General features: G+C 47.4%; 81 protein-coding genes and 1 tRNA gene (1 of these 82 only partly in view). 40 read left to right on the top strand and 42 right to left on the bottom strand.

Going from position 1 to position 95165, the window contains the following annotated elements; all coding sequences use genetic code 11:
• From RN22_RS00425 to ccoN, 6 genes are all read right to left on the bottom strand, one after another.
• Positions 1-307: the start of a heavy metal translocating P-type ATPase gene (locus RN22_RS00425; RefSeq protein WP_046302643.1), read on the bottom strand. Its footprint begins 2087 nt before the window's first position; the window shows 307 of its 2394 coding nt (coding positions 1-307); its start codon is at positions 305-307; its stop codon lies off the left edge, out of view.
• Positions 304-795 carry a FixH family protein gene (locus RN22_RS00430; RefSeq protein ID WP_046302644.1) on the bottom strand — a complete coding sequence of 164 codons (492 nt, stop codon included), beginning with the start codon at positions 793-795 and terminating at the stop codon, positions 304-306. Before RN22_RS00430 ends, RN22_RS00425 begins: the two co-directional genes overlap by 4 nt.
• Positions 796-872: 77 nt before the next feature.
• Positions 873-1844, bottom strand: a complete 972-nt coding sequence (ccoP, locus tag RN22_RS00435) for a cytochrome-c oxidase, cbb3-type subunit III (RefSeq protein WP_046302645.1) — start codon at positions 1842-1844, stop codon at positions 873-875.
• On the bottom strand, positions 1841-2008 hold the full coding sequence (locus RN22_RS00440; protein WP_002537147.1) for a CcoQ/FixQ family Cbb3-type cytochrome c oxidase assembly chaperone: 168 nt from the start codon (positions 2006-2008) through the stop codon (positions 1841-1843). Before RN22_RS00440 ends, ccoP begins: the two co-directional genes overlap by 4 nt.
• A 9-nt stretch (positions 2009-2017) precedes the next feature.
• Positions 2018-2629, bottom strand: a complete 612-nt coding sequence (ccoO, locus tag RN22_RS00445) for a cytochrome-c oxidase, cbb3-type subunit II (protein WP_002537146.1) — start codon at positions 2627-2629, stop codon at positions 2018-2020.
• A 12-nt stretch (positions 2630-2641) separates the two neighbouring features.
• Complete coding sequence (ccoN, locus tag RN22_RS00450) at positions 2642-4069, bottom strand: cytochrome-c oxidase, cbb3-type subunit I (protein WP_046302646.1); 1428 nt, start codon at positions 4067-4069, stop codon at positions 2642-2644.
• A gap of 275 nt (positions 4070-4344) precedes the next feature.
• Between ccoN and RN22_RS24585 the strand changes: the two genes are divergently transcribed.
• The gene (locus RN22_RS24585) at positions 4345-4755 is read left to right on the top strand and encodes a hypothetical protein (RefSeq protein WP_046302647.1); all 411 of its coding nucleotides are present in this window, start codon (positions 4345-4347) and stop codon (positions 4753-4755) included.
• A 115-nt stretch (positions 4756-4870) separates the two neighbouring features.
• On the opposite strand, the gene RN22_RS00460 is transcribed toward RN22_RS24585, so the two are convergent.
• Positions 4871-5401 carry a hypothetical protein gene (locus tag RN22_RS00460; RefSeq protein ID WP_231590816.1) on the bottom strand — a complete coding sequence of 177 codons (531 nt, stop codon included), beginning with the start codon at positions 5399-5401 and terminating at the stop codon, positions 4871-4873.
• A gap of 247 nt (positions 5402-5648) precedes the next feature.
• Here RN22_RS00460 and RN22_RS00465 point away from each other — a divergent pair, with 247 nt between their 5' ends.
• Both RN22_RS00465 and RN22_RS00470 read left to right on the top strand, forming a co-directional pair.
• Positions 5649-6842 carry an FIST signal transduction protein gene (locus RN22_RS00465; RefSeq protein ID WP_046302649.1) on the top strand — a complete coding sequence of 398 codons (1194 nt, stop codon included), beginning with the start codon at positions 5649-5651 and terminating at the stop codon, positions 6840-6842.
• Positions 6839-8920: a PAS domain-containing sensor histidine kinase gene (locus RN22_RS00470; RefSeq protein ID WP_046302650.1), complete on the top strand. Its 2082-nt coding sequence runs from the start codon at positions 6839-6841 to the stop codon at positions 8918-8920. Before RN22_RS00465 ends, RN22_RS00470 begins: the two co-directional genes overlap by 4 nt.
• Positions 8921-8966: 46 nt before the next feature.
• On the opposite strand, the gene RN22_RS00475 is transcribed toward RN22_RS00470, so the two are convergent.
• The 5 genes from RN22_RS00475 to RN22_RS00495 form a co-directional block, all read right to left on the bottom strand.
• Positions 8967-9893, bottom strand: coding sequence for a LysR family transcriptional regulator (locus RN22_RS00475; protein ID WP_002537139.1), 927 nt, complete (start codon positions 9891-9893; stop codon positions 8967-8969).
• A 53-nt stretch (positions 9894-9946) separates the two neighbouring features.
• Positions 9947-12307, bottom strand: coding sequence for a nitric oxide reductase activation protein NorD (locus RN22_RS00480; protein WP_052737469.1), 2361 nt, complete (start codon positions 12305-12307; stop codon positions 9947-9949).
• Between the two features lie 21 nt (positions 12308-12328).
• On the bottom strand, positions 12329-13150 hold the full coding sequence (locus RN22_RS00485) for a CbbQ/NirQ/NorQ/GpvN family protein (protein WP_082111322.1): 822 nt from the start codon (positions 13148-13150) through the stop codon (positions 12329-12331).
• Positions 13151-13284: 134 nt separating this feature from the next.
• The gene (locus RN22_RS00490) at positions 13285-13644 is read right to left on the bottom strand and encodes a ribulose bisphosphate carboxylase small subunit (protein WP_046302651.1); all 360 of its coding nucleotides are present in this window, start codon (positions 13642-13644) and stop codon (positions 13285-13287) included.
• 29 nt (positions 13645-13673) lie between these two features.
• The gene (locus RN22_RS00495; protein ID WP_046302652.1) at positions 13674-15092 is read right to left on the bottom strand and encodes a form I ribulose bisphosphate carboxylase large subunit; all 1419 of its coding nucleotides are present in this window, start codon (positions 15090-15092) and stop codon (positions 13674-13676) included.
• A 532-nt stretch (positions 15093-15624) separates the two neighbouring features.
• On the opposite strand from RN22_RS00495, the gene tkt reads away from it, so the two are divergent.
• The 23 genes from tkt to RN22_RS24430 all read left to right on the top strand — a co-directional run bounded on the left by tkt (position 15625) and on the right by RN22_RS24430 (position 41005).
• Positions 15625-17727: a transketolase gene (gene tkt / locus RN22_RS00500; RefSeq protein ID WP_082111323.1), complete on the top strand. Its 2103-nt coding sequence runs from the start codon at positions 15625-15627 to the stop codon at positions 17725-17727.
• Positions 17728-17769: 42 nt separating this feature from the next.
• Entirely contained in the window at positions 17770-18834 is a 1065-nt protein-coding gene (fba, locus tag RN22_RS00505; protein WP_046302653.1) for a class II fructose-bisphosphate aldolase, read from the top strand.
• A gap of 45 nt (positions 18835-18879) precedes the next feature.
• Entirely contained in the window at positions 18880-19806 is a 927-nt protein-coding gene (locus RN22_RS00510) for a phosphoribulokinase (RefSeq protein WP_046302654.1), read from the top strand.
• 12 nt (positions 19807-19818) lie between these two features.
• Complete coding sequence (locus RN22_RS00515) at positions 19819-20865, top strand: class 1 fructose-bisphosphatase (protein WP_046302655.1); 1047 nt, start codon at positions 19819-19821, stop codon at positions 20863-20865.
• 211 nt (positions 20866-21076) lie between these two features.
• Complete coding sequence (locus RN22_RS00520) at positions 21077-22006, top strand: inositol monophosphatase (RefSeq protein WP_082111324.1); 930 nt, start codon at positions 21077-21079, stop codon at positions 22004-22006.
• A 147-nt stretch (positions 22007-22153) separates the two neighbouring features.
• Complete coding sequence (locus RN22_RS00525; protein WP_046302656.1) at positions 22154-23986, top strand: NAD(P)H-dependent oxidoreductase subunit E; 1833 nt, start codon at positions 22154-22156, stop codon at positions 23984-23986.
• Positions 23983-24687 carry a 2Fe-2S iron-sulfur cluster-binding protein gene (locus RN22_RS00530; protein ID WP_046302657.1) on the top strand — a complete coding sequence of 235 codons (705 nt, stop codon included), beginning with the start codon at positions 23983-23985 and terminating at the stop codon, positions 24685-24687. Before RN22_RS00525 ends, RN22_RS00530 begins: the two co-directional genes overlap by 4 nt.
• Positions 24684-25316, top strand: coding sequence for an NADP oxidoreductase (locus RN22_RS00535; protein ID WP_046302658.1), 633 nt, complete (start codon positions 24684-24686; stop codon positions 25314-25316). The genes RN22_RS00530 and RN22_RS00535 overlap by 4 nt, the downstream gene beginning before the upstream one ends.
• A 13-nt stretch (positions 25317-25329) precedes the next feature.
• Positions 25330-26796 carry a Ni/Fe hydrogenase subunit alpha gene (locus RN22_RS00540; RefSeq protein WP_046302659.1) on the top strand — a complete coding sequence of 489 codons (1467 nt, stop codon included), beginning with the start codon at positions 25330-25332 and terminating at the stop codon, positions 26794-26796.
• Positions 26780-27349 (top strand): hydrogenase maturation protease, encoded by a 570-nt coding sequence (locus RN22_RS00545; protein WP_082111325.1) that lies wholly within the window; start codon positions 26780-26782, stop codon positions 27347-27349. Before RN22_RS00540 ends, RN22_RS00545 begins: the two co-directional genes overlap by 17 nt.
• Positions 27346-27849: a Crp/Fnr family transcriptional regulator gene (locus RN22_RS00550; RefSeq protein ID WP_052737470.1), complete on the top strand. Its 504-nt coding sequence runs from the start codon at positions 27346-27348 to the stop codon at positions 27847-27849. Before RN22_RS00545 ends, RN22_RS00550 begins: the two co-directional genes overlap by 4 nt.
• A gap of 350 nt (positions 27850-28199) precedes the next feature.
• On the top strand, positions 28200-28541 hold the full coding sequence (gene hypA / locus RN22_RS00555) for a hydrogenase maturation nickel metallochaperone HypA (RefSeq protein ID WP_046302660.1): 342 nt from the start codon (positions 28200-28202) through the stop codon (positions 28539-28541).
• On the top strand, positions 28541-29398 hold the full coding sequence (hypB, locus tag RN22_RS00560) for a hydrogenase nickel incorporation protein HypB (protein WP_046302661.1): 858 nt from the start codon (positions 28541-28543) through the stop codon (positions 29396-29398). The genes hypA and hypB overlap by 1 nt, the downstream gene beginning before the upstream one ends.
• Before the next feature lie 18 nt (positions 29399-29416).
• Positions 29417-30889: a sigma-54 dependent transcriptional regulator gene (locus tag RN22_RS00565; RefSeq protein ID WP_046302662.1), complete on the top strand. Its 1473-nt coding sequence runs from the start codon at positions 29417-29419 to the stop codon at positions 30887-30889.
• A gap of 27 nt (positions 30890-30916) precedes the next feature.
• The gene (locus tag RN22_RS00570; RefSeq protein WP_046302663.1) at positions 30917-31228 is read left to right on the top strand and encodes a HypC/HybG/HupF family hydrogenase formation chaperone; all 312 of its coding nucleotides are present in this window, start codon (positions 30917-30919) and stop codon (positions 31226-31228) included.
• Positions 31215-32387, top strand: coding sequence for a hydrogenase formation protein HypD (gene hypD / locus RN22_RS00575; protein ID WP_046302664.1), 1173 nt, complete (start codon positions 31215-31217; stop codon positions 32385-32387). The genes RN22_RS00570 and hypD overlap by 14 nt, the downstream gene beginning before the upstream one ends.
• A 22-nt stretch (positions 32388-32409) precedes the next feature.
• Entirely contained in the window at positions 32410-33483 is a 1074-nt protein-coding gene (gene hypE, locus RN22_RS00580) for a hydrogenase expression/formation protein HypE (RefSeq protein WP_046302665.1), read from the top strand.
• A 38-nt stretch (positions 33484-33521) separates the two neighbouring features.
• Positions 33522-34133 (top strand): HupE/UreJ family protein, encoded by a 612-nt coding sequence (locus RN22_RS00585; RefSeq protein WP_046302666.1) that lies wholly within the window; start codon positions 33522-33524, stop codon positions 34131-34133.
• A 6-nt stretch (positions 34134-34139) separates the two neighbouring features.
• Entirely contained in the window at positions 34140-36527 is a 2388-nt protein-coding gene (gene hypF / locus RN22_RS00590) for a carbamoyltransferase HypF (protein ID WP_046302667.1), read from the top strand.
• 23 nt (positions 36528-36550) lie between these two features.
• Complete coding sequence (locus RN22_RS00595; RefSeq protein ID WP_046302668.1) at positions 36551-37504, top strand: NADH:ubiquinone oxidoreductase; 954 nt, start codon at positions 36551-36553, stop codon at positions 37502-37504.
• Positions 37504-39024 carry a nickel-dependent hydrogenase large subunit gene (locus RN22_RS00600; protein WP_046302669.1) on the top strand — a complete coding sequence of 507 codons (1521 nt, stop codon included), beginning with the start codon at positions 37504-37506 and terminating at the stop codon, positions 39022-39024. Before RN22_RS00595 ends, RN22_RS00600 begins: the two co-directional genes overlap by 1 nt.
• A 2-nt stretch (positions 39025-39026) precedes the next feature.
• Positions 39027-39512, top strand: a complete 486-nt coding sequence (locus tag RN22_RS00605; RefSeq protein ID WP_046302670.1) for a hydrogenase maturation protease — start codon at positions 39027-39029, stop codon at positions 39510-39512.
• Positions 39509-41005, top strand: coding sequence for a PAS domain-containing sensor histidine kinase (locus RN22_RS24430; RefSeq protein ID WP_052737472.1), 1497 nt, complete (start codon positions 39509-39511; stop codon positions 41003-41005). Before RN22_RS00605 ends, RN22_RS24430 begins: the two co-directional genes overlap by 4 nt.
• On the opposite strand, the gene RN22_RS00615 is transcribed toward RN22_RS24430, so the two are convergent.
• On the bottom strand, positions 40947-41861 hold the full coding sequence (locus tag RN22_RS00615; protein WP_046302671.1) for a LysR family transcriptional regulator: 915 nt from the start codon (positions 41859-41861) through the stop codon (positions 40947-40949). The two genes, RN22_RS24430 and RN22_RS00615, sit on opposite strands and share 59 nt — an antisense overlap.
• A 260-nt stretch (positions 41862-42121) precedes the next feature.
• Between RN22_RS00615 and RN22_RS00620 the strand changes: the two genes are divergently transcribed.
• Both RN22_RS00620 and RN22_RS25605 read left to right on the top strand, forming a co-directional pair.
• On the top strand, positions 42122-42622 hold the full coding sequence (locus RN22_RS00620; protein WP_231590820.1) for an SLATT domain-containing protein: 501 nt from the start codon (positions 42122-42124) through the stop codon (positions 42620-42622).
• Positions 42623-43104: 482 nt separating this feature from the next.
• Positions 43105-43179 (top strand): hypothetical protein, encoded by a 75-nt coding sequence (locus tag RN22_RS25605; RefSeq protein WP_369700086.1) that lies wholly within the window; start codon positions 43105-43107, stop codon positions 43177-43179.
• A 168-nt stretch (positions 43180-43347) separates the two neighbouring features.
• Here the strand turns inward: RN22_RS25605 and RN22_RS00625 are convergent, their stop codons facing one another.
• Both RN22_RS00625 and RN22_RS00630 read right to left on the bottom strand, forming a co-directional pair.
• On the bottom strand, positions 43348-44826 hold the full coding sequence (locus RN22_RS00625) for a hypothetical protein (protein WP_046302673.1): 1479 nt from the start codon (positions 44824-44826) through the stop codon (positions 43348-43350).
• Positions 44827-45045: 219 nt separating this feature from the next.
• A complete protein-coding gene (locus tag RN22_RS00630; protein WP_046302674.1) occupies positions 45046-45423 on the bottom strand; it encodes a hypothetical protein in 378 nt (125 codons plus the stop codon).
• Between RN22_RS00630 and RN22_RS24435 the strand changes: the two genes are divergently transcribed.
• The 4 genes from RN22_RS24435 to RN22_RS00645 all read left to right on the top strand — a co-directional run bounded on the left by RN22_RS24435 (position 45402) and on the right by RN22_RS00645 (position 48880).
• On the top strand, positions 45402-45755 hold the full coding sequence (locus tag RN22_RS24435) for a hypothetical protein (RefSeq protein ID WP_156168138.1): 354 nt from the start codon (positions 45402-45404) through the stop codon (positions 45753-45755). The genes RN22_RS00630 and RN22_RS24435 overlap by 22 nt on opposite strands.
• Positions 45756-45763: 8 nt before the next feature.
• Entirely contained in the window at positions 45764-45892 is a 129-nt protein-coding gene (locus RN22_RS25525; RefSeq protein WP_255350061.1) for a hypothetical protein, read from the top strand.
• 184 nt (positions 45893-46076) lie between these two features.
• Positions 46077-48002, top strand: a complete 1926-nt coding sequence (locus RN22_RS00640; protein WP_046302675.1) for a hypothetical protein — start codon at positions 46077-46079, stop codon at positions 48000-48002.
• 335 nt (positions 48003-48337) lie between these two features.
• Complete coding sequence (locus RN22_RS00645; RefSeq protein ID WP_046302676.1) at positions 48338-48880, top strand: porin family protein; 543 nt, start codon at positions 48338-48340, stop codon at positions 48878-48880.
• A gap of 135 nt (positions 48881-49015) precedes the next feature.
• On the opposite strand, the gene RN22_RS00650 is transcribed toward RN22_RS00645, so the two are convergent.
• The 4 genes from RN22_RS00650 to RN22_RS00665 form a co-directional block, all read right to left on the bottom strand.
• On the bottom strand, positions 49016-50896 hold the full coding sequence (locus RN22_RS00650) for a methyl-accepting chemotaxis protein (protein WP_002537114.1): 1881 nt from the start codon (positions 50894-50896) through the stop codon (positions 49016-49018).
• A 215-nt stretch (positions 50897-51111) separates the two neighbouring features.
• Entirely contained in the window at positions 51112-51573 is a 462-nt protein-coding gene (locus RN22_RS00655) for a GNAT family N-acetyltransferase (RefSeq protein WP_046302677.1), read from the bottom strand.
• Positions 51570-51827 carry a hypothetical protein gene (locus RN22_RS00660; RefSeq protein ID WP_002537110.1) on the bottom strand — a complete coding sequence of 86 codons (258 nt, stop codon included), beginning with the start codon at positions 51825-51827 and terminating at the stop codon, positions 51570-51572. The genes RN22_RS00655 and RN22_RS00660 overlap by 4 nt, the downstream gene beginning before the upstream one ends.
• A 38-nt stretch (positions 51828-51865) precedes the next feature.
• Positions 51866-52399, bottom strand: a complete 534-nt coding sequence (locus RN22_RS00665; protein ID WP_046302709.1) for an AAA family ATPase — start codon at positions 52397-52399, stop codon at positions 51866-51868.
• Between the two features lie 343 nt (positions 52400-52742).
• Here RN22_RS00665 and RN22_RS00670 point away from each other — a divergent pair, with 343 nt between their 5' ends.
• Positions 52743-53306, top strand: coding sequence for a DJ-1/PfpI family protein (locus RN22_RS00670; protein ID WP_046302678.1), 564 nt, complete (start codon positions 52743-52745; stop codon positions 53304-53306).
• A 181-nt stretch (positions 53307-53487) separates the two neighbouring features.
• Here RN22_RS00670 and RN22_RS00675 read toward each other — a convergent pair whose 3' ends face one another.
• From RN22_RS00675 to RN22_RS24940, 5 genes are all read right to left on the bottom strand, one after another.
• Positions 53488-54150 carry a class GN sortase gene (locus RN22_RS00675; protein ID WP_046302679.1) on the bottom strand — a complete coding sequence of 221 codons (663 nt, stop codon included), beginning with the start codon at positions 54148-54150 and terminating at the stop codon, positions 53488-53490.
• Between the two features lie 13 nt (positions 54151-54163).
• The gene (locus RN22_RS00680) at positions 54164-56287 is read right to left on the bottom strand and encodes a marine proteobacterial sortase target protein (RefSeq protein WP_046302680.1); all 2124 of its coding nucleotides are present in this window, start codon (positions 56285-56287) and stop codon (positions 54164-54166) included.
• Positions 56288-56491: 204 nt separating this feature from the next.
• On the bottom strand, positions 56492-57718 hold the full coding sequence (locus RN22_RS00685; protein WP_046302681.1) for an RtcB family protein: 1227 nt from the start codon (positions 57716-57718) through the stop codon (positions 56492-56494).
• Between the two features lie 54 nt (positions 57719-57772).
• The gene (locus RN22_RS00690; RefSeq protein WP_046302682.1) at positions 57773-58927 is read right to left on the bottom strand and encodes a slipin family protein; all 1155 of its coding nucleotides are present in this window, start codon (positions 58925-58927) and stop codon (positions 57773-57775) included.
• Between the two features lie 240 nt (positions 58928-59167).
• Positions 59168-59236, bottom strand: a tRNA-OTHER gene (locus RN22_RS24940).
• A gap of 294 nt (positions 59237-59530) precedes the next feature.
• Between RN22_RS24940 and rtcR the strand changes: the two genes are divergently transcribed.
• Positions 59531-61138, top strand: coding sequence for an RNA repair transcriptional activator RtcR (rtcR, locus tag RN22_RS00700; RefSeq protein WP_304413639.1), 1608 nt, complete (start codon positions 59531-59533; stop codon positions 61136-61138).
• Positions 61139-61327: 189 nt separating this feature from the next.
• Here rtcR and RN22_RS00705 read toward each other — a convergent pair whose 3' ends face one another.
• Genes RN22_RS00705 through matP form a run of 3 tightly spaced genes read right to left on the bottom strand, consistent with a single transcriptional unit; the run spans position 61328 to position 62499 of the window.
• Positions 61328-61732: a PPC domain-containing DNA-binding protein gene (locus RN22_RS00705; protein ID WP_046302683.1), complete on the bottom strand. Its 405-nt coding sequence runs from the start codon at positions 61730-61732 to the stop codon at positions 61328-61330.
• A 17-nt stretch (positions 61733-61749) separates the two neighbouring features.
• Positions 61750-62040, bottom strand: a complete 291-nt coding sequence (locus RN22_RS00710; protein ID WP_002537093.1) for a DUF3634 family protein — start codon at positions 62038-62040, stop codon at positions 61750-61752.
• A 9-nt stretch (positions 62041-62049) separates the two neighbouring features.
• Positions 62050-62499: a macrodomain Ter protein MatP gene (matP, locus tag RN22_RS00715; protein WP_002537092.1), complete on the bottom strand. Its 450-nt coding sequence runs from the start codon at positions 62497-62499 to the stop codon at positions 62050-62052.
• A 262-nt stretch (positions 62500-62761) separates the two neighbouring features.
• Here matP and RN22_RS00720 point away from each other — a divergent pair, with 262 nt between their 5' ends.
• Positions 62762-64444, top strand: a complete 1683-nt coding sequence (locus tag RN22_RS00720; RefSeq protein WP_046302684.1) for a Lon protease family protein — start codon at positions 62762-62764, stop codon at positions 64442-64444.
• A 63-nt stretch (positions 64445-64507) separates the two neighbouring features.
• The gene (gene fabA, locus RN22_RS00725; protein ID WP_002537089.1) at positions 64508-65026 is read left to right on the top strand and encodes a bifunctional 3-hydroxydecanoyl-ACP dehydratase/trans-2-decenoyl-ACP isomerase; all 519 of its coding nucleotides are present in this window, start codon (positions 64508-64510) and stop codon (positions 65024-65026) included.
• Positions 65027-65245: 219 nt separating this feature from the next.
• On the opposite strand, the gene rmf is transcribed toward fabA, so the two are convergent.
• The 10 genes from rmf to pepN form a co-directional block, all read right to left on the bottom strand.
• Complete coding sequence (rmf, locus tag RN22_RS24595; RefSeq protein WP_082111327.1) at positions 65246-65416, bottom strand: ribosome modulation factor; 171 nt, start codon at positions 65414-65416, stop codon at positions 65246-65248.
• Positions 65417-65581: 165 nt separating this feature from the next.
• Entirely contained in the window at positions 65582-67402 is a 1821-nt protein-coding gene (locus RN22_RS00730; protein ID WP_046302685.1) for a DUF3466 family protein, read from the bottom strand.
• Complete coding sequence (locus RN22_RS00735; protein ID WP_046302686.1) at positions 67402-69321, bottom strand: ABC transporter ATP-binding protein; 1920 nt, start codon at positions 69319-69321, stop codon at positions 67402-67404. The genes RN22_RS00730 and RN22_RS00735 overlap by 1 nt, the downstream gene beginning before the upstream one ends.
• Positions 69308-69562, bottom strand: coding sequence for a glutaredoxin family protein (locus RN22_RS00740; RefSeq protein ID WP_002537084.1), 255 nt, complete (start codon positions 69560-69562; stop codon positions 69308-69310). The genes RN22_RS00735 and RN22_RS00740 overlap by 14 nt, the downstream gene beginning before the upstream one ends.
• Positions 69562-71694, bottom strand: a complete 2133-nt coding sequence (rlmKL, locus tag RN22_RS00745) for a bifunctional 23S rRNA (guanine(2069)-N(7))-methyltransferase RlmK/23S rRNA (guanine(2445)-N(2))-methyltransferase RlmL (protein WP_046302711.1) — start codon at positions 71692-71694, stop codon at positions 69562-69564. Before rlmKL ends, RN22_RS00740 begins: the two co-directional genes overlap by 1 nt.
• A 984-nt stretch (positions 71695-72678) precedes the next feature.
• Positions 72679-73227: a cell division protein ZapC gene (locus RN22_RS00750; protein WP_046302687.1), complete on the bottom strand. Its 549-nt coding sequence runs from the start codon at positions 73225-73227 to the stop codon at positions 72679-72681.
• A gap of 141 nt (positions 73228-73368) precedes the next feature.
• Complete coding sequence (pyrD, locus tag RN22_RS00755) at positions 73369-74379, bottom strand: quinone-dependent dihydroorotate dehydrogenase (protein WP_046302688.1); 1011 nt, start codon at positions 74377-74379, stop codon at positions 73369-73371.
• 58 nt (positions 74380-74437) lie between these two features.
• Positions 74438-79255 (bottom strand): NAD-glutamate dehydrogenase, encoded by a 4818-nt coding sequence (locus RN22_RS00760; protein WP_046302689.1) that lies wholly within the window; start codon positions 79253-79255, stop codon positions 74438-74440.
• 155 nt (positions 79256-79410) lie between these two features.
• Positions 79411-79638 carry a DUF2835 domain-containing protein gene (locus tag RN22_RS00765; RefSeq protein WP_002537074.1) on the bottom strand — a complete coding sequence of 76 codons (228 nt, stop codon included), beginning with the start codon at positions 79636-79638 and terminating at the stop codon, positions 79411-79413.
• A gap of 67 nt (positions 79639-79705) precedes the next feature.
• On the bottom strand, positions 79706-82315 hold the full coding sequence (pepN, locus tag RN22_RS00770) for an aminopeptidase N (protein ID WP_046302690.1): 2610 nt from the start codon (positions 82313-82315) through the stop codon (positions 79706-79708).
• 412 nt (positions 82316-82727) lie between these two features.
• Here pepN and pncB point away from each other — a divergent pair, with 412 nt between their 5' ends.
• Positions 82728-83888 (top strand): nicotinate phosphoribosyltransferase, encoded by a 1161-nt coding sequence (pncB, locus tag RN22_RS00775; RefSeq protein WP_046302691.1) that lies wholly within the window; start codon positions 82728-82730, stop codon positions 83886-83888.
• A gap of 60 nt (positions 83889-83948) precedes the next feature.
• Here pncB and RN22_RS00780 read toward each other — a convergent pair whose 3' ends face one another.
• From RN22_RS00780 to RN22_RS00795, 4 genes are all read right to left on the bottom strand, one after another.
• Positions 83949-84614 carry a lipocalin family protein gene (locus RN22_RS00780; RefSeq protein WP_046302692.1) on the bottom strand — a complete coding sequence of 222 codons (666 nt, stop codon included), beginning with the start codon at positions 84612-84614 and terminating at the stop codon, positions 83949-83951.
• A gap of 250 nt (positions 84615-84864) precedes the next feature.
• Positions 84865-86868, bottom strand: a complete 2004-nt coding sequence (gene prc / locus RN22_RS00785; protein ID WP_046302693.1) for a carboxy terminal-processing peptidase — start codon at positions 86866-86868, stop codon at positions 84865-84867.
• Between the two features lie 17 nt (positions 86869-86885).
• Entirely contained in the window at positions 86886-87542 is a 657-nt protein-coding gene (proQ, locus tag RN22_RS00790) for an RNA chaperone ProQ (RefSeq protein WP_002539359.1), read from the bottom strand.
• Between the two features lie 115 nt (positions 87543-87657).
• Positions 87658-88116 (bottom strand): GAF domain-containing protein, encoded by a 459-nt coding sequence (locus RN22_RS00795; RefSeq protein WP_046302694.1) that lies wholly within the window; start codon positions 88114-88116, stop codon positions 87658-87660.
• Between the two features lie 352 nt (positions 88117-88468).
• Here RN22_RS00795 and RN22_RS00800 point away from each other — a divergent pair, with 352 nt between their 5' ends.
• From RN22_RS00800 to rsmF, 3 genes are all read left to right on the top strand, one after another.
• The gene (locus tag RN22_RS00800) at positions 88469-89683 is read left to right on the top strand and encodes a paraquat-inducible protein A (protein WP_046302695.1); all 1215 of its coding nucleotides are present in this window, start codon (positions 88469-88471) and stop codon (positions 89681-89683) included.
• The gene (locus tag RN22_RS00805; protein ID WP_046302696.1) at positions 89670-92294 is read left to right on the top strand and encodes a PqiB family protein; all 2625 of its coding nucleotides are present in this window, start codon (positions 89670-89672) and stop codon (positions 92292-92294) included. Before RN22_RS00800 ends, RN22_RS00805 begins: the two co-directional genes overlap by 14 nt.
• A gap of 133 nt (positions 92295-92427) precedes the next feature.
• Positions 92428-93858 (top strand): 16S rRNA (cytosine(1407)-C(5))-methyltransferase RsmF, encoded by a 1431-nt coding sequence (gene rsmF / locus RN22_RS00810; RefSeq protein ID WP_046302697.1) that lies wholly within the window; start codon positions 92428-92430, stop codon positions 93856-93858.
• A gap of 229 nt (positions 93859-94087) precedes the next feature.
• Here the strand turns inward: rsmF and RN22_RS00815 are convergent, their stop codons facing one another.
• Entirely contained in the window at positions 94088-94924 is an 837-nt protein-coding gene (locus RN22_RS00815) for a S1 RNA-binding domain-containing protein (protein WP_046302698.1), read from the bottom strand.
• Positions 94925-95165 lie beyond the last annotated feature (241 nt).

The following is a 95165-nucleotide window of genomic DNA, read 5'->3' on the forward strand; positions in this document are numbered from 1 at the left end:
CGGCACAGGATACGCCATCGACTGACAAAACAACTTCATCTATCCCGCCTTCATGACGCACGAATTCCTGTTGGACGTCTTCGTTGTCATAAAGAGAAAGTGATTGAAGTTCTTCAGGTACGAGGCTGGCTCTTTCTGCCGGGGCAGTGCGGTATTCGTAGTAAGAGGTGAGGCCGTTTGCCACAATGGTGGTGGCGACCGCTTCACATCCAGGGCAACACATAATTCGGGTGGCGCCCTGAATCTCGACTTTATAAGAGTCACCGGTAAGAACCGGCTCTCCACAGTGATAACAATCTTTCGTCATTCCTTGCTCTGACCATACAACTCTACTGGGTCATCAGATGGGAAATTTGCGCGGCCATTTAGCGCCCACGTCCCATCAAATGCGTTAACTTCAACGTACCAAGGGCCAGTGAGCGGTTCGCTCAGGGCGAGTCGGTAGCGACCGGAAGCATCAGCGTTGACCATCTGTTCGATATCTCTATCAGCAAGCGTACGGTGTTGGAATGTAATTTTTAGAGTAGGGTATTGCGTTAGCTCACCTTTATCCAAGGTGAAAATAGCGGTGTCATTCTGTGCAGACAGGAAAGCGGAGATGGCGAGCTCATCGGCTTTCTTCAAGCGGGATATGTCGATGTTAATCCCTTTACCTTCTTTGTAATAATCTTCGGCGACAAGGGATACCTGATTTTTGCTGAACAATGCAAAAGTGAAAAGACTGGCAACGACAACGCTACCTGGAAGGGCTATCAGGAACCAGGGCCAAAACTGCTTATACCATGGCTTAATCATATCGCTTTCCTGTGTGAACTGAATTCTTGGGGAAAAAAGCCCCTGCAAGCAGGGGCTTAACTAACTACTTATTGATTTTATTGGTTTTGCGGTGTGCTTAACTGCCAGACATAAGCAGAAAGCAGCTGGATCTTGTCTTCGTCCAGAATGTCTTTCCAAGCTGGCATAACGCCTTGGCGACCATAGCGAATGGTTTCTTCAACGGCTTTACGAGAGCCGCCGAACAGCCACACGTTGTCAGTCAGATCAGGTGCACCAAATGCTGGGTTACCTTTACCGTCTGTACCGTGACATGCTGCACACACAACAAAGCGTGTTTTACCTTTCGCAGCTTCCTGAGCGTCAACCTTACGGCCCGACAGGCTCAGTGTGTAAGAAGCGACTTCACGAACGCCATCTTCACCCAGCGCGTCAAGCCATGATGGCATATTACCCACTCGACCATTAACCAGAGTCGCTTTAATGGTTTCTGGCTCACCGCCATACAACCAAGCTTCGTCGGTTAGGTTAGGGAAGCCAGACTGACCTCGAGCATCAGAACCGTGGCACTGAGCACAGTTTTGAATGAACAGGCGTTGACCCACTTTAATTGCTTCAGGGTTCTTAGCAATTTCAGTGATATCTTGCAGTTCATCCGAACCAGGCTTATATGCGAGTTTGCGGAAGGTTTCGCCGAAAATCGCATTCGCAGATGCTAGCTCACGCGCATACTGGTCGATACCGTCGCTGTTAGCCAGCAACTGACGTGACTCTTCAATATTCGCAACGTCCTGAGCGGAACTCTGCCAATTGAAAACGCCTTTCCAGTTACCCAGACCAGGATACAGTACGAAGTAAACCGCGCCGAATACGATGGTCGCCCAAAACATGTACGACCACCACTTCGGCAGTGGGTTGTTCAGCTCACGAATACCATCGTATTCGTGGCCCATATCTTCACCATCAGCCACGCCATCAAGGTCTTTGCTACACCAAATAATCAGTGCGGCACAACCCACTAGGGTACCAATGGTAATGACAGTGATAAATAGACTCCAAAACGTAGTCATTTGTTATCTTCTCCTGTCTTCTTATCGCCTTTCTCCTCGTCAGCGAAGACGAGGTTAGCAGCTTCGTCGAATTCCTTTTTACGGCGACTGCTATAGGCCCAAAGCACAATCACAATGAAGCAGACGAAAATCGCTAGCGTCCATAGGGCATGAAAAGATGCCATAAGAGCTCCTTATTTCATCGCGTGGCCGAGTGACTGCAGGTAAGCGATGATGGCATCCATCTCCGTTTTACCTTCAACGTCTGTTTTCGCATTTGCGATTTGCTCATCAGTGTATGGAACACCGAACATATCGCGGAAAACAGTCAGTTTCTTAGCTGTGTTGTCGCCAGTCAGAACATTCTCTTCCAACCAAGGGAAGCCAGGCATGTTTGACTCAGGCACAACCGCACGAGGGTCGATAAGGTGAACGCGGTGCCACTCATCAGAGTAACGATCACCAACGCGCGCCAAATCTGGACCTGTACGCTTGGAACCCCATAAGAATGGATGTTCCCAAACACTTTCACCCGCCACAGAGTAGTGACCATAGCGCTCAGTTTCCGCACGGAAAGGACGAATCATCTGGCTGTGACATACGTTACAACCTTCACGGATGTAAATGTCGCGGCCTTCCATTTCCAGTGCAGTGTATGGGCGCAGGTTATCAACAGGTTCGGTCGTTTGCTTTTGGAACAGCAGTGGTGTGATTTCAACAAGCGCACCGAGACTGATAGCAATGACCGTGAGGATAGCGAAAAGACCAACGTTCTTTTCTACAATTTCATGACGACTAGAACTCATTCGTTGGTCTCCTTATGCTGCTTGCTCAACGGATTTGAGGCTTGCTTTTGGTGCGGCAATCGTCTTGTAGGTGTTGTAAGCCATCAAGAGCATGCCTGACCAGAAGATTGCGCCACCAACGAAACGTACAAAGTAGAACGGATAAGAAGCTTCCAAAGATTCTACAAAGCTATAGGTCAAGGTGCCGTCAGTGTTAACTGCACGCCACATCAGACCTTGCATTACGCCGGAAATCCACATTGCAACGATGTACAGCACGGTACCTACAGTTGCTAGCCAGAAATGGACATTGATCAGGTTGATAGAGTACATGCGCTCTTGCCCGAACAATTTTGGAATTAAGTGGTACACCGCACCGATAGATACCATCGCTACCCAGCCCAAAGCGCCGGAGTGAACGTGACCGATTGTCCAGTCGGTGTAGTGTGACAGTGCGTTAACTGTCTTGATTGCCATCATCGGACCTTCGAAGGTAGACATACCGTAGAAAGACAGAGAAACAATCAGGAATCGAAGGATTGGGTCATAACGCAGTTTGTGCCAAGCACCTGACAGCGTCATAATACCGTTGATCATGCCACCCCAAGAAGGAGCGAACAGGATAACAGACATCACCATACCCAGTGACTGAGTCCAGTCAGGCAGGGCAGTGTAGTGCAGGTGGTGAGGACCCGCCCAGATGTACAGAGATACCAGTGCCCAGAAGTGAACGATAGAAAGGCGATAGGAGTAAACCGGACGACCTGCTTGTTTCGGGACGAAGTAGTACATCATACCCAGGAAACCTGCAGTCAAAAGGAAGCCTACAGCATTGTGACCGTACCACCATTGGATCATGGCATCGATGGCGCCCGCATATATCGAATATGACTTCATTCCGGAAACCGGAATTGCCATGCTGTTTACGATGTGCAGGACAGCGACGGTGATGATAAATCCACCGAAAAACCAGTTCGCAACATAGATGTGCGAGGTTTTACGTTTGATTAGCGTTCCAAAGAACACGATGGCGTATGAAACCCATACGACCGCAATAGCGATATCGATTGGCCATTCCAGCTCAGCATATTCTTTACCACTGGTGAAACCCATAGGTAGTGTTATTGCTGCAGACAGAATGATTGCTTGCCATCCCCAGAAGGTAAATTCAGCCAGCTTACCTCCGAACAGCCTTGTCTGACAGGTGCGCTGTACAACGTAATAAGACGTCGCAAACAGGGCGCTGGTGCCGAACGCAAAAATCACCGCATTGGTATGCAGTGGGCGTAAACGGCTATAAGTCAGATAAGGAATGTCGAAGTTCAGCGCAGGCCATACCAGCTGAGCGGCAATTAGAACACCAACACCCATGCCCACGATTCCCCACAGGATAGTTACCAGGGTGAATTGACGGACAACGCGGTAGTTGTATTCCAGTTCAAGCTGCTTTTCTTGGCTCATATTGCATGCTTCCACTTTTTGATTACTACACTCACGTATTACAAAGTGACTTAAACGTCACAATGCCACCCCAGAAGCAATGCAATGCGAATAGTGATTGATTTATACCCACTTGATGCATTCCATTGCTATTTCATTGTAAAAGTGGCATTTTCATTGGTGATAATACTTCAGTTATTCAGTTAAATACAGGGTCGAACCCACACTCGGTTTACGCTCGGGTAACATTTCTACTAAAACTTTGAGCTCTGTAACACGGGAAAATCATAAATCACATGGCAGCAGAAAAATTAACCACAGGTCGTTTAGTACAAATATTAGTCGTTATGACAGTGCTCGTAACCGCTTTTATTTGGAGAACGGTAGACTATTCCGATACCCAACAAACTTTAAAATGTTCAGTAGTAGCGGGAAGTTGCAGTGTTTCCATTAATGGCGAAACAGTGGAGATTAAAGTGGAAAATCAAGCTGATAATTCGCTTATTATGCTTGTTGATTCAGTCTATGTACCCGGTGAGTTGCAGTGGGTGGGTCAGCCTGAAAAAGTCATAACTTCTCACAAAATTTTTGAAAAAGAAGATAGAAAACGGGTCTATATTTATGCTTTACCGGCTGATGTTAATTCTGGGTCAGCGCATAAATGGCTTTTAAACATTGATCGAGATCAATTAGAAATTAACTTTTAACATCGAATTAATATTTGTGCGAATGGCGTTAACAATTTTGAGTTAGGTCATTCAAATTAACTGAACGTCTTAAAATTCACATTAAAGCAGCTAAAGGCTGCTTTTTTACTGCCTGTTAATCTATCAAATCACCAAAATAAAATGCCTGATGCCGCACTGCTTTAGCATGTTCAGAGCACAGGTAATGGATAAGATCTGACGCATCAGTTGCAACATCGGCACACTTTGGACCCTGAGTGTATTGATCCCCGCCAATGACGACATGATTCACTTTTAATCCTTTGTGAACAGTTTTATTGGAATGGGCGAGTTGGCATAACTTTAAGTGAAGCGCTTTCAAAGAGTCGCTAGCATCTTCGCATTTATCGGGAACGATAACGTAGGTCAAGGTGAGTTCATCAATAGTGCCAGAGGCGTTAGCTTTAAGCGAAGCAAAGAAGGTTTCATCCAGCGGCATCTTGAGTTGGTCAATCGTGCTTTCAGATACCAGCACGACCAAACCATCAACCGGGGCAACATTCGACGTAGCCCAGTCAAACTCGTCAGCAATCATTGGGCGATTGAAGGGCAGGCAATGTCGATATCTGACTCTTGGCTCATCGGCAGCAATGGCATATCCGTCTTGCTCATTGTCTGCCAAATACACCACAGTATTCCCTTTTTGGGCGAGGCGCTTGCTAATTATTTGTCCTAGTGGGAGATTCGCATTAATGACGATATAAAGCTGGCTATCCATTGCTCAAGCGGAGTTTTTGGTCGATGTCGGCGATTCTATCGTCTATTAATAGAGAATTCAGTGATTAAGCGAAAAGAATCACGGTAAAAACTGGTGTTTGCAGAAGTGAGAAGGCTATTATTGAAGGTATTGCCGCAACCAAGCTGTGTAGATGTAAATGAGAATTGCGACATCATCATCAACCGCCCCCAAAGCCTGTGAGGCCATACAAGACATAGTCAGGGAGATATCTCAAAAAATCTCCTCTCCTTCGCTCATGCTTGTTTATTACACAGAAACGCAAGACGCTGAAGCGATCAAACGTGAACTGAATACGCATTTCCCCAATACCTATGTCATTGGTTGTTCCTCATGTCAGGGAACCATGACGGACAAAGGTTACGTCGGCGGGCATTCTATTTCAGTGTGGGCCGTTGAAGATGCAGACGGTGCATATGGGTCGGCACTCTGCGAATTAAAAGAAGGTGACGACATCGCCGAATCCGCGCGGATAGTTCTCAGCAGAGCTATTGATAGCAGTGGACGTCCCGGAGAGTTGCCCGCACTCATCACATTACATGCCACACCGGGTCATGAAGAAACTATTCTTCAGGCTATTCGAGAAGAGCTCGGTGTCAATATTCCTATTATTGGTGGTTCAGCCGCTGATGACGGTGTCAGTGGTAAATGGTCTCTGATGGATAACGCGCGCGTAACGTCTGAAGGCATTGCCATGGCTGTCTTTTTCCCCTCCGCTCGTGTTAGCTATTCATTTCACAATGGCTATGCCGCCATGGGGTCAAGTGCGGTCGCTACCAAGGTAGACGGTCGTACACTCGTCGAATTGGATGGTAAACCTGCTTTTGATGTCTACGGAAAGTGGTATTTCAACGCCACAGGCAATGCTATCGATCCCGATGGACTATTTGCCCAGTCAACGCTTTTTCCCCTGGGTCGTCAGACAGGCGAAATCCATGGAATGCCTTACTATACGCTTTCTCACCCAGCCACAGTCTCTCCGGAAGGTGGCATTCAGATGTTCTGTAATATTCAGGAAGGTGAGACAGTTCATTTCATGTCCGGCACGACGGAAATGTTGGTGTCGAGGGCTGGGCGCGTTGTAGATTCAGCCAACGACCACGACAAGAATACCTGTGACCCAATCGGCGGATTAGCGATATATTGTGCAGGATGTATGCTGCATGTTAGCGATTCTCTGCACAGCGTCGCGGCGAACATGCGACTATCAATGCACCATGCCCCCTTTATTTGCCCGTTTACCTTTGGCGAGCAAGGACAGTTCCTCGGCGGAGAAATTGCCCACGGAAATTTGATGATATCCGCCGTACTGTTCCACAAGGATGAGCTATGACAGGCGCAATCTCAGAGAAGTTGCAGGAAACACTGTTCGAACTGAACCGTGTTGAAGAGAGAGAGCAAAAGTTCAAGGAAGAAAACCGCGCGATTCTGTCAGCGATCTCCGCGATGTCTGGTGCCAGCAACAAAATCGAAGTGTTCAACACGCTGTTGAAAGTGATTGAGCGCTATGTTTCTTTTGATAATGCTGTGGTGCTAACCCGTAACAAAGAAACGGAAGACAAATATTCCTGTTTGGTGTCCACATCACCACACGTAGAAAACTTTATCTGGGAAGACGGCGGGACTTTCTCCCGCTGCGTTAATGGCCAGACCGTCGTACTTTATGCGCCAGAAAGAGTGAAAGAATTCTCCTTGTTGCAAGGCGATGATTTTGACTCGTGCCGCTCCGCGCTGATCACCGGGATGACGGTGAATGCCAGTGAGTCGATCCTCATCCTGTTCGCTTCAGAAAAGGGGCGTTTCCAAACCAAATCACAACAGGTTATTGAGCGTTTCCGACCGTTAATCGAACGCACAATCATCGATATTGACTACCGCGAACGTCTCCAGTGTTTGGTGTCAGTCAAGACTCAGGAATTGACCGCGAGTCGCCAGCGTTTTCGTGACTTTGCGAAAACTGCCGGTGACTGGTTCTGGGAAATCAATAATAACCTTCAGTTCACCTATCTTTCTTCGCCATCAAATGAATCATTCTCTGCTGAGCCGCAGGGAATAATGAACCAGTTGAATCGCCAGCCGGATGTGAAACACAAATTACTCGACTTGATTCAACTTGAACAACCATTCTCTGAAGTGGAGTGGAAAGTATTCCAAGAAGGGAGAGAGCAGTGGATCAGCTTGTCAGGTCGACCGTATTACGACAAGCGTGGGAACTGTATGGGGTTTCGGGGTACGGCGAAAGACATTACAGCCCGAAAGCAGCGGTTACACGAACTGCAACAGGCAAGACAACAGGCAGAATCTGCCAACGCCGCGAAATCCCAATTTCTGGCAATGATGAGTCATGAAATCCGTACGCCACTCAATGCGGTAATGGGGTTACTGGATACGTTGCAACAATCGCCACTGGATGACGAGCAAACCGTTTGGGTTTCCCAAATGGATAAATCAGCTCAACTGCTCCTTACCATCATTAACGATGTACTTGATTTATCGAGAATTGAATCAGAACGCTTCTCTCTGCATCCTGAAAGTATCAACCCACGTGACAGTGTCACTGTTGTGTTCAGCCAACTCAACGAAGTTTCGTCCCGTAAAGATATCAAAATGGAAATGGACATCGCCGATGATGTACCTGACAACATTTATCAGGACGGAAACCGCTTCACCCAGATCTTATTAAATCTGGTTGGTAACGCAGTGAAGTTTACCGAGCACGGTAAAGTCAAAGTCTCAATGCGTGTCCGTAATGGAAGATTGAAGCTCTCCGTGAAAGATACCGGAATTGGTATCAACGCCGAACGTAAAAAAGATGTGTTCCTGCCGTTTACTCAGGCAGATGGCAGCATTACCCGCCAATATGGTGGAACCGGTCTGGGGCTTTCCATCTGTAAAAAGTTGGTGACCATGATGAACGGCAGCATCGACTTTGACAGCGAGCCAGGTGTAGGCACCACCTTCTATATCGATATACCTCTTATTGAGCCTTCGCCGACAGAGCAGGTGAAAAAAGACAATGTTGAAGAAAGTGACCTTCACGCATTGAGCATTCTGGTAGCAGAAGACAGCAAAGCCAACCAGATGGTGGCAAAGCTGATGCTGGAGAAAGCGGGGCACCATGTCGTCGTCGCGAACAATGGCAAAGAAGCGGTCGATTTGGTTCATGATGGACACGTCCAGTTCGATATGATTCTGATGGACATGTCGATGCCAGTACTTTGTGGTATTGAAGCGACCAAGCAACTGCGCGCTGAAGGCTATGAATTACCAATTATCGCTTTGACAGCCAACGCAATGAATGAAGACAAAGAACGTTGCATGGAAGCCGGAATGGATGACTTTGTTACCAAACCTATCCGTGCTGTAGTACTAAAACAGGCGTTACAGCGTCACGCAAAGGTTAAAGAGTGAGCGGGTTGGGTGCTCTTTGTCCGACTTCGGCCAGAATGTGACGCCGTCACATTTTTACAATCTGTCGTTCCACCTCTATATCCTCGTGATTATTGCGGCTTAACAGATAGTTACTGAACGCCTGCGCGATAGGCGACAGTGCCTTGTCACTTCGATGAACCAAATACCAATGCCGAATGATCGGCATGTCTTCCACATCCAGCACTTTAAGTTTTCCTGCTTCCAACTCTAACGAAATGGTATGGCTGGAAACGATTCCTAAACTTAAACCGGCAGACACCGCTTGCTTAATCGCTTCACTGGCACTCATTTCCGCCGAGACATTTAGTTCGTGCCCGTGTTGAAGGAAAAAGCGCTCAATCGAAAATCGTGTTCCCGAACCTTTCTCTCTCACAACCATTGGCTCTTTCGCTATCACAGATAAAGGAATCTGCCTTTGTTGGCAGAGCGGATGATTAACAGGGGCGATGACTACCAATGGGTTCTCCATAAATACCGTCGCTTCTACATCAAACTCCGCTGGCGGTTTTCCCATGATCACCAGGTCACAATCATTACTTTTAATGTCTTTCAGTAATTGTTCGCGGTTCGTGACTTTCAAGCTGATTTTTATCTCTGGGTGTTGCTGAGAAAACTCAGCCAGCAGCTTAGCCGCGAAATAGTTTGCGGTGCTGGCGACGGTCACTTTGAGTTTTCCGCAGGTCAGTGATTTCATTTTTTCAAACGCATCTTCGGCATCGCGTAGCTGCTCGGAAATGCGTTCGCAGTAACCCAGAAGCTCCTCGCCGGCATGAGTGAGAAATAGGGATTTCCCTAAATGCTCAAACAACGGCAAGCCGATATTGTCTTCGAGTTGTTTTATCTGCATCGAAACAGCAGGCTGAGTGAGGTGCAGTTCAGCGGCAGCGCGCGTGAAACTTAAATGCGTTGCAACTGCCTGAAAAATATTGAGCTGTCTTAACGTCAAATGCATAACAACCTTCCTTGTTTCTTATGCAGAGAGTGCTTTTAATGAACAGCGAATGATTAGGCAGATGTCCGGGTAATGCTCGCGAACAAGTTCGGTAATACATCAGGCAGTCTGTTGGCATCATCCAAAACTGAATAATGGCCTTCACCAAATATCTGAGCGACGTAATTGTCCGCGTCCGGATCTATCGTCAGACAGAATGGAGTGATGCCTTGCATTAACACATCATCGATAGCATGTTTGGTATCAGCCTGAAGATAAAGCGGATCACGGCTGTCTATGTCCGCAGGTTCTCCATCGCTGATCATTAACAGTAGTTTTTTTCGCTGGGGTTGCTGAGCCAAATATGTTTTGGCGTGTCGCAACGCTGCGCCCATTCGGGTTGATAATCCGCCTTCCATTGCAGCTAACCGGGACTTTGTTGTGTCATCGTAGGCTTCATCAAAATCTTTAAAGCGTTGGTAGCGAACATCACTTCGTCCGTTGGAACTGAACCCATGAATGGCAAATGGATCACCAATACCATCAATCGCATTTGCCAACATCACTGTCGCTTCCTGGGCAATATCCAACACTCTGATATCACCATGATTTCCAGGTAGTACTTCCATGGTCGATTGAGAAAGATCCAGTAGAACCAATACGGCTAAATCCCGCTCACGCCGAATAAGCCTCTGGTCAATGTTCATATCCGGCAGCGCGCCACGACGAATTTCCTTCATGGCATCAATGGCCGCATCCAAATCCAATTCGTCACCTTCAAACTGTTTTCTTAGTCTTTGAAGCCCTTTAGGTTGAAGCGCTTCAACGATGGCTTTGATTTTCCTGAGTTGAGCTTGCCGGCTTTCTGCGAGTTCATCGATTTTAGAAGCAGTGCCTTTTTTCACCGAACGCTCGGTGAGAGTTACCCATGCCGGGCGCACTTGATTTGCCACGTAATCCCATTCTGGATAGTGGAAGGGGGATGATATTTGTTGTTTGCCTTCCAGTTCATTCATGCTGACGTTTTCAGGATCGCCATCCCGAAAAAACTCAGACTCCAGAATCCACACTTCTTGCGCGTTATCATCAGCCAGTTCGTTGTCTATTTCATTGACCATTTCCATCACATTGACGGTTCTCTTAACCTGAGGTTCGGAAAGAAGCGGCCATTGATAAAACTCATCACCGTTTTCAAACCAGAGATAAGTATTATCGTCACGATAGCAAAGCTGATTAGGCAAATAGCCTTCATCACTGATCTCTATATCAGAAGCTAAACGACGGGCTAGCTCGTCTGTATGGACTTCCCGTTCATAAGCGTTCTCCATGCTCAACAATGTATTGAATGCATTGACGACGTAAGTGAGATGAGCTGGAGCATCTTCAGCATTACCTGATAGTAATGCCAGTGACAGTTGGTAGGGTTCGCCGTTGCTTTTTTTGATCTGATCAAGATGGAAAGGCATCCATAGCTGACGCAATCCGGAAAAATCTCTGATTGCTAACGCTTCGACGCGGGCATCTTCTATAAGTCCGTAACAGTAGCGCTGAATGCCAGAGTAATCGCCGTGTGGTTTTGGTCTAGAAAACATCAAGTGCGCTGCGGCATGAGTAACAGATGCTCGGTATAAATTTTTTGCTGAAAGTGTTGGATTGCTGGGATCCTGAGCTTCCATGGCATCCGGCAACAAAATGATACCGCTGTGAATAGCAGATATTGGCGAAGAATTTTGTTTATTTTCGGCGTCATTGATCTCAATGATTCTGGGACGGAGAAAGAAATCACGGCCCCAGATGGCGCGGAGGTAAAAATTAAGTTGGCGTTGGGCATCTACAAAAAGGGTACCACGGCGCTGCCTTTGAAAAATATTCTGACTTTCCGGCGACGTCAGTGTGAAGTAACTATTTAGGGAGTCTATCTGGTTTGCATGTAATTTAGCGCCAATGAGTGCCCAGTGACGTAAACCCAAAATGGGTAACGATGTGAGAAAACTGGGGGATCGCGTAAGAAATATCTTAAGGCACCTTGGCGCAGTACGAGCTAATTCCTCAACAAGTTTTTGGTATATGTTAAAGCCTTCCTTTGAGCAAAGCCTTTCCGCGACTATAGGCAGGGTATTCAGATATTGAGATAGGCGCTCTGAACCTAACCATTCAGACAAGGTAACAATGGTATTTTTTATATCAAATGTGACGCTGTTACCTATGTGATTATGAGTATTTGGAACGGATAAAAGGAATGCGGTTATTGATTCATCTGACTGATTCTTAACGAATAAATCTAATGCCGCCGTCAAATATTCATTCAGATCAATGGTACTCATCAGTGCTTCAGCTTCCTGAAAGCCAGTTTCAAAAGCGAGCTTTAATCCATCCGTTTTTTCTACCAGCTGCGCTTCAACTCTTCGTTTATTCGCGCGCATTTTATCGTCCATAATCAGCCCTCTAATATCGAATCAAAAGCAACCTTGAACAGTCGCTTCCAGAGTTTCCCGGATATCAGCGTCATCACTCAGAGGGCGAACCAAAGCCATGTGACAAGCAGCGACGGGGGGGATTCCTTTTTGGATGAGTTGTGCGGTATAAACCAATAGTCGGGTCGAAATGCCTTCGTTGAGCCCATGCCCGACCAGATTCCTGGCATGTTTTGCTATTTGAATGAGTCGGCCTGCCGTTCCTTCATCGATCCCGGTTTCATGGCAAACGATCGAAATTTCGGTTTCTTCATCCGGATATTCGAACTCCAATGCAGCAAAGCGCTGTTTAGTTGACGTCTTAAGGTCTTTCATCAGCGTTTGGTAACCGGGGTTATAAGAGATTACCAGTTGGAAGTCGTTATGTGCCTGAAGCAGTTCACCTTTCTTTTCCAGCGACAGTGTTCGGCGATAGTCAGTCAAAGAATGAATCGCGACGGTCGTATCCTGTCGTGCTTCTACCACTTCATCGAGGTAGCAGATTGCACCAATTCTTGCTGCGGTCGTGAGAGGGCCATCTTGCCAATAGGTGCCATCAGCATTGAGGAGATAGCGACCAATCAAATCAGACGCTGTCATGTCTTCGTGACACGAAATCGTGATAAGTGGTTTACCTAAACGCCAAGCCATATGTTCAATAAAACGGGTTTTACCGCAGCCTGTGGGTCCTTTTAACATCATGGGGATCCGCGAATCATATGCCGCCTGATAAAGAGAAATCTCATCACCGGATTCTTGATAATACGGCTCAGACGCAATCAAATATTGGTTATCCTGGGGCATGCTTTGAATTGCCTGACTCATAACTAACTCCATGTTTCTTTTGCTCGGCTGAAAGGAAAAAGGGCTGGGATACTCAGGACTAAGCGTTCCCAGCCAAGGCCCTATCAAGAGGGTACCCAAGCTACACCGGAGAGAGAGCTTGGGTAGTTCCGGGGTTACTCAAATCCTGGGGCACGGTAGATAACCATCGACGCTCCCTGACTTTGGCGATAATTGTCATAACCAATTAAACGAACATGGTGGTTCGGGTTCAGGTTATGGCAAAGCTGCGCTTCGTTCAGGATCTGATCGACATTGGTTTCACCAAACATGGGCAGTTTCCACATGTACCAAAATGAACCCGTCGCCTCTTCCGGCTCGGTATGCTCAATTGCAGGGTTCCAGCCTTTACTCACGATAAACTCAACCTGACGGCGAATTTGATCAGCAGTCATTCTTGGCAAGTACGAAAAGGTTTCGAACTTTCGGCTGTGCGGGTCCGTCAGTCGCGACGAATAATCCATAACTTCACTCATAAGAATCTCCTTTGGGTTGTCGCAAGTGACTAAGCGTGAACCACGTCCAGCTTGTCTACTGTGTCGAATTCAAACTTAATTTCTTTCCAGGTCTCCATTGCTGCTTTGAGTTCTGGACTGTGTTTCGCTGCAGCGGTGAGAATGTCTTTACCTTCTCGCTCTAGTGAACGGCCTTCGTTACGAGCCTGTGTGCAAGCTTCCAACGCAACGCGGTTAGCGGCTGCACCAGCTGCATTACCCCAAGGGTGACCCAAGGTTCCGCCGCCAAATTGGAAGACTGCGTCATCACCGAAAATAGAGACCAAAGCAGGCATGTGCCATACATGGATACCACCAGAGGCAACAGGAAGTACGCCTGGCATTGAGCCGAAGTCTTGATCAAAGAAGATCCCGCGTGAGCGATCTTCTTTAATGAAGCGGTCACGCATGATATCTATCCAACCCAACGTTGCTTCGCGGTCGCCTTCGAGTTTTCCCACAACGGTACCTGAATGAAGATGGTCACCACCTGAAAGGCGCAGACATTTCGACAGCACTCGGAAGTGAATACCGTGGCGGGGATTTCGATCGAGAACAGCGTGCATCGCTCGGTGAATGTGTAGCAACATTCCGTTCTCACGACACCAATTTGCAAGACCGGTATTGGCGGTAAAGCCTGCAGTGAGGTAGTCATGCATGATGATTGGCATATCGAGTTCCTTGGCGAACTCAGCACGGCGATACATTTCTTCAGGGGTTGGTGCCGTCACATTCAGATAATGACCCTTACGCTCACCGGTTTCTCGTTCGGCACGATGAACAGCTTCAGCCACATACTCAAAGCGATCACGCCAGCGCATAAAGGGTTGAGAGTTAACGTTCTCATCATCTTTAGTGAAGTCGAGTCCACCACGAAGACCTTCATAACAGGCACGGCCGTAGTTCTTTGCAGACAAGCCCAATTTGGGTTTGATGGTACAGCCCAAGAGGGCACGGCCATATTTATTGAGCTTATCGCGCTCAACCTGAATACCATTTGGCGGACCACCACAAGTTTTTACATAGGCAATCGGAAAACGGACATCTTCGAGGCGTAAAGCGCGAATCGCTTTAAAGCCGAATACGTTGCCCACCAGCGAGGTCAGCACATTAACCACTGAGCCTTCTTCAAATAGGTCGATGGGATAGGCGACAAATGCATAGAAAGAGGTATCGTCACCGGGGACATCTTCAATCGCATAAGCGCGGCCTTTGTAGTAGTCCAGATCGGTGAGTAAGTCTGTCCATACTGTTGTCCAGGTTCCGGTAGATGATTCCGCAGCTACCGCGGCTGCAGCTTCTTCTCTTGGAACCCCAGCTTGAGGCTCGATTTTAAAACAAGCCAGAAGATCGGTGTCGGCCGGGACATATTCGGGCATCCAATAGGTTTCCCGGTATTCCTTTACACCTGCCTGATAACTCTTTGCCATAACCAATTTCCTTATTTATTGCCGTTTAATTAAATGTCATTCGCAATCTAAATATGTATTGCGCTTGCCTTGTATTTAGTGTTGTTATTTTTAATTAAAAGTGAAATTGGAAGTTTTTATGACAAAGATAACTATTGCTTAGCATACTGTTTTTGAAAGGCATTTAGCATAACCAGAAAAGCATTTAACTCTTATAGGTTATTAAATAATGCAACTAAAACATGATGATAAGTATTAATTTGTCTGGTTGTGAATCCCAGGTATTCATGAAATTAAAAGAAATAAGTTTTTCTTATCTTTTTCAAAAATATTCCTGATTGGAGACTTTAGCCGAATCTGTTTAATTTCAAAATTATTCACGCCTTATATGTAAGGTTTTGCGTGATTCATTTAAAAGTGAAAAACATTAACTTATCACGCTAACACATTGGAAAGAGACGGAATAAAAGTGATAACCCAATTGGGTTGACGCTAATTATCAGGAAATTGGGTTGACGCTAATTATCAGGAAATAATGATAGGGAATATTTCAATGAGCAAGATAAGTCAGTTCTCTGAGGAGTACAAAACGGATAAAGCCGACATACATTTTTCTCCCACATCCAACGAAATTCACGAAGATTGTGCAAACGCATTGCGTGTCCTTGCTGTCGATATGGTGCAAAACGCCAATTCAGGTCATCCCGGCGCTCCCATGGGGATGGCGGATATCGCTACCGTCCTTTGGCGGGAGTTTCTTAAGCACAATCCTAAAAATCCAAACTGGCCTAACAGGGACCGCTTTGTGCTTTCTAATGGTCATGCTTCATGTTTGATTTATAGCCTGCTGCATCTCACGGGATATAACGTCACCACTCATGATCTTAAGCAGTTCAGACAATTAGGAAGCAAAACGCCAGGACATCCAGAGATTGGTGTCACACCAGGCGTAGAAACGACAACGGGTCCACTTGGGCAAGGACTTGCAAATGCCGTGGGCATGGCACTCGCAGAGAAAACCCTCGCGGCGCAATTCAACAAGCCAGGTTTCGATATTGTCGATCACTACACCTATGTCTTTTTCGGTGACGGCTGTCTGATGGAAGGCATTTCACACGAAGTGTGCTCGCTCGCTGGCACCATGAAGCTGTCAAAACTCATCGCTTTTTATGACGACAATGGCATTTCCATTGATGGTGATGTAGATGGCTGGCTAACTGACGATACTCCGCAAAGGTTCCGCGCCTATGGCTGGCATGTGATTGAAGATATCGATGGGCATGACCATTATTCCATCCGCGAAGCCATCATGGATGCTCGTGCGGTTGAAGATAAGCCCGTGCTGATTTGCTGCAAAACAGTCATCGGAAAAGGTTCCCCAAACAAAGCTGGATCGCATGATGTACATGGTGCGCCACTGGGAAGTGATGAGGTGGCTAACACCCGAAAATCTATGTCCTGGATCCATGATCCTTTCGAGATCCCCACCAAAATCCAGACGTATTGGAACGACAAGACACAAGGTGCCTTAAGGGAGAACCTTTGGGATGCCACCTTTGCAGCTTACGCAGATGAATACCCAGAGCTTGCTGCGGAATATTTCCGTCGCATAGAAGGGCAACTGCCTAAAAGTTGGGCGGAAGAATCAGAACAATTCGTCAAGAGGGCGGCTATACAGGCGCAGAGTATTGCAAGTAGACAAGCGTCTCAACAATCCTTGAATGCTTTTGGCCCACTACTGCCAGAATTGATTGGCGGTTCTGCAGACCTAAGCCCTTCAAACAACACCTTTTGGAAAGGTGCTTGCGACAACACTCCCGAATCGCCAAATGGAAACTACATACGCTTTGGTGTGCGTGAGTTTGGCATGAGCGCAATAGTAAACGGCCTAGCCTTACACGGCGGATTTATCCCTTACTGTGCGACGTTTTTGGTGTTTTCTGACTATGCAAGAAATGCGATTCGCGTAGCTGCACTTTCTAAAGTCCACGCCATTTTTGTCTTCACCCATGACTCCATTGGATTGGGAGAAGATGGCCCGACACACCAACCGATCGAACACCTTGCCAGTTTCAGGGCAATGCCAAACGTCAAAGTCTGGAGACCTTGTGATGCGGTTGAAACGGCGGTGGCGTGGAAGAAAGCGATTGAAGATCAATCTGGCCCCCATATTTTGGTGTTTTCACGACAAAGCTTGCCATACCAGCTTCGCCGCGCTGATCAGCTTCCACTTATCGAGCGGGGCGGTTACATCCTCAAAGAACATGAAGGGCACTTGGGTGACGAGCCTGATCTGCTCCTTATCGCGACTGGGTCAGAAATCGAACTCGCTGTTGAAGCTGCCATTTTACTGAATCGAAAGTCTATTCATGCCCGAGTCGTTTCTATGCCTTGTCCTGATGTGTTTGATCAGCAGCCAGAGCACTATCGAAATAGCGTGCTTCCACCATCCATCAAATGCCGGGTATCCCTCGAAGCGGGTTCCACCTTGGGCTGGCACAAATACGTAGGAAGTGACGGATTGGCTTTGGGTATCGACACCTTTGGTGAGTCCGCACCAGCTGATGCGCTCTTTGAACATTTTGGCCTGACGGTAGAAAGAATCGTCCGACAAGCAGAACGCGTGGTTAAGCAATCACGCCCGTTTAAGTCATAGCGTTAACCAAAATCTGAATCATTGATATGCAAGGAGAAAGTTATGGCACTCGTCAGTTTGAGACAAATGCTAGATCACGCAGCAGAGCACGGATATGGCGTTCCTGCATTTAACGTAAACAACATGGAGCAGGTTCACGCGATTATGGGGGCAGCGGCTTCCTGTGATGCTCCCGTTATCCTGCAGGCTTCAGCCGGGGCACGTACTTATGCCGGTGCCAGTTTTCTGCGCCATTTGATGCTGGCTTCAGTAGAGCAGTGGCCTTCAATACCTGTTGTGGTTCATCAGGATCACGGGGCATCGCCCGCGGTGTGTTTGCAATCCATCCAACAAGGCTTTACCTCCGTCATGATGGACGGTTCGCTGCACGAAGACATGAAAACGCCAGCAAGCTATGAGTACAACTGCGATGTTACCGCACGTGTTGTAGAAATGTCCCACGCATGCGGCGTCTCGGTAGAGGGTGAGCTCGGATGTCTGGGCTCATTGGAGACGGGGACGGCGGGAGAAGAAGATGGCTCAGGCGCTGAAGGGGTGTTGAGCCATGATCAACTGCTGACCGACCCGGAAGAAGCCGCGATGTTTGTTAGGCAAACGGGAGTAGATGCACTGGCTATTGCTATAGGTACTAGCCATGGTGCGTACAAATTTACCCGACCACCCACTGGCGACATTCTGGCCATTGAGCGAGTGAAAGCGATTCATGAAAGGATCCCTGATACCCACCTTGTCATGCACGGTTCATCATCTGTCCCTCAGGACTGGCTGCAAGTCATTAATGAGTTTGGCGGCGATATGGGGGAAACCTACGGTGTGCCGGTAGACGAAATTGTTGAAGGCATCCGCCACGGGGTACGAAAAGTGAATATCGATACAGACCTCCGCATGGCGAGTACTGGAGCAGTGCGTCGTTTCCTGGCTCAGAATCCAAGTAACTTTGATCCACGCAAGTTCCTTGCAGCCGCAACGAAAGCCATGGAAGCACTCTGTAAAGAACGCTACGAAGCCTTTGGTTGTGCAGGCATGGCATCGCGTATCAAGCCAATAAATCTTGAAGACATGTCGGTACGATATGCCTCAGGCGAGTTAGACCCCTCCGTCAGATGAGTACTACCTGATTGTTAACCGCATTCCATCTGAAGGAGAAAAACTATGTCTGTAAAACATCCGATCGTGGCAGTAACCGGCTCATCTGGAGCAGGGACATCCACAGTAAAAAATGCGATGGAGCAAATTTTCCGTCGTAACCAGTTCCAAGCCGCTGTTATTGAAGGAGACAGCTACCATAAATACGATCGCGTCGACATGCGTGAGCGTCTTAAGCGTGCACAGGAAAAGGGAAAAAACCTGAGTCATTTTGGTCCCGAGGGAAATGATTTCAGCGAGCTGGAAAAGACATTCCGCGCATACGCTGAAACTGGTAGCGGGCTGCGGCGTTATTACATCCACAATGAAGAAGAAGCAATGCTTCACGGCTCGAAACCCGGCACCTTCACTCAGTGGTCGCCAATTCCTGAAGGCTCAGATCTTCTCTTCTATGAAGGTCTGCACGGCGGTGTTGTAACGTCTAACAGTAATGTGGCGCAGTACGTGGACCTGCTGATTGGTGTCGTGCCGATTGTTAATCTCGAATGGATTCAGAAAATCCACCGCGATACCAATGTTCGTGGTTATAGCCGTGAGGCTGTGACGGACACCATTTTGCGCCGCATGCACGACTACGTTCATTACATCACGCCACAGTTCTCGCTAACGGATATCAACTTCCAGCGTGTTCCCATGGTAGACACGTCGAACCCCTTTATCTCCCGAGATATTCCAACACTGGATGAAAGTATGGTGGTGATCCGATTCCGCGATCCAAAGAAAACCGGTGTCGACTTCCAATATCTACTTAACATGATTGATGGCTCGTTCATGTCACGCCGAAACAACATTGTCGTGCCGGGCGGAAAAATGGGTTTCGCAATGGAACTTATCATGCAGCCTTTGATTGAAGAGCTGGTGTTGCATGGCTCAAACCGTGTGAGTGTTGAAACCACTCATGATCGCTTTTCGAAGCGTGTGCCAGCGCTGTAAGGAGAGAAAATCATGAGAAAAGGGACGACATTTACACGATTTATTATCGAAGATCTTCGGAAGTTACCTGAAGCCACGGGCGATTTCACCTTACTACTCAGCGCCATCGTCACGGCCTGTAAGGAAATTGCTGATGATGTCAGCCGAGGTCAACTGATCAACATACTGGGTTCTGCGGAAACCGAAAATATTCAGGGGGAAACCCAAAAGAAGTTGGATGTGATTTCCAATGATATTTTGATCCGCGCTCTCGAATGGTCAGGACATTTGGGTGGAATGGCATCAGAAGAGTTAGAAGAGGCTTACCCGATTCCTGCCAAGTTCCCGAGAGGGAAATACCTGCTGGTTTTTGACCCTCTCGACGGCTCATCCAACACCGAAGTGAACGTTTCGATAGGGACAATTTTTTCCATTCTTCGCTGCCCTCCCGGTGTCAGTGAACCCACGGAAGAGGACTTCCTTCAACCTGGCGCAAAACAAGTCTGTGCGGGATATGTTCTTTATGGCCCAGCCACCAATCTGGTGCTGACGACGGGTCAGGGTGTGAATGGATTTACCCTGGATAGAGACATCGGCGAATTTATCCTGACACATCCAAAACTCACCATCCCGGAAAAAACCAACGAGTTTGCCATCAATATGTCGAATCAGCGTCACTGGGAGCCTGCAGTGAAACGTTATATCGATGAAGTGGTAGCCGGAAAAGAAGGCCCGAGAGGGCGTGACTTTAATACCCGTTGGGTAGCATCCATGGTGGCAGAAGTTCATCGAATCCTGATGCGTGGCGGCATATTCCTTTATCCCAAAGATAACCGCGAAAACGTCAAAGAAGGGCGCTTACGCCTTCTCTACGAAGCAAACCCGATGAGCTTCATTATTGAGCAGGCAGGTGGAGCGGCGTCAACGGGAAGAGAACGAATCCTCTCCGTAAAACCGCACCGATTACACCAACGCATTCCGGTCATTATCGGTGCGCGGGAAGAGGTTGAGCGGGTAGAGCGTTACCACCTGACTATGGACAAGGAGCCAAGCAGCTCGCACCAGACAGTGGTGCAATAAACCAAAATACTAACAACCAAATGGCCCGCAAATGTGGGCCATTTCTTTACTGGAAACCTTCTAACCACTTCGTCAACAAACTGGTTAGAGATTGTTTGAGTAAAACAAAAGACGAATCAAAAGTAATTCATAAGCGACTGATTATATGAGCCTTAACAATATTTCAACACTTGGCATCACGATTGCTATACAGCAATAGAGGGAGAGAAAGATGAATGGAGTATCCTCAGAAATGGCTGCAAAGTTGGAGTTGTACACCTTGCTGAAAATGCCAGATGAAGACCTCAAGTCTTTGCTTTTTGACATTGTCAGAAGCACAGCCATAAAAGCCGTTCTGCCCAGATTTAGGGGTGGAATGGGAGATGGCGATATCAACTACAAACCCAACAGCGACATAGTCACCGCTGCTGACACCGACATGCAGCAGCGCATCATTGAAGCGCTACAGACTTACTGGCCAAATGTCCCTGTTTTAGGTGAAGAGCAATCTCGGGGGATGCAGTTATCGATATTCAATGCCAACAATCAGCCGTTTTGGGTTTTAGATCCTATAGATGGCACCAGCAACTTTGCATTTGGCATCCCTTACTTTTGCACTTCTCTGGCGCTGATTTACGAAGGAAAAGTTTGGTTGGGATTGGTCTACGATCCGGTGAGGGATGAGTGCTTTTACGCGGCGTCAGGTAGTGGCGCAACGCTGAATGGCATTACTATGGACTGCACAGAACTAAAAGCTCCGGCTAACCTGAAAAGCTCAATGGCATTGGTCGATTTTAAGCGTTTACCCAATGGCATGGCGTCTAACTTGGCGGCAGAACCACCTTATCGCTCCCAGCGAAGTTTTGGTGCCAGTGCTTTGGATTGGTGCTGGATTGCCGCCAATCGCTGCCAGATTTATCTTCATGGAGACCAGAAACTCTGGGACTACACGGCAGGCAGCTTGATCCTTCAGGAAGCAGGGGGAATATCTTCTACTTTTCATGGTTCAGATATCTTCGATAACACCATGAATTCTAAAACTGTTATCGCAGCCACGCATCCCACTTTGTTTAAGCAATGGCATGAATACCTAGACCCATTTCTTCCTCGACCTGCCATCAAAGAGCATGACAGCGTTGTGCGCTATTTTGACCCCGGCTAATGCCGGAAAACCTCAATAAATCATAACAATAAACCAATCACTGGAAGACCCCTAATGCTTGGGGACAGTACCACTTTGCCCAAAATCCGCTCGCGCTGACGTTGTAGACCTTAAACAGCATCAGGAAGAAGCATAAAGGAGTAAGCAATGAGCAATAATGTAGAAGCGATCCTGTCGCGGTATCTTTATCGCCGGGAGCGATTGTTAGATATGTTGATAGCGCTGCAGGAATCAGAGGGCTATATCTCTGATTCATCCGTCAACGTCCTGGCATCGGGGCTTAACCTGTCCCCTTTGGATGTCCGTGAAACACTCTCATTTTATCACTTCCTGCATGACAACCCCTCGGGCCAGCACACCATATACCTGTCAGACACCGTGATCGCACGATTAAGTGGCTATGAAGAAGTGAAAACCTCTCTGGAAGACTCGGTGGGATGTCAGTTTGGAGAAGTCTCTGATGATGGCGCTTTTGGGTTGTTTGATACTCAATGTATCGGCCTTTCTGACCAAGAGCCGGCCATGTTAGTTGATGGAATTCCCTTTACCCACCTCACACCCGACAAAGTTCGTATGGTGATTGCCGCACTTAAAGCGGGAGTTTCTCCCTCGGCACTGGTTAATCCCGATGGTCACGCCACAAATTCAAAAGCGTATATCCATGCATTGATTGACTCCAACATCCGACAGCCGGGGCCAATTTTCTTTGGTGACCCGATAGATATCGACAGTCTTATACGTGACGCTGTCACACTAGTCCCAATGGAAGTGATTGACGCAACCAGCACGTCCAAGCTGCGGGGCCGCGGTGGTGCTGGTTTCTCTGCGGGTCTGAAATGGCGGTTATGTCATGATGCGCCGGGTGAGACTAAATATGTAATCTGTAACGCTGATGAAGGTGAGCCTGGAACTTTTAAAGACAGAGTAATATTGACTGAGTCCCCTGAGCAGGTTTTTGCCGGGATGATTATCGCAGGTCATGCTATTGGTGCCCATGAAGGGATTCTCTATCTGCGTTACGAATACCGCTATATGGTCGACTATCTCGAGGCGACGCTCAGCTCCCTGAGACAACGTGGCTTGTTGGGAACGGGTATTGGCGGTAATGCGGATTTTAACTTTGATATTCGTATCCAGTTAGGAGCCGGGGCTTATATCTGTGGTGACGAATCTGCGTTAATTGAGTCCTGTGAAGGTAAGCGCGGGACGCCACGTGTGAAACCTCCATTTCCCGTACATCAAGGTTTCATGGGTTGCCCGACTGCGGTCAACAATGTCGAAACACTGGCTAATGTAGCGAAGATCTTCGAACAAGGCGCGCGTTGGTATGAAGCCATGGGAACGCCTGAATCTGCAGGAACAAGGCTGATCAGTGTATCTGGCGATGTCGAAAAGCCGGGTATCTATGAGATTGAATGGGGAATTTCGCTGCAGGATGTTCTGGAGCTTGTCGGAGCACGAAATCCCCGTGTTGCACAAATTAGTGGTCCTTCCGGTGAATGCGTATCAGCCGCTCGGGATGGTAACCGGACTTTCTCATACAAAGACCTTTCCTGTAACGGCTCTCTAATGGTGTTCAGCTATGAGCGAAACCTTCTTGAAATCGTTAGGCACTTTATGCACTTCTTTGTCGAAGAGTCCTGCGGTATCTGTACGCCTTGTCGTGCGGGCAATGTAGAGCTCTACAACAAAGTATCACTAATCATCGAAGGGCGGGCGGTCGAGCAGGATCTTGATGAGATCTTCGAGTGGGCCAAGATCATTCGTGGCTCAAGCCGCTGCGGGCTGGGCACAACATCCCCTAAACCTATCATCACGTCTTTGCAGGCATTTCCTGAGGAATACAAACAGAAACTGGTGGAGCAAAACGGGCCACTGTTGGCTTCATTCGACCTGAATGCTGCACTGCATGAGTTCACTGTAGCGACCGAATCACTTCAGGGCTCAGAAGGTGTTCAGACTGCGGAGGTATCGAAATGAGCATTACATTGACAATCGATGGAAAGGAAGTCACCGCAGAAGAAAACCAGATGCTGGTAGATGTCGCCTCAGATAATGGTGTTTACATCCCAACCCTGTGTTATCAGCGGGGAAAACCCTGTCTGGGCACCTGCCGGGTTTGTACCTGTAAGGTCAATGGTAATAACGCCGCCTCATGCACAGTGCCCGTTTCGGAGGGCATGGTAGTGGAAGTTAACGAACCGGAAACTAAAGACATCCGCAAAGCGCTGATCGAAATGCTGTTTGTCGAAGGCAAACATAACTGCCCGAGTTGCGAAAAAAGTGGCCGTTGTGATCTTCAGGCGGTGGGCTACGAAACAGGCATGATGGTTTCCCGTTTTCCTTATCGATTCCCTGTTACCGAAACCGACTTCCGCTCAGAAAAAATCTGGTTAGAGCGAGACAGGTGCATTTTCTGCCAACGATGCGTTGAGTTTGTCAGAGACGAAGAAACCGGTAAAAAGATCTTCAACATCAACGGGCGTGGCGCTGAAGCGCGCATCGAAATTGATGTTGTGCTGGCGGACAAAATGAGTGACGAACAGGTCACGCAGGCGATGGAGCTTTGCCCCGTGGGCTGCATTTTGAAAAAAGCAGTGGGATTCGACGATCCCATCGGACGACGCAAATTCGAAATTGCCTCGGTACGTGAACGTGCAACAGGGAGTGAAAGCAAATGAGTACGAGTTCAACAGACTGCAACCTTATCTTCTCCCATGAATTGCCTTGCACGCGTCTGGATAAAGAAACCGAAGCATTGCGAGAAGGGAAAATCAAAGTTGCCATGATTGGCCTTTGCGGATGCTGGGGATGCACCTTGTCTTTTCTAGATATGGATGAGCGACTCCTGGGCTTACTGGATAAAGTCGCCATTACGCGCTCGTCTATTACAGACGTGAAACGCATTCCTGAGCGTTGCACCATTGGCTTTATCGAAGGTGGTGTCGCCAATGAAGAAAACATTGAAACCCTCGAGCACTTCCGTGAGAACTGCGACATCCTGATTTCAGTCGGCGCTTGTGCCGTTTGGGGTGGTGTGCCCGCCATGCGCAATCAGGTGTCTCTCACAGAGTGTCTTGATGAAGCCTACATCTCATCCACGACGCGACCTGCAGACTCTGACAACGTCATTCCCCATGTGGATGTCCCCAAAATCACCACCAAAGTGTATCCCGCCCATGAGGTGGTCAAGATGGATTACTTCATTCCTGGCTGCCCGCCGGATGGCGACGCCATTTTCAAAGTGCTGGACGATTTGGTGAATGGACGCGAGGTGGATTTGCCTACCTCGGTAAACCGATACGATTAAGGGAGAGAGGATAATGAGCAAGACACTGGTCATTGATCCGGTTACACGGATAGAAGGTCACGGCAAAGTCACCTTGCAGTTAGATGATAACAACAAGGTCACTGACGCCAGATTACAGGTTATCGAGTTCCGCGGCTTCGAACGCTTTATTCAAGGGCACCCATACTGGGAAGCGCCTATGCTGTTGCAACGAATCTGCGGTATTTGCTTTGTCAGTCACCATCTATGTGGTGCAAAAGCCTTGGATGACATAGTTGGCGTTGGATTGAAAGACGGCATTCAGATGGCGCCAACGCCAGAGAAAATCCGCCGCCTGGGCCACTATGCACAACAGCTTCAGTCTCATGTCACTGCCTATTTTTATCTGATCGCACCGGAAATGGTGTTTGGTATCGAGTCTGCACCGGAAAAACGTAACGCGATTGGTCTCGCTGAAGCGAATCCCGAGCTGGTAAAACGCGTGATCCAATTACGTAAATGGGGACAGGAACTGATTGTTTCTGTCCTCGGCAAACGCATGCACGGTATCAGCTCTATTCCGGGTGGTGTTAACAACAACTTAAGCATTGCTGAGCGCGACAAGTTCCTGAAAGGGAATGATGATCTTCTGTCGATCGATGAAGTGATTGACTACGCGCAAGACGCACTCAGGTTGTTCTACGACTATCACGAAAAGCACCGTGACGAGATCGATAACTTTGGTGTAGTAAACGCACTGGACATGTGCCTTGTCGATGAAAATGGCGATGTTGATTACTACCACGGCAAGATGCGTGTGATTAACGAGAACAAGGAAGTCGTGCTCGATACCGATTACCACGACTACCTCGACCACTTCTCCGAAGCCACCGAGTCCTGGAGTTATATGAAGTTTCCTTACCTCAAAGCGTTGGGTCGGGAAGCGGGTTCTGTCCGTGTTGGGCCATTGGCTCGGCTTAATGTGACACGACGCTATAACACGCCGCTGGCACAGGAAGCACTGGAACGCTTCCATGACTATACCAAAGGCAAAGCGAACAACATGACGCTTCATACCAACTGGGCACGTGCGATTGAAATTCTGCATTCGGCAGAGCTGATTAAAGATCTTCTGAACGACCCTGATCTTCAAGGTGAAAGCCTCATCATTACGCCACCTAAAGGTGCGTGGACGGGCGAGGGGGTCGGTGTTGTCGAAGCACCGCGCGGCACTTTACTGCATCACTACCGAGCAGATGAAGCTGGCAACATGACCTTCGCCAACCTGATTGTTTCTACTACTCAGAATAACATGGTGATTAACCGCACCGTTCAATCGGTAGCTCAGGACTGGATTTCAGGTAAAGCCGAAATCACCGAAGGGATGATGAATGCTATTGAAGTTGGGATCCGAGCGTACGACCCCTGCCTGAGTTGTGCTACTCATGCAATGGGACAGATGCCGCTGCAAATCTCGCTGCTCGATGCTAGAGGACGACTGATCGATGAAAAATTCAGATAACCCGATTCACCTGAGCGATTTTGATCTGATTTACGGCATTGGCAATGTTGGAAGGGAAGATGATGGCCTTGGCTGGGCATTTATCGATGCCATCGAGTCCATGGGGGGAACCAATGCCAAGTTGGTTCGCCACTATCAACTCTTCTTTGAAGATGTGGACTTACTGCGTCGCCATCGGCGTGTTCTGTTTGTAGATGCTACGAAAGAGGTGACAACGTCACAGTATAAAGTGGAACGCGTGCAGCCTAAGCTGGATGACACCTTTACATCCCATGCTATCTCTGTCCAATCCATCGTGGCTATGTGCCAACAGTGTTATCAGGCTTATCCCGATGTCTGGTTATTAACGATGAAAGGCACTAGCTGGGAGCTTTCCATAGGGTTGACACCCGAAGCCGAAGACAACCTCAAACATGCGCTGGCTGCCACGGTGTCAGAGGGCATCTATGAGTGCCTTGACGGCGTTGCGAGCAAGGATGAAACCGATGAACCGCAAATCTCTGCCGAATCGACGATGAAACCAATTTTCGACTGCACAAGGATACCAACATGAATATACCCAACGAAGAAAACGTTGCGCGCCTGATCTTAGAAGCGCCTATTGGGCAATATATCGGGGAATCAGGCGCTGACATTCTTTCCCAGCAAGCAGCGACAGAAATATCACTAGATGATGGACAGTTTCTCTATCGAACCGGCGACGCGGCAAACAGTTTTTACATTGTTACGTCAGGGCGACTGGCTTTCTGCCGGGAGAACAAGAGCACGGGTAAAACAAGCCTGCTCCATACACTTCATCAAGGTGACTTGATCGGTGAACTCAGTTTTATTGATGGTGAACCAAGAAGCATATCCGTACAGGCTTTAGGTGCGGCTACCGTGCTCTGTTTTAATCGTGAAGATATAGATCCACTGATCACCACCCATCCGAAACTGGTGTTTGATTTTATGCGAGCGGTGGTGAAGCGTGTTCACCACACCGTGACAGCTATCGGCCAGCAACAGGCTGAACTGGCAGATTACATAGCAACAGGAGGAAAAGGACGTTTCTAAATAACGATAGGCTTAATTTATTGATATGCGATTTAATCCATTTTCCCCTCCGAGCTTTGTCGAAGAGGGGATTTTTTTGCCTGATGCATTTTGTCTGTTGACTTAATTAACCGCACTTCATGCTGATTAGTAAGTTTCCAGCTATTGAGAATATTGGAAAGTAGCCTTTCAGCTCCGAGGCATTTCGTTAAATCTTCGTTTATACCTAGTTTAAGTGTGGTTAATTTTGAGGCGCGTCAGCACTGGCCTCAGAGGTAGATTTCCCCAGACTTCGGCTGATTGGCACGCTCCATGCTCTGTTACCTCATATACCCACTCCCATATGACGAATTTAGCGAAGGAAGCGCGATATGCACGAATTATCCATCTGCGAAAGCATCGTCACAACGTTGAAATCCCAAGCTGCGCTTCATGATTTTTCACGCGTAAAAATCCTGCGTTTAGAAATTGGCCAGTTTTCGGGGGTGGAAGCTGAAGCACTTCGTTTCTGTTTTCCTATTGTCGCACTTGGAACGGTGGCGGAAGACGCCGATATGGAAATTACCTTGGTACCTGGCCAAGGCTGGTGTGATTCGTGCCAATGTACATCTGAAATGCAGGAGCGTTATTCCCCTTGTCAGCAATGTGGTCGTCATGGGCTCACATTATCTGCGGGTGATGAAATGCGAATAGCCAATGTGGAGGTCGAGTAATGTGTACGGTCTGTGGCTGTGGAGACAGCAGTATTGAAAATCATCACCATGAACACGATCACGCGACACCGCATGATCATCACTATGGGAAAGGACCAGCTGGTGTACATGTACCCGGAATGAGCCAGGCCCGTTTGGTGAGCATTGAACAGAATGTTCTGGCGCAAAACGATCACTATGCTGATGAAAATCGCGCTCAATTTCGTGCAAACGGACTGTTAGTACTGAATCTGGTGTCCAGTCCTGGCTCTGGTAAAACCACGCTATTGGTTAACACACTCAATCAATTGAAAGCGTCAATGCCGTTAGCCGTGATTGAAGGCGATCAGCAAACCTCCAATGATGCAGAGCGTATTCGTGAAACCAATGTCCCCGCGATTCAGGTGAATACCGGTAAGGGGTGTCATCTAGACGCACACATGGTGGGACACGCTGCGCACGACTTAAAACTGGAACCACACACTCTGCTGTTTATTGAAAATGTCGGCAACTTGGTTTGTCCGGCAGCATTTGATCTCGGTGAGCATTGTAAGGTTGCGATTCTTTCCGTTACCGAAGGGGAAGATAAACCCCTTAAGTATCCGGATATGTTCGCCGCCGCTGAACTGGTCATTTTAAACAAAATCGACTTATTACCCTATGTCCAATTCGATTTAGACCGTTGCCGGAAACACATCCTTCAGGTTAACCCCAATGCCCAAATCATCGAACTCTCTGCGACATCAAATGAAGGCATAGAGATTTGGTTTGATTGGCTGAAAGAACAAAAAACAGAAATTTTAAATAAGCAGAAAACAAATCTTCTACGCCAAATTGAAGTGCTGGAAAAGCAGCTTGGTTCGGCTAACGGTAACTAAGAGTTTGGTGTAGTTGTCATGCAAAGTTCAAGATTACCCATCGTTTTGGTCGTCGATGATGAGCCAATGTCATTACAGGCCATGCGAAGGATCCTAGAGGAAGACTTCACTGTACTGACCGCTGATAACGTCACGGATGCTGAGAAAGTCCTCTCGGAGATCCCGGTGCAGGTCGTGGTTTCCGATCAACGTATGCCAGATATCACAGGCACCGAGTTTCTTACCAAAGTCCGTCAGCAATGGCCTGATGTTATCCGCATTATTATTTCTGCCTATACCGATCCGCAAGACCTGATAAAAGGCATTAATGAAGCGGGTATCTATAACTTCATTCCCAAACCCTGGCAGCCTGAGCACCTGATTCTCACCCTTCAAAACGCGGTCAGACTTCATGCACTGCAAAGAGAAAATGAGCTTCTCAATGTCGAGCTTAAAGTGACAGCTCCGCAAGTGGATGACCAACTCAAACGTAAACGCGCAGAACTGAAAAGCCGCCATCACTTCGACAATATTGTGTGTGCTGCCAAAAGCCCAATGAAAGGGATCTGTGAGCATGTTGCCCGTATCGCGCCTTTTGATATTCCAGTGCTGGTGACGGGGGAGTCAGGAACAGGTAAAGAGCTAATCACCCGTGCGATCCACTATTCAAGCCATCGGTCGGATAAACCTTTTGTGACCGAAAACTGTGGCGCGATGCCTGTTCAACTTTTGGAGAGCGAATTGTTCGGGCATACACGGGGGGCGTTTACTGGCGCAACATCAGAGCGGATCGGCCTTTTGGAGCAAGCTGATGGCGGCACTGTGTTTCTCGATGAAATTGGCGATACCTCGCTGGAGTTTCAAGTCAAGTTGCTCAGGTTCTTACAAGAAGGCGAAATGAGGCCGCTTGGCAGTAACCGGAGCCGTAAGGTGAATGTCCGCATCATTTCAGCAACCAACCGCAATCTAGAAGAGGAAGTCCGGGCAGGGCGATTTCGGGAAGATCTTTTCTATCGACTTGCTGCAGTGCCTCTGCACATTCCTCCACTTCGCGACCGGAGTATGGATATTGCAGTTATCGCGGAAAGTATTCTTCAAAAACATATGGTTGCCTATGACAAAACCGTAGAAGGTTTTACTCAGGAAGCGCTGAATTGCATGTCAGCTTATCACTGGCCAGGAAATGTTAGGGAGCTTGAGAACGAAGTCAGGCGAATGTTAGTGATGACAGATTCCTCCCAGCTCGGTGCTGATTTGCTGTCTCCCAAAGTGCTGAAAGGCGCTTGCTCAGAAACGCGGGATGAGGCGCTGCCTGACACATTTTTTGAGCTTGATGATGGCAGCCTGAAAGAGCGCGTGGAAATACTCGAAGCGCGGATCTTAAAGGAAACCCTCATAAGACATCGTTGGAACAAAAGTAAAGCGGCGCTGGAGCTTGGACTTTCCCGAGTAGGACTTCGCGCCAAGCTAGAACGTTATGGGCTCGACCAAGACAAGCTGAGTCATTCATAGCTGAACCCAAACATAAGGAGAGTGCGGATGTGCCTTGGAATTCCCGGACAAATCATTGGTATTCAAGATGAAGCCAATTGTATTGCGACTGTAGAAATTTCCGGCGTACGAAGGCCCGTGAACATTGCCTGTGTACTGAGCGGCGAAAATCCACACGAAACGATTGGCGAGTGGGTCTTGGTTCACGTGGGCTTTGCCATGAGCAAAATCGACAGCGAAGAAGCAGAGAAAACCCTCACGCTACTTGCAGAGATTGGAGAACTTCAGGAAGAGCTGGATGCTATAGCGCAATCAACGGCTCAGGAAGAACAAAAGGAAAATGGTCATGAAGTACGTTGATGAGTTTCGTAACCCTGATGTGGTTGAAGGCATCGTTGATGCCATCAATGCGCAATTGGACCTGATTGAGCAACAACGCGGCAAACCAATGCGTCCGCTTCAGTTGATGGAGTTCTGTGGAGGACATACTCACACACTGTTTAAGTACGGCATTGAGAACCTTCTGTCAGATCGCATTGAAATGGTTCATGGGCCAGGTTGTCCAGTGTGTGTTCTTCCTATGGGACGTGTGGATGACTGCGTAGAGATTGCGGCTAATCCAGATGTCATATTCACCACCTTTGGTGACGCTATGCGTGTGCCTGGACTCAATGGCAGTCTACTGGATGCCAAAGCACGTGGCAGTGATATCCGAATGGTGTACTCGCCATTGGACGCTCTGGAACTGGCCAGACAATATCCCGACAAGGAAGTGGTTTTCTTTGCGCTAGGTTTTGAAACCACTATGCCTAGCACGGCCTTGACCGTCCTTCAGGCGGAAAAAGAAGGGCTGACGAATTTCTCCCTGTTCTGTAATCACATTACGACGGCACCTACGATAGATGCGATTTTGAATGAGCCGGATCTTAATCTGGATGGGTTCCTCGCGCCGGGTCACGTGAGCATGGTGATTGGGAAAGATCCTTTTGACTTTGTCGTCGACCAATATCAGAAATCTATCGTGATAACGGGTTTTGAACCACTTGATATCCTCCAGTCCATCCTGATGTTGGTGACCCAAATTGCCGAAAAACGCTGCGAAGTGGAAAACCAATATCGACGTGTTGTGGAAGACAAAGGCAACGATCCCGGCTTGGCGGCCATTCAAAGGGTTTACGACACGCATCCTGTTACCGAACTTCGTGGTTTTGGGGAAATTGGTGACGCAGGCGTACGTCTTCGTCCTGAATACGCAGCATGGGATGCAGAGCAAAAGTTTGTGGTATCACGCCAATCTTCAAACGACCCCGACACGTGCCAATGTGGCGATGTGCTTAAAGGTTTGATTCGTCCTTGGCAGTGCCAAATGTATGGCAAATCCTGTACGCCACAAACGCCGCTCGGGGCATTGATGGTGTCGACAGAAGGTGCTTGCTCTGCGTATTACAACCACGGTTTCCGCGCACCTGATAAAGGTCAGGGACGTATTGCTGTTGTTGATACCACGCCGTCGGTTTGATTGTCTTATAAGGAGTGAAGTGATGACCTTACAACAGCAGCAAACCCAAGCCCAGCAACCAGAACACATTGAGCGTATCACGCTGGCTCACGGTAGCGGCGGGATAGCGATGCGGGAATTGGTTGAAAAGGAAATCGTTGCGGCTTTTTCGAACCCTCATCTTGCGCCACTGGAAGATCAGGCGCGTCTTGACCTTAATGCGCTAACCCAATTGGGAGATCGGCTCGCCATGACGACAGATTCCTTCGTCGTTGACCCTTTGGAATTTCCGGGCGGAGATATTGGCTCGTTGGCGGTGAACGGCACCGTCAATGATCTCGCTATGTGCGGCGCAAAACCCTTGTATCTAACCTGCGGCCTGATTCTTGAAGAAGGACTTCCGCTCGACACTTTACGGCGCATTCTCGCCAGCATGAAAAAAGCGGCGGACGAGGCGGGTGTTGCGATTGTTTCCGGTGACACCAAAGTGGTTCATAAAGGCGCTGCTGACAAACTGTTTATCAACACCGCAGGTGTCGGAGTGATTCCCCAAGGGGCGGATTTTCGTGTTTCCCAGGCTCAGCCTGGTGATGTGGTTATCGTAAATGGGTGGGTTGGCGACCATGGCGCGACAGTGATGGCAACCCGCGGTGATTTGGGACTAGAGACCAGCGTTCAATCAGATTGTCGCTCCCTTTACCAAGAGGTTTGTGCCTTGATGGAAGCCAGTGAGGTTCACTGCCTGCGTGATGCAACAAGAGGCGGTATTGCGACGGTATTGAATGAATTCGCGGAAAGCAGTGGCGTCAGGATCATGCTGGATCAGTCCGCTATACCAGTCAGAGATGAGGTTCGTGGCGTCTGCGAGTTGTTGGGGCTTGATCCGCTTTATCTCGCCAATGAAGGCAAGTTCCTTGCCATTGTTCCTGAGAACCACGCAGAGCAAGCCGTTGAAGCACTGAGGACACTTCCCGGTGCAGAGCACTCGGCGATCATTGGTCGCGTGGAACCGCTGACGGATATCAGGCCACGTGCAGGCGTATCAATGAGAACCTTTTTTGGCAGTGAGCGAATGATAGACATGCTGACGGGAGACCAACTGCCTCGTATTTGCTGACGATGAATATCATTTCAAACGAAATAGGAAGGATGAAGATGAAACGTAATGGACTCAAACTCGCCACAATTCTGATGGGATCTGCACCGCTAACCACGTTTGCACATACCGGCCATGACGTTAGTGGTTTTCTTGCAGGCTTCGGCCATCCGCTGATGGGCGCTGACCATGTTATTGCCATGGCTGCCATCGGTATTTGGGCTTATATGCTTAACAACGAAGGGATAAAACACAGCGGCTCAATGATCCCTTCCGTTTTTCTTGCCATGATGGCCTTTGGCGCTGCACTGGCTTTCTCTAATTTTGCTTTACCGCTGGTGGAAATGGGGATCGCTATTTCCGTCATTCTTCTCGGCATTCTGCTGGTGGCTGGAAAACGTCTGTCTTTGGGGATCACACTGCCGATGACGGCGGTTTTTGCTCTTTTTCATGGTGCAGCCCATGGTGTCGAAATGCCATATTCAGCAGATGTGACGGGTTACTTTGCTGGTTTCCTGCTTGCGTCCGCTTCACTGATTTTCGTCGGATATACACTTGAAAATCTATTGATTGCGGGTGGGGAGAGTCGAGCATTCGAGCACAAACTTGTGCTGCCGATGTCAGGCAGTTTAGTTGCGCTTAGCGGCGTGTATCAGTTACTTATGTCATAGGTATTTATGACTGGGTTTCGGATCAGGATCCGCGGCGTTGTTCAGGGGGTAGGTTTCAGACCTACCGTCTGGCGGGTCGCGCGCGGTTTGTCGTTACAGGGGCATGTACTCAATGATGGCGAAGGGGTGATTGTCGAACTATGGTGCGATGAAACGCTCGCCATAAAGTTCGTTCACGCCTTAGAACTTGAGTGTCCACCACTGGCTACCATTACGTCTGTCGATATTGATTCTGCCTCGCTATCATTGCCACCTCCAGATAGCTTTGACATTGTCGAGAGTCATGAATCTGCCCAGATAAGCGCCGGTATTCCGGTTGATGCTGCTGTTTGTCCGCAATGTATCGAAGAAATATTGGACCCAAGCAGCCGTCGCTACCGTTACCCCTTTACCAATTGCACTCATTGCGGCCCCAGACTGACCATCATCAAAGCATTGCCTTACGATCGCCCCAAAACCAGCATGGCGACATTCCCACTTTGTGATGCTTGTGAGCAGGAATACCAAAACCCAGCAGATCGACGTTTTCATGCGCAGCCTGTTGCCTGTGCTGATTGCGGTCCTACGCTTCGGTTATGTGATGAAAACCAACGAGAGATAAAACCGGATTCAATAGGGGCTAGTGATGCCATTGAAGCGGCAGCAAGTTTGCTCAAGAAAGGAAAGATTATTGCGGTTAAAGGGTTGGGCGGTTTTCATTTGGCGTGTGATGCCACAAACAACGATGCCGTTTCTGAGCTTAGACGCCGTAAGAAAAGACCGGCAAAACCCTTTGCGGTGATGATGAAGGACATGGAACAAGTCATGACGCATTGCCTTGCATCGGAAGAGGGAGCGCAATCGCTGATGAGTGCCGCCAGCCCAGTGGTTATCATGCCTTTACGTAATATGACAACGTCACACATGGAAGATGTTGGTCCTGAAATATCACCTTATGTTGCCCCTGATTTGGCGGAATTGGGCGTCATGTTGCCATCAACGCCTTTGCATCTTTTGCTTTGCCGGGATGCTGATATCCCATTGGTCATGACGTCTGGTAATTTGAGCGGTAATCCGCAGTGCACAGGCAATGATGAAGCGTTTACGGAGCTCAAAGGTATTGCCGATTTCTGGTTGGTACACAATCGCGATATCGTCTTCCGCGCTGATGATTCCGTTTTAAGGCAAACCGAATTAGGACTTCAGGTAATTCGCCGTGCAAGAGGGTTGGCACCCAGTCCCATTCCTTTACCAAAAGGGTTTGAACAATCCCCCCAAGTACTTGCCCTTGGCGGTGAAGTGAAAAACGCCTTTTGCCTGCTATCAGAGCACGGCGCCATTCTCAGCCAATACATCGGGGATTTAGAAAGTCTGAAGGTGTGGGATGACTTCCAACATACGTTAGCCCATTACCAGTCATTGTATCGCTTTGAACCTGAACGTATCGCGGTCGATTGCCACCCCGAATACATAGCCACGAAATTCGCCAAATCGACCTTTGATATAAAAGCACTTGTCGACGTTCAGCACCACCACGCTCATATTGCTGCCTGCATGGGTGATAACCAACTGCCGCTTGATCATGACAAGGTGCTCGGTGTGGTCTTCGATGGATTGGGCATTGGCAGCGACGGGACGATATGGGGCGGTGAATTTCTTCTTGCTGATTATCGTGGTTTCAAGCGCATCGGGCATCTTCTCCCTGTGTCACTTCCCGGCGGCACGCAAGCGATTATACAGCCCTGGAGAAATCTGGTTGCCTGGTTAAACAAATCAAACGTCGATGAGAAACAGAAAAGCGCCTTGTGCGCAGAGCTAAACATCGATAGTAAAGACATAAACACCCTCACAGCCATGATCGACAATGCGCTAAATTCGCCGCGTTCAACTTCAGTAGGGCGCTTGTTTGATGCCGTATCTGCAGCGCTATCGGTTTGTATTCATCAGCAAAGCTATGAAGGACAAGCTGCGATAGAGCTTGAAGCCTTGGCGAAACAAAGCACATCGAGTGAAAAGGCTGGTTACCCATTCAACATCCTTTCTGGCTCACCAACGCAATTAGAACCGTCATCGATGTGGGCGGTTTTACTTGAGGATCTATTATCAGGTGCTGCGCCCAGCACGATTGCGATGAAGTTCCACCTCGGCCTTGCAGAGGCGATTTCTCAGATGGTTGTCCGCTTGAGTCAATCACTCCACTTCCCCGTAAAAGTGGCGCTAAGTGGGGGTGTTTTCCAAAACAAATTGTTGCTTGAACAAACTGTTTTTCACCTGAAACAGCAAGGCATCGAGGTATTGATTCACCAACAGGTTCCCGCGAATGATGGTGGACTGGCATTCGGTCAGGCTTTAATAGCAGCGGCAGTGTCTCTTTCTGGAAACACCGTTGGGCAGGGCTTAGACCATAATCAATAAAGGTTTTTTGCAAGGAAGCAGTCATGGCAAAAGACAAAATGACATTGTTGTGGTTTCAAACAGGCAGTTGCGGTGGTGACACCATGGCGCTGCTAAGCGCAGATCGTCCTTCGTTTTCAGACCTCCTCAACGACTATCCCATTGAGCTACTCTGGCAACCGTCACTATCAGTTGAAAGCTCGGGCAATCTTCTCGATTTGATGAATCAAATCATCGAAGGTTCCTTGAAGCTCGACATCCTCTGTATTGAAGGCAGCATCATCACTGCACCCAATGGCACCGGCATGTTTGATGTGTTCCGTAAAACGGCCAAGAAGGATTGGGTATTAAAACTGGCGAACAAAGCGCGGTATGTGGTCGCAATGGGAACCTGTGCAGCATACGGTGGCGTTCACGCTGCGCCGCCAAACCCTTCAGATTGCCTCGGATTGCAAATGGAAAAAGACACGCCAGGAGGGTTGTTACCACAAGAATGGCGAAGCGGGGCGGGCTATCCCGTAATCAATCTTGGGGGATGTCCAGTTCACCCCAATACCATGACAAAAACGCTGGCAATGATCGCCAGTGGCTTCATTCTGCAATTAGACGAATTGAACCGCCCGAAAGAATTTTTCAGCTCGCTGGTACACCAAGGTTGTACCAGAAACGAGTACCACGAATACGATGTCGAAGAATCCGAATTCGGCACCAATGGTTGTATGTTCTTCAATCTGGGCTGCAAAGGGCCATTTACCCAAGCGACCTGTAATACGGATCTTTGGAACGGTCGAAGCAGTAAAACCCGTGTTGGTGTTCCCTGTTTTGGCTGCACGTCGCCAAGCTTTCCCGAAGATGAAAGCCTGTTCAATACTGAAAAGCTGGGGCCAATTCCATCCAAACTGCCTGTTGGCGTTGAGCGGGCTAACTACATAGCCTACAAAAACCTCGCCAAAGCGGCAGCGCCAGAGCGTGTGAAAAAGCGCAAGATGGAGCCGTGATGGTGAAGAAGACACTCAACATCGACCTGAATCGTGTCGAAGGGGATTTAGAATTCGAACTGGATGTCGAAGATGGCAAAGTGATCGATGCCCGCTGCATTGGTGTGATGTACCGTGGCTTTGAACAAATCATGATAGGGCGGACACCAAGAGATGCTGCAGTCATTACGCCACGTGTCTGCGGCATTTGCGGTACTGCCCATTTGTACGCAGCAACGCTGGCTCTTGAGCAGATCTGGAATGTTCAGGTGCCGCCAAATGCCACCTACATCCGCAACCTTTGCCTACTGACAGAAAGTATTCAAAATGACATCCGCCAGAGCTTTCTGATGTTTCTGGTCGATTTCTGTGATGATGCTTACCACACTCATCCTTTATATCAGGGCATGATGGCAGCCTTTGAACCTTTCAAAGGCAGGCACCATCTCGGCGCGCTGGAACAAAGCCGCGATGCGGTTGGCATCATCGCGCTTTTTGGTGGCCAGTGGCCACATTCCTCTTACATGCTACCTGGCGGAGTGGTGGGTAAACCCAGCATCCGGAAAGTCATCGAATCCCGCGATATTATTAATAAGCTCATACGCTGGTACGAAAATGCTGTCATTGGTGATTCGCTGGAAAATTGGATGGCAGAAAGCGCTGCCGACAGATTTCTCGAATCTCTGGATAGCAATCAGAGCAGAGCTCAAAGTGCGCTGGGCCTTTTCACCCGATTTTCGCGATCCATTGGTTTGCAAAATACTGGCTTTGGCACCGGAAATATGCTGAGTTTCGGCGCGGTCAGTGACCCACTCAATCCCGGCAATCACGCGATGAGATCAGGCGTTTTTGATGCAGAAAGCGGTGCAATTCAACCTCTCGACCAAACGCTGATTGAAGAACACGTCCGCTATTCCTGGTTCCGCCAATATCATGGAGGAAAACACCCGCACAAAGGCGAAACCATACCGGATTATCAAAGCGAATCTGACCGTTACACCTGGGCGAAAGCCCCAAGGTATAACGGTAATGTCATGCAAACCGGCCCGATGGCAGAGCTGATAATTGGCGGCGATCCTTTGGTGTCAGACTTTCACCAGCAAGAGGGCGCTTCTACCTGGCTTCGACAATTTTCAAGGCTTCGTCGAATGGGGTACAGCCTGATTCAGATGAAACAAATCGTCGAGGCACTTAGCCTGGACATCAATGGGGATTTCTTCCTTCCGCCTAATTCCGAAGATGAAATCGACGGAAAAGGTTTTGGCATGATTCAGGCCGCAAGAGGTGGGCTGGGGCATTGGGTCAGCATTAAAGATGGCGTAATAGACAGATACCAGATCATCACCCCGACCGCATGGAATGCCTCTCCACGTGATTCCTATGGTCAACACGGTCATTGGGAGCAAAGCGTGATTGGTTTACCTGTCGAAGATGTGGAGAACCCTCTTACGGTAGGACACGTCATCCGTTCTCATGACCCCTGTCTAGTCTGCACCGTCCATATGCTGCCCACAGGGAAAAGAAAACGTTTTGGAGTTTAGCCATGCAAGTACTCAGAATCCTCTGTTTCGGTAACACTTTGCACTGTGATGATGGTATCGGCTCCGCGATCGCCTCAAGGTTAAAAGCCTCGGAACTTCCTGAATGCGTCGAAGTGTTTGATGCTGGTATTGCGGGGTTGAACGCCATGCCGTTGTTCGAAAACTGCTCGAAAGTACTGGTCGTAGATGCCGCAGACTTAGCGTTGTCACCAGGCAGTTTTCGGTTTGTTAAGCGTAGTGAGATCTACGCACCTGAACATGATGATCACATGGGCGGTGTTGGATACCTGCTCCAAGCCGTAGAGGCAGTTTCTCATCTCAAGCCAAAGATTGATATCTTGGCTATACAACCAGAGAGAATTCAACGCTTCGAACCCCAGCTTTCTCTCGCGCTCCTTGATGCCTTAGAAACGGTGGTCGACACATTGGTTGAATATGCAGTTCTCCATGCGCGGGTAAGCCAGAATAAGCAGGAACTGTCACCATGACGACGCCTTCCCGAAATCTGAATTCCAGAAAAGAAAGGCAAAACTCTCTTTCTACCAACGCAGAAAATGAACAGCTTCGCAAAGAAATCGATGCGCTGCATGCTGCCGCAGAGGCAAGAGAGCAGCAGCTTTTAGCTGCAACACACGCCATGGATGACATCCTTCTTGAAGTCGAGTCCCAACGCAATACGCTCAAGAAAAAAAACAAACAACTGCTCGAACTGAACGCCTACATTCGAAGCATCAACGATGCGATGAACAGCGTTTTGATTGTAGTGAGTATTGACGGGCAGGTGACACAGGCAAACCGCGTTTTTACGGAAGCTCTTCATTGGACGGAAGAAGAACTTCCCCAGATTCATGTGGATACGCTATTCCCCAAAGAAGTGCTTTCTACAATTAAAAGCGCTGTTAGCCAACATACAGGTTCACTTGTCGTTTCTCATATTACCCAATTCAGCCGCCTAGAGATTGAAACCGAGCTGTATAAAAGTAATGGCACACCCACTTCAACGGTATATTTGGTAAAGGGAGAACGGTTCTACAGCCATCAGGGCAAACTGCAAGGGATCTTGCTGACAGCGACCGATATTTCTGAACTCCGTGAGCGAGAAAATGCCTTGCAGCAGAGTCAACAAACACTTGAGAGTCGAAACAAAGAACTGGCAGAAACATTGGATCAGCTCAGAACCTCACAACAGCAATTAGTTCAGGCTGAAAAGCTGGCATCTCTTGGCCAATTAGTGGCAGGGGTTGCTCATGAAATCAATAATCCCATCAGTTTTATCATCGGTAATGCCCATGTGTTGAAGCGGAATGCTGAGCGTCTTGAGTCCTATCTGGAAGCCGTTCACGCCAATAATGAACAGGACCTTTCAGACCTAAGAGAATCTTTGCGGATTGATTCGGTAACCAAAGATCTAAAACCTACCGTCGAAGATGTTTTGGAAGCAGCTGGCCGGGTAGGAGGGATTGTCGAAGCGCTTAGAGATTCTTCAGCCGAACAAGCCAAAAAAACCTCAGTGGACTTAAAAGATATTGTCGCCCTCGCGGTGAAATGGGTATCTACAAACCACGATGTCAGGCAGACAATTCAAATACACTTGACTGACAGCGTGATGGTTTGGGGTCATAAGGGTCAGTTGGTGCAGGTTGTCGTTAATCTGCTCAACAATGCACTTCATGCCTGCAGAAAGGCTGACAAGCCAAATGTGCGCATCGAAATTGGTCAAAACAACAGCCAAGGTTGGCTCTGTGTTTCAGACAATGGTACTGGCTTGGAGGAGTCGACAATCAGCAAGATCTTCGATCCTTTCTTCACCACTAAAGAAGTCGGCGAGGGCAGTGGGCTTGGGCTCGCTATCAGCTACCGGTTAATCACAGATCATGATGGCGAGCTAAACGTGATAAATCAGACTGAAGGTGGTGCGAAATTTACGGTTTTGCTCCCTCTGTCGACTGCTCAGCGGTCTGCTCAAATAGAAAATCCCTGAATGACTGGGCAATCGGCGTCAGCTTTTTATCTTTACGATGAACAAGGTACCAACTGCGCGAAATTGGCATTCTCCTCACATCCAGCTCTATCAATCTACCTGTTTCCAACTCTTGTTCTATTGAATGACGTGAAACAATACCAAGGTATAGCCCTGCGGATACGGCTTGTTTAATGGCCTCTGTCGCACTCATTTCTGCACCCACGTTCAGGGCGAGCTTGTTTAAGTGAAAGAAACGTTCAATCGCGAATCGTGTACCAGAACCCAATTCCCTTATCACCATCGATTCTTCGGCGATACGCTCCAAAGGAATTCTTCTTTCCTGGCCTAGAGGATGATCCGGCGGAGCGATAACCACTAAAGGGTTATCCTTAAAAGGTTTAGCCCGGACATCAATATCTGTTGGTGGTTTCCCCATAATCAGTAAATCACAGTCGTTACTCTTTAAATCTTTCAGCAATTGTTCGCGGTTAGTCACGTTAAGGGAAACATGCACATTCGGATTTTGCTTTAAGAAAGCCGCCACCAGATTGGCTGAAAAATAGTTCGCCGTGCTGGCTACCGATAGCCGTAACTTCCCTGATTTCAGGGTTTTAAGATTTTCAATAGCCTGTTTAGCATCGCTGAAGTTCTGAAGGATTCGATTGCAATGGAACAACATTTCATCGCCGGCAGATGTCAGATACAAAGATTTTCCCATCATTTCAAACAGTGGAAGGCCAACGTTTTCTTCCAGTTGGCGAACCTGCATGGAGACAGCGGGCTGAGTCAGAAACAATTGTTCAGCCGCCTTAGTAAAACTGAGGTGCGTCGCGACACACTGAAAGATATGAAGTTGGCGTAATGTAATGTGCATGGGTATCCCTTAATTACAGCAAAGGTTATGGATACGCTGCACAGATCCTGCCAAATCCGATAACTAATTATTTTTAAATGATATTTTCTCTTCCTTTAGAGGTTTGGTAGGAATAAAAGCGAATTGAATCGGAAAGAAAGATTCCAGTTTGGAAGCTGACTTTGCGACAAGGATTCCCACAATATAGTCATTGAAAGCCAGAGAGGCGAACTAAGCTTTTCTTATCTATATTGTTGATAGATAAGGGTGTTATCGTGGAAATGGAAACCCTAAATGAAATGTTTGAAAAAGCAGTCTTAGAGGCTGAAAAAGAAGCCAGATACTATGCAATCTACCAGACTGTATTCAGGGTAACGTCATTCATAATTCGAGCGGCTGTTGTCTTTGCGCTTTATAAGGGCGCTATGTTGGCACTCGGAGATGCCGCCATGAAGGCAGACAGTCTGACATGGATTGCGGCAGCAGGTGTTCTAGCTGCAACCGATAAGCTATTTGTGGTCACTAAGAATTGGAGAAGATTCACCAAAGCTAGGCTAGAAATTTTGTTGCTCATTGCCTTGGCCAAAATCGATTGGGATGAGTTTGAAAGTAAATGGAGCAACGCCGAACCCGCAGCGGAAGATGTCGCGAAGGCTGTCAAAATTTGTAGAGACTTGGTCCAAGAAGCCAAAGAGGTTTCGATAAGAGAGACAATGAGTTGGGATGGTGACTTAGAAGCGGCAATGAAAGAAATGATCAAAATGACCAAAAGCAAATCCTAGCCATCAGTCCTGATGGCTTTCGATAATTCACCAAAGCTAGAAGAACTCTGTTGGAACAGAATGATCCAATATGAGCGTCTTAGAGAATTGGTAATTATCTATTTTATGGTAAATAGATAATTACGTTTAATAGACTGAAATCTTTGAAGAAAGTGGGTAATGACAGACGTAGGAGAGTCAGATTTGGCGTAGCCGCACATCATATTTAACATAATATACATAAAGCGCACTTATGGATTGAAATTTAACAGCTCAATAGAGCCCTAGATTTGGCTTCAATTTGCTTATATCGAATCACGGCTGACAGCTTTCTATGTCACTCCTGGCTGGCGTTATTCAGACAAAATAGATTCTGAGTTTCCTCAAATGTCTTTCTGCTTTATCCCATGACCGAAAAGCCCCTTCTTATCAAAGCGCGCAGCTATCTACCGAACGACCTCAATTAGCAAGGCTTCAAAATTGATGAAGACCGCGCCATTCTTATCACTCCGTCAGGCGCGGTTTTCCATCCCAGAGAGCTTGAGGCCTTTCCTATATGGCGTAACGAGTACTTTTAGCTGGTTCGCCGTCATGGACACGTCCCGGACGCACCGCAACACCCACCTAAGCCACCGATAACGGAATATCGAGGCGGTCGACGGCAACAAGCAGCTCCTTGGATTCCTTCTAGAGATAAATGACGATAATAAAGCCCGCTTCTGCGGGCTTTTTCCAGACAGTAACATCTAGTTATAGTTTTTTGCTTTAGCAGCTAGACTTGCTATCAATAACCCTATGGAGACTAAGCCGAAAAACGACAATACGGAGCTAGCGAGATTAATTACGAGGTTATCTTGGGTGATATCAACGATTTCAATATTGGTAAATGACTGTATAGAGAATATTATTGAGTGGTAAAATTCGAGATGGGTACTCGAATTATCGGAGAGAAATAAAAACATAGCGAAAAGAAAAATAATTACAGCCACCGACTTAATGATGTTAAGTGGCTTCTCTCCATATCCCCAATACAACTCTTGAAGTAGCATTCCTGACGACTTGAAAAAAGAAGAAAAAATCTCAACCAATCCTTTGTTTTTAACAGTTCCGTTGAATATAGTCCATAAGTTCTGTCTTTTAGATTTTTCTTCCATAAAATAGTGCTCTCCAGCCAAATCTGGATAACCCAATCTAGAATAGAGTAGTTTTGCGTTTCTATGGAATATCCTACTACGCTCTGGCTTAGGTTCATTAACCAGCTCATCATAGGCAAGTTTTGTATCGATGATATCAGCTTTATCTAGATCTATGGATAGTGAACTAGACTTTATTTTGCTCTTGGATAGATTTCCATCACAAATACTCAAGCTAACTTTTCCATATTCAAAATTACATTCAGCAATACTCCCCTCTCTAATATCAATACCCACTACAGACTGATAAAATGAAGCCATGTGTAGGTTTGATTTAATGAGATTGAAGTTTGTCATCTTACAGTAATAAAAACTTTGCAAACTTGGTATCATGACATCATTTAATTTAAGATTACTAAGATCAGAAAACTCTAGATTTTTCTCACCAAACGAACCGCCGTCTATTTCTCCTGAAAACCCACCTAACTTAAGTAATTCTAACTTTGGCGGGTGCTTGTGTGTTTCATGATTAAAACGATTTTCTTTGTAGTATTGAACTGATCTTCCGATCATATGTAATGGAATGTTAAACTGGATATTTGAATAGCTAGTCTCTCCAGTTTTATCATAAGCTACGGAACCATTAGGTATTAATGTTTCTAAAACGCACTTATAATCAATTATTTTATTTTTAATTGCCCAATCTGTGTAACTAATAAAGCTGGAGCTCCTAATGCATTTTCTATATTCATACCCTTCCAGTTCATGGCGTGATAAAAATGAGGTATGAATAATTGGATCATTAGGAACATCTCCAAACGGGTTATATCGAACGTCAATCTGCACTAGGCTTACATCAAACCCATAGCGCTTTATGAATCTAGCTGGACCAAACTCAATTAGGTCTGCGTGTTTAATATTCACCTGCTCCGTTAACCAATCATTGAAAAATGGCAAGGAGTCGCTCAAAAATTCAACAACTCTTGGGAAGTCATTTACACTTCGCCATCTGTTAAATTTTTCATCTTGCCAGCACAGCCACTCTTGAGGGGAGAGTTCTATTTTTTCTTGGTAATTTGGAATCTGGGACAACTCAATATACTCACAAGTCTATTTTTTCATATGATTTTATCACCATATATCGGGAGTAAACAGACGTCCTACTTTTTTTCTAAGGAGCGTATTCTACTTTCTTGGTCTTCTTGAACGCTTTTAATCCATCGTACGTCTGTCTTCAACGCCGCTATCGTCGCAAGGCTTGAAGCAAACCCAGTTCCAATCGAAATAGCCAGTGTTTCTAGTATACCCACCCTACTTTCCTTTAAATTTAAATGAGAAGAATTCCAGCAGATAACGCACCATTGAGCGAAATCCAAACGTATCAATGACCACCGCTGCGACCACATACCAGTAATATTCAGGGACAGCTTTCAATGCGGTAAAACCTGCCTCCACATACGGCGCATAATCCGGCAGAAAAGACAGCATTAACGGCACAAAGACCACCAGTAAAATGAATTCGTCTTTCATGCCGCGCTCTTTGATGCTGACCATATCCAAATCTGCGGCCTTTTCATCACCAGAGCGTAAACGTTTCACTTTGGCATCATGCTGCGCCTGTGCAATTTCGTCTTTGCGCTTTATGCGGCTTCTCGATTGGGATGTGGATGAGCCTGATTGTGTTGCCAAGCGTGGTTAAGCGCATTGCCAATAACGACATCACCATGTTTGCGATTGTGGCCGGGATTTTCTATTTACTTCATCAAGGTGCGGCTGTGCAGCAAGCGATGATCATCTATCTGCTGTTCGCGGTGCTGGTCTTGTTTGGTGCGAACCAGGTAGAACGTCGCTCGCTGTTTCTGGCGGTGTTTGATAACCGTGCGACGCGCTTTCTGGGTGACATTTCGTATTCGGTTTACCTTTGCACGCCGTCGTCCTGTTGGTGGGCGTTGACGCTATCCATTACATCAATCCATACATTACCGACTGGTGGTACGCGCAAACCTCTACAAGTGCATTGATAGGCGCAATGGTCGGCTTTGCAGTAGTGATGATCGCCCTTTCTTCATTGACCTATTACGGCTTGGAAAAGCCGGTGCTGAAATGGCTTCGCCAATTTTCCAAAAAGCCAAGTCAGCTTGATCCGGTAAAAGCTTAAATGCGAAGAGGCCCTGATAATCAGGGCCTTTTTGACTAAATTGTAAAATTTACAAACGCTCCTGTGCTGATAATGAATCACTTGAATTAAATTGATTGCATATTCTCGTTTTGCTCAAAAAACAGACTCCATACTTTCGGTGCCTAATTGCGTTTACCGAACGAAACACCATAAGGAGTTTTTAATGAAGAATTGGAACACCTTCAGATGGCGTATCACTTACCCGCTTGTAGCGGCCTTTATGCTGCTGGGTTGTGATGGAAGCTCTGGCACAACACTTCAAAGTACCAGTGCAAATAAAGATACACCTCAAACCGATACACTCGAACCAACAACGCCAGATAGCCAAGAAGGCATTAAAGGCTTTCAGTTTCTGGGAGCACAAGCCGCAGATAGTGACGAAGATAAAGATACCAATAAAACCGTCAACCTCTCAGGCTCCTCAGGAAATGTCCCAAGCTCCTCCACACCAACAAACTCTGGCGTGAGCAGCCCATCAAATACAACATCCTCATCCTCAACGGAACCTTCCTCGTCTCCCTCCAATGTATCACCAACACAAACCGCCAATACCAACACAGATAACACCGCCAGTGAGACCGCTAACTCTGCAAGTGTTGAATCAGCGTCGGTTACCGCTGGATCGCCGGACAGTAAACAAACAACGACTTCTGCAGAATCAACAGGCAACGAGAATCAAACACAATCAGTAGCAAGCTCACAGGCGTCAGAGGCCTCTTTGACAACAGAAATCCCCGGCACCTCAGAACAACAATCAGCATCGACGGAGGTTTCTAAAGAAACATCAGAAAGCGTGGACGGGAGCAGCGATACAGCCCTCTCAGCAGGTAGTGATAAGTCAGATCAGCTTGAAACCACGACGGAAGGAACTAGTTCAGAGTCAGCAACGTTCACTGCGTCACTAACAGAAAGCGCTGCTGATAGTGATAAGAATGCCTCAGAATCATCAACTATAGATACGAATGCAACCACAGAGACAAAAGCCGTTGCTGAAAGCACAACAACGACAAACACGGAAAGTGAATCTGGTTTAGCGTCTGCCGAAAACACTGATGTAGGAAGTGATACATCGACAAGTCACGCGTCGGCTGAAGTGACAGACCAATCAACGGAAAACGTTGAAGAAAGCGAGGCGCTAGTAGAAGAAGAAACTACGCTGACAGCATCAATGACAACTGAAAGCGCCTCTGGCAACTCAGATAGTTCTGAAACCTCATCAAGTATTGAAGTCCTTCCGGATGTCACAACAGAATCAGAAGCTTTTTTGGCTGCATTGGTTGAAGCAATCGAGGGCGCCAACACCGACACAGAAAACGTTGAAGCTGCACCAACGAAACGCCTGACAAAAATTGAACTGGCGCCCTACTCATCCGTTGTGTTTTCCGGCACTGTTCAATTCACGGCGACGGGAACTTACGACGACGGCACAACAGAAGAAATTACTCAGCAAGTATTTTGGTATTCATCCAATAGCCACATTGGCGATCTAGACCATAATGGATTGGCAACGCTCTACAATGAAGGCTCTATTAATGTCTCTGCCAAGCTGGACGGCATATCCAGCAACGAAGCATTTTTAACGGGCAAAGAATTAGTTTGCGGCCATAAATTCAACCAGCCTTTCCAGTACGCTGCGAACGATAGAGATAGCGCCAATGCGGCAGGCGGCTGCGTTAAAATTGCCGAAACCGCGCAAGGTACCTGGTTTACGTCAGCGCCTAGTGCTCAAGCTGTCATCGATTTCGAATTCCCTGTCTCAGGCACTACCTATTGGGAAATGGGTCATCGGGGCCCTAAGGGGAACTTCATATCTCTGAATTACCAAGAATCCAATGCTTGGTGTAGCTGGCTGAATCGTCTGGAATTTGCTGGTCGCCAAAACTGGAAAATGCCTAACAACAGTCAATTGAAAGATCTTCACTCTCAGCTCGGTGATATGCACATAAACTATGGCTGGCCGGGTCTCTGGCACTATTATTCCACGGATCGAGGTTGGCTGGGGTATTGGACCCGTTCCCTGAAAAACAGTTTTAGCTGGGACGTGTTCGCTAATGACAGGCATAACACCTCATGCATGTCTGTGGGATAGCGCTGAATTGACACTTCTAATGTAACAATGAGCTATTCAATCAAGCGGGCTCTGATGTCTATACCCAAACAACCTGAAGTTCGTTGGGTATAGACGCTGCGCGGGTTTGAATGATTGCAGAAACCAATCCTTCCTTTACGGTCTATTAGCTTCCTCCATCATTACACACATTGTTACAGCTCTAAGGAATACATGAATGGAAACGTTAATCGAACACCGTATTATTGTAGCCGAATGTTTACATTCGCTTGGAGCAGTCTGGCTATCGGCCATGGATTAAAACAGGGACCGTTTTGCAAGGAAGTCTTTATAAACAGCAATAAAAAGGCTTTACGATGAAGAAAATGACTATCGCATTGGTTGTCGCGTTATCCGCACCCACTTTTGCGTCTGATACGTCAGACGATACTTATCTTTTCGGCGGATACAAAGGCGGTGATCGTAGCGGTTTTGCTCTGGGGGCTGGCTATCAGTTCAGTGAAAGCTTAGGCTTCGAAGCCTCTTACGCCTATGGCGGTGATGAGAGTTTCTATGAGTTCGAAGGAAACAGGGTTACCTATCGAAACAAGGTTAATGTCACTTATCATTCCACACACTTTGATGCGGTATGGAGCAAGAAAATGTCGCCCTACTTCATCCCGTTTGCTAAAACGGGGATCGCTTACAACGTTGGAAAATCGGACATGACAAGCACCTTCAGTCCTGGACAAATGTCATCCCGTGACAGTGAGTTCAGACCTCATTTGGGCTTAGGTGTTGAGATGCGTTTGCTTTCTGAAAGTAACGTATTTGCCAGGATGGAATACAACACCTATCTCATGTCCAGCCCAGCCAGTGACAGTTGGTGGGGATTAAATTTGGGTTACCGGTTTAGCTAATAACTACCGCTATAAGCTTTATCATTAAAGGGGCTGAATCTGGGGCTCTTTAGGTTGGCTTACTTTGCATTTCTACTGGTAACTTCAAAAAATAAAGCCCTCTTTCGAGGGCATTTTCTTACGAGTTGTGTCTACTCAAACTTTGAATTTGTTTAACTCACTTTCCTGCTGGCCAGCTAAATCCGATATCGCGACACAAAGCGACTCCTGCTCTTTGGCTTGCTGAGAAAGAGTTTCACTGATGTCACGGATGTTGTCTGTATTCTGTTGGATATCAGCGGCAGTATCACGCTGTCTGAACGAGGAGTTAGAGATCTCAGTGATCAGTTCGTTAATACGGTAAATGTGGCTGTGGATGTGGGTCAATGCTTCATTCGCGCCCAGTACTTCTTCCTGTGTACTTGATGCCGTATTACGGCTTTGAATAATGACACTTTCCGCTTCGCCAACACCAGCTTGAAGCTGGGCAATCATGTTTTTGATTTCTTCAGTTGAAGTTTGGGTGCGTGAAGCCAGTGCACGAACTTCATCGGCAACAACAGCGAACCCTCGACCCATTTCGCCAGCACGAGCAGCTTCGATCGCGGCATTTAATGCCAGTAAGTTGGTTTGCTCAGCAATGTCGGTGATCACGGTGAGGATGGATTCGATGTTCGCGCTGTAGTTAGCCAGTTCGTTGACTTTGGATACTGCGGTTTCCATTTCGCCCATCAACACTTCTATAGACGCTTTGGTTTGCTCAACAGAACGCCCACCTTTGTTAGTGGCCTCACTACTTTCCGCTACCGCTTCGGCGGCGTGGCGCGCACGCTCAGCTACGTCATTGGAGATCTCTGTCATTTCATGAATGGCGTTGGACACCAGATTGATCTCATTGAGCTGGTGATCAGCGCCCTGCGCTGCATTTTTGGCAGTGGATACTGTCAGGCTGACATTGTTGGAGACTTCGCCAGAGGTGGTTTTGATATTGGTGACCAGCGCTTGAAGGTACTTGATAAAGCCGTTGAACTCGTTAGAAACGCCACCGAATTCGTCATTACTTTTAATGGTAAGACGCTTAGTGAGGTCGCCGTCACCGCTGTTAATTTCTTCCAGACTTTCACGGAGGTTTTCCAGTGGTTTAAGTTGACGGGAAATCAGCAAGCTAAGCAAAATCCCGATAAGAATGGCGCAACCGGCCGTGGTCGCTGCTGCGGTGAATCCAAAATTGTCGCTGTGCGCCATAACAATGGATTTATCAAGCACAACACCTATCAACCAGTTACTGCCTCTCAGACCATCAAGCGGCTGAAATGCAGTGAAAGCAGCTCCGGCATCGACCTCAACTTCCTGAAATGTATCATCCAGCACGGGTAATGTGCCTTTGAAGAGCTCGCTGAGTTTGAGTCCATTTAGCTCGCCATTTGGGTGGCTGATGATGGTGCCGTCTGCACTCAACAAAAAGGCGTAACCGGCATTGTTGAAATTGAGGGTGTTGAGCGCTTCTGACACAGTTTTTAAGCTGAGATCCCCACCAAAGGCTCCTTTGGATTTGCCGTTATCATAAAGATTGGCAACAACGGAGATGAGAATTTCTTTGGTCGCGGCGTCCGGATATGGGTCGGTCAGCATCGCAGAATCGTTTTTCTTAGCAAAGGGATACCAAGGACGTTTCCGAGCATCCCAACCTTCTGGATTCCAAGTTGGATCATTGGTGATGCGTTTCCCATCGGTGTCGAGCCCTCCAAATATCAGGATAAACTCGTCTTTAAGCATCGGAAGATCGAAGGTGCTTTGAATGGTTTCTGCACTGAAGTCGGCATTGATGTTCCCGGCCATCATATCGATGAGGGCGAGTTTACCGTTCAGCCAGTTGGTTATTTGCTCTCCCATGGCAGCAGTGGTTTCAAGGGTGTTTTGTTGTGAGCTGATCAGCTCTTCCTGTTTGACGCTCTGGTATTGAAACCAAGAAAGCGCCGAGAGTACTCCGATAACAACTGTTGTAGAAAGTAGAGCAACACGATAAGAGACTTTCATTTGCGATACCCGTCATTGATTAGGTGGATCAATTTTTCTTATATGTATCGCTTAATGAAGCAGACCCTTTAGTCTCAAGCTAGGACTTGTTAATGATTATTGTGTTATTTGTAAATATAATGAGCTGTATGTGTCGGATATTTTTACACTCGGCGTTTTTTACTCGATCTTTCAGTGTATTGAACTTGAAGCATGACAAAGTGAATCGCCTGTTTTTATAGACTTTTCACCCTGACTGAGACCTTTACTCCGCGGTACTCTACTTGCTCTATTTCCTCAAACCCAATGCGGCCGTATAAACCTCCGTCTAGCTGTTCGGTTTGGAGGTGAAGTTTTTCTATACCCAAGTCTCTCGCCAAGCGCTCTAACTCACCAACCATCTGAGATGCGACCTTCTTGCCTCGATGCGCTTTTTCTACATAGACGCCACCGACCCAATGTTCCTTGTCGGTGTAGATGCTCATTTCGTGATAACAGAGGTAGGAACAACCGAGGATCTCATCACCTTCAACGGCATAGATCATCAGTGGCAGTGTATCTCGGTTCAGGTACTCACTGAGTTTGGTTTGATTGCGCTCTAGCGTCGCTTCCGGATTCAGGTGGCCCCATTCATTGAGAAACCACTGAGCAACGGTAGGAAGTGTTTCTGGCTTATCTGCAAGGAAGATGAATTTCATGATTTGGCCTTTTCCAGAAGGTTCTTGGTTTTTAACCAAGAATACAGACCATAGAAAATACCGCCTAATGGAAATGCCCAAAGCGAGAAAGAGAGCGCTTCTATGAAGCCTTTTCCGGTAAAAAGTGGCGTGATAGCGGCATAAAAAATCGCGGTAGGAATTCCCCACAACAACACACCGTAAACCAGTATGTGTTTGGGCATCCCCATCGCGATCTTTTGTTCTAGTTTCTTGAGGTCTTCTGGATTCGTCACTGTCGGCTCGTATGCATGATAGTTAAGTCATGCGTTGTTTATGCCTTGGTGACTTGCTCCTGCAAAGTTGCCGCAATGATTGTTGCGAGTTCAGTCGCAGGCGTTTTGGTGCTGTCGAGTTTGAGATCATATTTCAGATGATGTGGTGATGTGTAGAAGCCATGCCTCACTTCATCTAACGTTCTATCTCCTCGGTCAAATGTGCGTCTCTCTAACTCTTGAAGTTCGCAGACAAGACCAACATATAAACGCTCATGGCGCTCGAAAGCCAGATCCATTTTCAGTGCTCGCTGTGGCGTTGAAATCACAGCATCAAAAATCACTTTGTTGCCTGCTTCAAGCAATGCATTCACACAAGAGAATGCCCCGTTCATCAGGGTATTTGGGTCCAGTGAACGCCAGTCATTTTCCTGATTACAGCGCTGAAGCACTGACGGTGGAAGTGAATAGACTAATGTGTCGATAGAAAAATACAGCCAGTTTTCTGGAAGAAACTGCTCCTGGAGAGCTTTTGCCAGCGTGGTTTTACCCGCTCCAGAGGCGCCATCGAGAACGATTAAATTTGGGCTCATAAAGAAAATTGCCTCTTTGTTGTTTTTGTTGGCGACATCATTCTTGTTATGTGAATCTGAGGAAAGTTTTTCCGGTTTATGTGGAAGAAAAATGCGATCCATACGCACTCTGTTTCAATGATGAGCCACACATTTTTTAGGTAATTTCACTGCAATATCGAAGGTGTTTGTAACTGACCGATGTACCGATTGCACTCAGAATAGACCAATCTCGAATACCTGATTACTCGCCTTGTAGCCCGCCACTGCTGTACTAATGTTCTGAAAAACACAGATAAATATGAGCCTAACCCATTGGGCCGTAACAACAATAACGTCAGTAACTACATCAGGGGAAATAACGTTGGCTAGAGTTCTTATCATCGCTGGTGACTTCGTTGAAGACTATGAGATCATGGTGCCCTTTCAAGCGCTTCAGGTTTTAGGGCACGCGGTTTCTGTGGTTTGTCCGGGGAAATCAAATGGCGAAACCATCAAAACAGCTATCCATGACTTCGAAGGCGACCAAACCTACACCGAAAAACCAGGCCACAATTTCACGTTGAATGCGGATTTCGATGCGGTATCCGAAGCCTCGTTTGACGGTTTACTTTTACCTGGCGGACGCGCACCAGAATACCTGCGTTTGAACGAAGATGTGCTCAACTTGATCACTGCGTTCAACAACAAAAACAAACCGATTGCTGCCATTTGCCACGGCGCCCAGTTACTCACGGCATCATATGTGGTTTCAAACCGCGCGATTTCCGCGTACCCCGCTTGTGCTCCGGAAGTCAGACTGGCTGGCGGTGAATTCACAGACATTGCAATGGACGAAGCCATTACCGACGGTAACCTCGTCACGGCACCAGCATGGCCAGCTCATCCTGCCTGGCTCACCCAGTTCCACACACTGCTTACTCAATAACTATAACGATCCATCACTAAGCCTCCCATTTGGGCGCGATTCGCGCCCTTTTTTTATTAGGCTCACTTTCAGTTTAAACCTCATATTTTCAGTTAGATAAGCAAGTAGAACATGTGCAGTGACTGGATTTGCTTTATAGGCATGCCAATAAGTTATAGTGCATTAAAGATATGTCTATGCTCTAAAGCCACTGTTCGGTTTCAGTCTTTGCGGAATAGAAAACATCAGGTGCGAAATCTCGGAGTGAGTCTGGCGTGAGTTGAGGCTTCGCTACGACAACGTAGCGTAATGGCCCGTTAAATGTCATCGCATCGAATGGATAACAGGTCACCAGAGTGACGCGATCATCGTCGGTTTGCTCTATCCACTGAGTGTCGGATTCATGAGCGATGCTGATTTCTTCCACGCTGTAATACACCTGAGTGCCGGCGCGGGTCTCAATGCTCATTGAATCACCCGGCTTTATCTCTGCTAATCCTGCGAAATGGGTGTCGTTATGACCGTAGATGACGACGTTTCCCCTCCTTCCCGGCAAAGCAGTTTGCATCTGCAATGTGGGACCAAACGCCAGGTTTCGCATGTTGGCGCCAGACAACACCCACTGCGGCTTGTTGTTCTTCAATGCAATCTTGGCGATGGGATAAGTATCAGCCCACGGCCAAGGGGCTTGGTTCTCGCCCGTTTGTTTCTGCTTCTCCCAAGCATGGGCAATCATGAATTGGGCGAGTTGCGCCTTGGCTTTGATGTATAGGCCATTTGCCATGATGACACCTCCACACAGGAAGCTAGCGATAAAAACGAGTTGCCAGGGCTTCTGTTGAAAATAACGACGGATGACTTCCATGTATACTGACCTTCTATTGAAAAACGTCACGCGATGCTCGACTGAAGCGAATCCCTACCGCACTGACAGCCAGCATTAATCCACCCAGTAACATCATGAAGGTGCTTCCTAAACCACTTTGCAGCATGGCGACGTTGTTTTTGGGCGCATGAGGATTGATTTGATGTGGCTTTGCTTTCTCATCCAACGGTCGGCTTGGGTTGTTATCAACGGCGACCAGCGATGTATGCTTGGTGACAATGTGATGGTTTAAACCTAGCTCTGTGATTCGGTTTTCTTTCTCACCTGCACTCAAGCTTTGATAGAGGGTGATACTTTCTATTTGTTTGCGAGCCCAAAGTACGTCGATACCTGTCGCAGCACCCGCCTGAATCGCTTCAAGGTCAATATCGAGTTGCCATGGTGCGTCACTTTGAATGCCTGTTAGCTGTAATGTACTCGCGTTTTCAGGGATGGTAAACGCCAAATCCAAAGGCTGGGTTTTGTAAAGATCCGGTACTGGGTTTGGCCACGCATCAACAGGCTCGCCGTTATCCCACTTCACGGTAATATCCTTCATCACAGGACTGGAAAGCTTTTCAAACAGCGGCTTTAGGGATGTAGAAACTTCGTTGAGGTTACTGATATGGGTGAAGCTTCCTTTACCTGATACGGCGGCGCGCTGCATAAAGGCACTGTTTGGCGCAGAGCCGATCCCTACAGTAAACAGTCTTCGGTCCTTCAATCCTTTGCTGATTAAGCCGTACAGTTCGTCTTCATTGCCAATGGCACCGTCTGTCATAAAGACAATTTGGTTGAGGTAACCAGTCATTGGCTCTGAGGCATATGCCAACTCCAATGCTGTCGCCATTTCGGTACCGCCGTCTGCTTCAATCCCACGAACAATGCTGCTGACTAAACCGATATTTTTGAGGGTTGCTTGCACAGGCACTGACGAATAGCGACGCGCTTCGTGGTTAAAGATAATCAGGTTGAAGTAATCGTCGGCTTCAAGGCTGTGCAGCGCGTAGATGACAGCCTCTTTGGCTTGCTCGATGGACTCACCATACATGGACCCGGAGATGTCCAACACCAAAGTGATGTTTTGCGGGATGCTATTGGTCTGCTTAGATTGCGGCGGCATCGCCATCAAAAGGCCGTATTTCTCGCCTTCCTTTTCCTGCACAAACAAGGCGGCAACCGGCATGCTGGCTGCCGCTGGTCGCCACTTGAGTACAAAATCCTGATTGGCGATTTCCATTTCGCTCAGTGTGACGGAATAGCGGCTATCAGTGACTTTCTGGACATTAATGGAAGCCGTAGTGCTTTCGATAAAATCAATGGGCAAACCCATGTTGATGTCGGCTTCCAACGTAAAAGCGATTTCATCTTCCAGCAATGGATCACGATACTCCGGCGTGATTTCATTGGCATCCGGCACCTGACGCGTTGCCACCGCCCATCCGTTTTGCATTTCCTGTAACGGCGTTACCACTTCTTCAACGCGTTGGTCGCCTTCTTCTAAGACTTGGGCTTCTGTATCGCCTCTTGCCTGCAGTGCCGTCGAATCTGGCAAACCCGGAATGTAGCGATGCGTGAAGGTGGTTGGGAAACGAAGGCTGAACTCGCCATCTTCATAGTGAACCGTCTCCTGATATTGGATATTCACCACAATGGTTTCACCAGGCGCGACATTGGCAATCTGCGAAGAGAACAAGTTCGCGCGGTGCTGTTCCACCAACGAGGCTTTTTTACCCTGCTCAGCGGCACGGTTGAAGGTTTCCCTCGCTTGCTGTTTCTTTTGGATTTCACCTTCAATGATGCGCTCACCGATTTGAATCGTCAGATGATCGACCGCTGCATTCTGAGGTAGCGGAAACAGATAACGGGCGTTAATCCAATCGTCTGTTGGATTGGTAAAACGCTGTTCGACCTTCACACGATTTACCAGACCGTTTATCACCATATCTGCGCTGGTGGAAAGCTGAGGTGCAGCCGTCCAGAGCTTGTCTTCGCTGTTTTGCGTTTGTATATACAAGCCGCCTTCTTCCTCATTGGCAAAGGCAATAGCAGGGAGGAACATGATGAAAAGCGCTGTCAGCAGCCAATCTGCCAATGGCGCTTTGAATGAGATTTTGGAGATTTTCAGGGAGTACATCGCCACTTCCTTGACCTGTTGTTATTGACTGGCATTACACCAAATCAATCTGTCGGTTCTGGGTAGCAACTGAGGCCAATTCAGACCAATTGTGGCAAGATTATGGCAGCCCAACACCAATAAGTTATAGTGCATTAAGAGATATAAAACAGCAGGAGACACGCTCCTGCTTATCTTATTGATTTAACGTGTGGTCAGTCGTATTTACCCTTTCACACAAACCACTTGCTTCAGGGTATGCACCACTTCGACAAGGTCTTTCTGTGCTTCCATGACTTTGTCGATATCTTTGTAAGCGTGCGGGATTTCATCGATCACTGCTGCATCTTTTCGGCACTCAACACCTTCCGTCGCGGCAACTTGATCTTTGATGCTATAAACCTTTTTCGCCTGTGTTCTCGACATGACACGCCCTGCGCCATGACTACAGCTTTCGAAGCTTTCTGGATTGCCCAGCCCTCGAACGATGAAGGACTTCGCCCCCATGTTACCGGGGATAATCCCCAGTTCGCCCTTGCCAGCCCTCACCGCACCTTTACGGGTGACATAGCACGACTTTCCAAAGTGCGTTTCCCGCGAGATATAGTTATGGTGACAATTCACCGCCACGTCTGCCGTTTCAAATGGCACTGGGATTTGTTTTCTCAGTGCTGTAATCGCATTAATCATCATGATTTCACGGTTCTTAGCGGCGAAATCCTGCGCCCATTCGACAGCTTCAACGTAATCGTTAAAGTAGTCGCTACCCTCTTCCAGATAGGCAAGATCCTGATCGGGAAGGTGAATCTGGTGCCGTTCCATCTCTTTCTTGGCCAGTTCAATAAAGTAGGTACCTATTCGGTTTCCTACGCCACGGCTGCCAGAGTGAAGCATGATCCAAACTGCGTCGTTTTCATCCAGACACAGCTCCAGAAAGTGGTTCCCCGTTCCCATGGTGCCAAGATGGTTAACGTGATTACTTTTCTTGATGGCCGGATGCTTATGGCAGATCGCCTCGAAGCGCAGTTCCAGCTTTTTCCATTCTTTCGCTACCACGTCAGGGATGTTATGCCACGCGCCACGGTCGGTTTTCCCTCGCCCAGATGTTCTTCCATGAGGAATAGCAGACTCAAAGGCATGTCGGATACCACTTAGGTTATCCGGGAGCTGTGAGGCTTTCAGCGAGGTTTGGGTCGCTAGCATCCCGCAGCCGATATCCACTCCTACTGCCGCTGGAATGACGGCTTTGACCGATGGGATCACGCTGCCTATCGTGGCTCCCATACCAAGGTGAACATCCGGCATTACGGCAATATGGGAGTGAACAATATCCATAGATGCGATGTTATTCAGCTGTTGGCGTGCCTTATCTTCAAACGGTACGCCTTTGGTCCACGCTTTTATCGTTGCTTTGTTTTCGTTTTTAATTTCGATGTAGTTTTCAGTACACATTGTGCTTTCCTTGATGACGCGCCTTACCGTATTACCCAAGGCAAGACGCGTTTTCTATGTCATTTTCACCACGCCTTGCATGAGTCCTTCCAGACCACCATAGACGTTGAGGTTGCTGATTTTGTCCGCCACTTTTTCAAGTGCTTCCAGCTCTTTCAGGCGCATCAGTGTTGGGTTGTTTTCCATCACTTTGGCGGTGTTGTGCAAGCTTCGTGTCGCTGCCGTTTCCTCACGACGTTTGATCACGTTGGCCTCTGCCGCTTTTTGCGCTTCAACCACCTGGTTGAGAATCGCTTTGATTTCACCGGGTAAAATGATGTCTTTCATACCCACGTTGCCTAACTCGACACCGACTGCTTTCAGATTTTCTGCCACCAGCTCTTTCACGGTTTCACCCACGTAGAGCTTATCCAGCAGTAAATCGTCCAACGCTTTGGTGCCAATGGCTTCACGCAACGCTAACTGCAGCAGTTTGTAGGCGTATTGTTCGACATCGTCCACGCTGCTGGCAGCTGTTTCAGCATCCAAGATGCGGATGTTGGCGGTTAAGTTGATGCGAAGGCTAACGCGGTCTTTGGTCATGATTTCCTGACCTGACACTTCCAGAATCTGGGTGCGCGTGTCATAGCTTTTCAACTGAAACTCACGGTTGAACTGCCAATAGCCATAAGTGCCCGGAGACAGTTTTTCTGCCAGCTTGCCGTCGATATAAAGCAGACCGACATGGCTGTTTTTCACTGTCGCCACCGCTACGGGTTTCACTGCGACCGTCGATTCACTGCGTATCAAACGCGTCGCCAGGTTCACACCAGCTTTGTTGATCAAATACAGCGTTTTATCTTCCACCTGCGGTGTGTCTGCAATGTCGATACGATCCAATCGGATGTCACCGGCATCTTTCCACATAAACAGACGCTCTCCCGGTGCCACCACACCACGCAACATGCCATCAAGATACAACATGCCTACTTCTGTATCCTGAAGTTTCTCGTGTTGGATGTGCTCCTTCAAAGAGGCTGAGCCTTGGTATAAGCGCTCTCCGTTTTTCTGGTAGAAATACAGCTCGTCGATATCGAAAACTTCGAATTCAACGTCGTCTTTCATGTCCCAAATTTTGTGTAAACCCGGCATAAGCACTTGGGTTAGTTGCTGGTTTTGAAAAACCAGTGCGCGTTCGTTTTCTGCGATTTTGATGGTTTTACGAAACATAATCTTTTTCCTTGTTTAAGTGAGAAACGAAAGGACACAGCGTGACGATGCAGTGGAAACTGTCGCTCTTGGTAAAGGGAGCTTCCTGCCTGCTTTACCCCTCTGCGCGGTTGCGTCTTCATCTCATTGGTTGCTCCGTTCGTTTCCTTGTTTCAATTTGTATGCGTTATCTGAGTGGGACTCGAACCCACGACATACGAATTAACTTCGCCGTTCTACCAATTGAACTATCAGTTAAGGTGACTAGAGCGGGAATCGAACCCGCATTCACGGAGAGTTTCCGCTGCTTATCCATTTAGCTATCTGGTCAGATATTTAGGGAATCGAACCCTCGGCAGTTTCCTGCTCCCTTCCAGGGAAACGTGATTGGTATACACATTCACAATGTGAGGTGCACCGGGGTGGTATTCAGAACCACACGCCGCTAACCACGAACTTGTTATTCCAAGTCACGTGCCAGCTTCAAAAAAAGAGTAAGAATTAATTTTTATTTTATTGTTTTTATTGAATTAAAATATTTTCAGTCGATTATCAGTCACCAGATTTATTGCCAGTAATATTCAAATATTCGATACTTCTGGATATGGATATATCTTTTTGGATATGAATGTGGTGATGAAGAAAACGATTGTTGTCAGCCTTTTGGGCACACAGTTAGACAGAATTGGAAAACGGGTTGATAGATGGACGCGCTGGAGACCAAATGTCGGATTGGTTCAACAAGAAAGCCTGTCTATCGACACGCTTTATTTACTGCATGACAACCATTCCAAGCGCCTTGCCAATAACGTTGCCGTTGATATCGAATCCGTTTCGCCAGACACAAGCGTTGCCTTATGCCAGATGAACTTCGCCGATCCGTGGGATTTTGAAGAGGTGTACGCCAAGCTCTATGACTTTTGTGAAGCCATGGATTTCGACATCGATAATCATGATTACCTTTTCCACATCGCCACGGGCACTCACGTGGCACAGATTTGTAGCTACCTGCTGACGGAGAGTCGTCACTTTCCGGGTAAGCTGATCCAGTCTGCGCCAGACCTGTCCAAGGAAGATAAGACCATTGGCCGTGTGCAGATTATCGATCTGGATCTGTCTCGCTATGACCAGCTCGCCACGCGCTTTGATAATGCACGAATTGAAGACGAAACCTTTCTGAAAGGCGGTATAGAAACACGCAATGAAGCCTTCAACCGGATGATTTCGCAGATCGAAAAGGTCGCGATTCGCTCCACTGCCCCTATCCTGCTTACCGGACCAACAGGTGCAGGGAAAAGCCAACTCGCTCAGCGCATCTATCAGCTCAAAAAACGCCGCGCCTTGCTCAAGGGGGAACTTGTTACTGTGAACTGCGCAACGCTTAAAGGCATGAACGCGATGGCGGCGCTGTTTGGACATACCAAAGGCGCTTTCACGGGCGCTTCTGCGGCGCGTGAAGGTTTTCTGCGCGCCGCCGACAAAGGGCTTCTGTTTCTGGATGAAATTGGCGAGCTTGGGCTTGAGGAGCAAGCTATGTTGCTTCATGCCATCGAATACAAGCGGTTTCACCCTGTTGGCAGCGATAAGGACGTACACAGCGATTTTCAACTCATCGCCGGTACAAACCGTGATTTGAAAGCCATGGTGATAGAGGGCACGTTTCGTGAGGATTTGCTGGCGAGAATTAACTTGTGGGCGTACCCACTTCCTGGGCTAAAAGACCGCAAAGAGGATATTGAACCTAATCTGGATTATGAAGTAATGGCCTTCGCCGAGAAACATGGTGATCGCATTCGCTTCAACAAAGAAGCGCGCGATAAGTTTCTCTCCTTTGCGCTCTCTCATCAGGCGACCTGGAACAGTAACTTCCGCGACTTAAGCTCTGCAGTCACCCGATTGGGTACATTGGCGGATTCATCAAGGATCGCGGTTGAAGATGTAGACGATGAAATAGCGCGTCTCTCTGGTATGTGGAGCGGCTCGTCGAATGAAAGCGCCAGTTCCTATCTTTCTCTGTTAGATGACGAAGTCAGAGAGGATTTGGATACCTTTGACGCGCACCAGCTTAACTATGTGTTGAGTGTATGTGACCGACATGATTCGATGGCGTCTGCGGGACGAGAATTGTTCAATATCAGTCGCAAGAAAAAGGTTCAGTCTAACGACTCGGCGAGGCTTCAAAAGTATCTGGCAAAGTTTGGGGTTTCTTGGAAGGACTTGAAGAAAAAGTGAGCAATGAACTTCTTGTAAGGTAATGAAATTAAAATGGTAAATTCATAATCATGAATACTTACGCACAAAACATTTTATCTCCCTCGGGAAATTTTTCACTTTAGTGATAAGTCATTCAATTTAATGAATAAAAGACATAAAACTGCGCGAATACAAAAACGGACGCTTTGTAGGCGTCCGTTCTTGTATTTAATCTTTGCTCACCACCAGCTCGGTGTAGCCAGTATCAGGATCATGCTCTCGACTGAACCCGTAACCATCAAACTTCAGTAAACACACTTCCGCGGTGTGACTGACAACACACCCATCCATCAAGTGCCCGCCTGTGACAGCGCCTTGTTCATCCGCAACCGAAATATGTAAATGAACATGCTCTGGCGTGAGCGTGCCAGACACAGAAAGAATTTCGAATGGCTCGATTTTACTCAGCGTAGATTTTCCATCCGCCACCCGAATTTTTAATTCAGACAGGCACCCCACCAGCGAAGCAACACAGCCTGCCTGAATCTGATGCGTTTTCACCGCATCGAGAATTGACTGCTTGAGATCTGCGCCTCGGGTAAGACGAAATGCGAAGGGTTCAACGGATGACATGGCGACTTAAACGATGGTTATTTAAATGACTTGTGTGGGAAAACGTTGCGGATACGTTGCTGCACCTTGTGGTCTATATCTTTCGATAGAACCAGCTTGGCAGGATTAAAACGGTTTCGATACACCTTGATGGTGCCGCTGAAAGGCGTTCGCTTGTTGATTTCTTCACAGTCATGAAGAAAACCATGAGGAATTTTCCCTTTCTTATTAACAAGCTGACCGTCCTTAAACTTGATAAGAATAATAGGACGGTCAACCAAAAGATAAGCGAATAAAGCGATAAAGCTGGCTGCGAGAAAGTACTCCATGCAGACTCCTTACATGTCGAGCAAACTACTCAAATCCTTCTTCAGCGCATCTACTTTCTTGTTAGCATTCTGGGAACGGTTGGCCTCACCAATCAGGTATTCAATCGTGTCCGAGAGCGTCGCATCGAGTTCCTGCGCTTTCAAAGACAATTTTTCCCAAACTCTGAAGTCCAGGTCAATCGACTTTTTACGAGTGTGCTCTTGTTCAGCATTAAAGTGACGCTTACGCTTCGCACGAATCGCCTGCTTGAGCTTCGTATCAAGCTCCGAAGACATGTGCTCGCCGATCCATTCGATCACTTTTGTAGGCTCGTGTTCGAGCGCTAACAGTGACTTCACCGCGGCTTCGACCTCGCTGGTGTCGACATAACGTGTAACGTTCGCACCTTCTTTATGCTTTTTGACCAGATAGCTCCATTTCCATCCGGCTTCGAGGTTTTCAAGTTGTTGATATTTCATAATTCGAGTTTTATTTGGTTGAGAGCAAAATAAATGTGAAATACAGTGACAGCGTAACAGCAGTTTACTTTTTAATCAAATTAACTCTGCGTATCTCTTTGATCTTTTCTATTCAGATATCAAAACTGAACCCTTTTGTATCCAGGCTCTATTCACTTCGTTTCTTTAACACCGACAACTGGTTATCTTCGCTACTTTGAAGGAGCGTATTCATTTATACTCATCGGTAATTAATACACTGAAAAAGTTGATACCCAAACGTATGCAAGAAGTTTCCTGGCAGTCCGTCGTGCCGCAGTTTTCTCATGTTGAAGCGCACATTCGTCAATACGCCGCTATCGAAGCGACCTCTCCTTGTGCATTGCAACCGAGATTAAAAAGCAGCATTGAACGTCTCGTTCATGAGCATCACTTCCCGCGTCTTCTTCTGGTGACGGCACCAGATGTTTATGACTACCTGAAATTGCTCGAGAACATGACGAAAGCGGCGCTACCGTCAGAAGATATGCCTGTGGTCATCGCAGAGAATATCGATGAAGTTCAGCTGTTTGGCGCAGTGTATCCGAACAATTCAGATGTGACAACGTCACGCACTGTGAATGGTCTCCTCCATCAAGCAAATGGCGGCGTGCTTCTCATTTCTCTTGGCTGCATTCTTGCTCAACCCAACGTTTGGAGCCGATTGAAGTCCCTGCTGTCAACGAACAAGCTGGGCTGGAAAAGCGCAAAACCAGATGTTTACTGCGAGCTACCACCACCTTCAGAAATTTCCGTCAGAGTTATCGTTGTTGGCGATCGCGCATTGATGTCTGACTTTGAAGCTGGCGAGCCTGAATTGCATGGCCTGGCAAGTTACACAGAGTTCGAACAGGACATGTATCTGACCGAAGAGAACGTTGTTACCTATCTATCAGTGTTGAAAGGTCATCAACAAGCTTTCGGTATCAAACCTCTTGATCCAGAAGCCGCTCAACGTGTGATGCAGGCCGGTGCAAGATATACCGAAGATCAGGAAAGATTGCCGCTCTGCCCGCTCTGGACACAAACCTTGTTGCGTGAAGCAGACTATCAAAGTACTGGCGAGACCATTGTGGCCGCAGATGTTGAAGCTGCCATCGAGGCTAAATACTTCAGAGAGTCTTACCTGCCGTTACGCGCGGTTGATGACATTCATAAAGGTCAGGTATTCATTGATACCCGTGGCGAACACATTGGTCAGGTAAACGGCCTGACAGTCATTGAAATGCCGGGACACCCGATGGCTTACGGTGAGCCAGCCCGTATTTCCTGTGTGGTTCACTTCGGTGACGGCGATATTGCCGATGTTGAGCGTAAAGCAGAACTCGGCGGCAACATACACGCCAAAGGCATGATGATCATGCAGGCGTTCGTTAGCGCTGCGCTGGACTTAGACGAGCCACTGCCATATTCCGCGTCCATTGTATTCGAACAGTCTTACTGCGAAGTAGACGGTGACAGTGCTTCCCTTGCTGAGCTTTGTGCGTTTGTCAGTGCCTTGTCCCAAACCCCAATTAATCAAAGCATCGCCATCACCGGTGCTGTTGACCAATTTGGACGTGTACAGGCCGTTGGCGGCATCAACGAGAAAATCGAAGGCTTCTATCACATCTGTGAGCATAGAGGCCTGACAGGTGATCAAGGTGTTATCTTGCCGATGACCAACCTCAACGCGCTGTGCCTGAGCAAAGAAGTCACTGAAGCTATTCGCGACGGAAACTTCCACATTTGGGCTGTCGAACATGTTGAGGAAGCTTTCCCACTGATCACGGGCTTACCATTTAGCGGTGATGAAGAAGAGGAAAATGGTGTTGAAACTGAGACACTTCTCGGCAAAATCGCCCAGAGAATTGATGTTTTTCATCACGGTGAGACCCGTCACACATCCTTAATAAATAAGCTTAAAAACTGGTTAAACCACAACTGATCCGAGTTGTTTAGCGTACACGTGTACGCTAATCTGCTCCTATCTTTTTGCAGGAGCAGTTTAATGCTAATGAAACGCCACTCTTACGACAGAGACGACCTCCTAGCCTCTAGCCAAGGAGAGCTTTTCGGACCAGGTCGTCCACAGCTTCCAGCACCAAACATGCTGATGATGGACCGCATTTCTAACATCACGGATGAAGGTGGTGATCACGGCAAAGGCTTTATCATTGCCGAGCTAGACATTACTCCAGACCTGTGGTTCTTCGATTGCCACTTCCCTGGTGACCCAGTAATGCCTGGTTGTCTTGGCCTTGACGCGATGTGGCAACTGGTTGGCTTCTTCCTCGGATGGGTCGGTGGTGAAGGTAAAGGTCGTGCACTGGGTGTGGGCGAAGTGAAATTTACCGGTCAAATTCTGCCTACCGCAAAGAAAGTGACGTATGAAATCCAGATGAAGCGCGTTATCAACCGCAAACTGGTGATGGGTCTGGCTGACGGCCGTGTGCTGGTGGATGGCAAAGAAATCTACGTAGCGAAAGACCTGAAAGTAGGCTTGTTCCAAGACACCTCTTCTTTCTAAGTCGATATCGACACGCCAAATTCTAAACCGCCTCCGGGCGGTTTTTTGTTAATTGTGTTTTACCTCATCTCCCGCTCCCCCTAATAAGCAACGCGCTAGCCACTATCGATCTGTAACGAAGCTTAAGTAGAGTCAAATGTATATAGTTATAGTGCATTAAAGGGTAAACAAAAGCCCCGTTTTCCGGGGCTCATGTATAGTTTGGTGTGGGTTAAAAAGTTACTTCAGCATCGATACTTTCGTATCTCGACCTTCGCGCCAACCTCCTAGCCATTGGCTGCGCGCGTCCATGGCTTGATAGGGACATGTCTCAGAGGATCGACCGTTTACACCAGCTTGATAGCCTTTCGCTTGTGCTCGCTCTAAACGATCTCGCTTCTGTCTTTTCATATATTCGCCCTCTTATCCTAAGATGGTTGTATCTTTTCAGTGAGGTTTCATTCAAGTTGATCTTTTATGACCCTCACCAATTAAGATTCACGCATGGTTAATAAATAATCAAGCATCGAAAGGCTCATCCAACATAAATTTGTGAAGATGAGCCAGAAAGTGAAATTACTTTTTACGACGGAAAATACCGCCTAACGCCAGCAACCCGAGGCCTAGCACACCAATACCACCACCGCTGCGACTAATCGCTTTTTCTTCGTAAGGGCGCGGAGTAATTTGATCAGTGCCACCACGGGTAAGTTTTACTGCGACCAGTTCTTCTTCACCATTGCACAGCGCGTCATGTGCGACTGAAGAATAACCATCAGCACAGTAAAATGCTGAAGCTGCAATCGCACCATCGTCATTAATATCAAAGGCTTCTGCAATGCGGAATCGGTTGTTACCACCTAAATTTCCATCATTCGTCAGGTCATCCAAAAGCCAAGCAGACGAACTGCCGATCGCCCCACCATGTGCATAGATGTAGCCACGTTGACGGCGTGAACGATCCCGAGCGTTTTCAGTGTCTATCTTACCTACCAACTGGTTATTGACGTTGATAGCGGCGGCAGTACCGTTATAGCCCGTAAAGAACAGAGCATTTTGAGAAGCGCCCAGAAGTGTCGTCGAATTGCCGTCGTTAACGAAAATAGTTTCTGCATAAGCACCGTTATTCAAACGCGCGCTTTTAGCCACACCGACAACTAGACCGTTTTCATTGATGTCGTTAGCTTCCGAGTAACTGTAAACATCTCTGTCGGAAAAAGCTTTAATAGGAGACATATCCCAGCAACTTTCGTCTGAGTTTGACGTTAGGTTGGCAATACAGTCCGCAAAATTCGTTTTGGGCACGAATTTAACGGCGCGAGCATAGAATCGTCTGTCGTTGTAAGTGCTGAAACCAACCATAGTTGGCGCATTGTCACTAACTATCGCAGCCGCATTGACGCTCGCTTGTGCTGTGTCATCTCCATTACCGCTAGAACCATTTGGAAAATCTGCAATGGTAAATGCGTTAAGCGGTGTCGATGTATCTCCTACAGATGGAAGCCAGATAGAAGCCTGGTTGGCAAACTGGAAGTACTGACAGGCACGGTTCGAGTAATCAAGGCTGTTGGCACAGCTTGAAAGACTCCCTAAGCCACTATCCTGTGGGGCTTTGCTTCCATTTCCAACATCAGCCATATTTGCCACTGAAGCAGAACCGAAAACAATTGTCTTACCTGCCGCATCAATTACACCGTTGGCGTTGGTTTGCCCAATACCATCTATAACGGAGCCCAAACCAGTCGGTGGCAATAGCTCTGCGTCACCGTAGAAGCCTCTTCTTTGGAAAGCACGCGCATTGTTAGAGCCTACTTTGAAGTAAGGGCTACTTGAAGCACCTACCGGAATTGAACCACTAACTGCATTTATAACCACATTTGTCGAGGCTGGATCAGGATTGCTCAAAGAAGTATCCGCAATGCCATCGCCAAATGGATTTACATCAGCACCATCCAGCTTGGCAACACTATTGCTGCTAAACCCTTGTGTCCAAGCATCGATTTCTTTCTTTAGACCACCAAGACAGTTTTGTTCGCTGTCTTGGCTATTACAGACGGTTCCGCTGGCTTGAACGCCATACCATCTCTCGTCAGCCCACTCTTCACAGGTGTTATAGCCGAGATAATCACGACAATAGCGGTAAAGGTCATCCTGACTGTTGATGAAGTGCTCGACATCCACCATATAAGGCAGTTCTTCTGAATAATTCAGACCAACCGGCCCACTTAGCCCTTCTACGGCTACCTTCGAAGAATCAGAAGAAATAGCGGTTGCCTGAGAGGAATTGCTTGAAGGCGAGTCCAATAGTTGAACTTGGTAATAAGCAGCATTTGCTACCGCAGGGATACCTGCTACCGCAAGCGCGATAGCAGATAGTTTGAATTTGTTGAATTGCATTACGATTCCTTTTGCATCTCTTCGAGTTCTTCCCATCGTTCAAAGGCGGTTTCCAACTCAGCTTCTGCTTCGCTCAAACGCTGCAGAACAGGCTGTGTTTCTTCCGTGCTTTTCTGGAAGAACGCAGGATCGTTTACCGATTCCTGTATTTGCGCGATTTCATTCTCTAGGTTTTCAATAAGCTGTGGAAGTGCTTCAAGCTCTCTTTGCAACTTGTAAGACAGTTTTTTGCCTGGCTTATTGTTATTTGCCTGTTTTTTAGGCGCTTCTTCCTTTGGAGTTTCCTTCGCTTTCGGTTTTTCTGACTCGATGGTCTTGAGATAGTTCTCACGTTGCTGCATCGCATCGTGATAGCCACCGACAAATTTGCGGATGACACCATCGCCTTCAAAAATCCAGCTATGGGTAACGGTATTGTCGACGAACTGACGATCGTGGCTCACCAACAGTAACGTACCCTGATAATTGGCAAGCAATTCTTCCAAAAGTTCCAGCGTTTCGATGTCCAAATCGTTGGTTGGTTCATCGAGCACCAAAAGATTGCAGGGTTTTAGGAAAATTCGTGCCAACAGAAGCCTGTTTTTCTCACCACCAGACAGCGCTTTTACCGGCGTACGAGCACGGCGTGGGTGGAACAGGAAGTCTTGTAGATAACCGAGCACATGTCGCTTACGGCCCCCTACTTCTACTTCCATCTTGCCTTCTGCCAGGTTGTCGATAACTGTCTTTTCCGGATCCAGTTTTTCGCGGTACTGGTCAAAGTAAGCGACTTCCAACTTGGTACCCACATGGAACTTACCGGAGTCTGGCGCGATTTTTTCCAGCATCAGCTTCAACAGCGTACTTTTACCGCAGCCATTGGGTCCGATCAGCGCAATACGGTCACCGCGCATCACATTGAAACTGAAGTCACCGATGATCTTTTTACCATCCCAGTGGTAGTCGATGTCACTCGCTTCAAACACAATCTTGCCCGAGCGCACAGCTTCATCCAGTTGAATGTTTGCATTGCCCTGCACTTCTACGCGATCCGCACGCTCTCGACGAAGCTGTTTCAGAGCGCGCACACGACCTTCATTGCGGGTACGACGTGCTTTGATGCCCTGACGAATCCAGGTTTCTTCCTGAGCCAGCTTCTTATCGAATTCAGCATTCTGCTCAGCCTCTACCCGGAGCATCTCTTCTTTGCCTTCTAGGTACTTCTCGTAGTCGCCCGGCCAGGAAGTCAGTTGGCCACGGTCCAAATCGACAATACGGGTTGCCATAGATCGAATAAATGCACGGTCGTGTGAGATGAAGACGATGGCACCTTTGAAATCTTTCAGGAAGGTTTCCAGCCAGATGATGGTCGCCACATCTAGGTGGTTGGTTGGCTCATCAAGCAGCAGAACGTCTGGATCACACACCAGCGCGCGAGCCAGCGCCGCTTTGCGCTGCCAGCCACCAGAGAGCTCAGACAGCTTTTTAGTGCCATCCAGTTTCAACGCGCCTAGTACCGTGGTCAGTTGGTTTTCAAAACGCCACGCACCTGAATGTTCCAGTTGCTCTTGAACACGTGCCAAGCGATTAATGTTCTTCTCGCTTGGGTCATGCTCAATTAAACCCAGAAGGTCGTGATACTCTTTGAGTTGCGCACCAACCTCTGCCAATCCTTCAGCGACATAATCAACAACACTTCCCTCAGCATCACGCGGAGGATCCTGCTCTAGGCGGGAAACTTTTAGATCTTGTTGGCGGTTAATGCTGCCGTCGTCGAGTTGAACGGTGCCATGAATCACCTTCATTAAGGTCGATTTACCTGCGCCATTACGGCCAACCAAACAAACCCGCTCGCCCTGCTGCAGGACAAACTCTGCGTGATCCAGCAACGGGTTATCACCATAAGCCAGTTGCGCGTTAGTGATGTTAATCAATGCCATGTTTTACTAACCAAGTGTTTAAAGCTGAAGAATCGAATGGCCAGCCCAGTTCATCGTCGACTGAGCCGTCATTATTTTGGAGAGAAAGCACCGGAATAGTGACGCCGTAACGCTCAAACAAAGCGTCATCAAACGCTATGTCTACAACGCGCAAGGCAGCGGTTTTACCCGCTGCCTGATATAGCGCCAATGCCTCTTCACATAAGTGACACCCTTCCGTGCTGTAGAGGATTAAGGCCATTAACCTTCCTTGTGTGTGATAATCCAACAGTTATGAATCTGCTTGTTACGCTCAAAATCCATAGGGATTGAGCGATTTGTGATGTTCTGAGCTTGTAAGCCTACCTCTGCCAGCGCTTCGACATCCATTTTGAAGTTACGCTTGTTGTTAGAGAAGACGATTTCGCCGCCTTCACGCAGCAGGCGCTTAAGCTCTGTCATCAGTTTGATGTGATCTCGTTGGACATCAAACGTATCGAGCATGCGCTTGGAGTTTGAGAAAGTCGGCGGATCGATAAAGATGAGATCATATTGGCCTTTTGCCAACGACAGCCACTTCAGGCAGTCTGCTTGCTCAAACATGTGCTGGCGACCTACTTTGCCGTTAAGCTTCATGTTGCGCTCAGCCCACGCAAGATAGGTTTTCGACATATCTACCGTGGTCGTTGATTTAGCACCGCCTACTGCTGCGTGAACGGTCGCTGTGCCGGTGTAAGCAAACAGGTTGAGGAAATCTTTGCCTTTCGCTTTTTCACCCAGCATCTTGCGTGTATAGCGGTGATCCAGGAATAAGCCAGTATCTAGGTAATCGTAGAGATTCACCTCTAATGTCACACCGTACTCGTGAACCTTCATAAAGCGTTTGGCTTCACCTAACTTCTCGTACTGGTTGGTACCCTTTTGCTTCTCTCGGGTTTTCAACACCACGTTATTGGCATTGACGCCCGTAACAGCGATAGTGGCGCGAACCATGTCCAGCAGACGACGACGTGCCTTCTCTTCTGGGACGGTTTTAGGTGGTGCATATTCCTGAATAACAATGTTGTCGCTGTAACGGTCAATTGCCGCGTTGTACTCTGGCAGGTCTGAATCGTATAGACGGTAACATTCAACACCTTGTTGCTTAGCCCACTTTTCTAACTTTTTGATATTTTTGCGAAGACGGTTGGTAAACTCAGGCGCCACATCAGCGACCGGCGCAGGCTCACCCTGTGACGTTGTCACCTCACCACGTGCGGTAATGTGATAAGTCTTCATCACACAGTCAAGCGCGCCATTACGGAGCTTGTAAGTATTGTCTGCTCGCATGCGCAAGCAGCTCAGCAACTCGTCAGAACCCGAGTAGATGGATGCAATTGAGCCTTTAAACTGGCTCTTCAACTGAACGCCTAACTGGGTATATAACGCTATAAGGCCTGGCGTAGTGCCCAGACGCTCACCATATGGAGGGTTACAAATGATGTTGCCCTCTTCGAAGCCTTCTGGACGCGTTAGTTCCGCTGCGTCACCTAACTCAAACTGAATCAGGTCTGCTACTCCTGCACGACGGGCGTTTGCTTTGGCGGTTTCCAGCACGCGACGGTCGTTATCGAAGCCGAAGAATTTACTTTCGCACTTCGCAGGGCCTTTCTTCGACTTGAAAGTTACTTCTGCGTGTACTTCCATCCACTCTTCACGATTGAATGATTTCAGTGCTTCAAAGCCCCAACGCTTGCGTTTCAGGCCTGGCGCCACTTCCGCGGCCATCATCGCCGCTTCAATCAGCAAGGTACCGGAACCACACATTGGGTCCAGCAAAGGCTTATCAAACGTCCAACCACTTTTCATGACCAATGCCGCAGCATTGGTTTCACGAAGCGGTGCAGCACCAGATTCAGTGCGATAGCCGCGTTGGTGCAAGCCAGAACCCACCATGTCGATACCCAGTAGGCCTTGCTCTTTAGAGAGTCGCATGTGAATGCGTAGGTCTGGTTGCTCACGATCGATGCTAGGGCGATCCAAGTCCGCCTTGACGAAGCGGTCTACAATCGCGTCTTTCACTTTCAGCGCACCATACTGGCTGTTTCGGATTTCACGGTTTGTACCATTGAAATCAACAGCAATACGCTTTCTCTCGCTGAAATATTGCGGCCAGTTAATGGCAGATGCGCCCAGATACAGGTCCATGTCGTCACGCACAGCGAATTCACCCAAAACAAGAATGAAGCGTGACGCCGTGCGGCTCCATAAACAGCACGTGTAGAGAGTTTTTTCATCCGCGCGGAAGCGAACACCGGCGCTTACAGCTTTCACACTGCTGGCACCCAGTTTTTGTAGTTCTTCTGCTAGCAAATTTTCTAAACCGCGGGAGGTAATGGCTAAATATTGATTCATGGAAATGGATTCTGAGGAATGTTGCGCGCGATTATAAACGAATTCAGACGCCAACGCTCTATCAAGGGTGATATATCTCACTATTTTCCTTGATACACGGATGCTCCTTTTTTGCCGAGACTCTGGGGGCTGTTGGGCAAGACATAGCCATGCCTAATCACATCTCAAAAAAGACGCTTAGCAAAAAGTCGGTTTCTCACAATCCCACGCTCACCTTTCCGTCATCTATCACTTATCCACAGGCGAATTTTCGTTTCCCCTGGGAAACACATCAAACCCACTCATACCATCCTTACCTTTCAACGACAGCCTCGTATTTTAATCATCGATTCTCGACCAATAAGTAAGCACACACTTATCCACAAAGCCAAATATAAACTGAATATAAGATTCTTCTTTTGGTTAGATTGATTCCTAAAAAGAAACATAAAACTAGGGCACAATCTGGTATATACCAGCATGTGTTTTTGAATGTATTCCTTTCCCTAAAGGGGGAAATGACGACATTAACGTTTACCAATTTGAGCTAATTTTGGCTTAAATGGAGAAGAAATAGAGAGCAAAAATACAGCAGATAGTTTCATTTAATGTGACATTAATCACTATTAATATCCGGTGCATCTCCCCGATTATCAGCTGAATCAACGAAATGTCGGACTAAGTCTGTCGGATTATTTACCAGAGAATATTGAGAATGTACCGAAGATTTTTATCACTCAGCGAGTGAAACCTGAGCCTCATTCTTCGGCAAGATTGAAGAAGGATTTCCGTCGCGTAAAATCTTTTTACAGAACATAAAGGCACACGCTATCGAAGCAGCATTGCCCTTTTTCATGCCAAGAGATCGGCTCATTTCACTTTAGGGATACAGAGCGAGTATATGTGTCTGGCAAGGTAGCGCTGAGCGCTCGGTTTTGCATTTGGGAGTAAGAGGATTTTGAGTCAAACAACGGAAAGAAAATGGGGCTGATAGAAGCCGCTCTATCAGCCCACTAACGCATAATGACCACTGCCGTTATCGTATTGCTGTTGGTATGTAGATAACCGGTCATTCATTACTTTTATAGCTTCGCAAAACCGCATATTTTTAGTGTCGTTCAGCATAAGCGGATTCTCACTGGCATGCATGCACAAGGACGCTGAGCCTGCATTTTCAATTACCAGGAATGCTTCGCTGCCGTGATCGGTTTTCAGTTCAATAATGGAACCTAGTTCTGGAGAGAGATCCCCGTCCTGAGCCTGAAAAAACCAGCTTTTAGGTAGAAGCGGTTTATGGAAGCGTTTTGCTGCCACTGCGTTCAAAACGATTTCGGCCTTTCTAGGGCCAGATAAAGGTAAGATGCTTACTGCATCTGAGTAAGCTTGAAAGAGTGATGCGTCATCGACTGAAAATGGGGTATCAACAAACGCATCGGGGATGAGGTGTTTCTTTTCAATAGCAACACGGAAAACCATCTCCTGACCCAAATCCAGCATCAGCGTTTGAGCTTCGGAATCGAAGTACCACTTCCACGCATTATTTGGCTTCAACATCGTTTTCGCTCCTGCGACAACCTGAGAATCGGTCCGTGACCATTGAAATTAAAGGTGCTTTCGGAGAAGTTTAATCGGCAGGAGAGAAAAAAAAAGGGGAAACAAATTCCCCTTCTCGATCTAATTTCTTAATTTTCCGGCTTAAATATTTCGAACTATATCTTTTACCAGACGTGGGCCGTGGTAGATGAAACCAGAGTAAACTTGAACAAGTTCCGCACCTGCCATCATTTTCTCTTTTGCTGCCATCACTGAGTCAATACCACCGACACCGATGATGGGTAGTTTACCATTCAGTTCCTGGTTCAAACGACGAATCACTTCCGTGCTCTTGTTCTGAACAGGACGGCCACTCAAACCACCCGCTTCATGTGCGTGCGGCATACCTTCCACCAACGAACGGTCAAGAGTGGTGTTAGTTGCAATCACACCATCAATACCATGGCGCACTAAAGAGTCAGCCACCTGAACCAATTCGTCTTCGGTCATGTCTGGTGCAATCTTCAATGCGAGAGGTACATACTTGCCCTTCTCTTCTGCCAGTTTGTTCTGACGTTCTTTCAATGAAGAAAGAAGATCGTCCAATGCTTCACCGTATTGCAGTGAACGCAGTCCAGGAGTGTTCGGCGAAGAAATATTAACCGCGATATACCCTGCATGGTCATACACTTTGTCCATACAGATCAGATAATCGTCTTTACCATTTTCCAACGGCGTATCTTTGTTCTTGCCGATGTTAATGCCGATGATTCCTTCGTACTTGGCCTTCTTCACATTCTCCACCAGCGCATCGACACCATGGTTGTTGAAACCCATGCGGTTGATGATACCTTCTGCCGGAAGCACGCGGAACAAACGAGGCTTGTCGTTACCATCTTGAGGACGTGGTGTTACTGTCCCTACTTCTACGAAACCAAAACCCATTGCGCCAAATGCGTCGATGCATTCGCCGTTCTTATCAAGACCAGCCGCAAGGCCAACTGGGTTTTTGAAATGCAGTCCCATGACTTGAACAGGACGAGGAGGAAGATGCTGACGATAAAAGATATCGAGAGGAGTGCCGGTGAAACGCGAAAAATTCTTGATAGCCAGATCATGCGCATGCTCTGGATCCAACTGGAAGATTGCCGATCTGGCGAGGCGGTACATCATGTAACCTCCAAAAAAAAGCCCCGTATAAACGGGGCTGTATTATTAACGCTTTATCGGCTTAATTCAAATTTAAAAGCGTAAGTTCCCGCAATGCAACGGAGAATTTAGCAAATTCGTGGGCGGAACCGACTTTAAACTCGGCAACGATGCTTTCCCAACGACCTAAACTCACGGCATGCTCTACCATCCACGCTTCTAAACCAAGCTCTGCGCTCTCGCCTTTCTTCATTCCTTCCAGAATATGAGCAGTCAACATGCGTTGTTGCCAATCCAGATCTTCGCGGAACGATGCACGAGCCAGTGCCTGCCAGTGGTTTTCCACTGGTTGGTTTGTGATCTGTTTAAGGAACCAGTGCAGCGACAGCGTGTCACCCAGTACAAAGTACAGACGGGCAACCACATCAAACGGTTTCTTCATTTGATCTGAAACCTGCGCCAGATCCAAACCTGCGTAGAGACTGGTCAAACGGGCAACCTTATTCGAGATGTCTTTTGGCACACCCTGAATAATGTACTCTTCCGCTTGTTCTTCATGCTCTTTGATTTCCGCAGGAACCAGATATTTTTCAAGGTTATCCGCCAGGTTCTTAACCGCTGGTTTGTAGAACGCCACTTGTTCTTCCAGACCTTTCCCTTTCATCGGATTACGGAGAATCCAACGTGTGGTGCGGCGCATCATTCGTCTGCAGCGATACATCACTGCATACTGAACCTGTGCGGGTAGCTTGTTATCCAATGCACGAACATCTTCAAACGTCTGACCAAAATCAAACACTTCACGGGCAATCGCGTAAGCCGCCGCAATATCACCGACGCTTGCGCCAGTTTCATCTTGCATACGGGTAACAAAGTTAAAGCCCATGTCATTCGACATTTGGTTTGCGAGGCTGGTTGCGATAATTTCGCCACGTAGAGGGTGCGTTTCCATCGCATCGCGATAGTTACGTTGTAACTCTTGTGGGAAGTATGCCGGCAGTAGCTTACCGAAATGCGGGTCTTGGGTGATTTGCTCAATCACCAACTGCTCTTTCAGCACCATCTTGCCATAAGCCACCAATACCGCGATTTCTGGTCGGGTCAAACCTTGACCACGTAGTTGGCGTTCAGCCAGTGTTTCATCATCTGGCAGATATTCCAGTGCGCGATCCAGTTTTCCGTCTTTTTCGAGGTAATGGATAAAGCGGATTTGCTCTTTCAACAGAGAAGCCTGTTGCTCAGAGGTCACTGAGATTGATTCACTCTGGCAATAAGCGTCATCAAGTACGATGTCGGAGACTTCATCTTCCATCCGCTCGAGCAACTCATTGCGCTGTTTGTATGTCAAATCCCCTGCTGCCACCAGACCATTCAACAAGATCTTGATGTTCACTTCGTTATCTGAACAATCCACACCACCGACGTTATCGATAAAGTCAGTGTTAACACGGCCACCGTTCATTGCGTATTCAACACGGCCGAGTTGCGTCATACCCAAGTTACCGCCTTCGCCGATAATACGTGCACCCATTTCGTTGCCGTTAACACGCACTGCGTCGTTCGCGCGGTCACCTACGTCAGTGTGGGTTTCAGACTCCGATTTCACATAAGTACCGATACCGCCGTTCCAGAACAGATCCACATTGGTTTTCAGGATCTGCTTGATCAACTCATTCGGTGTCATGGTTTGCTTGCGCACACCCAACATCTTCTGGATTTCCGGCGTCAGCTCAATGGATTTCGCTTTACGCGAGAACACACCACCGCCCTTCGAAATCAGCTTAGGATTGTAATCTTCCCAGCTTGAACGTGGCAGTTTGAACAGACGATCACGTTCAACCCAGGACTTCGCTGAATCTGGGTTTGGATCAATGAAGATATGCAGGTGGTTAAATGCGGACAGCAGTCGAATGTGCTTAGACAGCAACATACCGTTACCGAATACATCACCCGCCATGTCACCAACAGCCACACAAGTGAAATCAGTCTCCTGACAATCGATACCGATTTCGCGGAAGTGACGTTTCACCGATTCCCAGCCACCTTTCGCCGTGATACCCATAGCTTTGTGGTCGTAACCGTTTGAACCACCTGATGCGAATGCATCACCCAGCCAGAAGTTGTACTGGTCAGACACAGAGTTCGCGAGATCAGAGAAGGTCGCTGTCCCTTTATCGGCTGCAACAACCAAGTATGGGTCATCTTCGTCATGGCGAACGACGTTAAGTGGTGGCGTCAAATCACCTTCAACAATATTGTCAGTGATATCCAACAAACCTTGGATAAAGATTCGGTAACAACGCTGACCTTCTGCAAAGATCTCGTCACGGCCGCTTAGCGAGTGTTGCTTCTTACAAACGAAGCCACCTTTCGCACCCACAGGCACAATCACGGTATTCTTAACCTGTTGCGCTTTCACCAAGCCCAACACCTCTGTGCGGAAATCTTCCTGACGGTCAGACCAACGCAGACCACCACGGGCAACTTTACCGCCACGAAGGTGAACACCCTCGATATCTGGCGAGTAAACAAAGATTTCAAAGAAAGGTACAGGTTTAGGAATTTCAGGAATATTGCCCGGCTGCAGTTTCAAAGACAGGTAATCTTTGTTTTCGCCAGTTTCCTTATCTTTCTGGTAGAAGTTCGTACGCAGGGTTGCAAGGATCATTTCCATGTAACGTCGGATGATACGATCATCATCCAAGCTCTCTACTTGCCCCAGCTCTTCTTCGATCTTCTGGATGATCAGTTTCTGATCTTTATCGCTGTTCTTCTTCGGATTAAATCGCCTGCTGAAGAGCTGAACCAAAAGCTGCGCGAGATCTGCGTGTGAAGCCAGCGTTTCTTCGATGTATGACTGACTAAATGGGAACGCGACCTGACGCATGTAACGCGCATAAGAACGTAGAATCGTGACTTCGCGACCACTTAAGCCTGCATTAAGAACCAGACGGTTAAAACCATCGTTTTCTAGCTTGCCGTGCCAAATACCTGCGAACGCATCTTGGAAACGCTCGCGCGCGTCAGACAATACAAAGCCATTACTCACGCTGTGCAGCATTGAGAAGTCTAGGATCCAATAAACATCGCCAGACGTCGTCTCTACTTTGTACGGTGCTTCACCAATCACGCGAAGACCAAGATTTTCGAGCATTGGCATTACGTCTGAAAGGTGAATCGCTTCATCTTTCTGGAACAGCTTCAACCTTACTGCACGCGAATCTTTAGGCTCTTCTTGAGGGCGATAGAAAAGCATATCCAGCTTTTTCTCTTCGCTCAGTCCTTCAAGGCGCTCAATATCCGCAACCGCTGAACCCGGCAGCATCGCCTCTTTATAGGAACGAGGGAATGCACCGAGGTAACGTTTGGCAACTGGTGTACCTAGGTTCTCACCAAAGGTCGTGATCACCGCTTCTTGCAGACGATCATCCCAGGTTGATGCTGCTTCAGTCAGGTTCTGTTCCAATTTCTTCACGTCAATGTCAAAGTTGTTGTTATCTACACGGACAATGTAATGGGTTCTCGCCAGCGGACTTTCAGAGAAGAAAGTGTTGAACTCAACGTCCTGATCCGAACCAAAGTAGTTGCCCAGAATGCGTTGGGTTGCGCGGCGGAATTCCGTGTTGTATCGCTCACGCGAAACGTAAACCATGCAGGAGAAGAAACGGCCGAATGGGTCACGGCGCACGAAGATTCTCAGCATGTCACGGTCTTGAACCTGAACAATCCCCATACCAATATCGAGCATCTCTGCTTCACTGGCCTGGAACAGTTCATCACGTGGGAAGTTTTCAATGATATTCGCCAGCGCTTTCCACGAATGCGATCCTTCGTAGTAGCCACTGATCTCGAGGATCCGGCGAACTTTGTTTTTCAACACTGGAATGTTGGTGGTTGACTGGTTGTATGCCGACGATGCATAGAGACCATGGAATCGATGCTCACCGATAACATTGCCCTTCTTGTCGAAGCACTTGATACCAATGTAATCCATGTATGCTGGACGGTGAACGCGCGATTTACTGCTGGCTTTATTAATGACCAACAAGTCTTTGCGAAGTGCAGTCGCACGTGCAGATTCCGGCATTTTAGACAACTTCAGACCAGGACGTTTTGGATCCAGCTTTTTCGCCAGACCTAAACCCTCTAGCGATGAGGCTTTCAGTTCATGGTCACCTTCTATTGCATTCAGTTCGTAGTACTTATATGCCATAAAGGTGAAGTTGTGGGATGCAATCCACTGCAGGAAATCCACCGCTTCTTGTTGGAGGTCTTTGCTGACCGGCGGTTTGTCTTTCTTGAGTGATTCAATCACTGATTTGATCTTGTTTTGCATTGGCTGCCAATCATTAACAATCAATGCAACGTCCGTGAGGGTTTCCGTCAACTCTTCCTCCAGAGCAGACATCTCCTTCTTCGAACTCATTCGGTCAATTTCTAGGTGGAAGACAGTTTGCCTTACCCCTTTGTCGTCTCCGATTGCTTTAACACTACCCTTCGCGTCTTTCTCAACGGACAGCGGCCCGTTCAACATCAGGTGTGATGCAATGTCCAGACGGTTGAGCGCCATACGGACAGAGTCTACGAGAAACGGAGCATCTGGGGTGAGAATTTCGACGATGGTATGGGTGGACTGCCATCCGTCTCCACTCAGTGTAGGGTTAAAGACTTTAACAAAAACTTTGTCTTGTTCGAAAGCGTTCAAATGATGCCACAGGCTGATAACAGCACCGTAGAGGTCGGATTCATTCCTTTCCTGCAAATCATCATCTGAGATGGGACCCAAAATCCTTTTTGCCAAAGTTTCTACAAGCGGTTGCTGTGTCTTGTCCAGTTTTTCAGCAATAAGATGATAAACCTTCTCAAGTAACACCGGCACAATAGGGTCACGCGCGGTCATGGTTTACTCCATATATTTTTTATGTAATCGCTATGAGTATAGAGGTTAATTAGTCTTTGCGACTCATGGAGTAGTTTACGGCGTCATTTATAATTTCGTTACATCATTTTTCGTTAATTAGATTCGAGTTTTTAGTTATGTGATTGCCGTACGGTTTAACCAATTTGTTCAAGAGATTTAAAACGGTTGTTTTCGTCAACTGTTAAGCGAAATCGCCCTTTTACACCCAGTTGACTCAAATATGGACGCAGTCTTGATGCAGGTAGTTGCAGTGTTAAACCATTGTCGGTTCTGACAACTACGGTTGACGCAGCTCCGCTATAATGCTGCTGAAAAATGTGGTAATCGATGTCCACAGAAAATAAATAGACACTTGAGTTCATAAAAAAGCCGTCTCCTTTTAGACGGCTTTTAAATTACCTAATCGATATTAATTAGCAAGCGTACGGTTTAAGCTTCCAGCGCTTTGTTGATTTTCTCGTAAAGATCTTTCGCAAGATTATCCAAAGCAGCCAAACGCTCGAGTTGTGCGCGCATTAAATTCTGGCGTTCTTTATCGAAACGCTTAAATTTAAGCAATGGATCTATTAAACGCGATGCAACTTGTGGGTTCGACTCGTTCAGTTTAAGCAATATTTCCGTTAAAAACGCATAACCCGAACCATCTTTCGCATGGAAATGCACAGGGTTAGCATTGCAGAAAGATCCGACCAGTGATCGCGTACGGTTCGGGTTCTTCAAGCTAAATGCTGGGTGGCTCATTTGCGCCTTGAGATTTTCGAGTGCGCTCGCCGCAGGGTTACAACCTTGCAGTACAAACCACTTGTCCATAACCAAGCCATCATGTTGCCACTTATCACTGAATGACTGCATCAGGGCATCGCGGTTTGACAGTTCAGCATGGTTTGCTGCCGCCAATGCTGCCGCTGTGTCGGTCATGTTATTGGATTCTTCATAGTGCGCCGTCACCAAAGCTTCACCCTGCTCATTAGAAGCGAGATAGCTTAAGCAAACATTACGCAATGAACGCTTTCCGATTGCTGCATGGTCAATGGTGTATTGGTCTTGCTTCAGCGTGTGGTAAATCGCACTGAACTCATCAGCCAGATCTACGGCAAGACGATGCTTGATTTCACCTCGTACTTTATTGATGGCATCAACGTCGACAACATCGAACCAACCGCCAATTTCATTTTCACTCGGCAGCGTGAGTACTTCTGCAATCAACGCCACATCCAAGTCTTTGTTGAGCAGGACACCACGGAATGCATCAACCACTTCGCTCGGCAGTTCCACACCTTCGCCTCGCTGGACTCGTGCAACATTTGCTTTGATATGTTTCGCCAACAACATTTGGCCAGCATCCCAACGCGCAAATTCGTTACGGGCGTGTACCATCAGGAATGCCAGTTCTTCGTCTGAGTAGTTGTAGTTAAGCTTTACTGGTGCGGAGAATTCACGCAGCATTGAAATCACTGGCTTCTCAGTGATGCTATCGAACACAAAGGTTTGTTCTGCGTCAGTGACACTTAGAACATGATGTACTCTTTCACCGTTACGTTGTAACTCAATAACATCACCATTCACATCATACAGCTCAATATCAAATGGGATCAGCAGCGGCTGTTTCTCTTTTTGATCTGTGGTGGCTGGCGTGTGTTGTTTTACGGTGAGCGATAATGTCTGAGTCGCTTCATTGTATTCATCGGTCACATCAAGTGTCGGCGTACCCGATTGGCTGTACCACAAACGGAATTGGCCGAGGTCAACGCCGGAAGCATCTTCCATCGCTTTCACGAAATCTTCGCAAGTTGCTGCTGTTCCGTCATGGAGCTCGAAGTACAGCTTGATGCCCTTTTGGAATTTCGCTTCACCAAGCAATGTATGCATCATACGAATGACTTCGCTTCCCTTTTCGTAAACGGTCAGGGTGTAGAAGTTATTCATTTCGATCACTTTGTCAGGACGGATCGGATGTGCCATTGGGCTGCAGTCTTCAGCAAACTGAGGGCCACGCATCACACGAACATTGCTGATGCGGTTTACCGCTCTAGAACCCAGATCGGAAGAAAATTCCTGGTCACGGAAAACGGTCAGCCCTTCTTTTAAGCTCAACTGGAACCAATCGCGACAGGTTACACGGTTACCCGTCCAGTTGTGGAAATACTCGTGACCGATAACCGCTTCAATGCCGAGGTAGTCTGTGTCCGTTGCCGTATCAGAATTTGCCAGCACGTATTTCGAGTTAAAGACGTTAAGACCTTTGTTCTCCATCGCACCCATATTGAAGAAATCAACAGCGACGATCATGTAGATATCAAGATCGTATTCAAGGTCGAAACGATCTTCATCCCACTTCATGGAGTTTTTCAAAGAGATCATCGCGTGGGTAGCGCGGTCTAAGTTGCCTTTGTCGACAAAAATTTCAAGCGCCACATTACGACCGCTACGAGTCGTAAAGGTATCTTCCAGCAAATCGAAATCACCGCCGACCAAAGCAAACAGGTAGCTTGGTTTTGCATAAGGGTCTTCCCATTGCACCCAGTGGCGACCACCTTCTGCTTCGCCTGAGCCAACTTTGTTACCGTTGCTCAATAGGAATGGGAATGCTGATTTATCCGCAGTGATTTTAGTGGTGAACTTCGCCAGAACATCGGGACGATCCAGATAGTAAGTAATACGGCGGAAACCTTCTGCTTCACACTGTGTGCAATATGCACCATCAGAAAGGTAAAGTCCTTCCAGTGATGTGTTTGCGGCAGGATCAATTTCTGTTTCTATCAGCAAATCAAATTCTGCTGGCAGATTGGAAAGCAATAATCCTTCTTTGCTTTCCTGATATTGGTTCCAAGCTTCCCCGTTCACTTCAACACGCTTCAGCGACAGTCCTTCACCATCCAACATCATAGAATCTGAGCCAGCCACCTGCTGCACCACTTTGCTCTTCGCAATCACACGTGTAGAAGATTCGTGCAAGTCAAAATCCAGGTCGATATGGGTGATCGTATATTCAGGAGCTTTATAGTCCTTGCGATATTTGGCCTGAGGTTGTTGCGTCATGTCAGATTCCTTTTATTGCATAACGTAGACAGACGAGCCGTGTCGCCTGTTATAGAAATGGGACAATCGTCTAAGATACTCGCTTCATAACCGCATTACCACACACTGACCGGTTAAAAACGAATCAAACTCGCTCTCATTTACTCAATTTATAGAAGGAGATCCTACTCTAAACATTAAAAAGATTGATGGCGTTCGCTGTTAGCCCGGAAACGCCTTAATCACAGTAAGGGTTTCCCATTTGAATATATCCATACCCAAACCGACGATTTCATGCACAATAACGGTCCAAATCCCCTATTCAGGTTGACTAAATAGCTACATTTGGCGTTAAATTTCTCCCTTTGGACTCGATTTGCAGCGACGTAGATCTTGAGGTCGGTAAACGTTCATTAGAGGTTATTTATCAGGCATGCTAAAGCCAATCATTTCGTCATTACTAGACACGGATGCCTACAAACTGAATATGCAGCAAGCGATTTTCCACCACTATCCAAATGTGGCGGTATCTGCTGAATTCCATTGCCGAAGCAATGAAAGCCTTGCTGCGCTTAAAGAACGTTTAGAGTTTGAAATTCACGCTCTTGCTGAATTGAAATTTACCGCAGAAGAAATCGCCTACCTCTCTAGTCTTGGGCATTATCAAGGTGACTACCTCGATTTTCTCGGCACATTCTCTTTAAAAGCAGACCAGGTTACCGTTACTATTTTAGACGACCAACTGGCCATTCGTATTGATGGTTTCTGGCTCGATGTCATCCTATGGGAAGTGCCTTTACTTGCTGTTATTTGCGAGTTACGCTGTCACGCAAACTATCCTCATTCAACCTCCGAACAAGCCGTCGAATTACTAAAAACCAAATTGGGCGCGCTTGAGAATGTGAGCGAAGATTTTCACTTTGTCGATTTCGGTACCCGTCGCCGCTTTTCTAAAGCCGTACATCATGCCATCGTTGAGCATCTAACTCTGAATTGTTCTCATTTTTCAGGAACGTCAAACCTGTTTCTTGCGAAAAAGCATGACATCCCAGCCGTTGGTACTCAGGCACATGAGTGGTTCCAGGCACATCAGCAGTTGACCGGTGATTTGGCTGATTCACAACAACTGGCGTTGCACCGCTGGTTACAGGAATATCCCGATCGTTTAGGCATTGCCCTCACCGATTGCATTAACATGGATGCTTTTTTGAATGACTTTAACCTACACCTCAGCCAGAAGTTTGCGGGTTTGCGACATGATAGCGGCGATCCTATTGAGTGGGGCGAAAAAGCCATTCATCACTATGAAAGTCTTGGTATCAATCCTTTAGAAAAAACACTGATTTTCTCTGATGGACTGACACTGGAAAAAGCCTTGGCTATTCACGCTCACTTTACTGGACGCATCAACACCTCTTTCGGTATTGGCACTCAACTAACCTGCCATTTACCAAATGTTGAAACGCTCAACATCGTGATAAAACTCGTGACTTGTAATGGTAAGCCAGTGGCGAAGATTTCTGATGAGCCCGGAAAATCTATCTGCAGGGACGACTCATATTTGGATGCACTAAGAAAAGCGTTCAATATCTAAACAGAACAAATAACAAAGGGCGCATCAGCGCCCTTTGTTATTTTTGTAAGCATTGTTCAATTAAGGTGTTTGTTGCCGTTTCAACACTGCTTCCATACCAAATTGATTATTGGTTAGCGTGAGCGTGTCTGCATCCAGTTCAAACTGTGAGTCTTGTTGACCGCCGCGATAAATCAGTACTAGACGATCATCTTCCAAAATATACACACCGCGATGTGTAATAGACTGCCCTTCAGTACCAGAGACTCTGACAGAGAAAAGAAAATCAGGACGAAGCATTAGTGCCAGCTCCGACACACCCTCATCAACATCATGCCCTTGGATGACGTCGCTATACCAGGCACCAGAAAGGTTGTTTGGCAAAATTTTGGTAAATCTCGCACCACGCAACATTAACTGGTTATGGTTAAGTTTGTATTCATGATGTTGGGCTTCACCCTGATCGTCATTCAAAACCAGTGTTGATTCATCCAAATCGTAGTAGCCGTTGGCTTCTTCGACTGTACCATCACGTTTTAATAGTTTTACGTTGAACCGATAGTCAGAGTTAAAGGAGATGTTGATGGCTTTGTATTGATTGTCTTCGCCTTCTGCTTCTTGCTGATCAGGGCTAAACCAATACCAATCACCGAGGAGCAATGGGAAATCGAATTGGGTCAAATCTGATGCCTTTGCAGGCATAGACAAGCAGAAGAACACGCTAAACAGGCATAACCACTTCTTCATATGATTCCCCTTATCAGGATGGCTGTCTTAATAACTTTAGACGCATATCACTTTTTGAGTGGGGAAAATTAACGCAATACAGAACATAACTTATTGATATTTTCCGTATATACCTAGGCCTGTTGGTCTACATAGTCACCGCTATAGCCTTTTCCTCTGCCTTTAACGCATTCATATGAAATGAAATCCAGAGGAAAAAAAAGCGGGCATTAAATGCCCGCTTTCGTTTTTGCTTTTTGATTTTTCTCGGTTAGCTATTCAGCTTCTTCGCGAGATCGACCGTGATAGCGGCTGCCTCGTCGAGGTAGGCATCAGGTTCTTCATAATCGTTTGGCACATCATCCAGTGTCTTGAACGGTTTCTCACCAAGCATCTTTTGGCGATCGTTCAATCGAACAAGGCGTTTCTTATCAGCTTCTTCCTGCTCGGCGATACGCGCCTTTTCATTCAGAGAGATAACGTTATTGTCTTTGTCTGCCTTGTACTCAGCAATATCACTTAAGATAAAGCCAAACTCGGCATCTTGCTTGATACGCTGTTGATGCGCGTTATCCAAGGCACCAACCATTCGACTGATGGTGTCAGTTGATTGGTATGCCGCTGGGTTAATGCTATCCCAAGGCAAAGCATTATCTTCCACACTCTCACCAGTTTCTGACGGATCAACGGCTGTTGGGAATGGAATATCAGGTACAACGCCTAAGTGTTGAGTGCTTCCACCATCAATTCGGTAGAACTTTTGGATCGTGTATTGAACATGACCTAACGGTTTATCGAACAAATCGTAGATGTGGTTAAGTGAACGGTGTTGTTGAACTGTTCCCTTACCAAAAGATTGCTCGCCGAGAATCACCGCACGTCCGTAGTCTTGAAGCGCAGCCGCGAAAATTTCAGACGCTGATGCTGAGTAACGGTTGATAAGCACAGTGAGCGGACCATCGTAATAAATGGTGTTATCGCTATCGCTGTTCACTTTCACTCGGCCGTAGCTATCACGCACCTGCACAACCGGACCGTTTTCAATGAACAACCCCGTCAAAGCAGAAGCTTCGCTCAACGCACCACCACCGTTGTTTCGGAGGTCGATAACAAGACCGGTAACTTTGTCTGCTTTCAGTTTGGCGATTTCTTTCTTGGTGTCTTCCGCCAGTCCAACGTAGAAGCTAGGTACAGAAATCACACCCACTTTCTTGTTGTTCTGTTCGATCACTTCTGATTTCACCGCTCGGTCTTCAAGACGGATTTTGTCGCGCACCAAAGTGACAGTGTAACTCTTTGCGTTCGCACCATCAGGCAAGATTTGTAGCAACACTTTACTGCCCTTTGGACCCTTGATGAGTTGAACAACATCATCCAAGCGCCAGCCAATCACGTCGATAACTTTCTCTTTATCCTGACCAACACCGATGATGCGATCGCCTGGAGAAAGCTTTTTCGATTTAGATGCCGGGCCGCCCGCCACTAAGGAGCGAATCACCGTGAAGTCATCTTCTACCTGCAGCACAGCGCCAATCCCTTCAAGAGACAGGTTCATCTCTGACTGGAATTGTTCTGCGTTTCGCGGAGAAAGATAGCTGGTATGAGGATCCACTTCTCGGGCAAAGGCATTCAGATAGATCTGGAATACATCTTCACTTTTGGTTTGCGTCAATCGCTTAAGTGCGTTGTTGTAGCGTTTAGATAACGTTTCCTGAATTTCTGGCCAAGTTTTACCCGCCAGTTTCAAGTTAAGCGCATCGTTTTTTACACGCTGACGCCAAAGCTCGTTGAGCTCGGCTTCATTCTTTGCCCAAGGCTCTTCGCTGCGATCAATGACCATCTCTTCATCTGCATCAAAGGTAATTTCCTCATCAAGCAGAGCAAGTGCGTATTGATAGCGTTGAAAGCGGCTACGTAGGGAAGCATTAAAAATATCGTAGGCTGCTGATGTGTCGCCTGAACGGAGTTGTTCATCCAGAGTCAGTCGCCATTTTGACAGCGCATCGACTTCTTCCTGAGTAAGGAATAGGCGATTGAAATCAAGGGTTTCGAGATAGCGGTCAAAGACGTTGGCAGAGAATTCGTCATCAAGCTGGAATTGCTTGTAGTGCGACTTTTCAAAGCGGCGAGTGATGCGTTTGCTTGCAGTTTCATGCTGAGGCTCAGATACCAAAGTAGGAAGGTCAGCAGCATCGTAATTAGCCTCTAGGGCTTGGGCGGATGCCGCCAGCAGTACGCTGGCAGCAATCGCGGAAAAGCGGATTCGACAGATCATGCGTCGAGGGATCTCCTTTACGAACTGAGGTGCTCCGCTTTTACTAGCATGGTCAGGCCATTACTTAAACGAACGCGAACCTCGTCCTTGTTGAGTTCTACGATGGTGGCAGGCATGTTGCCGTTGCCCATATTAACGTTGACGTCTTTACCTACGACAATGTCTTCAGCCTTGAGTTCGCGACGCGGTTCTACAGGCTTCTTATCTAGCTTAGTATTTTTTGACTTAGCTGGTCGAGGTTTTGATGGGTTAGCTGTTGATTTATTTGATTTTGGCGCTCTTTTCGCTTTAGCGTCAGATTTTTTGTCGCCATTTTTCGCAGCTTGCTCTTTACGACGCTCAGCAGCACGCGCTTTGCTTTCTGCCAGTGCGGTCTGTGCGTGGTCGATATGCTCTTGCTCAAGCTCGCCACAGTCGTTACCGTCCAAATCAACGCGAATCGCACCCGCCTTCACGCCGTATAGGTAACGCCAGGAAGAGGTATATTGGCGCAGTGCAGCGCGGAGCTGAGTTTTACTTACTTTCGGGTCATCAGCAAGACGCTCTGCCAAGTCTTGGAAAATGCCGATTTTCAGAGGACGAGCTTCACCTTCAAGAGTAAAGCATTGCGGGAAACGTTCAGCGATATAGGCAATGACTTGTTTGCTGTTGGCCAGTTTTTCAGTGTTTTCCATTTTTCTTCCTGTCTCTTTGCTCAAGCAAGGGCAATAGAGAGTGTGTACGAGTTAACAAATTAAGTGCTGCGTATTATAGAGACCTGTGATTGAAAAACCACAGAGAAGCTTAAATTTAGAGGTGTTTTTGCAATTCATTGACCAATAAAGTGAGTCCGGTTTCATCCTCTTGATCAAATCTTGCTTTTTTTGGCGAATCTATGTCCAACACGCCAATCAATTTGTTGCCTTGATACAGAGGCAATACGATCTCAGAATTGCTGGCTGCATCACAAGCTATGTGACCTTCGAATTGGTGGACATCTTCTACCCGTTCAACTCCATCGTTTGCATAAGCTGTCCCACAAACACCACGACCGTAGGGAATTCTCACACAAGCAGGTTTGCCCTGAAACGGTCCTAGCACCAGCTCTTTACCATCATCAAGATAGAAGCCCGCCCAATTAATGTCGTCTAATTCCTGAAACAAGAGCGCGCTGATGTTTGACAAATTAGCGATCAGATTCGGCTCGTCTTCTATTAGAGCGACAGCCTGGGGAGTGAGAAGCGAGTAAAAATCCGCTTTGTTTTCCATATGTAGACTACTTCCTTAACGTGCGATGGCCTACGATATGTTGAATCTGCTGGGGATTCAATCGTCGCATTAACGTATGACAGTTTTATCATCTATTACTGTCACTAATAATCCAGCTTAGAAACCACTTTGAAGCTTTGACGCCTGATTAATTCAGGTTGTTTGGGCATAACAGTTTGATTAAGATGCACATTGTATTGAGTATCAGGCACGCGTGAAAATGTGTTGTTTTGGTACCAATAGTGACGCTTGCCTGCCAGGAATGGTCATCTCTGCACGAGTGGTAATACAGGTAGCTCCCAAGGATTGGGTATATTTACACCAGTGACTCTATTTAAGGGGAAGATACGCTATGCATGTGCTGAGATGTGCGTCATGCGATCTGCTACTGCATGAAGTGCCTGTGGCAAGAGGCTTCAGCGCTCGCTGTCCACACTGCGATAGCCGGGTGATTAAAAACTCGTCCATCAGTTTATCCGGTGAGCTTGCAATTGCCATCGCAGCACTAGTGTTGTTCATCCCTGCCCAGCTCTATCCTTTGGTCACCATTAACCTCTTCGGTGTGCCATTCTCAACCACAGTAACCAGCGGCAGTGTCGTTCTCCTGGATACATTTCCTTTTGTTGGCACTTTAGTCATCTTCTGCGTAGCGATTGCCCCGCTTTTATATTTGTTGACCATATTGGCATCGCACTTTTCTCTCTTCATTCGAAATGCCACTGCGCTGAGATACAGCACAAAAATACTGAAATACATCCGCCACTGGGTAATGGTTGATGTGTTCCTGGTTAGCTTGGCGGTGGGTTGCTTTAAAGTGCGGGATTTTGCAGAAGTGAGCCCGGATGCTGGATTATTAAGTTTCGTCCTGCTCCAAATCCTCACGGCAGTTCTTCTCTCTCGGGTATCCCCAAAACGCTATTGGGATGCTTTTGGCCAATCAAATGAAGCGTGCAAAGAATCTAATGAGGTTAAAGGTGAAGAAGAGACCCTGACCGCTTGCAAACTCTGTGGATTGACACAACATTCCGATCATGAGCACTGCATCCGTTGTGGCACCAAGACTGAACACCGGGTATTCCAAAGCATGCAGAAAACCTGGGCTTCTCTACTTGCCGCTGTTGTCTTTATCTTCCCAGCCAACTTTTACCCCATTTCTATTTTGCTGACCAACGGCAAAAGACTTGAAGACACAATATTCTCGGGTGTCGCCTCCCTCATTAAACAAGGGATGTATGGCATTGCCATTATTATCTTCACTGCCAGTATTATTGTCCCCGTGGCAAAAATTATTTGTCTGGCGTACATCCTGCTTTGTATTCACTTCAAAGTGGAATCAGGCAGGAAGCTTCGAATGAAGCTGTATCGGTTTGTTAAATGGATAGGTAAATGGTCAATGATGGATCTTTGTGTCATTGCCATCATGGTTTCCCTGATTGACCGCGGAAACCTTCTCGATTTCACACCAGGACCTGGTGCTATAGCCTTTGGGCTCGTTGTGGTACTCACTATGATTGCCGCAGAAAGTCTGGATTCTCGACTTATTTGGGACAAGTATGAGCAACGTTGAAGACTCGCAAGTCAAAGACCCTGTGATAAAGAAAGACAAAAGTATCTCGCCACTGTGGATTTTCACCCTCTTAGCTTTTGTTCTCGCTGGCTGGCTGCTTTATAAATCAGTCAATGAAGCCGGTGAACGGATTGAAATCTTCTTTACCGATGCGCAAGGTATCGAGGCAGGAAGAACCACCATTCGCTATCAAGGGCTTGAGGTTGGCATTATCCGGAAAGTCACCCTTTCTGATGATCTAAAAAGCATCTCCGCGCAGGCTGAAATTTACCCAGAGGCCAAAAAGATTCTTCGCCAGAATACCGTATTCTGGGTGGTACGCCCCCGTGCATCAATCACTGGCATCAGTGGTTTAGATGCTCTGGTTACGGGTAACTACATCGCGGTTCAGCCAGGCACAGGTGACGAACGGAATACCTTCGTTGCCGCCGATGAACCACCGGTCAATGCATTTGGCGATGATGGACTGCTGATTCAACTACAAGCACCAGACCTTGGCTCTATCAGCGTAGGTTCCGGCGTTTACTACAAAAAAATCCGTGTGGGCGAAGTCATTGATTACCGTCTAACTTCCGACAAGCAAGGTGTGACACTGTCACTCAACATCAAGAATGAATATGCCAAATTGGTAACAAAGGCATCAAAATTCTGGAATGTCAGCGGTGTTGAAGCCGATATTGGTATTGGCGGTGTTGAAGTCAGCATTGAAAACCTTGCTTCGGTGATCGCCGGAGGCATTGCTTTTGATTCGCCGCCAGAAAGCAAACCAGCAGAACCTTTGGCCATGTATTCGTTGTATCGCTCTATCAACGATACTGACCGCGGTATCATGATTACGATTAATCTTCCTGAAAACCACGGCATTACCAATCCTGAAGCCCCTATCCTTTTTCAGGGGCTGGAAGTTGGTCGCTTGAGCGGCATTCACTTCAACGAAGATTTTAGTGGTACCGAGGCCACTGCCAACATCAACCCATCCATGGCTTGGCTGCTGAAAACAGGAAGCGAATTTCTCATTGAGAAACCGGAAATCAGTCTCGCGGGCGTTAAGCGCTTATCGAATCTCATCACTGGAAACACACTGTCTATCAAGCCCGGACAAGGTGATGACGCCAAAGTGTTCGCTGCCAAAACACAATCCGACTTAATCGAAGCAGATCCCCGCTCTCTACTTGTCACTGTCACAGCGGAGACCAGTTGGGGGTTAAAAGCGGGTACTAAGGTGCTATATCGTGGTGTTCAGGTAGGCTTTGTAAAAGGAACAAAACTCAGCGATCAAGAAGTTAAACTGGAACTGGTCGTATATCCCGACTACAAACATCTGGTAAAAAGCGGCTCCAAATTCTTTATTCTTGGCGGTGCCACCGGGCAAATTAACGCTGAAGGCATTGAGTTTAGCGTTCCGACTGTCGCTCAAATGGTGGAACCGGCGATCAGCTTTACCAGCGCTGGTGAAAATATCCCTCTTGCCGAATACCCACTGTTTAAATCAGACATTCAGGCTCGTAACGCTCAGAAAGCAACCAAAGGCTTTCAGCGTTTCACTCTGATTGCAGACAAACTCCCTTCAGTGTCTGAAGGCAGTCCTGTCATGTATAAGAACTTCACTGTCGGTAAAATTGAGCGGTTTGAGCTCACTCAATCTCGAGTGGAAGTGACGATTCAGATTGAAAACCGTTATCGCCATTTGGTCACCAGCAATACCGTTTTCTGGAATCATTCCGGCGTCGACATCGAAGCAGGTTTAAGTGGCGTGAAGATCGACACTGGTTCATTGAAGTCTATTGTCTCCGGCGGTATTTCTTTTGGAGATATCAATGGCATCGAAAACCGTAACGGGAAAGACTGGAAGCTCTATGATAGCCTGACGGATGCACAAAACCACGGCCTCAAATTGACCTTCTCTGCGGATGATGCAAGTGGTCTTGCGAAAGGCAGCAAAATCAAGTTCCAGGGCGTTGACGTGGGTGAAGTCACCTCTTTAGCGCCGGCATTCCAAACGGAAGGTGTCACCATCAAAGCGATGATTTATCCTGAGTTTTCCGGAAAACTGGCGCGAGCCACCAGCTATTTCTGGGTGGCACAGCCTTCACTGAGTTTGACCAAAACAGAAAATCTGGACTCTTTGTTCGGCTCATACATCTCTGTGGTACCGGGCAAAGGCGACAGACGCGACAACTTCCAGCTTCATAAATCGGCGGAATATTCCGGTGGCCTGTCGCTGGTGCTGGAAAGCGAAAACCGCGGTTCAGTGAGTGTCGGCACCCCTATCCTGTTCCGAGACTTTGAAGTTGGCGCGGTTACGGCAGTCCGATTGGGCCGCTTTGCTGACCGCGTCTTAATGGAAGTGAAAATCAGTGATGATTACAAACACCTGGTGCGCAACAACACCGTGTTCTGGAATCAGTCCGGTGTCGATGTTTCTATCGGTATCACAGGCGCAAATATTCGAAGCGGAACGTTGGAAAGCATCCTCAAAGGTGGCATTGCGTTCGCTACACCGCCGGGAGATAAACTGGCGAAGCCTGCCCGTTCTGACCAGCACTTTCTTCTTCATAAAGCACCAGAGGACGAATGGACTTCCTGGCGAACTGCCATTCCCTACTTCTAAGTCAGTTATCCTTGATACAGCGCGGGCTTTGTCCCGCGCTTTTTTATGCAGCAAGCCGAGGTTCTTACTGGTTTCTCGGCGCTAATCCTTTTACACTTCGCAGTTCAGTAAATGCCAGCAAGAGACCTTTCAGGTGCATCCAAATATCAAGATCCCAGAGTCGTTCCTAAATCAAATCGAACAGATTCTGCCTTCTCACCTTTCTATGACTGATTTCATCGAGTCGTGTAAACGCCCTCTTCGAAGAAGCCTTCGCGTAAATACGCTGAAAATCTCGGTGGAAGATTTTCTTGAACGTGCCAATGAAAAAGGCTGGAATCTTTCGCCTGTGCCATGGTGTGACACAGGGTTTTGGCTGGATGACTACGACGAAGACAATGTACCTCTGGGAAACACCGCAGAGCACATGGCTGGCCTGTTCTACATTCAGGAAGCCAGTTCAATGCTGCCTGTCACTGCATTGCTGGAAAATGACATCACATTGAACCGTGTTCTGGATATGGCAGCCGCACCAGGCTCCAAGACCACGCAAATCGCAGCAGCTTTGAGCAATGAAGGTCTGCTGGTTGCTAATGAATACTCGGCGAGCCGAGTCAAAGTACTTCATGCCAACCTGCTTCGCTGTGGTGTGGTGAATTCAGCGCTGACTAACTATGATGGCCGTGTGTTTGGTGACTGGTTGCCAGAAACTTTTGACGCGATCTTGCTCGATGCACCGTGTTCCGGAGAAGGGACGATAAGGAAAGATGCTGACGCATTCAGCAACTGGAGTCTGGAATCCGTGCAAGACATCGCGAATACCCAGCGTGATCTGATTGTGAGTGCCTTCCACGCTCTGAAACCGGGCGGCACCATGGTGTACTCGACATGTACGCTTAATCACGATGAAAACCAGCATATCTGCCATTTCATCAAAGACACTTTTGATGATGCTGTCGAATTTGAACCACTGAATGACCTTTTTGACGGTGCAGCCGCTGCCTGCACAGAAGAAGGCTTCCTGCATGTGTTCCCGCAGATTTTCGATAGCGAGGGTTTTTTCGTTGCTCGCCTGAAAAAAACGGAAAGCGTCGGTTCTGAGATGGTCAAAAAGCGTCCACGTAAATTTCCATTCCAAAGGGCCAAACCAAAAGAGGCTGATGCAGTAGTTAAAGCACTGGATGACACGCTGGGACTTTCCGTTCCTCAATCATCGAACGTGTGGCTGCGTGATAAAGAAGTGTGGATTTTCCCAGAACAGGTTGAAGATATTCTTCCTGAAATCAAATTTGATCGCATTGGATTAAAGCTCGCAGAAGCCCATAAGAAAGGATACCGCTGGCAGCATGAGACCATCATGGCTTTAGCGAAAGGAAACGAGCCAAAGTGTGTTGAGCTGTCTGTGGCTGACGCTAAAGAATGGTATATGGGCAGGGATATTAGACCAGAAGGCCTGACAGGTTCTGGTGAAGTCATCGTTTGTTACCGTCGTCAACCGATTGGTATCGGTAAATGGGTAGGCAACCGAATCAAAAATGGCCTTCCAAGAGAGTTAGTTAGAGACGTCAATTTATTTATTGAATAGACGATCCCTAAATTCTCATTCATGACACGCCGCGAGAGCCTTGCGCCAGCTAAATTTTGAAGTGTTACAAATCTCCATTTAAACCAGTTAGCGCAAGGCTCTTACGAGCCATTCCCCTAAGCCCGGAACAGGAATCGTTCCGGGCTCTTTTTATCTGACGTTCTTCAACGGAAATCAGTCACAAAAAAGGCCGCTTTCGCGACCTTTCTTTACTCCCTTTCTACCTGCATTACTTAATCAGGTAGATGCCATCTTTCTCGATGCGGATTCTGCGCTCTTTGTACAATCCACCGATGGTTTTCTTGAACGTCGCCTTACTGGTGCGGAACAATTCAAAAATCTGGTCTGGGCTGCTCTTGTCAGTCACCGGCAGGAAGCCACCTTTACGCTCTAGAGTGCGAACAATTTTGTCAGAAAGGTCGTCGACTTTACCTTTACCCAGTTTCTGCAATGACAGGTCAATTTTGCCGTCTTCACGAATCTGCTTGATGTACGCCTTCAGGCTCTTACCTATAAACAGCTTTCCAAAGACTTCTGATTTGAACAGCAGGCCCCAATGGGCGTCATTCACCGCACATTTGTAACCAAGCTCGGTTTCTTCCGCCACGGTCACATGTACCTGATCGCCTTTCTTATAGCGCGCAGGGGTTTTGTCGAGGAACTTATTAAACTTGGTGGAGCCTACGATACGCCCTGACGCATTATCAACGTAAAGGAAAACCAGATAGTCTCTTCCTTCCTGCATTTTAATGCGCTGTTCGCTGAACGGAACCAACAGATCTTTTGGCAAACCCCAGTTCAGAAACGCCCCAACACTCGTCGTATGAACACATTTCAGCTTCGCGAATTGTCCGACCTGCGCCAATGGCTTTTCGGTGGTTGCAATCACATCGTCTTCAGAGTCAAAGTAGATGAACACCTCAATCTCATCGCCAATGTGTGTCCCTTTTGGCACATAGCGTTTTGGCAGCAGAATATTGCCGTATTCCTGTCCGCCGTCTACGAATACGCCAAACTCGACTTCTTTCACCACGGTAAGGTGATTCATCTGACCGATTTTAATCATGGATGTATTGCTCGTTGGTTTCTTAGGGTCTGTTGGCCGCAGTATACGAGATTTACTGACTCATAGTTGCAGTAATTTGATGACAAAAGCTTGATTGGTTCTTTATTGGGCGGGAATGATTGCCAAGCTTGTAGCGAAAAAACGCCACGACAATGCGTGGCGCTCAAAATACTTGATATTCAGAAAGACAATCTACTGATATACCCAAACAGCCTGAAGATGCTCGCATTCAGAGGTCATC

The sequence above is a fragment of the Grimontia sp. AD028 genome (assembly GCF_000973155.1).
GTDB lineage: Bacteria > Pseudomonadota > Gammaproteobacteria > Enterobacterales > Vibrionaceae > Enterovibrio > Enterovibrio indicus.

What these genes read in the sequence shown, in the direction of transcription:
- RN22_RS00430 (WP_046302644.1), bottom strand. Translation starts at nt 795, where the DNA reads ATGATTAAGCCATGGTATAAGCAGTTTTGGCCCTGGTTCCTGATAGCC.
- ccoP (WP_046302645.1), bottom strand. Translation starts at nt 1,844, where the DNA reads ATGACTACGTTTTGGAGTCTATTTATCACTGTCATTACCATTGGTACC.
- RN22_RS00440 (WP_002537147.1), bottom strand. Translation starts at nt 2,008, where the DNA reads ATGGCATCTTTTCATGCCCTATGGACGCTAGCGATTTTCGTCTGCTTC.
- ccoO (WP_002537146.1), bottom strand. Translation starts at nt 2,629, where the DNA reads ATGAGTTCTAGTCGTCATGAAATTGTAGAAAAGAACGTTGGTCTTTTC.
- ccoN (WP_046302646.1), bottom strand. Translation starts at nt 4,069, where the DNA reads ATGAGCCAAGAAAAGCAGCTTGAACTGGAATACAACTACCGCGTTGTC.
- RN22_RS24585 (WP_046302647.1), top strand. Translation starts at nt 4,345, where the DNA reads ATGGCAGCAGAAAAATTAACCACAGGTCGTTTAGTACAAATATTAGTC.
- RN22_RS00465 (WP_046302649.1), top strand. Translation starts at nt 5,649, where the DNA reads ATGAGAATTGCGACATCATCATCAACCGCCCCCAAAGCCTGTGAGGCC.
- RN22_RS00470 (WP_046302650.1), top strand. Translation starts at nt 6,839, where the DNA reads ATGACAGGCGCAATCTCAGAGAAGTTGCAGGAAACACTGTTCGAACTG.
- RN22_RS00475 (WP_002537139.1), bottom strand. Translation starts at nt 9,893, where the DNA reads ATGCATTTGACGTTAAGACAGCTCAATATTTTTCAGGCAGTTGCAACG.
- RN22_RS00480 (WP_052737469.1), bottom strand. Translation starts at nt 12,307, where the DNA reads ATGGACGATAAAATGCGCGCGAATAAACGAAGAGTTGAAGCGCAGCTG.
- RN22_RS00485 (WP_082111322.1), bottom strand. Translation starts at nt 13,150, where the DNA reads ATGAGTCAGGCAATTCAAAGCATGCCCCAGGATAACCAATATTTGATT.
- RN22_RS00490 (WP_046302651.1), bottom strand. Translation starts at nt 13,644, where the DNA reads ATGAGTGAAGTTATGGATTATTCGTCGCGACTGACGGACCCGCACAGC.
- RN22_RS00495 (WP_046302652.1), bottom strand. Translation starts at nt 15,092, where the DNA reads ATGGCAAAGAGTTATCAGGCAGGTGTAAAGGAATACCGGGAAACCTAT.
- tkt (WP_082111323.1), top strand. Translation starts at nt 15,625, where the DNA reads ATGAGCAAGATAAGTCAGTTCTCTGAGGAGTACAAAACGGATAAAGCC.
- fba (WP_046302653.1), top strand. Translation starts at nt 17,770, where the DNA reads ATGGCACTCGTCAGTTTGAGACAAATGCTAGATCACGCAGCAGAGCAC.
- RN22_RS00510 (WP_046302654.1), top strand. Translation starts at nt 18,880, where the DNA reads ATGTCTGTAAAACATCCGATCGTGGCAGTAACCGGCTCATCTGGAGCA.
- RN22_RS00515 (WP_046302655.1), top strand. Translation starts at nt 19,819, where the DNA reads ATGAGAAAAGGGACGACATTTACACGATTTATTATCGAAGATCTTCGG.
- RN22_RS00520 (WP_082111324.1), top strand. Translation starts at nt 21,077, where the DNA reads ATGAATGGAGTATCCTCAGAAATGGCTGCAAAGTTGGAGTTGTACACC.
- RN22_RS00525 (WP_046302656.1), top strand. Translation starts at nt 22,154, where the DNA reads ATGAGCAATAATGTAGAAGCGATCCTGTCGCGGTATCTTTATCGCCGG.
- RN22_RS00530 (WP_046302657.1), top strand. Translation starts at nt 23,983, where the DNA reads ATGAGCATTACATTGACAATCGATGGAAAGGAAGTCACCGCAGAAGAA.
- RN22_RS00535 (WP_046302658.1), top strand. Translation starts at nt 24,684, where the DNA reads ATGAGTACGAGTTCAACAGACTGCAACCTTATCTTCTCCCATGAATTG.
- RN22_RS00540 (WP_046302659.1), top strand. Translation starts at nt 25,330, where the DNA reads ATGAGCAAGACACTGGTCATTGATCCGGTTACACGGATAGAAGGTCAC.
- RN22_RS00545 (WP_082111325.1), top strand. Translation starts at nt 26,780, where the DNA reads ATGAAAAATTCAGATAACCCGATTCACCTGAGCGATTTTGATCTGATT.
- RN22_RS00550 (WP_052737470.1), top strand. Translation starts at nt 27,346, where the DNA reads ATGAATATACCCAACGAAGAAAACGTTGCGCGCCTGATCTTAGAAGCG.
- hypA (WP_046302660.1), top strand. Translation starts at nt 28,200, where the DNA reads ATGCACGAATTATCCATCTGCGAAAGCATCGTCACAACGTTGAAATCC.
- hypB (WP_046302661.1), top strand. Translation starts at nt 28,541, where the DNA reads ATGTGTACGGTCTGTGGCTGTGGAGACAGCAGTATTGAAAATCATCAC.
- RN22_RS00565 (WP_046302662.1), top strand. Translation starts at nt 29,417, where the DNA reads ATGCAAAGTTCAAGATTACCCATCGTTTTGGTCGTCGATGATGAGCCA.
- RN22_RS00570 (WP_046302663.1), top strand. Translation starts at nt 30,917, where the DNA reads ATGTGCCTTGGAATTCCCGGACAAATCATTGGTATTCAAGATGAAGCC.
- hypD (WP_046302664.1), top strand. Translation starts at nt 31,215, where the DNA reads ATGAAGTACGTTGATGAGTTTCGTAACCCTGATGTGGTTGAAGGCATC.
- hypE (WP_046302665.1), top strand. Translation starts at nt 32,410, where the DNA reads ATGACCTTACAACAGCAGCAAACCCAAGCCCAGCAACCAGAACACATT.
- RN22_RS00585 (WP_046302666.1), top strand. Translation starts at nt 33,522, where the DNA reads ATGAAACGTAATGGACTCAAACTCGCCACAATTCTGATGGGATCTGCA.
- hypF (WP_046302667.1), top strand. Translation starts at nt 34,140, where the DNA reads ATGACTGGGTTTCGGATCAGGATCCGCGGCGTTGTTCAGGGGGTAGGT.
- RN22_RS00595 (WP_046302668.1), top strand. Translation starts at nt 36,551, where the DNA reads ATGGCAAAAGACAAAATGACATTGTTGTGGTTTCAAACAGGCAGTTGC.
- RN22_RS00600 (WP_046302669.1), top strand. Translation starts at nt 37,504, where the DNA reads ATGGTGAAGAAGACACTCAACATCGACCTGAATCGTGTCGAAGGGGAT.
- RN22_RS00605 (WP_046302670.1), top strand. Translation starts at nt 39,027, where the DNA reads ATGCAAGTACTCAGAATCCTCTGTTTCGGTAACACTTTGCACTGTGAT.
- RN22_RS24430 (WP_052737472.1), top strand. Translation starts at nt 39,509, where the DNA reads ATGACGACGCCTTCCCGAAATCTGAATTCCAGAAAAGAAAGGCAAAAC.
- RN22_RS00615 (WP_046302671.1), bottom strand. Translation starts at nt 41,861, where the DNA reads ATGCACATTACATTACGCCAACTTCATATCTTTCAGTGTGTCGCGACG.
- RN22_RS00620 (WP_231590820.1), top strand. Translation starts at nt 42,122, where the DNA reads ATGGAAACCCTAAATGAAATGTTTGAAAAAGCAGTCTTAGAGGCTGAA.
- RN22_RS24435 (WP_156168138.1), top strand. Translation starts at nt 45,402, where the DNA reads ATGAGCCTGATTGTGTTGCCAAGCGTGGTTAAGCGCATTGCCAATAAC.
- RN22_RS25525 (WP_255350061.1), top strand. Translation starts at nt 45,764, where the DNA reads ATGGTCGGCTTTGCAGTAGTGATGATCGCCCTTTCTTCATTGACCTAT.
- RN22_RS00640 (WP_046302675.1), top strand. Translation starts at nt 46,077, where the DNA reads ATGAAGAATTGGAACACCTTCAGATGGCGTATCACTTACCCGCTTGTA.
- RN22_RS00645 (WP_046302676.1), top strand. Translation starts at nt 48,338, where the DNA reads ATGAAGAAAATGACTATCGCATTGGTTGTCGCGTTATCCGCACCCACT.
- RN22_RS00650 (WP_002537114.1), bottom strand. Translation starts at nt 50,896, where the DNA reads ATGAAAGTCTCTTATCGTGTTGCTCTACTTTCTACAACAGTTGTTATC.
- RN22_RS00655 (WP_046302677.1), bottom strand. Translation starts at nt 51,573, where the DNA reads ATGAAATTCATCTTCCTTGCAGATAAGCCAGAAACACTTCCTACCGTT.
- RN22_RS00665 (WP_046302709.1), bottom strand. Translation starts at nt 52,399, where the DNA reads ATGAGCCCAAATTTAATCGTTCTCGATGGCGCCTCTGGAGCGGGTAAA.
- RN22_RS00675 (WP_046302679.1), bottom strand. Translation starts at nt 54,150, where the DNA reads ATGGAAGTCATCCGTCGTTATTTTCAACAGAAGCCCTGGCAACTCGTT.
- RN22_RS00680 (WP_046302680.1), bottom strand. Translation starts at nt 56,287, where the DNA reads ATGTACTCCCTGAAAATCTCCAAAATCTCATTCAAAGCGCCATTGGCA.
- RN22_RS00685 (WP_046302681.1), bottom strand. Translation starts at nt 57,718, where the DNA reads ATGTGTACTGAAAACTACATCGAAATTAAAAACGAAAACAAAGCAACG.
- RN22_RS00690 (WP_046302682.1), bottom strand. Translation starts at nt 58,927, where the DNA reads ATGTTTCGTAAAACCATCAAAATCGCAGAAAACGAACGCGCACTGGTT.
- rtcR (WP_304413639.1), top strand. Translation starts at nt 59,531, where the DNA reads ATGAATGTGGTGATGAAGAAAACGATTGTTGTCAGCCTTTTGGGCACA.
- RN22_RS00705 (WP_046302683.1), bottom strand. Translation starts at nt 61,732, where the DNA reads ATGTCATCCGTTGAACCCTTCGCATTTCGTCTTACCCGAGGCGCAGAT.
- RN22_RS00710 (WP_002537093.1), bottom strand. Translation starts at nt 62,040, where the DNA reads ATGGAGTACTTTCTCGCAGCCAGCTTTATCGCTTTATTCGCTTATCTT.
- matP (WP_002537092.1), bottom strand. Translation starts at nt 62,499, where the DNA reads ATGAAATATCAACAACTTGAAAACCTCGAAGCCGGATGGAAATGGAGC.
- RN22_RS00720 (WP_046302684.1), top strand. Translation starts at nt 62,762, where the DNA reads ATGCAAGAAGTTTCCTGGCAGTCCGTCGTGCCGCAGTTTTCTCATGTT.
- fabA (WP_002537089.1), top strand. Translation starts at nt 64,508, where the DNA reads ATGCTAATGAAACGCCACTCTTACGACAGAGACGACCTCCTAGCCTCT.
- rmf (WP_082111327.1), bottom strand. Translation starts at nt 65,416, where the DNA reads ATGAAAAGACAGAAGCGAGATCGTTTAGAGCGAGCACAAGCGAAAGGC.
- RN22_RS00730 (WP_046302685.1), bottom strand. Translation starts at nt 67,402, where the DNA reads ATGCAATTCAACAAATTCAAACTATCTGCTATCGCGCTTGCGGTAGCA.
- RN22_RS00735 (WP_046302686.1), bottom strand. Translation starts at nt 69,321, where the DNA reads ATGGCATTGATTAACATCACTAACGCGCAACTGGCTTATGGTGATAAC.
- RN22_RS00740 (WP_002537084.1), bottom strand. Translation starts at nt 69,562, where the DNA reads ATGGCCTTAATCCTCTACAGCACGGAAGGGTGTCACTTATGTGAAGAG.
- rlmKL (WP_046302711.1), bottom strand. Translation starts at nt 71,694, where the DNA reads ATGAATCAATATTTAGCCATTACCTCCCGCGGTTTAGAAAATTTGCTA.
- RN22_RS00750 (WP_046302687.1), bottom strand. Translation starts at nt 73,227, where the DNA reads ATGTTGAAGCCAAATAATGCGTGGAAGTGGTACTTCGATTCCGAAGCT.
- pyrD (WP_046302688.1), bottom strand. Translation starts at nt 74,379, where the DNA reads ATGATGTACCGCCTCGCCAGATCGGCAATCTTCCAGTTGGATCCAGAG.
- RN22_RS00760 (WP_046302689.1), bottom strand. Translation starts at nt 79,255, where the DNA reads ATGACCGCGCGTGACCCTATTGTGCCGGTGTTACTTGAGAAGGTTTAT.
- RN22_RS00765 (WP_002537074.1), bottom strand. Translation starts at nt 79,638, where the DNA reads ATGAACTCAAGTGTCTATTTATTTTCTGTGGACATCGATTACCACATT.
- pepN (WP_046302690.1), bottom strand. Translation starts at nt 82,315, where the DNA reads ATGACGCAACAACCTCAGGCCAAATATCGCAAGGACTATAAAGCTCCT.
- pncB (WP_046302691.1), top strand. Translation starts at nt 82,728, where the DNA reads ATGCTAAAGCCAATCATTTCGTCATTACTAGACACGGATGCCTACAAA.
- RN22_RS00780 (WP_046302692.1), bottom strand. Translation starts at nt 84,614, where the DNA reads ATGAAGAAGTGGTTATGCCTGTTTAGCGTGTTCTTCTGCTTGTCTATG.
- prc (WP_046302693.1), bottom strand. Translation starts at nt 86,868, where the DNA reads ATGATCTGTCGAATCCGCTTTTCCGCGATTGCTGCCAGCGTACTGCTG.
- proQ (WP_002539359.1), bottom strand. Translation starts at nt 87,542, where the DNA reads ATGGAAAACACTGAAAAACTGGCCAACAGCAAACAAGTCATTGCCTAT.
- RN22_RS00795 (WP_046302694.1), bottom strand. Translation starts at nt 88,116, where the DNA reads ATGGAAAACAAAGCGGATTTTTACTCGCTTCTCACTCCCCAGGCTGTC.
- RN22_RS00800 (WP_046302695.1), top strand. Translation starts at nt 88,469, where the DNA reads ATGCATGTGCTGAGATGTGCGTCATGCGATCTGCTACTGCATGAAGTG.
- RN22_RS00805 (WP_046302696.1), top strand. Translation starts at nt 89,670, where the DNA reads ATGAGCAACGTTGAAGACTCGCAAGTCAAAGACCCTGTGATAAAGAAA.
- RN22_RS00815 (WP_046302698.1), bottom strand. Translation starts at nt 94,924, where the DNA reads ATGATTAAAATCGGTCAGATGAATCACCTTACCGTGGTGAAAGAAGTC.